Origin of the sequence: Acinetobacter sp. KB005, assembly GCF_049949095.1 — a bacterium.
GTDB classification, from domain to species: domain Bacteria; phylum Pseudomonadota; class Gammaproteobacteria; order Pseudomonadales; family Moraxellaceae; genus Acinetobacter; species Acinetobacter calcoaceticus.
Genome location: NZ_CP188191.1, coordinates 288,356 through 402,913, shown reverse-complemented (window position 1 = coordinate 402,913; position 114,558 = coordinate 288,356). Strand labels below are relative to the sequence as shown.

115 protein-coding genes, 8 tRNA genes, 6 rRNA genes and 4 pseudogenes (2 of these 133 only partly in view) are annotated in these 114,558 nt (G+C 40.0%); 84 read left to right on the top strand and 49 right to left on the bottom strand.

The genetic code is table 11. The features are described 5' to 3' along the window. Positions 1–285: the end of a putative solute-binding protein gene (locus tag ACPF64_RS02060; protein WP_424610003.1), read on the top strand. 699 nt of this gene lie to the left of the window's left edge; the window shows 285 of its 984 coding nt (coding positions 700–984); its start codon lies off the left edge, out of view; its stop codon occupies positions 283–285. A 46-nt stretch (positions 286–331) separates the two neighbouring features. On the opposite strand, the gene plsB is transcribed toward ACPF64_RS02060, so the two are convergent. After that, positions 332–2,896 (bottom strand): glycerol-3-phosphate 1-O-acyltransferase PlsB, encoded by a 2,565-nt coding sequence (gene plsB, locus ACPF64_RS02055; protein WP_003653675.1) that lies wholly within the window; start codon positions 2,894–2,896, stop codon positions 332–334. Positions 2,897–3,172: 276 nt separating this feature from the next. Between plsB and ACPF64_RS02050 the strand changes: the two genes are divergently transcribed. Both ACPF64_RS02050 and ACPF64_RS02045 read left to right on the top strand, forming a co-directional pair. Continuing rightward, a complete protein-coding gene (locus tag ACPF64_RS02050; protein ID WP_003653674.1) occupies positions 3,173–4,045 on the top strand; it encodes an acyl-CoA thioesterase in 873 nt (290 codons plus the stop codon). 109 nt (positions 4,046–4,154) lie between these two features. After that, complete coding sequence (locus ACPF64_RS02045; RefSeq protein WP_035359955.1) at positions 4,155–5,420, top strand: dicarboxylate/amino acid:cation symporter; 1,266 nt, start codon at positions 4,155–4,157, stop codon at positions 5,418–5,420. Positions 5,421–5,467: 47 nt separating this feature from the next. Here ACPF64_RS02045 and ACPF64_RS02040 read toward each other — a convergent pair whose 3' ends face one another. The 7 genes and pseudogenes from ACPF64_RS02040 to ACPF64_RS02010 all read right to left on the bottom strand — a co-directional run bounded on the left by ACPF64_RS02040 (position 5,468) and on the right by ACPF64_RS02010 (position 11,634). Further along, a complete protein-coding gene (locus tag ACPF64_RS02040) occupies positions 5,468–6,418 on the bottom strand; it encodes a metal-dependent hydrolase (protein WP_426455420.1) in 951 nt (316 codons plus the stop codon). Between the two features lie 124 nt (positions 6,419–6,542). Beyond that, positions 6,543–7,319 (bottom strand): ribosome biogenesis GTP-binding protein YihA/YsxC, encoded by a 777-nt coding sequence (yihA, locus tag ACPF64_RS02035; RefSeq protein WP_003653671.1) that lies wholly within the window; start codon positions 7,317–7,319, stop codon positions 6,543–6,545. Between the two features lie 100 nt (positions 7,320–7,419). Next, complete coding sequence (locus ACPF64_RS02030) at positions 7,420–7,857, bottom strand: RrF2 family transcriptional regulator (protein ID WP_004639536.1); 438 nt, start codon at positions 7,855–7,857, stop codon at positions 7,420–7,422. An 87-nt stretch (positions 7,858–7,944) separates the two neighbouring features. After that, positions 7,945–8,709 (bottom strand): globin domain-containing protein, encoded by a 765-nt coding sequence (locus tag ACPF64_RS02025; RefSeq protein WP_426455417.1) that lies wholly within the window; start codon positions 8,707–8,709, stop codon positions 7,945–7,947. Between the two features lie 2 nt (positions 8,710–8,711). Further along, positions 8,712–8,863, bottom strand: a pseudogene (locus ACPF64_RS02020) (hypothetical protein). After that, on the bottom strand, positions 8,853–10,400 hold the full coding sequence (locus tag ACPF64_RS02015) for a helicase HerA-like domain-containing protein (protein ID WP_056482623.1): 1,548 nt from the start codon (positions 10,398–10,400) through the stop codon (positions 8,853–8,855). Before ACPF64_RS02015 ends, ACPF64_RS02020 begins: the two are co-directional and overlap by 11 nt. Positions 10,401–10,443: 43 nt before the next feature. Beyond that, on the bottom strand, positions 10,444–11,634 hold the full coding sequence (locus ACPF64_RS02010; RefSeq protein WP_426455414.1) for a PLP-dependent transferase: 1,191 nt from the start codon (positions 11,632–11,634) through the stop codon (positions 10,444–10,446). 168 nt (positions 11,635–11,802) lie between these two features. On the opposite strand from ACPF64_RS02010, the gene ACPF64_RS02005 reads away from it, so the two are divergent. From ACPF64_RS02005 to ACPF64_RS01860, 30 genes and pseudogenes are all read left to right on the top strand, one after another. Further along, positions 11,803–12,531, top strand: coding sequence for a type 1 glutamine amidotransferase (locus ACPF64_RS02005; protein WP_005038489.1), 729 nt, complete (start codon positions 11,803–11,805; stop codon positions 12,529–12,531). A gap of 252 nt (positions 12,532–12,783) precedes the next feature. Beyond that, positions 12,784–13,095 carry a 30S ribosomal protein S10 gene (rpsJ, locus tag ACPF64_RS02000; RefSeq protein WP_000070912.1) on the top strand — a complete coding sequence of 104 codons (312 nt, stop codon included), beginning with the start codon at positions 12,784–12,786 and terminating at the stop codon, positions 13,093–13,095. A gap of 58 nt (positions 13,096–13,153) precedes the next feature. After that, positions 13,154–13,792, top strand: coding sequence for a 50S ribosomal protein L3 (gene rplC, locus ACPF64_RS01995; protein WP_004639526.1), 639 nt, complete (start codon positions 13,154–13,156; stop codon positions 13,790–13,792). 11 nt (positions 13,793–13,803) lie between these two features. Beyond that, positions 13,804–14,406 carry a 50S ribosomal protein L4 gene (rplD, locus tag ACPF64_RS01990; RefSeq protein ID WP_003653663.1) on the top strand — a complete coding sequence of 201 codons (603 nt, stop codon included), beginning with the start codon at positions 13,804–13,806 and terminating at the stop codon, positions 14,404–14,406. Further along, the gene (gene rplW, locus ACPF64_RS01985) at positions 14,403–14,723 is read left to right on the top strand and encodes a 50S ribosomal protein L23 (RefSeq protein ID WP_003653662.1); all 321 of its coding nucleotides are present in this window, start codon (positions 14,403–14,405) and stop codon (positions 14,721–14,723) included. The genes rplD and rplW overlap by 4 nt, the downstream gene beginning before the upstream one ends. Before the next feature lie 11 nt (positions 14,724–14,734). Next, on the top strand, positions 14,735–15,559 hold the full coding sequence (gene rplB / locus ACPF64_RS01980; RefSeq protein WP_004789629.1) for a 50S ribosomal protein L2: 825 nt from the start codon (positions 14,735–14,737) through the stop codon (positions 15,557–15,559). Between the two features lie 13 nt (positions 15,560–15,572). After that, a complete protein-coding gene (rpsS, locus tag ACPF64_RS01975; RefSeq protein ID WP_001138119.1) occupies positions 15,573–15,848 on the top strand; it encodes a 30S ribosomal protein S19 in 276 nt (91 codons plus the stop codon). Positions 15,849–15,859: 11 nt separating this feature from the next. Beyond that, positions 15,860–16,189 (top strand): 50S ribosomal protein L22, encoded by a 330-nt coding sequence (rplV, locus tag ACPF64_RS01970; RefSeq protein WP_004639524.1) that lies wholly within the window; start codon positions 15,860–15,862, stop codon positions 16,187–16,189. 1 nt (position 16,190) lies between these two features. Further along, a pseudogene (gene rpsC, locus ACPF64_RS01965) lies at positions 16,191–17,007 on the top strand (30S ribosomal protein S3). After that, entirely contained in the window at positions 16,947–17,360 is a 414-nt protein-coding gene (gene rplP, locus ACPF64_RS01960) for a 50S ribosomal protein L16 (protein WP_002049688.1), read from the top strand. The pseudogene rpsC and the gene rplP overlap by 61 nt, the downstream one beginning before the upstream one ends. Next, positions 17,360–17,557 carry a 50S ribosomal protein L29 gene (gene rpmC, locus ACPF64_RS01955; RefSeq protein ID WP_000849928.1) on the top strand — a complete coding sequence of 66 codons (198 nt, stop codon included), beginning with the start codon at positions 17,360–17,362 and terminating at the stop codon, positions 17,555–17,557. Before rplP ends, rpmC begins: the two co-directional genes overlap by 1 nt. Continuing rightward, positions 17,554–17,811, top strand: coding sequence for a 30S ribosomal protein S17 (rpsQ, locus tag ACPF64_RS01950; protein WP_001291845.1), 258 nt, complete (start codon positions 17,554–17,556; stop codon positions 17,809–17,811). The genes rpmC and rpsQ overlap by 4 nt, the downstream gene beginning before the upstream one ends. A 92-nt stretch (positions 17,812–17,903) precedes the next feature. After that, a complete protein-coding gene (rplN, locus tag ACPF64_RS01945) occupies positions 17,904–18,272 on the top strand; it encodes a 50S ribosomal protein L14 (RefSeq protein ID WP_001982634.1) in 369 nt (122 codons plus the stop codon). Between the two features lie 9 nt (positions 18,273–18,281). Further along, entirely contained in the window at positions 18,282–18,599 is a 318-nt protein-coding gene (rplX, locus tag ACPF64_RS01940) for a 50S ribosomal protein L24 (RefSeq protein WP_002116820.1), read from the top strand. Between the two features lie 15 nt (positions 18,600–18,614). Further along, a complete protein-coding gene (gene rplE, locus ACPF64_RS01935) occupies positions 18,615–19,151 on the top strand; it encodes a 50S ribosomal protein L5 (protein WP_003653658.1) in 537 nt (178 codons plus the stop codon). Positions 19,152–19,160: 9 nt separating this feature from the next. Continuing rightward, complete coding sequence (gene rpsN, locus ACPF64_RS01930; RefSeq protein ID WP_003653657.1) at positions 19,161–19,466, top strand: 30S ribosomal protein S14; 306 nt, start codon at positions 19,161–19,163, stop codon at positions 19,464–19,466. Positions 19,467–19,477: 11 nt separating this feature from the next. Further along, the gene (gene rpsH / locus ACPF64_RS01925) at positions 19,478–19,873 is read left to right on the top strand and encodes a 30S ribosomal protein S8 (protein ID WP_003653656.1); all 396 of its coding nucleotides are present in this window, start codon (positions 19,478–19,480) and stop codon (positions 19,871–19,873) included. A gap of 13 nt (positions 19,874–19,886) precedes the next feature. After that, complete coding sequence (gene rplF, locus ACPF64_RS01920; protein ID WP_003653655.1) at positions 19,887–20,420, top strand: 50S ribosomal protein L6; 534 nt, start codon at positions 19,887–19,889, stop codon at positions 20,418–20,420. A 14-nt stretch (positions 20,421–20,434) separates the two neighbouring features. Beyond that, positions 20,435–20,785, top strand: coding sequence for a 50S ribosomal protein L18 (gene rplR, locus ACPF64_RS01915; RefSeq protein ID WP_003653654.1), 351 nt, complete (start codon positions 20,435–20,437; stop codon positions 20,783–20,785). Positions 20,786–20,787: 2 nt separating this feature from the next. After that, complete coding sequence (gene rpsE, locus ACPF64_RS01910; RefSeq protein ID WP_003653653.1) at positions 20,788–21,285, top strand: 30S ribosomal protein S5; 498 nt, start codon at positions 20,788–20,790, stop codon at positions 21,283–21,285. Positions 21,286–21,291: 6 nt separating this feature from the next. Beyond that, on the top strand, positions 21,292–21,468 hold the full coding sequence (gene rpmD, locus ACPF64_RS01905) for a 50S ribosomal protein L30 (protein WP_003653652.1): 177 nt from the start codon (positions 21,292–21,294) through the stop codon (positions 21,466–21,468). A 3-nt stretch (positions 21,469–21,471) separates the two neighbouring features. Next, positions 21,472–21,912, top strand: a complete 441-nt coding sequence (gene rplO, locus ACPF64_RS01900; RefSeq protein WP_056482629.1) for a 50S ribosomal protein L15 — start codon at positions 21,472–21,474, stop codon at positions 21,910–21,912. 45 nt (positions 21,913–21,957) lie between these two features. After that, positions 21,958–23,277, top strand: coding sequence for a preprotein translocase subunit SecY (gene secY, locus ACPF64_RS01895; protein WP_171056784.1), 1,320 nt, complete (start codon positions 21,958–21,960; stop codon positions 23,275–23,277). Positions 23,278–23,297: 20 nt separating this feature from the next. Further along, on the top strand, positions 23,298–23,414 hold the full coding sequence (rpmJ, locus tag ACPF64_RS01890; protein ID WP_000867907.1) for a 50S ribosomal protein L36: 117 nt from the start codon (positions 23,298–23,300) through the stop codon (positions 23,412–23,414). 105 nt (positions 23,415–23,519) lie between these two features. Beyond that, positions 23,520–23,876 carry a 30S ribosomal protein S13 gene (rpsM, locus tag ACPF64_RS01885; protein ID WP_004789609.1) on the top strand — a complete coding sequence of 119 codons (357 nt, stop codon included), beginning with the start codon at positions 23,520–23,522 and terminating at the stop codon, positions 23,874–23,876. Positions 23,877–23,895: 19 nt separating this feature from the next. Continuing rightward, positions 23,896–24,282, top strand: coding sequence for a 30S ribosomal protein S11 (rpsK, locus tag ACPF64_RS01880; RefSeq protein ID WP_001040166.1), 387 nt, complete (start codon positions 23,896–23,898; stop codon positions 24,280–24,282). Between the two features lie 12 nt (positions 24,283–24,294). After that, the gene (rpsD, locus tag ACPF64_RS01875; RefSeq protein ID WP_003653643.1) at positions 24,295–24,921 is read left to right on the top strand and encodes a 30S ribosomal protein S4; all 627 of its coding nucleotides are present in this window, start codon (positions 24,295–24,297) and stop codon (positions 24,919–24,921) included. Positions 24,922–24,938: 17 nt separating this feature from the next. Continuing rightward, the gene (locus ACPF64_RS01870; RefSeq protein WP_003653641.1) at positions 24,939–25,946 is read left to right on the top strand and encodes a DNA-directed RNA polymerase subunit alpha; all 1,008 of its coding nucleotides are present in this window, start codon (positions 24,939–24,941) and stop codon (positions 25,944–25,946) included. A gap of 18 nt (positions 25,947–25,964) precedes the next feature. Then, positions 25,965–26,342 (top strand): 50S ribosomal protein L17, encoded by a 378-nt coding sequence (rplQ, locus tag ACPF64_RS01865; protein ID WP_002049717.1) that lies wholly within the window; start codon positions 25,965–25,967, stop codon positions 26,340–26,342. Between the two features lie 181 nt (positions 26,343–26,523). After that, positions 26,524–28,014 carry a flavin-containing monooxygenase gene (locus ACPF64_RS01860; RefSeq protein WP_426455403.1) on the top strand — a complete coding sequence of 497 codons (1,491 nt, stop codon included), beginning with the start codon at positions 26,524–26,526 and terminating at the stop codon, positions 28,012–28,014. Positions 28,015–28,065: 51 nt separating this feature from the next. Here the strand turns inward: ACPF64_RS01860 and ACPF64_RS01855 are convergent, their stop codons facing one another. Then, positions 28,066–29,238 (bottom strand): acyl-CoA dehydrogenase family protein, encoded by a 1,173-nt coding sequence (locus tag ACPF64_RS01855; protein ID WP_426455401.1) that lies wholly within the window; start codon positions 29,236–29,238, stop codon positions 28,066–28,068. A 189-nt stretch (positions 29,239–29,427) separates the two neighbouring features. Here ACPF64_RS01855 and ACPF64_RS01850 point away from each other — a divergent pair, with 189 nt between their 5' ends. The 5 genes from ACPF64_RS01850 to ACPF64_RS01830 all read left to right on the top strand — a co-directional run bounded on the left by ACPF64_RS01850 (position 29,428) and on the right by ACPF64_RS01830 (position 34,972). Beyond that, complete coding sequence (locus ACPF64_RS01850) at positions 29,428–29,685, top strand: succinate dehydrogenase assembly factor 2 (RefSeq protein ID WP_017388310.1); 258 nt, start codon at positions 29,428–29,430, stop codon at positions 29,683–29,685. Between the two features lie 6 nt (positions 29,686–29,691). After that, positions 29,692–30,081, top strand: coding sequence for a hypothetical protein (locus tag ACPF64_RS01845; RefSeq protein WP_426455399.1), 390 nt, complete (start codon positions 29,692–29,694; stop codon positions 30,079–30,081). 770 nt (positions 30,082–30,851) lie between these two features. Further along, positions 30,852–31,940, top strand: coding sequence for a hypothetical protein (locus ACPF64_RS01840; RefSeq protein WP_003653630.1), 1,089 nt, complete (start codon positions 30,852–30,854; stop codon positions 31,938–31,940). Positions 31,941–32,023: 83 nt separating this feature from the next. Continuing rightward, positions 32,024–32,599, top strand: coding sequence for a rhombosortase (rrtA, locus tag ACPF64_RS01835; RefSeq protein ID WP_205468497.1), 576 nt, complete (start codon positions 32,024–32,026; stop codon positions 32,597–32,599). 177 nt (positions 32,600–32,776) lie between these two features. Then, entirely contained in the window at positions 32,777–34,972 is a 2,196-nt protein-coding gene (locus ACPF64_RS01830; RefSeq protein WP_426455396.1) for a TRAP transporter large permease subunit, read from the top strand. A gap of 161 nt (positions 34,973–35,133) precedes the next feature. Here the strand turns inward: ACPF64_RS01830 and ACPF64_RS01825 are convergent, their stop codons facing one another. The 4 genes from ACPF64_RS01825 to rnr all read right to left on the bottom strand — a co-directional run bounded on the left by ACPF64_RS01825 (position 35,134) and on the right by rnr (position 40,424). Beyond that, entirely contained in the window at positions 35,134–35,559 is a 426-nt protein-coding gene (locus tag ACPF64_RS01825) for a hypothetical protein (protein WP_005038498.1), read from the bottom strand. A gap of 11 nt (positions 35,560–35,570) precedes the next feature. Continuing rightward, positions 35,571–35,780 carry a YheV family putative zinc ribbon protein gene (locus ACPF64_RS01820; protein ID WP_005038499.1) on the bottom strand — a complete coding sequence of 70 codons (210 nt, stop codon included), beginning with the start codon at positions 35,778–35,780 and terminating at the stop codon, positions 35,571–35,573. Between the two features lie 40 nt (positions 35,781–35,820). Continuing rightward, entirely contained in the window at positions 35,821–37,875 is a 2,055-nt protein-coding gene (locus ACPF64_RS01815; protein WP_426455393.1) for a M3 family metallopeptidase, read from the bottom strand. Positions 37,876–38,009: 134 nt separating this feature from the next. Continuing rightward, a complete protein-coding gene (gene rnr / locus ACPF64_RS01810; protein WP_426455391.1) occupies positions 38,010–40,424 on the bottom strand; it encodes a ribonuclease R in 2,415 nt (804 codons plus the stop codon). 261 nt (positions 40,425–40,685) lie between these two features. On the opposite strand from rnr, the gene ACPF64_RS01805 reads away from it, so the two are divergent. The 4 genes from ACPF64_RS01805 (at position 40,686) to ACPF64_RS01790 (ending at position 41,679) form a co-directional block, all read left to right on the top strand. Next, positions 40,686–40,776, top strand: a tRNA-Ser gene (locus ACPF64_RS01805). 9 nt (positions 40,777–40,785) lie between these two features. Then, positions 40,786–40,862 (top strand) — tRNA-Arg (locus ACPF64_RS01800). A gap of 39 nt (positions 40,863–40,901) precedes the next feature. Then, positions 40,902–40,978 (top strand) — tRNA-Arg (locus ACPF64_RS01795). Positions 40,979–41,085: 107 nt separating this feature from the next. Further along, the gene (locus ACPF64_RS01790; RefSeq protein WP_151744413.1) at positions 41,086–41,679 is read left to right on the top strand and encodes an HAD-IB family hydrolase; all 594 of its coding nucleotides are present in this window, start codon (positions 41,086–41,088) and stop codon (positions 41,677–41,679) included. A 69-nt stretch (positions 41,680–41,748) separates the two neighbouring features. Here ACPF64_RS01790 and ACPF64_RS01785 read toward each other — a convergent pair whose 3' ends face one another. After that, positions 41,749–44,001, bottom strand: coding sequence for a beta strand repeat-containing protein (locus ACPF64_RS01785; protein WP_426455388.1), 2,253 nt, complete (start codon positions 43,999–44,001; stop codon positions 41,749–41,751). A gap of 339 nt (positions 44,002–44,340) precedes the next feature. On the opposite strand from ACPF64_RS01785, the pseudogene ACPF64_RS01780 reads away from it, so the two are divergent. Continuing rightward, a pseudogene (locus tag ACPF64_RS01780) lies at positions 44,341–44,439 on the top strand (hypothetical protein); the annotation flags it as partial. Between the two features lie 141 nt (positions 44,440–44,580). Further along, positions 44,581–44,657, top strand: a tRNA-Arg gene (locus ACPF64_RS01775). 114 nt (positions 44,658–44,771) lie between these two features. Here the strand turns inward: ACPF64_RS01775 and ACPF64_RS01770 are convergent. Then, entirely contained in the window at positions 44,772–45,464 is a 693-nt protein-coding gene (locus ACPF64_RS01770) for a nitroreductase family protein (protein ID WP_426455386.1), read from the bottom strand. A 222-nt stretch (positions 45,465–45,686) separates the two neighbouring features. Here ACPF64_RS01770 and ACPF64_RS01765 point away from each other — a divergent pair, with 222 nt between their 5' ends. Together ACPF64_RS01765 and ACPF64_RS01760 are read left to right on the top strand one after the other, a co-directional pair. Beyond that, on the top strand, positions 45,687–46,184 hold the full coding sequence (locus tag ACPF64_RS01765; RefSeq protein WP_198496971.1) for a YcxB family protein: 498 nt from the start codon (positions 45,687–45,689) through the stop codon (positions 46,182–46,184). A 39-nt stretch (positions 46,185–46,223) separates the two neighbouring features. After that, complete coding sequence (locus ACPF64_RS01760) at positions 46,224–46,865, top strand: fumarylacetoacetate hydrolase family protein (protein ID WP_416660479.1); 642 nt, start codon at positions 46,224–46,226, stop codon at positions 46,863–46,865. A gap of 108 nt (positions 46,866–46,973) precedes the next feature. Here ACPF64_RS01760 and ACPF64_RS01755 read toward each other — a convergent pair whose 3' ends face one another. Further along, positions 46,974–48,221 carry a YihY family inner membrane protein gene (locus ACPF64_RS01755; RefSeq protein WP_045125985.1) on the bottom strand — a complete coding sequence of 416 codons (1,248 nt, stop codon included), beginning with the start codon at positions 48,219–48,221 and terminating at the stop codon, positions 46,974–46,976. A 360-nt stretch (positions 48,222–48,581) separates the two neighbouring features. On the opposite strand from ACPF64_RS01755, the gene wrbA reads away from it, so the two are divergent. Then, positions 48,582–49,190, top strand: a complete 609-nt coding sequence (wrbA, locus tag ACPF64_RS01750; RefSeq protein WP_005038513.1) for an NAD(P)H:quinone oxidoreductase — start codon at positions 48,582–48,584, stop codon at positions 49,188–49,190. Between the two features lie 49 nt (positions 49,191–49,239). Here wrbA and ACPF64_RS01745 read toward each other — a convergent pair whose 3' ends face one another. The 3 genes from ACPF64_RS01745 to ACPF64_RS01735 all read right to left on the bottom strand — a co-directional run bounded on the left by ACPF64_RS01745 (position 49,240) and on the right by ACPF64_RS01735 (position 51,430). Beyond that, positions 49,240–49,815, bottom strand: coding sequence for a xanthine phosphoribosyltransferase (locus ACPF64_RS01745; protein WP_004639480.1), 576 nt, complete (start codon positions 49,813–49,815; stop codon positions 49,240–49,242). 71 nt (positions 49,816–49,886) lie between these two features. After that, complete coding sequence (locus tag ACPF64_RS01740) at positions 49,887–50,600, bottom strand: DUF3108 domain-containing protein (RefSeq protein WP_151744409.1); 714 nt, start codon at positions 50,598–50,600, stop codon at positions 49,887–49,889. Between the two features lie 158 nt (positions 50,601–50,758). Next, positions 50,759–51,430, bottom strand: coding sequence for a hypothetical protein (locus ACPF64_RS01735; RefSeq protein WP_426455381.1), 672 nt, complete (start codon positions 51,428–51,430; stop codon positions 50,759–50,761). Positions 51,431–51,662: 232 nt separating this feature from the next. Between ACPF64_RS01735 and ACPF64_RS01730 the strand changes: the two genes are divergently transcribed. Next, positions 51,663–52,547 (top strand): energy transducer TonB, encoded by an 885-nt coding sequence (locus tag ACPF64_RS01730; RefSeq protein ID WP_426455379.1) that lies wholly within the window; start codon positions 51,663–51,665, stop codon positions 52,545–52,547. Positions 52,548–52,647: 100 nt separating this feature from the next. Here ACPF64_RS01730 and ybeY read toward each other — a convergent pair whose 3' ends face one another. From ybeY to miaB, 3 genes are read right to left on the bottom strand one after another with little or no spacing between them, the layout of a single operon-like run. Then, positions 52,648–53,130: an rRNA maturation RNase YbeY gene (gene ybeY, locus ACPF64_RS01725; protein WP_426455377.1), complete on the bottom strand. Its 483-nt coding sequence runs from the start codon at positions 53,128–53,130 to the stop codon at positions 52,648–52,650. 9 nt (positions 53,131–53,139) lie between these two features. Continuing rightward, on the bottom strand, positions 53,140–54,228 hold the full coding sequence (locus ACPF64_RS01720) for a PhoH family protein (RefSeq protein ID WP_017388325.1): 1,089 nt from the start codon (positions 54,226–54,228) through the stop codon (positions 53,140–53,142). A 37-nt stretch (positions 54,229–54,265) separates the two neighbouring features. After that, positions 54,266–55,717 carry a tRNA (N6-isopentenyl adenosine(37)-C2)-methylthiotransferase MiaB gene (gene miaB / locus ACPF64_RS01715; protein ID WP_133747487.1) on the bottom strand — a complete coding sequence of 484 codons (1,452 nt, stop codon included), beginning with the start codon at positions 55,715–55,717 and terminating at the stop codon, positions 54,266–54,268. 287 nt (positions 55,718–56,004) lie between these two features. On the opposite strand from miaB, the gene ACPF64_RS01710 reads away from it, so the two are divergent. The 4 genes from ACPF64_RS01710 (at position 56,005) to ACPF64_RS01695 (ending at position 60,286) form a co-directional block, all read left to right on the top strand. Then, entirely contained in the window at positions 56,005–57,948 is a 1,944-nt protein-coding gene (locus tag ACPF64_RS01710) for a transglycosylase SLT domain-containing protein (protein ID WP_426455374.1), read from the top strand. A 56-nt stretch (positions 57,949–58,004) separates the two neighbouring features. Next, complete coding sequence (locus tag ACPF64_RS01705; protein ID WP_426455372.1) at positions 58,005–58,667, top strand: ribonuclease T2 family protein; 663 nt, start codon at positions 58,005–58,007, stop codon at positions 58,665–58,667. Between the two features lie 211 nt (positions 58,668–58,878). Next, positions 58,879–59,865, top strand: coding sequence for a malate dehydrogenase (locus ACPF64_RS01700; protein WP_281836283.1), 987 nt, complete (start codon positions 58,879–58,881; stop codon positions 59,863–59,865). Between the two features lie 175 nt (positions 59,866–60,040). Next, positions 60,041–60,286: a DUF2789 family protein gene (locus tag ACPF64_RS01695; RefSeq protein WP_003653589.1), complete on the top strand. Its 246-nt coding sequence runs from the start codon at positions 60,041–60,043 to the stop codon at positions 60,284–60,286. Between the two features lie 58 nt (positions 60,287–60,344). On the opposite strand, the gene ACPF64_RS01690 is transcribed toward ACPF64_RS01695, so the two are convergent. Both ACPF64_RS01690 and ACPF64_RS01685 read right to left on the bottom strand, forming a co-directional pair. Continuing rightward, a complete protein-coding gene (locus tag ACPF64_RS01690; protein ID WP_426455369.1) occupies positions 60,345–60,872 on the bottom strand; it encodes a hypothetical protein in 528 nt (175 codons plus the stop codon). A 67-nt stretch (positions 60,873–60,939) separates the two neighbouring features. Further along, the gene (locus ACPF64_RS01685; RefSeq protein WP_198079355.1) at positions 60,940–61,545 is read right to left on the bottom strand and encodes a 2OG-Fe(II) oxygenase; all 606 of its coding nucleotides are present in this window, start codon (positions 61,543–61,545) and stop codon (positions 60,940–60,942) included. Between the two features lie 117 nt (positions 61,546–61,662). Here ACPF64_RS01685 and ACPF64_RS01680 point away from each other — a divergent pair, with 117 nt between their 5' ends. From ACPF64_RS01680 to ACPF64_RS01630, 11 genes and pseudogenes are all read left to right on the top strand, one after another. Beyond that, a complete protein-coding gene (locus tag ACPF64_RS01680) occupies positions 61,663–62,520 on the top strand; it encodes a 23S rRNA (adenine(2030)-N(6))-methyltransferase RlmJ (protein WP_003653584.1) in 858 nt (285 codons plus the stop codon). A gap of 41 nt (positions 62,521–62,561) precedes the next feature. Beyond that, the gene (gene pssA, locus ACPF64_RS01675) at positions 62,562–63,395 is read left to right on the top strand and encodes a CDP-diacylglycerol--serine O-phosphatidyltransferase (protein WP_426455366.1); all 834 of its coding nucleotides are present in this window, start codon (positions 62,562–62,564) and stop codon (positions 63,393–63,395) included. 17 nt (positions 63,396–63,412) lie between these two features. Next, positions 63,413–64,490 (top strand): annotated as a pseudogene (locus ACPF64_RS01670) (DUF6670 family protein). Between the two features lie 453 nt (positions 64,491–64,943). Then, a 16S ribosomal RNA gene (locus ACPF64_RS01665) occupies positions 64,944–66,481 on the top strand. Positions 66,482–66,540: 59 nt separating this feature from the next. Further along, a tRNA-Ile gene (locus ACPF64_RS01660) sits at positions 66,541–66,617 on the top strand. A 56-nt stretch (positions 66,618–66,673) separates the two neighbouring features. Then, a tRNA-Ala gene (locus tag ACPF64_RS01655) sits at positions 66,674–66,749 on the top strand. A 370-nt stretch (positions 66,750–67,119) separates the two neighbouring features. Then, positions 67,120–70,013: ribosomal RNA gene (locus ACPF64_RS01650) — 23S ribosomal RNA — on the top strand. 182 nt (positions 70,014–70,195) lie between these two features. Continuing rightward, positions 70,196–70,310 (top strand): 5S ribosomal RNA (rrf, locus tag ACPF64_RS01645). The 16S, 23S and 5S rRNA genes sit together here with 2 tRNA genes alongside, the layout of an rRNA operon. Positions 70,311–70,596: 286 nt before the next feature. Further along, positions 70,597–70,947, top strand: coding sequence for a GFA family protein (locus ACPF64_RS01640; RefSeq protein WP_426455364.1), 351 nt, complete (start codon positions 70,597–70,599; stop codon positions 70,945–70,947). Positions 70,948–70,967: 20 nt separating this feature from the next. Then, complete coding sequence (locus ACPF64_RS01635; RefSeq protein ID WP_426455362.1) at positions 70,968–71,531, top strand: DUF4256 domain-containing protein; 564 nt, start codon at positions 70,968–70,970, stop codon at positions 71,529–71,531. Between the two features lie 136 nt (positions 71,532–71,667). Next, positions 71,668–72,831: an acyl-CoA dehydrogenase family protein gene (locus ACPF64_RS01630; protein WP_017391488.1), complete on the top strand. Its 1,164-nt coding sequence runs from the start codon at positions 71,668–71,670 to the stop codon at positions 72,829–72,831. 45 nt (positions 72,832–72,876) lie between these two features. Here ACPF64_RS01630 and ACPF64_RS01625 read toward each other — a convergent pair whose 3' ends face one another. Together ACPF64_RS01625 and ACPF64_RS01620 are read right to left on the bottom strand one after the other, a co-directional pair. Beyond that, positions 72,877–73,377, bottom strand: a complete 501-nt coding sequence (locus tag ACPF64_RS01625) for a GNAT family N-acetyltransferase (protein ID WP_426455360.1) — start codon at positions 73,375–73,377, stop codon at positions 72,877–72,879. After that, the gene (locus ACPF64_RS01620; protein ID WP_056481861.1) at positions 73,374–73,973 is read right to left on the bottom strand and encodes a TetR/AcrR family transcriptional regulator; all 600 of its coding nucleotides are present in this window, start codon (positions 73,971–73,973) and stop codon (positions 73,374–73,376) included. The genes ACPF64_RS01625 and ACPF64_RS01620 overlap by 4 nt, the downstream gene beginning before the upstream one ends. A gap of 186 nt (positions 73,974–74,159) precedes the next feature. On the opposite strand from ACPF64_RS01620, the gene ACPF64_RS01615 reads away from it, so the two are divergent. The 6 genes from ACPF64_RS01615 to ACPF64_RS01590 are packed head-to-tail and all read left to right on the top strand — an operon-like array spanning position 74,160 to position 82,527. Further along, a complete protein-coding gene (locus ACPF64_RS01615; protein ID WP_426455357.1) occupies positions 74,160–75,965 on the top strand; it encodes an acyclic terpene utilization AtuA family protein in 1,806 nt (601 codons plus the stop codon). 20 nt (positions 75,966–75,985) lie between these two features. After that, positions 75,986–76,897, top strand: a complete 912-nt coding sequence (locus ACPF64_RS01610) for an SDR family oxidoreductase (RefSeq protein ID WP_426455355.1) — start codon at positions 75,986–75,988, stop codon at positions 76,895–76,897. 10 nt (positions 76,898–76,907) lie between these two features. Continuing rightward, positions 76,908–78,521: an acyl-CoA carboxylase subunit beta gene (locus ACPF64_RS01605; RefSeq protein ID WP_426455353.1), complete on the top strand. Its 1,614-nt coding sequence runs from the start codon at positions 76,908–76,910 to the stop codon at positions 78,519–78,521. 42 nt (positions 78,522–78,563) lie between these two features. Next, a complete protein-coding gene (locus ACPF64_RS01600; protein ID WP_056481856.1) occupies positions 78,564–79,721 on the top strand; it encodes an acyl-CoA dehydrogenase family protein in 1,158 nt (385 codons plus the stop codon). A gap of 10 nt (positions 79,722–79,731) precedes the next feature. After that, positions 79,732–80,568, top strand: coding sequence for an enoyl-CoA hydratase/isomerase family protein (locus tag ACPF64_RS01595; RefSeq protein ID WP_426455350.1), 837 nt, complete (start codon positions 79,732–79,734; stop codon positions 80,566–80,568). An 18-nt stretch (positions 80,569–80,586) separates the two neighbouring features. Beyond that, entirely contained in the window at positions 80,587–82,527 is a 1,941-nt protein-coding gene (locus tag ACPF64_RS01590) for an acetyl/propionyl/methylcrotonyl-CoA carboxylase subunit alpha (protein WP_426455348.1), read from the top strand. 49 nt (positions 82,528–82,576) lie between these two features. On the opposite strand, the gene ACPF64_RS01585 is transcribed toward ACPF64_RS01590, so the two are convergent. The 9 genes from ACPF64_RS01585 to rplM form a co-directional block, all read right to left on the bottom strand. Beyond that, on the bottom strand, positions 82,577–82,996 hold the full coding sequence (locus ACPF64_RS01585; RefSeq protein ID WP_209832200.1) for a roadblock/LC7 domain-containing protein: 420 nt from the start codon (positions 82,994–82,996) through the stop codon (positions 82,577–82,579). Continuing rightward, complete coding sequence (locus ACPF64_RS01580) at positions 82,989–83,549, bottom strand: GTP-binding protein (protein WP_426455345.1); 561 nt, start codon at positions 83,547–83,549, stop codon at positions 82,989–82,991. The genes ACPF64_RS01585 and ACPF64_RS01580 overlap by 8 nt, the downstream gene beginning before the upstream one ends. A gap of 8 nt (positions 83,550–83,557) precedes the next feature. Then, complete coding sequence (locus tag ACPF64_RS01575) at positions 83,558–84,523, bottom strand: hypothetical protein (protein WP_426455343.1); 966 nt, start codon at positions 84,521–84,523, stop codon at positions 83,558–83,560. Positions 84,524–84,606: 83 nt separating this feature from the next. Continuing rightward, entirely contained in the window at positions 84,607–84,966 is a 360-nt protein-coding gene (locus ACPF64_RS01570) for a hypothetical protein (protein WP_003656109.1), read from the bottom strand. Positions 84,967–85,302: 336 nt separating this feature from the next. After that, a complete protein-coding gene (locus tag ACPF64_RS01565) occupies positions 85,303–85,959 on the bottom strand; it encodes a hypothetical protein (RefSeq protein ID WP_005043347.1) in 657 nt (218 codons plus the stop codon). Between the two features lie 17 nt (positions 85,960–85,976). Continuing rightward, positions 85,977–86,408: a ClpXP protease specificity-enhancing factor gene (locus ACPF64_RS01560; protein ID WP_080027801.1), complete on the bottom strand. Its 432-nt coding sequence runs from the start codon at positions 86,406–86,408 to the stop codon at positions 85,977–85,979. Positions 86,409–86,414: 6 nt separating this feature from the next. Next, positions 86,415–87,068: a glutathione S-transferase N-terminal domain-containing protein gene (locus tag ACPF64_RS01555; RefSeq protein WP_080027800.1), complete on the bottom strand. Its 654-nt coding sequence runs from the start codon at positions 87,066–87,068 to the stop codon at positions 86,415–86,417. A gap of 174 nt (positions 87,069–87,242) precedes the next feature. After that, positions 87,243–87,629, bottom strand: a complete 387-nt coding sequence (gene rpsI, locus ACPF64_RS01550) for a 30S ribosomal protein S9 (RefSeq protein WP_002048725.1) — start codon at positions 87,627–87,629, stop codon at positions 87,243–87,245. Positions 87,630–87,641: 12 nt separating this feature from the next. After that, a complete protein-coding gene (gene rplM / locus ACPF64_RS01545; RefSeq protein WP_003656097.1) occupies positions 87,642–88,070 on the bottom strand; it encodes a 50S ribosomal protein L13 in 429 nt (142 codons plus the stop codon). Positions 88,071–88,243: 173 nt separating this feature from the next. Between rplM and pdxA the strand changes: the two genes are divergently transcribed. Genes pdxA through ACPF64_RS01530 form a run of 3 tightly spaced genes read left to right on the top strand, consistent with a single transcriptional unit; the run spans position 88,244 to position 90,906 of the window. Then, the gene (gene pdxA / locus ACPF64_RS01540) at positions 88,244–89,227 is read left to right on the top strand and encodes a 4-hydroxythreonine-4-phosphate dehydrogenase PdxA (protein ID WP_426455336.1); all 984 of its coding nucleotides are present in this window, start codon (positions 88,244–88,246) and stop codon (positions 89,225–89,227) included. A 23-nt stretch (positions 89,228–89,250) separates the two neighbouring features. Beyond that, positions 89,251–90,063: a 16S rRNA (adenine(1518)-N(6)/adenine(1519)-N(6))-dimethyltransferase RsmA gene (gene rsmA / locus ACPF64_RS01535; RefSeq protein ID WP_017391499.1), complete on the top strand. Its 813-nt coding sequence runs from the start codon at positions 89,251–89,253 to the stop codon at positions 90,061–90,063. Then, entirely contained in the window at positions 90,064–90,906 is an 843-nt protein-coding gene (locus ACPF64_RS01530) for a symmetrical bis(5'-nucleosyl)-tetraphosphatase (protein WP_426455333.1), read from the top strand. Between the two features lie 90 nt (positions 90,907–90,996). Here ACPF64_RS01530 and ACPF64_RS01525 read toward each other — a convergent pair whose 3' ends face one another. From ACPF64_RS01525 to hflX, 4 genes are all read right to left on the bottom strand, one after another. After that, positions 90,997–91,440, bottom strand: a complete 444-nt coding sequence (locus ACPF64_RS01525; protein WP_045437826.1) for a DUF2147 domain-containing protein — start codon at positions 91,438–91,440, stop codon at positions 90,997–90,999. Positions 91,441–91,522: 82 nt separating this feature from the next. Next, on the bottom strand, positions 91,523–92,197 hold the full coding sequence (locus ACPF64_RS01520; protein WP_005043360.1) for an LrgB family protein: 675 nt from the start codon (positions 92,195–92,197) through the stop codon (positions 91,523–91,525). 10 nt (positions 92,198–92,207) lie between these two features. Continuing rightward, entirely contained in the window at positions 92,208–92,579 is a 372-nt protein-coding gene (locus ACPF64_RS01515) for a hypothetical protein (RefSeq protein ID WP_004638713.1), read from the bottom strand. 33 nt (positions 92,580–92,612) lie between these two features. Continuing rightward, on the bottom strand, positions 92,613–93,956 hold the full coding sequence (gene hflX / locus ACPF64_RS01510; protein WP_004638715.1) for a ribosome rescue GTPase HflX: 1,344 nt from the start codon (positions 93,954–93,956) through the stop codon (positions 92,613–92,615). Positions 93,957–94,171: 215 nt separating this feature from the next. Here hflX and ACPF64_RS01505 point away from each other — a divergent pair, with 215 nt between their 5' ends. Beyond that, a complete protein-coding gene (locus tag ACPF64_RS01505; RefSeq protein ID WP_005043363.1) occupies positions 94,172–94,981 on the top strand; it encodes a lysophospholipid acyltransferase family protein in 810 nt (269 codons plus the stop codon). On the opposite strand, the gene ACPF64_RS01500 is transcribed toward ACPF64_RS01505, so the two are convergent. Continuing rightward, complete coding sequence (locus ACPF64_RS01500) at positions 94,982–96,607, bottom strand: phospholipase D-like domain-containing protein (protein ID WP_426455329.1); 1,626 nt, start codon at positions 96,605–96,607, stop codon at positions 94,982–94,984. A gap of 106 nt (positions 96,608–96,713) precedes the next feature. On the opposite strand from ACPF64_RS01500, the gene ACPF64_RS01495 reads away from it, so the two are divergent. Further along, on the top strand, positions 96,714–97,724 hold the full coding sequence (locus ACPF64_RS01495) for a metallophosphoesterase (RefSeq protein ID WP_426455327.1): 1,011 nt from the start codon (positions 96,714–96,716) through the stop codon (positions 97,722–97,724). A 47-nt stretch (positions 97,725–97,771) separates the two neighbouring features. Here ACPF64_RS01495 and ACPF64_RS01490 read toward each other — a convergent pair whose 3' ends face one another. From ACPF64_RS01490 to ACPF64_RS01480, 3 genes are read right to left on the bottom strand one after another with little or no spacing between them, the layout of a single operon-like run. Further along, the gene (locus tag ACPF64_RS01490; RefSeq protein WP_004638723.1) at positions 97,772–98,251 is read right to left on the bottom strand and encodes an OmpA family protein; all 480 of its coding nucleotides are present in this window, start codon (positions 98,249–98,251) and stop codon (positions 97,772–97,774) included. 14 nt (positions 98,252–98,265) lie between these two features. Next, the gene (locus ACPF64_RS01485; RefSeq protein WP_004638724.1) at positions 98,266–99,489 is read right to left on the bottom strand and encodes a diguanylate cyclase domain-containing protein; all 1,224 of its coding nucleotides are present in this window, start codon (positions 99,487–99,489) and stop codon (positions 98,266–98,268) included. Positions 99,490–99,494: 5 nt separating this feature from the next. After that, a complete protein-coding gene (locus ACPF64_RS01480) occupies positions 99,495–99,998 on the bottom strand; it encodes a YfiR family protein (RefSeq protein WP_003656067.1) in 504 nt (167 codons plus the stop codon). A gap of 583 nt (positions 99,999–100,581) precedes the next feature. Between ACPF64_RS01480 and ACPF64_RS01475 the strand changes: the two genes are divergently transcribed. The 6 genes from ACPF64_RS01475 (at position 100,582) to ACPF64_RS01450 (ending at position 106,613) form a co-directional block, all read left to right on the top strand. After that, positions 100,582–102,119, top strand: a 16S ribosomal RNA gene (locus ACPF64_RS01475). Between the two features lie 59 nt (positions 102,120–102,178). Then, positions 102,179–102,255: transfer RNA gene (locus ACPF64_RS01470), tRNA-Ile, on the top strand. A 56-nt stretch (positions 102,256–102,311) separates the two neighbouring features. Continuing rightward, positions 102,312–102,387 (top strand) — tRNA-Ala (locus ACPF64_RS01465). A gap of 370 nt (positions 102,388–102,757) precedes the next feature. Continuing rightward, positions 102,758–105,651: ribosomal RNA gene (locus tag ACPF64_RS01460) — 23S ribosomal RNA — on the top strand. Positions 105,652–105,833: 182 nt separating this feature from the next. Continuing rightward, a 5S ribosomal RNA gene (gene rrf, locus ACPF64_RS01455) occupies positions 105,834–105,948 on the top strand. Between the two features lie 134 nt (positions 105,949–106,082). Continuing rightward, complete coding sequence (locus ACPF64_RS01450) at positions 106,083–106,613, top strand: NMCC_0638 family (lipo)protein (protein ID WP_426455324.1); 531 nt, start codon at positions 106,083–106,085, stop codon at positions 106,611–106,613. 60 nt (positions 106,614–106,673) lie between these two features. On the opposite strand, the gene ACPF64_RS01445 is transcribed toward ACPF64_RS01450, so the two are convergent. The 3 genes from ACPF64_RS01445 to ACPF64_RS01435 form a co-directional block, all read right to left on the bottom strand. Continuing rightward, on the bottom strand, positions 106,674–108,047 hold the full coding sequence (locus ACPF64_RS01445; RefSeq protein WP_426455322.1) for a dihydrolipoyl dehydrogenase: 1,374 nt from the start codon (positions 108,045–108,047) through the stop codon (positions 106,674–106,676). Between the two features lie 85 nt (positions 108,048–108,132). Further along, a complete protein-coding gene (locus tag ACPF64_RS01440) occupies positions 108,133–109,329 on the bottom strand; it encodes a hypothetical protein (protein ID WP_426456096.1) in 1,197 nt (398 codons plus the stop codon). A 364-nt stretch (positions 109,330–109,693) separates the two neighbouring features. Beyond that, positions 109,694–110,029: a TIGR01244 family sulfur transferase gene (locus ACPF64_RS01435; protein ID WP_002116083.1), complete on the bottom strand. Its 336-nt coding sequence runs from the start codon at positions 110,027–110,029 to the stop codon at positions 109,694–109,696. A 189-nt stretch (positions 110,030–110,218) separates the two neighbouring features. On the opposite strand from ACPF64_RS01435, the gene ACPF64_RS01430 reads away from it, so the two are divergent. Genes ACPF64_RS01430 through ACPF64_RS01420 form a run of 3 tightly spaced genes read left to right on the top strand, consistent with a single transcriptional unit; the run spans position 110,219 to position 111,974 of the window. Continuing rightward, positions 110,219–111,115: an alpha/beta hydrolase gene (locus ACPF64_RS01430; RefSeq protein WP_003655110.1), complete on the top strand. Its 897-nt coding sequence runs from the start codon at positions 110,219–110,221 to the stop codon at positions 111,113–111,115. Continuing rightward, positions 111,116–111,553 (top strand): thioredoxin TrxC, encoded by a 438-nt coding sequence (gene trxC, locus ACPF64_RS01425; protein ID WP_426455318.1) that lies wholly within the window; start codon positions 111,116–111,118, stop codon positions 111,551–111,553. Between the two features lies 1 nt (position 111,554). Then, positions 111,555–111,974: an acyl-CoA thioesterase gene (locus ACPF64_RS01420; protein WP_426455316.1), complete on the top strand. Its 420-nt coding sequence runs from the start codon at positions 111,555–111,557 to the stop codon at positions 111,972–111,974. Positions 111,975–112,013: 39 nt separating this feature from the next. On the opposite strand, the gene ACPF64_RS01415 is transcribed toward ACPF64_RS01420, so the two are convergent. Next, a complete protein-coding gene (locus ACPF64_RS01415; protein ID WP_005036088.1) occupies positions 112,014–112,508 on the bottom strand; it encodes a DUF4442 domain-containing protein in 495 nt (164 codons plus the stop codon). Between the two features lie 35 nt (positions 112,509–112,543). After that, a complete protein-coding gene (locus ACPF64_RS01410) occupies positions 112,544–113,032 on the bottom strand; it encodes a YajQ family cyclic di-GMP-binding protein (protein WP_005036089.1) in 489 nt (162 codons plus the stop codon). Positions 113,033–113,123: 91 nt separating this feature from the next. Between ACPF64_RS01410 and ACPF64_RS01405 the strand changes: the two genes are divergently transcribed. Next, positions 113,124–113,438, top strand: coding sequence for a rhodanese-like domain-containing protein (locus ACPF64_RS01405; protein ID WP_004638747.1), 315 nt, complete (start codon positions 113,124–113,126; stop codon positions 113,436–113,438). A 37-nt stretch (positions 113,439–113,475) separates the two neighbouring features. Here the strand turns inward: ACPF64_RS01405 and mnmC are convergent, their stop codons facing one another. Further along, positions 113,476–114,558, bottom strand: the 3' portion of a protein-coding gene (mnmC, locus tag ACPF64_RS01400; RefSeq protein ID WP_426455313.1) for an FAD-dependent 5-carboxymethylaminomethyl-2-thiouridine(34) oxidoreductase MnmC. The gene runs 792 nt beyond the window's last position; only the last 1,083 of its 1,875 coding nucleotides appear in the window; its start codon lies off the right edge, out of view; the stop codon is at positions 113,476–113,478.

Below are 114,558 nucleotides of genomic sequence, written 5' to 3'. Positions count from 1 at the left end.
ATTAAGCCACAAGCTTATCCTGCTAATTTTGGCCGAAAAATTCGAGGATGGTTTGTTCAAAATAGCCAATTACTAACTAACCGTGCGACCCAGTGGGAAAACCATTTACCTGCCTATTACTGGGTAGATGTCTCTTTTTATGAAAAGCAGAGCTATGATGTTATGGTTGCAAAAATACGCAATCAGTACGTACTTTCAGGTTATTACGATGCTTATTTTGTTCAACTCATGAAGCGTCTACGTTGCATGGATGATCCACGCTATTTTGAATGTCCAATTCGCTAATAAAATAAAAGGCAACTTTCGTTGCCTTTTATTTTGACTAAAAATCTTAAGATTTTTTACGTTTTAAACGTCTTTTTGCTTGTTGAGATGCCATAGCTTCAAGCGCATCTTTTAATTCTTCGTCGGTAAAGGTCGTGATGTGTTGCAACATTTGTAAGGTTACTTCATCAAGAACCAACTGTGCACCCGCAGCCATTTGACGGAAATTATCATCAAACTCGATTTGGCCTTGGTCATTTGTTCGAATGTAATTTTGCTGTGTAAGTACTTTTAAGAAGCTTTGGAATAAAGCTTTGTCGAAGAACTCTGGCGAATTAAACTCATATAGAACTGACAAACGTTGTCCGAGTAAATGACTTAATTCTTCAACCTGTTTAGCAGAAATGTTACCTGAACCACGTTGAGTAATTAGCGCAAGCGTCATGTAGTAACGCTCAAGACTTTGCTTAACAGGAGTAGCTAAAACAACAAGCTGATTATGCTCTTCAGTATTTGGTGCAGAGCTAATCAAGTTACCTTCATCGTCTTGTTGAATCAGTTTCGATTGAACCAACGCATCTGCATATTGCTCAATTTGTTCTTTAAGCTCGCTACTCTTCCATTTAAGGAATAACTCTGCTTTCAAGAATGGATAAAGGGTATAGATGACATTGGTTAAATCTGAACGGCTAATTTTTCCATTGTGTTCAACAAGTGATGCAACCAATGACGGTAAAACAAAGGCGTGCAAAATGTTATTACGGAAATAGGTTAGAAGAACAGCTTGGTTATCTTCAATCCCAATAATATCGCCGAGTGCATGCTGAACTCGTTTAATGAGTTTAAGCTTTAAACCATAAGCAATAATTTCTTTACCAGAAAGTGGTGTTACTTCCATACGTTGGTCATATGGGAAGTTTGATGCCAGATTGCGGTAAGCTTCAAGTTGCTTAATACAGATTTCTTCATCAAGCGTATGCTTTGGAGTTGCAAGCAAAATAATAGAAAGTAAAGAGACAGGGTTAATCACCACAGCTCGGTTAATATTTTCTAAAATTGCATGTGCAGAGCTATTTACTGCATCTGAAACCGCTTGAGGAATTGGATCGTCATTTTTCTCGATATAAACATTTTCTGCATTATGTTGCTTAAGCAGATCATCAAGGAAAACAGGCTCACCAAAGTTCACGTGGACTTTACCGAAAATACGTTCAATTTTTCGTAAGGTTTTTACAATACCAAAAATTGATTCGGCTTCTTTCGGTTTACCTTGCATTTCGCCCACGTAGGTCGAGCCTTCCATTAGTCGTTCATAACCAATATAAGTTGGTAAGAAGACGATAGGTTTAGCACGGCCACGTAAATGGCTGTGAACTGTCATGGCAAGCATGCCAGTTTTAGGCGGTAATAGGCGTCCTGTACGCGAACGTCCACCTTCAATAAAGTATTCAAGAGGGGTGTTGCGTGACAAAATACTATATAAATATTCTTTAAATACCGTTGTATAAAGGCCATTTCCACGGAAAGAGCGGCGAATAAAGAATGCACCGCCTCCACGTAAAAGTTGCCCTACAAATGGTAGATTTAAGTTATCACCGGCAGCAATATACGGAACCATTAAGCCACGTTTATAAATCACATAGGATAATAATAAATAGTCAATGTGACTGCGGTGGCAAGGTGTATAAACCACTTCATAATCTTTTGCCAGTTCACGAACAGTGCTGAAGTTATGCACTTCTACGCCGTCATAAAGCTGGGTCCATAAGCGCGTTAAAGCAAGATCGGCAAAGCGTACAGCTGAGTGTGAATAATCCGATACCACTTCATTCACATAACCAATCGCACGACGTTCAGCTTCGAGCATACTAACTTTTCCGCGAATACTTTCACGGCGAATTGCTTCTTGCACATCGCGAGATTTTACAACTGACTGCATGACATTACGGCGATCTGATAAATCGGGGCCTAAGACCACTTCACGTTGACGATCTAAGTAATCATTTAACGTACTTACAATATATGTTGCTGGTGAAAGGTTTGGATAATGCTGTTGTGCATATTCAACCAGTTCACGTAGCGATTGCGGTTCATGAAATTCTAAATACGATTGGCGGCCATGCAAGCCAATGTTGACCAATTGCTTAACGGTGCTTGGTGTAGCCCATGTATCTGAAAATAAGAGCTTAAACCAAGAATCTTCTTTATCTGGTGTACGGCCCCATAAAACGGTAACCGGAACAAGCTCTATATCAAGTTCAGGATTTTCTTGTAAGACTTCAATTAATTTTAGTAAGCGTGGTGGAAAAGCATGAGGAGGAGGATTCAGTAAATTATTTTCATCATTGTGCTGTAAAAATAAAACTGATGCTTTTTCCTGATGAGTGCCAACAACTAATGGGTCTAACGCAGGTTTTAAATTTAAACGACGCGTTTCTCCATCAACCACCAAAGCATTGCTTCGAGAATGGTTTTGTAAGACATAGCACACCACTTTCTGGCGGTCAGTCTTTGCTTCTGTTTCTGATACTGGTTCAGTAGGAACTTCCCCAAGAACATGTGGTGTTACCACGAGGTCAAGTAGTTTACTCGAAAGCCGACGATACATTTGACCAAACCCACTCTTGGACATAAGAACTCCTACTTCTTAAAGACAAATCCCAGCACCAAATGCGGAGGGTAATTATTTTGAGGCATTTATTGAAAAAAACAATATGCTAATAGCGTATAAATTATAATGCTTTTGGCATATTTTATCGTTAAAAATCGTATTTTTAGCTGTTATATGAGCAATGTTCGTCAGAAGTTGACTGATTGTTCCATGTTCAAATAGTTTTTTATGGCACAATAGATTCTACACATCTGTCCTTTAATACGATTTTTTACCTGAAATATGAAGGTATCTCTCATGAATGCGTTAACCCAAGAACTGGTCGAGCTTCTCACTTTAGAAAAGCTAGAAGAAAATATTTACCGTGGCATGAGCCGTAATCTTGTCGGTAAACGTGTCTTTGGTGGACAGGTTTTGGGGCAGGCTTTACGTGCAGCATCTTATACAACTGATCGTCCAGCGCATTCTTTGCATGCATATTTTTTGTATGGTGGCGATATTAATGCCCCGATTATCTATGAAGTAGACCGTTTACGGGATGGGAAGAGCTTTGTAAGTCGTCAAGTTCGTGCAATTCAGCATGGGCGAGTAATATTTTCAGCGATGGTTTCTTTTGCCAATCCAGAAGAAGGTTTGAACTATCAACATCAGGAACCTGAGTATCCTGCACCAGAAACGCTTAAATCTGAAAATGAGCTGAAACAGGGTATTCTAAACTTTGTACCTGAAAATGTTCGTGCTAGTTTCATGCGTGAGCGTCATGTAGAAATTCGCCCAATTGATCCGGTAAACCCGTTTCAGCCGCAACCCGAAGCTCCATATAATGCGCACTACATCCGCACGCATGACCGTATTCCAAAACAATTAGATGATATTGCTCTGCATCAAGCGATTGTTGCCTTTTATTCAGACTTTACTTTAATGACAACGGCTTTAAGACCGCATGGGCTGAGTTATATTTCTCCAAGTTTGCAATGTGCAAGCATTGATCATGCGATTTATTTCCATCGTCCACTGCGTGCGGATGAGTGGATGTTGTATGACATGGAAGCCACAGTGAGCGCGGCTTCTCGCGGTTTAAACTTCGGTCGTATGTGGCAAAATGGTCAGCTTGTATGCAGTACAGTACAAGAGGGTTTAATCCGTTTGCGGGAAATTGAAACGCAATAGATTCCTCGAAAAAGCCATCTAAGCAGATGGCTTTTTTCTTTTTAATGGGATCGATGTGACAAAAAATTGCTCGAATGAAAAGCAAGCTCATGTCATATTGTAAAAAGGTATGCCAACTGAAAAAAATAATGCTGATATGAACTTAAATACACAAATTCTGATTGCCGCCATTTTAGGTTTAGCCTTTGGTTTCCTACTCACAATGTATCCAGACACTGCTTTTGTAAAGCATAGTTTATATGGGCTTGGAATACTAAGTAGTGTTTTTATTGGGCTCCTTAAAATGCTTTTGGTACCTTTAATTTTTAGTTCGATTGTTGTAGGTGTATCAAATCTACAGGCAGGCGGACAGTTAGGGCCAGTCTGGAAAATCACATTTTTATGCTGTTTAACCACAACCACTTTAGCCTTAATTTTAGGCATCAGTTGTGCTCATTTATTTGAAGTTGGACGTGGCATAGATATTTCTATTTTCCAGACATCTATGCAAAATTATCAAGCACCAGATAGTTTAAACCCTGCAAGTTTTTTCACTAATTTTATTCAAAATACTTTAATTAACCCATTTAAAGCTTTTAGTGATGGTAACGTTTTAGCCGTCGTAGTCTTTGCTTTATTCGTCGGTGTTGCTTTAGTGCAGGGTGGGGAACGTTTCAAAAGTATTCGTTTATTGAGTCACCAGTTCTTTGAAATGATGATGCTGCTGGTTGGCTGGGTGATGAAATTAGCGCCGTTGGGTATTTTTGCTTTGTTAGCAAAGTTAATGGCAACAGAAGATATTTCAGTATTAAGTCGTTTGGCTGAGTTTGCAGTCGTTGTAACGGGCACAACTATTTTTCATGGCGCCGTTGTTTTGCCACTACTGCTTTGGATTTTTGGCCGCATGAGCCCGTGGACCTTTTTTAAAGGGACGCGTACAGCACTGATTACCGCATTTGCAACCAGTTCCAGCTCTGCCACTATGCCGCTTAGTATGAAGTGTGCGCAAGAAAACTTAGGCGTGCGCCCGCAAACAGCAGGATTTGTTATCCCATTAGGCACACAGTTAAACATGGATGGTACTGCACTATATGAAGCGGCAGCTGCATTGTTTGTAGCAAATTTAGTGGGACTAGATTTAAACCTGACACAACAAATTATTGTGTGCTTAACAGCAATGATTGCATCACTTGGTGCACCTGGAATCCCGAGTGCGGGTATGGTCACTATGATTATGGTTTTACAGTCTGTGGGTTTGCCCGCTGAGGCAATTGCAATTTTACTTCCGATTGACCGTTTATTAGATACGGTGAGAACAGTGGTAAATGTGCAGGGCGATATGATGATTAGTGTGGTTGTAGACCGTTATACGAAAGATAAAGATATCAGTGTCTAACTGTCTATAGATCAAAAAAGCAGGATTTTAAATCCTGCTTTTTTATTTTAAGCAGCTTGAAGTTCTGCTCTTTTTGCTGCTGGAGATTGCGATAAATAGCTAACCGCATCTTCAGTGCTGCCTTCTTTGACTGGATCATACCAAGGCATGAGGTAATCAATTTGCTGGGCAATAAGCCAGAGTGGGTTTGGTAAAACCTGATTATCTTTTCGGCTGATTTTGTACCATTCTAAAGTAACCCACACTGGAAAAAATCTAGATTTGGCTGCATCTACGAAACGTGGATCTTGTTTCATAATATGTGCAGCGCCATCTACCCATAATCCAAGTACAAGTGTGATAACAGCAAGACTCATATAGTAACGTGGAATATAACCGCCACCAAGATGACGATATAAATCAAAGGCAACCGTACGGTGTTCAATTTCTTCTGAACCGTGCCATTTAACCAGATCCACCATTTCTGGATCTGCGCCTAGTTCTTCCCATCGCTCGTTATATAACGCATATTTACCCAATACGCAGGTCATATGCTCAACAGTTGCAATAACTCCTAAACGGAATAAATCCCACTGTTTTTCTAAAATTTTTGGAACTTCTTTATCAAAAGGTTTGTCTGCCAAAGCGATAGTAAATAAATAATTCATAATGTCCAGATTTCTCTGGATATCAATATTACGTGCGCTTAAATATTCTTTGTTTGCAGAAGTGTGGGCATTGGCATGCATAGCTTCCTGACGGATAAATGCCTGTACATCCTGCTTAAGTTTTTCATCTGTAATTTGTGGTAAAACCTTATTATACAAACGGCAAAACCAGAACTCTCCAGCAGGCAAGATATTATTAATTTCATTAATAAAATAACTTGCGAAAGGCTGATTAGGAATCCAGTCGACAGGGGTATCTTTCCAGTCAAATTTCACTTTACGTGGAAGAATTTTATAATCAATAGAAGAACCTAAAGCCTTGTTCTTCAAAAAAGATAACAATTTCATCATTTATTCCTGATTTTTAACTCGATGAATTTAAGAACGAGTATAAAAAAAGCCCCTACATTTGTGTTTAGCAATAGGGGACAATTGAGTGTAAATTTAATGAAGAAATTGTATCTGTGAGGATAATTTAGCTTTCAGCATCCTCATCTGTTGCTTCAGGGATTGAATCGACATCAAATTCTGGTTGTTGATCTAGTGTGAAATGTAGACGCCCTGCCATAACACTTGCTAGCTCTTCTAAGCCTATTTTGTTAAGTGAAGAGAAAAGCTGAATAGAAAAATCAAGCTTCATTTTTTTCAGCTGTTGCTTAACTTCTAGTAGAACTTTATTTGCAGGACCGCGATTAAGTTTGTCTGCTTTTGTTAATAGAATATGAACAAAGAGATGACGTGAATAAGCCCACTCTAGCATCATCATGTCGAAATGCTGTAGAGGATGGCGAATATCCATAAGTAATACTAAGCCTTGTAAGCTTTGGCGATGGATCAGATAGTTTTCTAATTCTTTTTGCCACACCCGTTTCATATCTTCGGGAACCGCTGCATAACCGTAACCTGGAAGGTCGACCAAGCGTTGATCAGGGTTACCTAGACTAAAAAAGTTAATCATCTGGGTACGGCCTGGCTTTTTAGAAGCGCGGGCAAGTTGTTTCTGATTGGTTAATGCATTAATCGCACTCGACTTACCAGCATTTGAGCGCCCTGCAAAAGCAATCTCGTAGCCGCTATCTTCAACACAAAGTGCCAATTTAGGTGCACTCATTAGAAACTCAGCTTGGCGTAACCAGTTTAGTGATTGCACAGCATAGGCTGTGATCGCCGGATCTGGTGCTTTTTCATAGCTGATCTTTTGCTTGGGTGCGAGTCTGGCTTTGGTGTCTTTCGATTTTTCACTACGACGCATAAAAAATAACTTTTTAGATGAGAGGGCTCGTGCCTAGTATAAAGGAGCTTGGTTATTCTTGCTAATTTTCAATAAATCTACTTATGAAAATCAATAGAAGTCAGATTTGTAAAAAGGCAATAGGAGAGTCAGGTGGGGCAGACTTTGACTGTTGCAAAACCTCTCCAAGCGTGTATTGGTCTAGACTTTGGTAAAAGCTTTCTAAAGCTTGGTCAAGAATACCTTTTAAACCACAGTGGCTTCGCAATACACAAGGTGGTGTATTGCATTCAACGATTTGATTGTCACCCTGTAATATTCGAACAATTGACCCTAAATTTGAGTTAAGTGCATCTGGATTTAAGCGAATTCCACCGCCTTTTCCACGAATGGTAATAATCCATTCCTGCTTACCCATGAAGTGAACAACTTTAACCAGATGGTTTTGTGAAACATGCAAATCTTTCGCGATTTCTGCAATCGTGTAGGGTGCATCACTTGGGCGTGCAACATACATTAATAGTCGTAATGCATAATCGGTAAATTTATTAAGCTGCATGATCACCAAAAATGGAAGAGATTAAAAGGATGATCATCTTAGCCTGAAAGTCTAAATAAGAAAACTTTCAGGCAAGAGGTTTTTATATTAGAGCGTTAAAGGCGCTGAAACTTGAACTTGATCGCCAACTCTATAATGTTCAAGCAAGATATTCGCTACTGAAAATTCAGTATGGTTTTCTTCAGGCTGAACTTCAAAATGATATGAGTTGTTTTCCTGAGCTTCTGTAAATTTAAAAGCTTTTGGTTGTTCAAGCTGCTCATCTGGAACTTGCACTTTAACAGAGATAAAAGCATTTGCAGGTCCGCTAAGTACGTCTTCATGGTCAGTTGCTTTTAAGGTGAAACGTTTGCCAGATTCAAGAGGATCAATTTGAGTAATTTCAAATGAACGCCATCCAGCCCATCCACCATTTAAGTTTTTAAGTTGTTCATATTTTTGTTTTTCAACGCCAATTAGAATATCTGCCAATTGTAAATAAGCCTGTTTCCACGCCTCAATCAGTTCTGATTCAAATGGCACGTTGAGTACTTCACTAATTGAATGAAGTAAGTTGTCGCCAACAATTGCATATTGGTCTGGTTGAATATCTAAGCTTACATGTTTAGTCGTAATACGCTCAACTGCTTTCGCTAAAATAGTAGGGTTCTCAATATTTTCTGCATATGCAAGAACGGCAGCTGCAAGAGCACGAGGTTGACGTAAGCTAGTTTGGTCATCCAAATTGAAAACATTTTTTAATTCAGGATTGTTATTAAGCATACGCTTATAAAAGTATGTGGTCAGCGTAACGCCGTGTTCACGTAAAACAGGTACTGTAGATTTAACGAGTTCGATTTGTTGTGGAGTCATGGCTAGACCTTATTTATCTGGCTATATAAGATGTATTTAAAATACATCTTTAAAAAAACTATCGCAATAGATTTTTTATAAAAACCATAAAAAAATTAGGGAATATAAAATTCCCTAATTTAAAACTGATATATCGAAGAAAGTTATTTGCCAAATAGTGAACCAAGCAGGCCCCTTACTAATTTTTGACCTGTACTTCCACCTAGACTGCGTGCGGCACTTTTTGCAAAAGTACCCACAATATCTTGCGTAAGCTTGGCTCGTTCACGTGCTGCTCGTTCTTCTTCTTTTTGCTGTTCACGTGCTAATCGTTCTTGTTCCTTTGCTTGCTGCTTTGCTAGAGTTTCTTGCTCTTTTTCTTGTTGTTTAGCTAGTTCAGTATTTTGTTGCTGTTGCTCACGTTCAGCGACTTTATTTTGTAGCATTTCATAAGCGCTATCACGATCTACAGCTTGTTCATAAATACCAGCAATAATACTTTTTGAGATTAGAGTTTGACGCTCTTCTGGAGTGATTGGTGTAAAAGCAGAGTAAGGAGGCATCACCCAGCCACGTTCTACGATTTGTGGCGTACCTTGCTCATCAAGACAACTAATTAGCGCTTCACCAACAGCCAGTTCGGTAATGGCTTCATCAACTTTAAAGTTTGGATTGGCACGGAAAGTATCTGCTGCGGTTTTTACTGCTTTTTGATCTTTAGGGGTAAATGCACGTAGCGCATGTTGAATACGATTGCCAAGTTGGCCGAGAACACTTTCTGGTAAATCGAGTGGATTCTGAGTAATAAAATAGATGCCAATACCTTTAGAGCGAATTAAGCGTACAACTTGCTCAATCTTTTCTTGTAATGCTTGGCTGGCATTGTCAAATAATAAGTGGGCCTCATCAAAGAAAAACACGAGTTTGGGTTTGTCCATATCGCCAACTTCTGGAAGCTGTTCAAATAACTCCGAAAGCATCCATAACAAGAAAGTGGCATATAACTTAGGCGTATTCATGAGCTTGTCAGCAGCAAGAATATTGATATAACCATGTCCATTTGCATCGGTTTGTATAAAGTCCAGAATGTTTAAAGCCGGCTCACCAAAAAATTGTTCTCCACCTTGGTCGGCAAGAGCAAGCAAGTTACGCTGAATAGCACCTAAGCTAGCCGGAGATAAATTGCCATATTCTGCTTTAAACTCTGCTGCATGTTCACTAACGAAGGTGATCATGGCTTTTAGGTCTTTAAAGTCTACTAACAGTAGGCCCTGATCATCCGCAATTCGAAAAACTGCAGCTAATACACCTTCTTGAGTATCATTTAAATTGAGCATACGAGCCAATAAAATTGGCCCAATCTCAGAAATAGTAGTGCGAATAGGGTGGCCTTGTTGGCCGAACAGATCCCAGAAAACGACAGGGTTAGCAGCAAAAGGAACGCTATCAATCTGTAATAGTTTTAGACGTTCATTAAACTTATCTGAAGCCTCACCTGATTTTGCGAGACTCGAAACATCGCCTTTAGCATCGGCAAGAAATACAGGAACGCCGATTCGAGAGAAACTTTCTGCTAGAACTTTTAAAGTAACTGTTTTACCTGTACCTGTTGCACCTGCAATCAGGCCATGGCGGTTAGCAAACTGAGAAAGCAAAACAATTTCTTTTGATGTGTCATTAAGATTTTTAGCAATAACAATCGGTGTACCCATATATTTTTATCCTTTAGTTCGAGCCACTATAATGTTGTCGTTTTTACAGTTGTTTCAGTGCATTTTTGATATCTTGAATTAAATCTTGCGGATCTTCCAGTCCTATACAGAAGCGAACTAATAAACCTTGTTGTAAATGTGTATTCTCAAGTTTTCTCATCATTTTTAAATCATAAAGCATGATCAAGCTAACTGGTCCCCCCCAACTAAATCCAAGTTTAAATAACTCTAATGCATCGCAAAAGCGACGTACTGCGGTAATGTCATAATCTGGTTTGAAAATAACACTGACTAAGCCAGCACTTTGACCATTTGTGCAGATTTCTTGCCAGTATTGATGGCCTGGGGCGGTCTCATCACTTGGATGTAGAACTTGTGCAAAGTGAGGTTGGTCTTTTAGCCATTTAAGTAAAGTTTGTGCATTGGCTGATTGTTGTTCATAGCGTAAAGACATATGAGCAAGACTGCGTTGGACTTGAGCTGCATCGTCTCCTGAAACTGCAATACCTAAAATGGCATGCGTACGGAACAGACGATGATGGAGTTTATCATCACGAGTTACAATGCTGCCCATTAAGATGTCACCGCCACCGCTCGGATATTTGGTTAGAGCATGGACGGTTAAATCGACTGATAGGTGTTCATCAGAAAAATTAAAAGCATTAAACGCAAGCCCAGCTCCCCAGGTGTTATCTAAGGCTGTTAATACACCATGTTTTTTAGCTTTTTTGACTAGATTTTTAAGATCAGGGAATTCTAAAGTAACTGAACCTGCAGCCTCTAACCATAATAGTTTGCTTCTTTCAGTCGGTTGAAAACTTGAAGTGTCAATAGGGTTATATACTTTAACAATAACGCCATATTGATTTTGTAGATGATTTAAATGTTCTAGATTAGGTCCATAAATGTTGTCTGGGACCCATACTTCATCATTAGTGCTTAAAAATGCTGAGTTCACAACATTAATTGCTGATAGACCACTCGGTGCAAGCAAACAATGCAATCCACCTTCAATTTGCGCAATATTGTCGCCTAAGGTGAAGGTAGTGGGGGTGCCATGTGTCCCATAGCTATAGTCGTAATCATCAGTCCAATGGCGATCAAAAAGGTGCGAAGTTGATTTAAAAATAATAGTGGATGCACGAAATAAGGGTGGTTGCACTGTTTCGATAAATTGCGGAGCCTTTCTTGGTGCGTGAATGAGGCGAGTCTGGAAGTCGTTATGCTTTTTCATAGTGCGTTGCATTTTAGATAATAAAGTTAGATTAAGAGAAATTTAAATTCTTCGCTAGATTTACGAAGTTTTATAAGACGTTTCGTTACAGTAGACCCATAAAATAAAAACTTGGCTTTATTTTTGCAAAGACCACTACAACATTCTAACAACAATAGGTTTAAGCGCATGAAGTCGCATTTACGAGTTCACTATTTTCAACACATTGCAGGTGAGGGATTTGGAAGTTGTTACTCATTTTTAAAAGCCCACCACGCGACCATTAGCTCTACGGAGTTCTTTGCACTTCCGGTTGATCGATCACTTGAAATAGAGGCTTTACCAAGAATCGAAGAAGTTGATTTGTTACTGGTCATGGGTGGAACGATGAGTGTAAATGATGAGGCGAATTTTCCATGGCTAAAGATAGAGAAAAGATGGCTGCGCCGTTATTTGGCAGCAGGAAAGCCTGCTATTGGTCTTTGTTTAGGGGGGCAACTGATTGCTAATGCATTGGGCGCGGCGGTGAGCCGTAATCGCTATCAGGAGCTTGGCTGGTCAACGGTCCAGAGAGTTGCAAATTTACCTCAAGAAAGCTTTCCGTTACCTGAAAAGATAAATGTTATGCAGTGGCATAGTGAGACATTTGAAATACCTAAAGGCGCTATACACTTGGCGGAGAACAGGGCTTGTCGCAATCAGATGTATCAGATTGGAAAAAATGTGCTTGGCTTTCAGTTTCATCCAGAGATGACACCAGCAGCTTTAGCGCTCTTACTTGAAGATGAAGAGGAGTTGTCTATTTTTGACGGAGAATATGTTCAATCTACGCGTGAACTACAGTATTCAGAAGCACAAAAATTTGAGCAAGGTAATCAACTCCTAAATAAAGCTATTGAGTTTGTAATAAATGCCTAGATGAACTCTGAATGCTCGATCAAAGCAGGTTTTGTGGAGAAAATAGAAAAAGAGAATTGCATAAGACTTAAACAATCGTTATAATGAGCGACCCTCAATAGGAGGGGCATTTACTGCGAAGAAAGTGGTAAATGTGCATTACAGTCGTGGCATCGATCATGACCTTAGTGATTTTCACTGCCTTTGACACTTACCAATGGGTGAGATGCGTCAAGGGTGATTCTTTATATGTTTGGCTTGGAGTTTACTGGTATGTCTAACCAGAGAATTCGTATCCGTTTGAAGTCTTTTGATCATCGTCTGATTGATCAATCTGCTCAAGAGATCGTAGAAACCGCTAAGCGTACTGGCGCACAAGTTTGTGGTCCAATTCCGATGCCTACTCGCATCGAACGCTTCAACGTTCTTACTTCACCGCACGTTAACAAAGATGCGCGTGACCAGTACGAAATCCGCACCTACAAACGTTTGATCGATATCGTTCAACCTACAGATAAAACTGTTGATGCATTGATGAAATTAGATCTTGCGGCTGGTGTTGATGTTCAGATCGCTTTGGGTTAAGGCTTTCGGTTGATTAACTTTTAAGTTAATTAGGCCGCTTTTTTAGAGGTTTATGCACATGGCTATTGGTTTAGTCGGTCGCAAATGTGGTATGACTCGCATCTTTACAGATGCAGGTGTTTCTGTACCTGTTACAGTCATCGAAGTCGATCCAAACCGCATTACGCAAATCAAAACACTTGAAACTGATGGTTATCAAGCTGTTCAAGTAACTACTGGTGAACGTCGCGAATCTCGCGTAACTAACGCTCAGAAAGGTCACTTTGCGAAAGCTGGTGTTGCTGCTGGTCGTTTGGTTAAAGAGTTCCGTGTTACTGAAGCTGAGCTTGAAGGTCGTGAAGTTGGCGGTACTATTGGTGTTGATTTGTTCACAGTTGGTCAAGTTGTTGACGTAACTGGTCAATCAAAAGGTAAAGGTTTCCAAGGTGGTGTTAAGCGTTGGAACTTCCGTACCCAAGACGCTACTCACGGTAACTCAGTTTCTCACCGTGTATTAGGTTCTACAGGTCAAAACCAAACTCCTGGTCGCGTGTTCAAAGGCAAAAAAATGGCTGGTCACTTAGGTGATGAACGCGTAACAGTACAAGGTCTTGAAATCGTATCTATTGACGCTGAACGTTCTGTTTTAGTTGTTAAAGGTGCAATTCCTGGTTCAACTGGCGGTGACGTGATTGTACGTCCTACCATCAAGGCCTGAGGGGAAATACCGTGAATTTGAAAACTGTTTCCGGCTCTGCTGTTGAATTGTCTGAAGTTGCTTTCGGACGTGAATTTAACGAAGCTCTTGTACACCAAGTTGTTACTGCTTATTTAGCAGGTGGTCGTCAAGGTACTCGTGCTCAGAAGTCACGTGCAGACGTTTCTGGCGGTGGTAAAAAACCATTCCGTCAAAAAGGTACTGGTCGTGCTCGTGCGGGTTCTACTCGTAGCCCTATCTGGGTTGGTGGTGGTAAAACTTTTGCTGCTCGTCCACAAGATTGGTCTCAGAAAGTAAACCGCAAAATGTACCGCGGTGCAATGCAATGTATCTTAGCTGAACTTGTTCGCCAAGATCGTCTTGTATTAGTTGAAGAGTTTGCTATTGCAGCTCCAAAAACTAAAGAATTGCTTGCTAAGCTTGGCGATTTAAATGCCGCTCGTGCATTGATCGTTACTGAAGCTGTAGATGAGAACTTATATCTTGCAGCACGCAACCTTCCGCATGTAGATGTGGTGGATGCAACTGCAATCGATCCTGTAAGCTTGATCGCGTTTGATAAAGTTGTTATGTCTGTAGCTGCTGCTAAGAAAATTGAGGTAGAACTCGGATGAACAACGAACGTATCTATCAAGTCCTTAAAGGACCAGTCTTCTCAGAAAAGGCACAAGTTTTAGGTGATACTGTTGGCGTTCAAGTATTTAAAGTAGATATTAATGCTACTAAACTTGAAGTTAAAAAAGCAGTTGAAAAACTTTTTGGCGTAGAAGTTGTTAAAGTTAACACTACTATTACTAAAGGTAAAACTAAGCGCTTTGGTAAAACATTGGGACGTCGTTCTGATGTTAAAAAAGCATACGTCACCCTGAAAGCCGGCCAAGATGTTGAAATGGCTGACTTGGGCGATACCGCTGAAAGCGCAGCGGAATAAGGACGAAAATTATGCCGATTCAAAAATGTAAGCCAACGTCTCCAGGACGTCGCTTTGTAGAGAAAGTGGTTCATGATCACCTTCACAAAGGCGCGCCTTACTCACCGTTGGTTGAAGCAAAAAAACGTACTGGTGGTCGTAATAATAACGGTCACATTACAACTCGTCACGTTGGTGGTGGTCATAAGCAACACTATCGTATCGTTGACTTTAAGCGTAATAAAGACAGCATCCCAGCTGTTGTAGAGCGCATTGAATACGATCCTAACCGTACAGCACATATTGCTTTGTTGAAATATGCTGATGGTGAGCGTCGTTATATCATTGCACCTAAAGGCTTACGTGCTGGCGATAAAGTACAATCTGGTAACGATGCTCCAATTCGTCCAGGTAACTGCTTGCCACTTCGTAACATGCCAATCGGTTCTACACTTCATAACGTTGAACTTAAAATTGGTAAGGGTGCGCAATTAGCGCGTTCTGCTGGTGCTTCTGTTCAGTTGTTGGGTCGTGATGGTTCTTACGCAATTGTTCGTCTTCGTTCAGGCGAAATGCGTAAAATTCATGTTGAATGCCGCGCTGTAATTGGTGAAGTTTCTAACCAAGAAAACAACCTTCGTTCATTGGGTAAAGCTGGTGCTGCGCGCTGGCGTGGTGTTCGTCCTACCGTACGTGGTATGGCGATGAACCCAGTTGATCACCCGCACGGTGGTGGTGAAGGGCGTAATAAAGGTATTCAACCTGTAAGCCCATGGGGTCAAAAAGCTAAAGGGTACAAGACACGTACCAATAAGCGTACGACTAAGATGATTATTCGCGACCGTCGCGTCAAGTAAAGGAATCTGACTAATGCCTCGTTCTCTGAAAAAAGGCCCATTCGTCGATGCGCACTTGTTCGCTAAGGTTGAAGCGGCTGTTGCTAGTAACTCTCGCAAGCCGATTAAAACTTGGTCTCGTCGTTCGATGATCCTTCCAGATTTTGTTGGTTTAACAATTTCTGTTCATAATGGTCGTAATCACGTTCCAGTAATTGTTACTGAGCATATGGTTGGTCATAAACTCGGTGAATTCGCGCCAACTCGTACCTATCGTGGTCACGGTGTTGACAAGAAGTCTAAACGTTAATAGGTGTCATGATGGAAGTAACTGCTAAATTACGCGGTGCCGCTATCTCGGCACAAAAGGCACGTTTGGTTGCAGATCTTATTCGCGGCAAATCTGTTGCGCATGCTTTAAATATTTTGAACTTCAGCAATAAAAAAGCTGCTGTTTTAGTAAAAAAAGCATTGGAATCTGCGATTGCAAACGCTGAACACAATAACAGTTTAGATGTTGATGATCTTAAAGTTTCTACGATTTACGTTGATGAAGGCGTTAGCCTTAAACGTATTATGCCACGAGCTAAAGGCCGTGCAGATCGTATTACTAAGCGTACTTGTCACATCACCGTTAAGGTAGGGGTTTGATATGGGTCAGAAGGTTCATCCAATCGGTATCCGCCTAGGTGTTGTGAAACGTCATAACGCTAACTGGTATGCGAGTCCGAAACAATACGCTGAATACTTGCTTAAAGATCTTCAAGTTCGTGAGTTTTTAAATAAAAAACTTAAGAATGCGATGATCAGCAACATTCTTATCGAACGTCCATCAGGCGCTGCTAAAGTAACAATTAGCACAGCTCGTCCTGGTATCGTAATCGGTAAAAAAGGCGAAGATATTGAGAAATTACAGCGCGAACTTACTAGCATTATGGGTGTTCCTGCGCAAGTAAGTATCAACGAAATTGATCGCCCAGACTTAGATGCGCGTTTAGTTGCTGAAGCAATTGCTTCTCAATTAGAAAAGCGTGTAATGTTCCGTCGTGCTATGAAGCGTGCGGTTCAAAACACTATGCGTGCTGGTGCTAAAGGTATCAAAGTTGAAGTGTCTGGCCGTTTAGGTGGTGCAGAGATTGCTCGTACTGAATGGTATCGTGAAGGTCGTGTACCTTTGCATACATTGCGTGCAGACATTGACTATGCAACTGTGCGTGCAGAAACAACTTACGGTACGATTGGTGTTAAAGTTTGGATTTTCCGTGGCGAGATTTTAGGTGGCATGAAACAAGTCATGAACCCTGCTCCTGCTGAAGATCGTCCAGCTAAACGTGGTCGTGGTCGTGGTGAAGGTCAAGAGCGTCGTGGTCGTCGCGGTGACCGTGCTGCTGACAAGGGAGAATAATCCATGTTGCAACCTAAACGTACCAAATTCCGTAAGGTGCACAAAGGCCGTAATACTGGTCTAGCGCATCGTGGTAGTACAGTATCATTTGGTTCGATTGCAATTAAAGCAACTGAACGTGGTCGTATGACTGCGCGTCAGATTGAAGCTGCACGTCGTACTATTAGCCGCCGTATTAAGCGTGGTGGTAAAATCTTTATTCGCGTATTCCCGGATAAGCCAATTACTCAAAAGCCTCTTGAAGTGCGTATGGGTAAAGGTAAGGGTAGCGTGGAATACTGGGTTTGCCAGATCCAACCAGGCAAGATCCTGTACGAAATTGAAGGTGTGAACGAAGAATTAGCGCGTGAAGCATTTGCTTTAGCTGCTGCTAAACTTCCGTTTAAAACCACTATCGTGACTCGGACGGTAATGTAATGAAAACTAAAGATTTACGTGAAAAGTCGGTAGAAGAGTTGAAAGCTTTGCTTGATGAGCAACAGCTTAACCAATTCCGTCTTCGTATGGCGAAAGCAACTGGTCAGTTGGGTAAATCGCACGAAGTGCAAGTTGCTCGTAAGACAATTGCTCGTATTAAGACACTCCTTACCGAAAAACAGGGGAACGGACAATGAGTGAAAAAACAGTCCGCACGTTAACCGGCAAAGTCGTAAGTGACAAAATGGATAAATCTATTGTTGTTCTTATTGAACGCCGCGTTCAACACCCGTTGTATGGCAAGTCAATTCGCCGTTCAACTAAGTTACACGCTCATGATGAGAATAACGTCGCTAAAATTGGTGATGTTGTGACCATTAAAGAAAGCCGCCCAATTTCTAAAACTAAAGCTTGGACTTTAGTGGAAGTAGTTGAAGCAGCTGCTGAGTAATTCGACGTTCTTGTTGCATCATCGGTCAATTTCGAGTACTCTTTGAGCCTTTCGAAATTGTGACCGGTGATGCTCGGTTTTGGAGTAGGGCAATGATTCAAACCGAAACTATGCTCGACGTAGCAGACAACAGTGGTGCTCGCCGCGTACAATGTATTAAAGTACTTGGTGGTTCACATCGTCGTTATGCTTCTGTTGGCGACATTATTAAAGTTACTGTAAAAGAAGCAATCCCACGCGCACGTGTTAAAAAAGGTGACGTGATGAATGCGGTTGTAGTTCGTACTAAATTCGGCATTCGTCGTCCAGATGGTTCTGTGATCCGTTTTGATGATAATGCTGCAGTTATCCTGAACAACAACAAAGCTCCGATTGCTACTCGTATCTTCGGACCAGTGACTCGTGAACTTCGTACTGAACAGTTCATGAAAATCATTTCATTGGCTCCTGAAGTTCTATAAGAGGCAATCATGGCTAAGATTAAAAAAGGCGATCAAGTTATTGTGATCGCAGGTAAAGAAAAAGGCAAACAGGGTACTGTATTGTCTGTTTCTGAAGACCGCGTTAAGGTTGAAGGCCTTAACTTAGTGAAGAAGCATCAAAAGCCGAATCGTGTAACTGGCGCTGAAGGCGGTATTGTTACTCAAGAAGCTTCGCTTCATATTTCAAACGTGGCAATTTTAAATGCTACAACCCAGAAGGCTGACCGTGTTGGTTACCAAGTGATTGATGGCGTGAAAACTCGCGTTTATAAATCAAATGGTGAATCAGTGGCGGTAGCGAAGTAATAGGTTGAAAAGGCGATGGCCAGACTTAAAGCACGTTACAATGATGAACTTAAAGCCAAGTTAAAAGAAGAACTTAGCGTTAAGAACGTGATGGAAATTCCACGCATCACAAAAATCACCCTAAACATGGGTGTAGGCGCAGCTGCAACTGATAAGAAATTATTAGATGGTGCTGTAGTCGACATGCAATTAATTGCTGGTCAAAAACCAGTAATTACACTTGCTCGTAAATCTATCGCAGGTTTTAAAATCCGTGATGGGTGGCCGATTGGTTGTAAAGTTACTTTACGTGGCGACCAAATGTACGAATTCTTGGATCGTTTGATCTCAATCGCAATCCCTCGTATCCGTGACTTCCGTGGTTTCTCTTCGAAATCATTTGATGGTCGTGGTAACTATTCAATGGGTTTGAAAGAGCAAATCGTTTTCCCTGAAATCGATTTCGATAAGATTGATCGTATTCGTGGTATGGATATTACTATTACTACGACTGCTCGCACCGATGACGAAGGCCGTGCGCTTATGCGTGCATTCGGCTTCCCGTTCAAATAAGAGGTCGATATGGCTAAGAAAGGTATGATTAATCGCGAATTGAAACGCGAAAAAACAGTTGCTAAATACGCTGCAAAACGTGCTGAATTAAAAGCTACAATTGCAAATGTAAACGCAACTGAAGAAGAGCGTTTCGAAGCGACGTTAAAGTTACAAGCATTGCCACGTAATGCATCTCCGGTACGTCTTCGTAACCGTTGTGGTTTAACTGGTCGTCCTCATGGTTACTTCCGTAAGTTCGGTTTAAGCCGTAACAAATTACGTGACACAGTAATGCAGGGTGATGTACCAGGCGTTGTTAAGGCAAGCTGGTAAGGAGCGACTAAATGAGTATGCAAGATACCGTTGCCGACATGCTAACACGTGTTCGTAACGCACAAATGGCTAAGAAACAAACTGTTTCTATGCCTTCTTCTAAGTTGAAAGTTGCAATTGCAAACGTTCTTCAACAAGAAGGTTATGTTTCAAATGTAGAAGTTGCTCAAGAAGAGACAAAATCTACTTTGACAATTACTTTAAAATATTTCGAAGGCAAACCAGTTATCGAAGTGGTTAAGCGCGTAAGCCGTCCAGGTCTTCGCCAATACCGCGGTAAAGATAAACTTCCAAGCGTTAAGCAAGGTTTAGGTATTGCAATTGTTTCTACAAGCAAAGGCATCATGACTGATCGCGCTGCACGTGCTGCGGGCGTTGGTGGTGAAGTTATTGCTTTTGTTTCTTAATAGGTGATTCCTCATGTCTCGTGTGGCTAAAGCCCCAGTAACTGTACCAAATGGTGTAACAGTTACTCAGAACGGCCGGCAGGTCGAAGTGAAAGGCAGCAAAGGTACGTTGTCTTTCAACCTGCATGCGCTGGTCGAGCTAAAACAGGAAGAAGGTAAACTTCAACTTGCTCCAGTTAAAGAATCGAAAGATGCTTGGATGCAAGCTGGTACTGCTCGCGCTGTATTGAATAACCTTGTGAAAGGGGTTAGTGAAGGCTTCGAACGTAAGTTGCAGCTAGTTGGTGTTGGTTATAAAGCTGCGGTTAAGGGTACTGTTGTAAACCTTAACCTTGGTTTTTCACACCCAATTGACTACGCTTTACCTGAAAGTGTAACAGCGGAAACTCCAACTGCAACTGAAATCATTTTGAAATCAGCAAACAAGCAGTTGTTAGGTCAAGTAGCGGCAGAAATCCGTGCGTATCGTTCTCCTGAACCATATAAAGGTAAAGGTGTTCGTTATTCGGATGAAGTCATTCTTCGTAAAGAAGCTAAGAAGAAATAAGGCGCGAGGTTCTTATGAACGAAAAGAAACAAACCCGTTTGCGTCGTGCGAAAAGCACACGCTTGCACATCCGTGCATTGGGTGCGACTCGTTTGTGTGTAAACCGCACTCCGCGTCACATCTATGCTCAAGTTATTTCAGCAGATGGTGGCAAAGTTTTAGCACAAGCTTCAACTTTGGATGCATCTTTACGTAGCGGTACTACAGGTAATGTAGATGCGGCTACTAAAGTAGGTGCTTTAATCGCAGAACGCGCGAAAGCAGCTGGTGTAACTAAAGTTGCATTTGACCGTTCTGGTTTTAAATATCATGGTCGTATCAAAGCCTTGGCTGATGCTGCTCGTGAAAACGGCTTGGAGTTCTAATCATGGCTAAAGTTGAACAAAACGAAGGTCTTGTTGAAAAGCTGGTTGCCGTTGATCGTGTAGCCAAAGTTGTTAAGGGCGGTCGTATCTTCTCTTTCACAGCATTAACTGTTGTGGGTGATGGTAATGGTCGTGTTGGTTTTGGTCGTGGTAAAGCGCGTGAAGTTCCAGCTGCTATTTCTAAAGCACTTGAAGCTGCGCGTCGCAACATGATTACTGTAGACCTTGCAGGTACTACCTTACAACACCCTGTGAATGCTCGTCATGGTGCAAGCCGTGTATACATGCAACCTGCTTCTGAAGGTACTGGCGTAATCGCTGGTGGCGCAATGCGTGCCGTTCTAGAAGCTGCAGGCGTGCATAACGTACTTGCTAAATGTTATGGTTCTACTAATGCTGCTAACGTAGTAAACGCAACTTTCAAAGGTTTGCGTGATATGACTTCTCCTGAGAAAGTCGCTGCGAAACGTGGTAAATCAGTAGCAGAAATTCAAGGGTAATCAATCATGAAAACGATTAAAGTTACCCAGACTAAATCTTCTTCACATCGCTTGAAAAATCACAAGCTTTGCTTACAAGGTTTAGGTCTGCGTCGTATTGGTCATACTGTAGAAGTGCAAGATACGCCTTCTAACCGCGGTATGGTCAACAAAGTCTACTATATGGTTAGTGTAGAGGAATAAGCCATGACTCTGCGTTTAAATGAGCTTGCGCCTGCAGAAGGTGCAAAACGTGAAAACCGTCGTTTAGGCCGTGGTATCGGTTCTGGCGTTGGCAAGACCGGTGGCCGTGGTGTCAAAGGTCAAAAATCACGTAAAAGTGGTGGCGTTCGTCCAGGCTTTGAAGGTGGTCAAACAGCGATTTATCGTCGTTTACCTAAATTCGGTTTCACTAGCCAAATCGCTTTAAAAACTGCTGAAGTACGTTTATCTGAGTTAAACAAAGTTGAAGGCGACATCGTTAGCCTAGAAACTTTGAAAGCTGCGAATGTTGTTCGTCGTGACCAAATTCGTGCTCGTATCGTACTTTCTGGTGAAATCACTCGTGCATTCACTGTTCAAGGTGTTGCATTGACTAAAGGCGCTAAAGCTGCGATTGAAGCAGCTGGCGGCAAAGTCGAGGAGTAATCTCGAGTGTCTATGTCTCCTAGTTCTTCAGGTCATGTCAACATGATGAAAGGTCAGCCATTTCACGTGAAATATCGTGAAATTATTCGCCGGATGAGTTTTCTAATCGGTGCATTGCTGGTCTTTCGACTAGGAGCGCATATTCCAGTACCAGGCATTAATAATGCTGCGTTAGAAAATTTATTTCAAGCGAACCAAGGAACTATTCTTGGGCTATTCAATATGTTTTCTGGCGGTGCTTTAGAGCGAATGTCTATTCTTGCTTTAGGGATTATGCCTTACATTTCTGCATCAATTATTGTGCAGTTAATGTCTACGGTAATTCCTTCACTAGAAGCCTTGAAAAAGGAAGGTGAGCAAGGTAAGCGTAAAATTAATCAATATACGCGTCAGGGTACATTATTGCTTGCAGTGGTTCAGGCAGTTGGTATGTGCGCAGGTTTGATTGGTCAGGGTATTACTCTGTCAGTTGGTCTTGAGTTTTATATACCAGCGGTTACGTCACTTGTCGCTGGAACTATGTTCTTAATGTGGCTAGGTGAACAAATCACTGAAAGAGGTATTGGTAACGGTATCTCAATGATTATTTTTGCTGGTATTGTTTCTGGTTTGCCTAACTTAATTATGCAATCAGTTTCATCAGTAGATAATGGTCAGACAAGCTTAATTGGTCTTGTGATCTTTGGTCTTTTGTCTTTAGGTGTGTTGGCTGCCATTGTGTTTATTGAAAAAGCACAACGTCGTATTCCAGTAAACTATGCACAAAAGCAGCAAGGTCGTCGTATATTTACGGCACAGCAGACACATTTGCCATTGAAAATTAATATGGCTGGTGTGATTCCTGCGATTTTTGCAAGTTCTTTACTATTGTTCCCAGCGAGTCTTGGTCAATGGGTAGGAAGTGCAGATGCAAATGCTGGATTAATTAAGCGTAGCTTACAAGATTTAGCTTTAGTATTGTCGCCTGGACAGCCTTTGTATTTGGTGCTCTTTGGTGCGTTAATTATCTTTTTCTGTTACTTTTATACGGCTTTAGTATTTAGCCCTAAGGAAGTATCAGAAAATCTAAAACGCAGCGGAGCTTATGTGCCTGGTATTCGCCCAGGTGAGCAAACTGCTCGTTACTTAGATCATATTCTTAATCGTTTGACGTTTATTGGTGCGATTTATATTACGGTCATTTGTTTAATGCCAATGATTCTACAAAGTTCTTTTGGGATCCCATTCTCTTTGGGTGGTACATCATTACTAATCGTAGTTGTCGTTGTTATGGACTTTATGGCTCAGCTACAAGCGCACTTAACATCTCATCAATATGATAATCAAACATTAATGAGAAAAACGACTGCTCATCCTAAGGGATAAGCGCACTTAGAGGTTTCATCATGAAAGTACAAGCTTCTGTAAAGAAAATTTGTGGTAGCTGTAAAGTTATCCGTCGTAATGGGGTTATTCGCGTAATTTGTAGCGCAGAACCTCGTCATAAGCAGCGTCAAGGTTAATCTAATCAAGACCTGTTGATTTCAGTAGGCGAATTGGGTTAATATCCGCCCCTCAAGATTTTGTGGGGCGGTTGATTATCTCTACTGCCTTTTTGGAGAAAGTGAATGGCTCGTATTGCCGGTGTAAACATTCCGGATAACAAGCATGCTGTTATCTCCCTCACTTACATCTTTGGTGTCGGTCGCCATACTGCTAAGAATATCTTAGCTACAGTTGGTATTACTGAAACTACTAAGATCCGTGAGTTGGACGATGCTCAGCTCGATGCGATTCGTGCAGAAGTTGCTAAGGTTCCTACCGAAGGTGACTTACGTCGCGAAATTTCCATGAACATTAAACGTTTAATGGATTTGGGTTGCTATCGCGGCCTTCGCCATCGTCGCAGCTTGCCTGTCCGTGGTCAACGCACCAAAACTAACGCACGTACCCGTAAAGGTCCGCGCAAACCGATTAAAAAGTAAGATTTCTGGAAGCTAAAAGATGGCTAAAGATACTCGCACACGCAAGAAGGTCACTCGTACCGTCTCTGAAGGTGTTGCACACATTCACGCGTCTTTTAATAACACCATTGTTACGATTACTGATCGTCAAGGTAATGCATTGGCTTGGGCCACCTCTGGTGGACAAGGCTTCCGTGGTTCACGTAAATCAACTCCGTTTGCTGCTCAGGTAGCTGCTGAAGTTGCTGGTAAAGCAGCTTTAGATTACGGTTTGAAAAATCTGGATGTCCTTGTAAAAGGTCCTGGTCCAGGTCGTGAGTCTGCGGTTCGTGCATTAGGCGCAGTGGGTTATAAAATTAACAGCATTACCGATGTGACGCCAATTCCTCACAACGGTTGCCGTCCACCTAAAAAACGTCGCGTGTAAGGAGAAACATTCATGGCTCGTTATATTGGTCCAAAATGCAAACTCTCTCGCCGCGAAGGGACAGACCTGCAACTTAAATCTGGCGTTAAACCATTTGACGTCAAAACTAAAAAAGCTAACAAAGCACCTGGTCAACATGGTCAGGCACGCGGTGGTAAGCAATCTGAGTATTCACTACAATTACGTGAAAAACAAAAAGTCCGTCGTATTTACGGTGTGTTAGAACGTCAATTTAGTAACTACTATAAAGAAGCAGCTCGTGTTAAAGGCGCAACAGGTGAGAACTTGTTGAAATTGCTTGAAAGCCGTCTTGATAACGTTGTTTATCGCATGGGTTTTGGTTCTACACGTGCAGAAGCTCGTCAGTTAGTAAGTCACCGTAGCATTACTTTGAATGGTCGTCGTGTAAACATCGCATCTATTCAAGTTAAAGCTGGTGATGTAATTGCGGTTCACGAAGGTGCTAAACAACAATTGCGTATTAAAAACGCGATTGAGTTAGCTGCACAACGTGGTATTCCAGCTTGGATGGATGTTGATCATTCTAAGCTTGAAGGTACGTTTAAAGCTGCACCAGATCGTGCTGATTTACCTGCTGAAATCAATGAAAGCTTGATTGTAGAATTGTATTCTAAATAATCCTTGAGGTAGCAATAATGACGCGTACTGCAAACGAGTTTCTAACTCCGCAAGCGATCAAGGTCGAAGCGGTTAGCGGGACCTCGGCAAAAGTGATTCTAGAACCTTTAGAGCGTGGTTTTGGCCACACTCTAGGGAATGCTTTACGTCGCATTCTATTGTCTTCTTTACCTGGCGCTGCTGTGGTTGAAGTTGAGATAGAAGGTGTCGAGCACGAGTACAGTACTTTAGAAGGCTTGCAGCAGGACATCGTCGAGCTCTTGCTGAACCTAAAAGGATTGTCTATTAAGCTGTTCGATCAAAATGAAGCATATTTAACATTAGAGAAACAAGGTCCTGGCGAAATTACTGCTGCTGATCTTCGTTTACCTCATAATGTTGAAGTGGTTAATCCAGAACATTTAATAGGTACTTTGAGTGCTTCAGGCTCATTAAAAATGCGCTTGAAGGTTGCTCAAGGTCGTGGTTATGAAACATCTGATTCTCGTTTCCCTGAAGGTGAAACACGTCCTGTTGGTCGTTTGCAATTAGATGCTTCTTATAGCCCGATTAAGCGTGTTTCTTACACCGTTGAAAATGCGCGTGTAGAACAACGTACCGATTTAGATAAACTGGTAATCGACCTCGAGACAAATGGAACGGTTGATCCTGAAGAAGCAATCCGCAAAGCGGCAACAATCTTGCAACAACAAATTGCAATTTTTGTTGATCTTCAGAAAGACCAAACTCCAGTTGCTCAAGAGCCTCGTGAAGAAGTTGACCCAATCTTGCTTCGCCCAGTAGATGATCTAGAGCTTACTGTTCGTTCTGCTAACTGTTTGAAAGCAGAAAATATTTACTACATTGGTGATCTTGTTCAACGTACTGAAGTTGAGTTGTTAAAAACTCCTAACCTTGGTAAAAAATCGTTAACAGAGATCAAAGATGTTTTGGCATCGAAAGGCTTACAACTCGGTATGCGTCTTGAAAACTGGCCACCAGCTAGTCTTCGTATGGACGACCGTTTTGCCTATCGTAGCCGTTAATTAAGTAGGACTATCACCATGCGTCATCGTAATAGTGGTGTGAAATTAGGCCGTACAAGCAGCCATCGTAAAGCGATGTTCCAAAACTTGGCTAATTCTTTATTTGAACACGAGTTGATCAAAACAACTGTGCCTAAAGCTAAAGAATTACGTCGTGTTGCTGAGCCTTTAATCACTCTAGCAAAAAACGATACTGTAGCAAATCGTCGTTTAGCATTTGCTCGTACTCGTAATGCTGCAACTGTAGGTAAATTATTTACCGTACTCGGCCCTCGTTACAAAGAACGTAACGGCGGTTATCTACGTGTTCTTAAAGCGGGCTTCCGTGCTGGTGATGCAGCGCCGATGGCTTACGTTGAGCTTGTAGATCGTGAAGTGAACACTTCAGCTGAATAATTGATTTTATTCAAAAAAGACCGGTTTTATACCGGTCTTTTTTATTTCTGTTAATTGATAAAATTATAAAAATGTCCCCAAGTGACATAAAAAAACGGATAAACGGTTAAACTTGACATTGTGTATTGTCAAAATTGTGCTTTAATAAACTTATATTCTCAACAATGGGTATAAAAATAAAATGGAAAAGCAAGTTGATATTTTAATCATTGGCGCAGGTATCTCAGGAATTGGAATTGCTGCCCATTTATCAAAAAATTCTCCACAACGCCAATTTGAAATTTTAGAGCGTCGTGAATCTTTTGGCGGAACATGGGATCTTTTCCGTTATCCAGGCATTCGCTCAGACTCAGATATGTCCACATTTGGTTTTAATTTTAAACCATGGTGTAAAGCGAATGTATTAGCTGATGGTGCTTCTATTAAAGGGTATTTAGGCGAAGTCATTGATGAATATAAATTAAAAGAAAAAATTCACTTTGGTCATCGTGTGCTTTCTGCTAATTATGATTCTGAATTAAAGAAATGGCAGGTTGTAATTGAAGATGGTAAGAAAAAACAACAGACTTGGATTGCTAATTTTGTTGTAGGTTGTACTGGTTATTATAATTATGATCAGGGATATGCTCCTTCTTTCCCAAATCAAGAAGCTTTTAAAGGGCAGCTTATTCACCCACAGCATTGGCCTGAGAATTTAGATTACACAGGTAAAAAAGTCGTTATTATTGGTAGTGGCGCAACTGCAATTACTTTAGTACCGGCAATGGCTAAAGGTGGCGCTGGTCATGTCACTATGTTGCAGCGTTCACCAACGTATATTGCTAGTGTACCGTCTATCGACTTCGTTTATGAAAAAACGCGTAAATTTATGTCTGAAGAAACAGCTTATAAATTTACCCGCGCACGTAATATTGGTATGCAGCGCGCTATTTATGCATTATCGCAGAAACATCCAAAGACTGTTCGTCGTTTACTCTTAAAAGCAATTGAAGTGCAGTTGAAGGGTAAGGTAGATATGAAGCATTTTACACCTTCATATAACCCTTGGGATCAACGTTTGTGTGTGGTACCTGATGGCGATTTGTTTAAAATTTTGCGTGAAGGTAAAGCAAGCGTAGAAACTGATCAGATTGAGAAATTTACCGAAAACGGTATTTTACTTAAATCCGGTAAACACCTTGATGCTGATATTATTGTTTCTGCAACAGGCTTACAAGTTCAGATTATGGGTGGTGTTCAGGCGACTATTGATGGGAAAGCAATTAATTCATCTGAGCATATGCTTTATAACGGTGTGATGTTAAGTGATGTACCAAACATGGCTATGATTATTGGTTATGTAAATGCATCGTGGACCCTTAAAGTTGATATCGCTGCGGAATATATTTGTCGCTTGTTAAATTATATGGATAAAAATCACTATGATGAAGTGATCCCATCTGGTGATAAAACTGAAATGGAAGAAGATACTGTAATGGGTAAATTGTCTTCAGGTTATATTAGCCGTGCGGCACATGAACTTCCAAAACAGGGTAAGCATGCTCCATGGCAAGTGACTAATAACTATTTAGAAGATAGAAAGTCGCTGAAAAATTCAAAATTTGAAGATGGTGTTCTACATTTTCATAAACGTTCAGAAACTAATGAGCGTAAGCCAAAATTAGTATCTTAATAGATATTAGATAAATAAAAGGGGCGTAATGCCCCTTTTATGATGACGCTATTAAAGTGCTCTGGAGATTAATTCTTTCATAATTTCATTGGTACCTGCATAAATTCGATTTGCTCGATGATCAATGTATGCACGTGCAATTGGATATTCAAGCATGTAACCATAGCCACCATGCAATTGAAGACAATCATCTACAACTTTTGAGAACATGTCTGAAATTTTATATTTAGCAGCTGCGGCAGCTTCCACACTCAATTTTTCTTCAAGTTGTAATTCCATACAACGATCTAGATAGGTACGGCAGAAATCTATTTCTGTTCTAAGTTCAGCAAGTTTAAAACGCGTATTTTGAAATGCACTAACAGGTTTGCCAAATGCTTTACGGTCTTTTGTATATTGGACAGTATGCGCAAATGCCGCTTCAGCTCCTGCCTGACAAATAATAGCAACTAGCATTCGTTCCCAAGCTAACTCTTTCATGAGCATAATAAAGCCCATGCCTTCCATACCTAAAAGATTTTCTTTGGGAACACGAACATTATCGAAAAACAATTCGCACGTATCTTGACCTTTCATTCCAATTTTATTCAGAGGCTTACCTTTGCTAAAACCAGCTCGGTCTGCTTCAACAATAATGAGTGATAAGTTTGCTGAACCTTTGTCGTTATTACTAGTTTTACAAACCACTACGACCATGTCACATAAGTAGCCATTAGTGATGAAAATCTTGGAACCATTAATGACGTAATCATCACCATCAAGAACGGCTGTAGTTCTTACTGCTTGTAAATCAGAACCAGTGCCTGGCTCAGTCATGGCAATAGCTGTGACCACTTCTCCTGTTGCCATCTTCGGTAGCCACTTTTGTTTTTGTTCTTCATTACCAAAGTTGTTCACATAATTGGCAACAATATCCGAATGCAAAGAAAAGCCCGTACTCGAATCCATAGCATAAGCTTGCTCTTCGATTAAGATCATACTGTACAAGCGGTCTACTCCAGACCCACCGTATTGTTCTGGCATTGTGGTACACAATAGGCCTAATTCTCCGGCCTTATTCCAAAGGTCTCGATCAACATGTTGCTGTTTTTCATATTTTTCAATATTGGGAACAACTTCTTTTTCATAGAATTTACGAACTGTTTCGCGGAATGCCTCATGTTCTTCGTTAAATAGTTGTCTCGGTAACATATTTGGAATGGGACGGATAGCACCAGATTGCATTTGTGTTTCTTCCTTGGTTCAGGTGTGATGTTATGAACTTAAACATACGGAAGCCTTGCTTATGTAACAATGTGATGAATGCTCAATTATGAATACAAGATGATAAATTTGGTCAATTTGATATTTTTAGCGATCTTTGGAATGTGATCAGGTAAACTAAGCGCACTATCAACGCAGATGGGGAAATAAATGTCTGACGAAATGACCTTGGAAGAACGTAAAGTAATTTATCGAGCACGCCGCGGCTTAAAAGAAATTGACGTCTATTTTGACCCTTATGTAAAAAACTATTATCTAAAAGCGGATTCGGCAGAGAAGGCCTTATTTGCAGAGTTAGTTGAACAAGAAGATCCTGATTTACTAGATTGGTTCATGGAAGTTTCTGAACCTCCACGTACAGAGTTACGTGAATTTATTTATAAATTAAAACAGTACGTTCATGGCTAAGCTGTTTTGATAAAAGAATTGAATTTTGAGCTGAAATATAGTCGTTTCTCGATAATATTTCAGCTTTTTATTGGCTTGAGTTTAGTAATCTTGCTGTATCAATTGTTATCACCCATTTGGTGGTTGATTGCTTTCATCCTTTTATCTATTAGTTTTCTATTTTTTTTAAGACAATCACAAATTTCTCAAATTGCATATTTAGACCAAAAATCGTGGTCAATTGCATATCCCTCGAAAAAGATAATTTCTCGTGTGGAAATTTCTAAAATAATTGATTATCAGTTGTTTATGGTTATTTATCTTGAGGGGGTACCTATAAAAGTAGCCATAATTTGGTTTGATCAACTTCCTTTACAACATTGGAAAAAGCTAAAAATCTTACAGAAACTTCATTAATTGTTAGACAATTCTACATTTGTATATTTATTTAAAAGCTATAAAAAACAATAATTTAATCTTCATTTTTTTGCTTGAGTTTAGGATTGTCTAATTAAAAATTAGAAAAAAGCTAAGGAAATACAATTGTCTGACAATTTCACCTATGGGTATCTAGTTGATCGGTTAAAGTACAAACACCAACGTAAAGTGTGTCGGAGGTCTCAAAATGGAGATGCCAACATGGTCGTTCTTGGTCATTGCCATCATTTTGGCAGTGGTGATCGGAAGAGCAGGAACTTTACTCAGGGAACATCTTAACAAAGTTAATTTTAACAAAGTTAAGAGACAGAGGATGCAAGGTCGTCGATCAGTCAATTATTAAATTGGTTAGTCGATTAATTTCATCAAGTGTCCAGTTTATAACTGGGTGCGATTGTAGTAAAGGAGGTCTCTCATGGAGATTTCAATGTGGATGTTTCTGTTAATTGCAGTGCTTATGGCTGTGGTAGTAGGAAGAGCAGGAACTTTACTTAAGGATTATATAGAACAAAAATAATATAAGCCGTTAAAAGCTTATCTCAGTTAATAAGTAGCATGTGCTGAACCGTCGCAATGCTACTTTTTTTTGCCTAAAATTTCTGTTTTCTGAAAAAACTGTCAATTATATCTACTGTGAAGTATGTCAAAGTATAAGCGCTACAATTAGAGTAATTACTCTTTTATTCAAGATATGCATCTGCTAATGTACATCTGAAAAGGAAAAAACAAATTACATAGAGGACAGGAAGATGTCTAAAGTCCAAAAAATAAGCCAAGGTTTGGCGGTAAGTTTGCTTGCAGCTTCAGTTTTATCAGGTTGTTCATATGTCGTGAAAACCGGAGCAAATGTTGCTTTAGGTTTTACGGAAAAGCACGTCGTTCCACCTATTTTAGCAATGCAAGATGCTGAAATGGTTTGTAATACGGGTAGTGCATTAACACCTGCAATTATGTCTACCAAAGGTATGGGTGCAGATCCAACTCGTGTTGCTGTATTAATGTATGCCGCATCAGGTGTATGTGCGGAAAACCAAGCCTTAGAACAGGAATTACGTTATTTACGTGCATCAAAAGCAGGTCAAGTAACCGAAGCTCAAGATGCTCGTATTGCACAGAAACGTTGGGCTGCCATTGCTGCTGAGCGTCAATATACTGGGTATAAGTTGTTCGCTGACCGTTGGGAATCTAAATATAAATATCATTTAGGTGATTCTTGTCCAACGATGCGTAGTGATACTGATCAAACTGTATATTTACTTGGAATGATTAGTGGCCTTCAGGCTGTAACCAATGATATTAACTCTGGTGGTGCAGTCAATGTTCCAAAAGATATCGCTGCTATTGTAGAGCGCGGCATGGTTTGTCTAGATAATGAAAAATTCTGGGGTGCACCTAACGCAACACGTGCTGTTATTTGGACCTTACTGCCTGGGGCTGATGAAGGGAAACCTGACCCATATCAAACTTTAAAACAGTCAGTTCAAATTGGTGAACAAAAGGGTGTTCGCCTGTCTCATGCTTTGTATGCGGTAGCTGCCCAAGCAAGTGGTGATGATGCAAAAATCCGTGATGCATTAAGATCATATGCCGCATCTCAAGCTGATGATAAGCCTGTCAATCCGAACTTTAAGTTAATCGATAGTATGGCTGGTTTGATAGTACGCGGTATTTCTGACCGTTATTGGACAGAGCATACTGGTGTGCGTACCGGAGATGATGGTATGTCACATTTCTGGGATGATAAAAATGAAGGTGCAGCAGAGTTAGATGAATTGTTTGATGGAGGGGCTGCATCTGAAGCTCCTGCAGACTCATCTGCTCCACCAGCAGCGCAGTAAAAATATTTGAAAGGTTAACTTCTTGCGAGACTGTTGTTAAGTTTTACAATGGTAGCAAGAAGTTTAATTTCAAGGAGTGTGCCATGAAGGATCATGTACTGAATCATAAAGTGCTTTTGGTCGCAGTGTGCATTTCTGTGTCTGCCTGTCTACAGGTGTTTCCTGATACATTTATTTATTGGCGTGAAAGCCTACTTGGCGAATTCTGGCGTTTGTGGACAGCGCACTGGGTACACGTTGGGTGGATTCATTTCCTTTTAAATATGATGGCATTCGCCTGTTTGCCTTTTATCTTCCCGCATACCAAAGCGTGGCATCTTTTAAGTTTGCTTTTCCTTTTGCCACCGTTCATTAGTCTGGTGTTCTATTTCTATTTGCCTTATATCGAAGCGTATGCAGGGCTGTCTGGTGTTTTACATGGGCTCTATACAGCAGTTGCTTTAGTTTATTTGCAATATCGTAAAGAACGGAATTTTGCCTTTCTGGTTTTAGGATTAATTATTGCAAAACTGATATGGGAAAATACCTTTGGGCAAACAGGAACGGCTCAGTTAATAGGAAGCCCAGTTTTAACTGAAGCTCATCTCTATGGCGCGATTGGTGGTGCGATCTTTGGGGGCTTCTATTGGCTTACTCAAAGATTAAAAAAGAAAAATTGACAATACAAACTGTTAAAAAAGTGATTTTAGTCATTCTTTATTCGTAAAGTTTGATGCAAATTTGATCGTTGAATAAAGGGATTGGTAGAAGGGGGATGGAATTAACCCCTGACCAAGAAAATTGCATGACTCAAGCTCCTGTTTTCAGGTTTTTGAGAGAACAAAATTGGAATATTTATGCAAGAATATCAAGAAAAAAGATCTGGATTAGGTCTGCTGGGTTATATCTGGAACGAGTGGATCTCAACATTCGTTATCCTCACTCTGTTATTAATGACTTTAATAATTGGTACCGGGGAAATGATCCACGGACAATTATTACGTATCGGGGAACGTCTTTATGGTGACCCTGCTATAGGCATGCAATATTCATTTTTGCGTGCCGAACCTGAAAAGCCAACTTGTGATCGACATCCAAATATCGATGCCCAAGTAAAAGAACAAATGAAAGCGAATGCATCTGATGATTTCTCGAGTTTCTTTGGTGCAGCATCGGAAAGTGATGTCCGTGCATCGCTACTCGCCGCGCAGCAACAATGTGACGAGAAATATCAGGCATATGACAAGACAATTAAATATATCGAAGCTAACCCAGGGGTGCGTACTTACCGTGCTGTCGAAACAGGTTTCTTTGGTATTTTTAAATTTGGTACAGAGAATCGTGCCATTTTACTCATCTTTATGGTTCTGATTTCTGCGATTACGGCATCGTTAAAATTTCATCATATTGGCTTACGTAATCCGGCAACAAAAATAGATTACAAAGTCTATTCCATCTTTATGGTGATTGGTAATGCCTTACTCAGTACCTCTGTAATCAGCCAGTATCGTTCAGTTATTAATTCTGGGGTAATACCTACCTATGAAACAGTAACTATTTACTGGATATGGATGATTCTATTTGTAGTTCTGACTTTAATTAGTCTTTATCAACTATTTGTTTCACCACCAGCAAAGCGTGAAGGCGGTAATATTGGTTTAGCCTTATTAAGTGTGCCTTTATATGCTTACATGGCTTTGATTACGGGTATCGTATTTACATTCTTTATGGATTATCCAATGGGGCAAGGGATTTACCTTGGTTTATTGGTTGAGTTTTCAGGTATTTTCCTAAACCTTGCCTTGTTTATTTGGGCAGGTATGCTCCTAACTCAAACACGTGTTATGGATTTATTCCTTAATGTGCTTCGTCCATGGAATTTGGCACCAGAAACCCTAACATGGTTAATTCTAATTGCTGCTGCTGTACCAACGGCTTATACAGGTGCATCAGGTATCTTCGTTATTGCAGCCGGTGCAATTATTTATAAAGAAGTTTGGAATGCAGGTGCTCGCCGTCAATATGCTTTGGCTGTGTCTGCAATGTCAGGTTCTTTAGGGGTAGTTGTACGTCCATGTCTATTGGTCGTTTTAATTGCCATGCTTGATAGCCGTCATGTAACGTCCGATGAATTGTTTGGCCATGGTATTTATGTATTTTGGCTAACAGCATTTATTTTCTTGGGTGTCTCATTACTATTGGCTGAAGAAAAATTCCGCGTGAATTCACCAAAAGTAGCGATTCCGGGTATGTTACGTGCCTTTGTACCCGTGATCCCATACATTCTGATTACTGTTGTTGTTCTTGCGATCTATAAATATGCGCTAGACACAGGAATGAATGAATTTACTGCACCAGTAATTTTGCCATTAGTCCTGATCGCAATGATCTTGTATGACAAATTAGTGTCTACAAAAGAAGCTCCTGCAATCAATATTCATGAAGCAATTGTTCGTGAACATGAACAAAAATCACCATTCTTGCAGTCACATGATCCGCATAGTTCTCAATACCGTCTTGGTTTTGGTGGAGCACTTCGTTTTGCCACCTCAGAAACTGTAGGCCATATTGGTGCACTAATTATCTTGATGGCATTGTCTGCAAGTGTAGGTGGTTTAATTGAACGCTCTGAAGTGGTTGAATTGTTACCGACTCATTTAGGCAGTATTTATATATCACTGGCATGTATTGCACTATTGCTTGCCATTATTGGTATGTGTACCGATCCATTTGGTGCTGTAATTTTAGTTGCTGCAACCATTGCGCCTGTGGCATACGAAAATGGTATTCATCCAATTCACTTCTGGATGATTGTATTGGTTGCATTCGAGTTTGGTTATGTAACGCCACCAGTAGCCTTGAACCATCTCTTAACGCGGTTGTCCGTCGGAGATGATGAAGTTAATGCGGCGGATGCTGAAGCGAAAGAGAAATATACAAGCTTCTACTACCGTTATGAGCGCTGGTTACTACCAATTATTGTCTTGTTCTCATCATTGGTATTGGTTACTTATGTACCGTATGTGTTCAAGTTATTCGATTGGTATAAATAACTTAAATTAAAGTATCTGTTATACAAAAAGGCCCTCTTAAATGGAGGGCTTTTTTAGTAGTGGAATTCAGTAAATTTAGAAAAAGATGACTAGAATTATTTTAATCTGAATAAAAAAGCTAAAGATGAATAACTTTAGCTTTTTAAGTTCCCATTGAAAAACTATTGCTGTTTGAGCTGAGCTTCAAGCAATTTAACTTGTTCTTCTTTGAGTTTCGTTAATTGATCTGCATCTGCATGCTGAGCTTTTAATGAACTTTCTTGATCTTGCAACTGACGATGGATGTCATCGAGTTTAGACACTTCCTCTTTTGCTAAAGACTCTTGAGCTGGTACAGGCTGTTTAAGCACATCTTCATTCACCAGTTGTTGTGAACTCGCAGCCTCTGCTATCGGTTCAGAACCTGATGATGGATCAGTGGTTTTAGCAGGCGCAGGTGTCGAAACAGGATGAGGATCAACCATTGGTGTGGATGACTCGGTTTTTTTGAAAAACCATTGTGCAGCGAAAAAAAGCACTACGAGAATGCTTAAGCCCCCAATTAAAATCCACAATAGTTTTGAGTTTTGTTTTCTTTGTAGTGGCATCTCTAAGACCTTTAGTCAGGACGACGAGGCTTGAACTGTATTACTCCAATTTCATCAGGTACAGCAGGTGTTTCAGGCTCATCAATATGAGTCGGACGATTTTCGCTATAACCGCATTCGATACATTCAATCCATTCGTCTTCAGCGGTGGTTAGCATGACAATCCGATCTGTTGCTTCACATTTTGGACATTTAGCCCCAGCAATGAAACGTTTTTTCATCTTTATCACCCTAACCACACGATCAATTTAGGCCCATAGTTTAAGCGGTTTTGCTGTCATTCGTCCAACCTTGATGACGTAACAATGCATCAATTTTAGGTTCACGGCCACGGAAATTAACAAATGCTTCAAGCGCAGTGTCTTTTCCGCCTACAGCTAAAATCGCCTGACGGAATTCTTTACCCGTTTGAGTATTGAAAATACCTTCATGTTCAAAACGGTCAAATGCATCGCTAGCTAACACTTCTGCCCATTTGTAAGAGTAATAACCTGCTGCATAGCCTCCTGCAAAAATATGACTAAAACTGTGTTGGAAACGGTTGTATCCGACAGTAGGAACGACAGCATATTGGCTACGTATTTCATTTAAAGTCTGCTGAATTTGCTCACTGTTCAGTGCTGGTGTTTTGGTGTGAATTGTTAAATCAAACAAGGCAAATTCAAGTTGACGTAAAGTCTGCATGCCAGATTGGAAGAAGCGGGCATTTAATAAAGCATCGAGCAATTCTTGTGGTAAGGTCTGTTTACTCTCAATGTGCTCACTTAATACATCTAGACTTTCTTTATCCCAAGACCAGAACTCCATGAACTGACTTGGAAGTTCTACCGCATCCCAAGCAACACCATGAGTACCTGCAACCGAAATGTTATCTACTTCGGTAAGCATGTGATGTAGACCATGTCCAAACTCATGGAATAAGGTGATGACTTCATCATGAGTCAGTAAAGCAGGCTGATCACCTACTGGAGGTGTAAAGTTACATACCATGTAGCAAATTGGTTTTTGCAGACCGTGAAGAGTCTGCATGCGTGAGCGGAAACCATTCATCCATGCACCACCACGTTTGCCCGTACGTGCATAGATGTCAAAGAAGAATCCACCAATTACTTGGCCTTGGTCTTCTAACTCAAAATAACGTGCATCTGGATGCCAGACAGGTGCTTGTCGCTCAATGATGTTAATACCATATAAGCGCTGCACGATCTGGAATAAGCCTTGAATGACTTTAGGTGCAGGGAAGTAAGGTTTTAACGCTTCTTGAGATAAGTTGAACTGTTGTTGTTTAAGCTTTTCAGAATAATAAGTGGTATCCCAAGGTTGAAGTTCATCTACCCCATCTTGTTTGGCAATATCTCGAAGTTCAGCAACTTCTTGGAGAGCAGGGGCACGTGCATGTTCGGCTAGATCAACCAAAAACTCATGTACTGTTTTGACATCTGGCGCCATCTTGCTTGCAAGAGAATATTCAGCATAGTTATTGAAACCGAGTAGCTTCGCCATCTCTTGACGAAGGCTCAAAATTTCTTCCATAATTTTACTGTTATCAAATTCAGCTTGCTCAGACTGATCAGAAGCACGAGTGACATAGGCTCTGTAAAGCTCTTCACGCAATGAACGGTCATCTGCATAGGTCATAATGGCAAAATAAGCGGGGAAGTCCAGAGTCGCTACAGCTTGATCGAGTTCACGTTGTTTACCGTACTGTTTTAATAGCTCAATATTACTTTCTGGAAGACCTTTTAGCTCAGCTTTTGTAAGTGGTTTAAAGTAAGCTTGTGTCGCATCAAGTACATGGTTAGAAAAATCAGAAGAGATTTGTGACAAACGTGCAGAAATCTCTGCATAACGTTTTTTCTCTTCACCCTCTAAAGCCACACCTGAAAGTTTAAAATCACGTAAGGCAAGGCGAATAGCACTTTGTTGGGCTGGACTAAGAGACGTATAGCCCTGACCATCATGGATATGTTGATACGTTTGATAGAGCGCCGTGTGTTGACCAAGCTGAGTATAGTATTCGCTCAAAGCTGGTAATAACGATTGATAGACTTCTCTGGTTTCAGCATTGTTCATCACCGCGTTTAAATGCGATAAAACACCCCATGATTCACTCAGATTATTTTCAAGTGTATCGACTTGTTCAAGTACGGCAAGTTGTTGAGCGGTATCGCTAGGTACAACTGTAAGTGTATTTAAAAATTCTTGACCTGCTTGAATCGCTTGTTGGATGTCTTCTTTTAAATTTTCTAATTCAATTTGATCAAAACGCGGAGTTGGTAAGGTCGCTTGTTGAAAAGTCATTGCTGTTAGCCACATTATTTTTTAAACATGGTATTAGATGTAGGTCCTGTCAGGTAGGAAATCAAGTTTAATTTGCAAAATAAGCTTTTTAAAAAGAAATAAGCTCCAAATCGGAGCTTATTTCTAAATTGGCAACATCTATTGTTTAATTATTCAGCCTTTGATTTTGCATTCGCCTTTTTCTTTTTGGGCTTAGACTTTTTCTTTACTTTTTCTGGTTTACTTTCGGCTTTCGCAGAAGTTTTTTTACCAGGTTTTTTAGTATAAGAACTAGGCTTGGCTTTTTCTTTCTTTTTGTGAACAGGCTTTTCGCCATCACTACTTGTTGGTTTGCTGAAAACTTCTTCAGTTGCCTGTGAAGGTGTTTTGGTTGTGCGCGGAGCTCGGCTACGAACTACTCGTCCTGCATGGGTTACTTGCTGAATGAGCTGGAAGTCAATTTTACGTTCTTCAAGATTTACGCCAGCAACCTGAATTTTAACTTCATCACCTAAACCAAAAACTTGACCTCTATTTTGGCCTACAAGATTTTGACTCGCTTGGTCATAAATAAAGAAGTCATCACCGAGTTGGCTAATATGAATCATGCCATCGACATATAAGTCTTTTAGTGTCACGAACAAACCAAATTCAGTTACGGCACTTACGATACCAATGAATTCCTCGCCTAAATGCTGTTGCATATAGTGACATTTCAACCAAGTCGTTACACTACGAGATGCTTCATCTGCACGGCGTTCAGTTTTAGAGAAATGTTCACCAGCGTCATCTAGTGCAGCGCCAGAAAGTGGAGAAGGTTTTTGTTTAAGATGAGCTTTAATGGCACGGTGTAACAATAGATCTGGGTAACGACGGATTGGCGAAGTGAAATGCGTATAGGCTTCATAAGCCAAACCATAGTGCCCCGCATTTTTTGCGCCATAATAAGCTTGCATCATTGAGCGTAATAGCACGGCATGAATGCTTGGTGCATCAATACGATCTTTAGTTGCCTCAATTACTCGTTGATAATCTGCTTGAGTTGGCTGGTCAGGGAAGGGTAGACCAAGTAACTTCACAAAGTCTTTTACTTTCTGAATACGTGAAAACTCAGGAGCCTCATGTACGCGATACAACATTGGAATATCATTTTCTAACGCATATTCAGCTGCAGCTACGTTAGCAAGCAACATACATTCTTCAATGAGCTTATGAGCTTCATTACGTGTACGTGGCAAAATTTCTTTAATCCCACCTAGTTCATCGAATGTCATGTACGTTTCAATGGTTTCAAATTCCATTGCATGACGGTCGGCACGTAAGTTTTTCAAAATTTGATAAAGCTGGAAAAGCGTATTTAAGGATTTATGAACATCGCGATCTTTTGGAATCGCATCTGTTACGCCTTCAAAATATTGTGCTACTTGGGTATAGGTCAAACGTGCCTTTGAGTGCATGACCGATGGATAAAACTCAAAGCCAGTTACACGGCCTGTACGAGAGAGTTTAAGGTCACAGACCATACATAAGCGGTCTACATGAGGGTTTAGAGAGCACAGACCATTCGACAATGCCTCTGGCAGCATTGGTAATACAAAGTGAGGGAAGTATACAGAAGTACCTCGTTCCTCAGCTTCTTCATTGAGTGCTGAGTCTAAGCGTACATAATGACTTACGTCGGCAATTGCCACTACAACACGATAACCACCACCCGGACGTTTTTCTGCATAAACTGCATCGTCAAAATCGCGGGCATCTTCACCATCAATTGTAACGAGTGCCAAGTCTCTTAAATCAATGCGGCCTTCACGGTCTTGAGCAGATGGCTCTTTAAAACTTTCTGCTTCTTTTAATACCTGATCTGGAAACTCATAGGGCAAACCAAATTCAAGAATGGTTTGTGGAATGATAATTTCTGTATCAGCTTTATCGGCCATAGACTGAATAATATGCGCCGTTGAAAACTCTTCGCGGGTCGGATAGCTATCAATTGCAACACGTAGCATATCGCCAACATTTGCTTCAGCGTGTTTTACGAGTTCTTTTTCTAAAGGAATAGGTTGGTGCTGATTAGGACTGTTGGGTTGAATAAAATATTCGCCCTCATGAACTGACAATTTACCGATCAATTGTTTGACGCGATGTTGTAAAACTTCTGTAATAAAACCCCAAGGTTTACCTTTACGGTCTACTGAAGTCTGGCGCACTCTAACTCGGTCGCCATTAAATACTAAACGTAATTCACGTTCAGGAAGTAAAAGGTCAGTTTGACCATCAATATGTGCTGTACCTAAACCTTTAGTATTAATATAAACAGTTGCTTCATATGTTGGTTGATCTGCCACCAACTGAAATTTAAAACCGTCTTTCATGATTTGACCATCACGAACCATAGCACTTAAACGATGACTTAACGCTTCGATACTTTTTTGGTCATGAATATTAAAATGATCGACAAGCTCTGCATGAGATTGTGGTGTTTGCACCTGCTCCAATGTATCTAAAATAAGAGTACGGCTTGGAATAGGATTGTCATAACGTTCAGCTTCAGCTTTCGCTTCAGGGTCAGCCCAGTTTTTTGTCATGTCGTTTGGTTTCACGCTTGGCAGATAAGTTTAGCATAAGCCATGCAGACCCGAACTGCACGTTTAGGTTTGCAATAATGTGTTATGCACTACAGTATTTTGATGAAGAAATAATATCTATCTTAACAAGCGTTTGATCGAAAAAGACGAAAATAATGAGTAAATTGTTTAAAAAGTAATTCATTGAACTAAAAAACAAGAAAATTTCAGTATGATGACTTGATCAATGTGGTTTTAGTTTGTATTATGGCGGCTCGTTCCGGTGAGGTGGATGAGTGGCTGAAATCACTTCCCTGCTAAGGAAGCATACCTATTACTGGTATCGAGGGTTCGAATCCCTCTCTCACCGCCATTACTTAATGCGCTCATAGCTCAGCTGGATAGAGCACTTGGCTACGAACTAAGGGGTCGGGAGTTCGAATCTCTCTGAGCGCACCAAGTAAAATAGAACGAATCGCTGAAAGGCACACAAGTTACGCGCTCATAGCTCAGCTGGATAGAGCACTTGGCTACGAACTAAGGGGTCGGGAGTTCGAATCTCTCTGAGCGCACCAACTTGAAGAATTAACCGCTTTTATAGCGGTTTTTTTGTGCTTGTTTTTTAGTAATTTTAAAAAAATCTAAATTTATAACTTTTTAATTATATTAGAGATAATCATAAATGAATCTAGCTTTATTTGATTTTGATGGCACGATCACTCACAACGACACATTTAGCTTATTTCTTAAGTTTTCGTTGAATAGAAAAACTCAAATCGTCGGTGGTATCCGACTTGCACCGTATATAGCAGGTTATAAACTTGGTTGGGTAACGGATAAAACTATTCGGACTAAGCTCTGTCAGGTGGGGTATGTAGGCTATGATGCGAATTCCCTAAAATATATGGGACAAGAGTTTGCTAAAAAGGTGCTTCCTACATGCGTTCGTGAAAATGCTTTGGAGCGTATTCTCTGGCATAAAGAGCAAGGTGATCAGATTGTTGTTGTATCTGCATCATTAGGCGTTTATTTAGAAAGTTGGTGCCATTCTTTAGGTTTAGATGTTATATGCAATCAACTTGAAATACATAATGGTATTTTAACAGGTCATTTTATTGATGGTGATTGTGGTTATTTAGAAAAAGTAAATAGAATAAAAAATAAATATGATTTAAGCCAATATTCTACAATTTATGCCTATGGTGATACGCCTAATGATTATGCAATGTTAGAGTTAGCACATAAAAAATATTATAGATGGCAAGAGATTGATTAGTATTAATTAACATTTAAAACTATATTAAGGCAGAAAGCCACTTATAAAAGTGGCTTTCTTTTAATAATATTAAACAGTATGGAAAGAATTATCTAAGAAGTTATCAGTAAGTAATGACTGAGGTACGATAGTATGCGTTGTATTTGTTACGCTAGATACTGTAGAAGTTACTCCACCGAGTAATCCGCCACTCGTTAATCCACCAAGTAAATTAGAAATAACATCTAAACCACTTCCACCCGTAACACCACCAGTTAAGCTACCCACGATATCTGTTACGATACCAATTGGATTGTCACCACCCACACCGCCAGTAACCCCACCAGTTAAGCCACCTAGAAGATCAGTTACTACACCAAGAGGACTGTCACCGCCAGTAACTCCTCCAGTTAAACCACCGAGAAGATCAGTTACTACGCCAAGAGGGCTATCACCACCAACGCTACCAGTTGCGCCACCAATAGTTCCTGTCACTCCGCCAAGGATTTCTGTTAATAAGCCCGTTGCAGTAGAGCCATTAGTAATAAGTGTACCTAGAATGCCAGTCGCTGATTCAGTTGCACCTTGAATATCACCACCGACTAAATCAGATACAACTTCAAGTGCACCATTTACCGTGTCACGAGAAGTTTCGAAAGTTAATGTACCAAGGTCTGCAATTTCAGAAACAGGATGCTCTACTTGTGGAAGAATACCGATAATTGTATCTGCTACTGTATCAATACCAGTGTTGATGATTTCAGTTTTTAAGCTTTCTACACCCTGAAGAATATCAATACCACCCTGAACTACGTCAATCACTGGAGAGATTGGAGAGGTCCCACCACCAATACCGCCAGTTACACCGCCGATAATATCAGTAACAACTTCAAGAGGGTTGCCACTAATGCCGCCAGTTACACCACCGATGATGTCAGTCACGACGTCAAGAGGGTTGCCACCAACGCCGCCAGTTACACCACCGATGATGTCAGTCACGACTTCAAGAGGATTGCCACTAACACCGCCAGTTACACCACCGATGATATCAGTCACGACTTCAAGAGGGTTACCTCCCACACCACCAGTTACACCACCGACTACATCTGTAACACTTCCAACAACACCAGTGATAATACCAGCAGCAGTTGTACCATTAGTGATAAGCGTATCAAGAATACCTGTTGCTGATTCAGTTGCACCTTGAATGTCGCCACCGACTAAGTCAGAAACAGTTTCGAGAGCCCCATTTACAGTGTCACGAGAAGTTTCGAAAGTTAATGTACCAAGGTCTGCAATTTCAGAAACAGGATGTTCAGTTTGTGGAAGTACTCCAATTACTGTCCCTGCAACAGTTTCAATACCAGTGTTGATGATTTCAGTTTTTAAGCTTTCTACACCCTGAAGAATATCAATACCGCCTTGAACTACGTCAATCACTGGAGAGATTGGAGATGTCCCACCACCAATACCGCCCGTTACACCGCCGATAATGTCAGTCACGACTTCAAGAGGGTTACCACCAACGCCGCCAGTTACGCCACCGATGATGTCAGTCACGACTTCAAGAGGGTTGCCACCAACGCCACCTGTTACACCACCGACTACATCTGTAACACTTCCAACAACACCAGTGATAATACCAGCAGCAGTTGTACCATTAGTGATAAGTGTATCAGCAATACCTGTTGCTGAAGTAGTTGCGCCTTGGATGTCACCACCAACTAAATCAGACACAACTTCAAGTGCACCATTTACCGTGTCACGAGAAGTTTCGAAAGTTAATGTACCAAGGTCTGCAATTTCAGAAACAGGATGTTCAGTTTGTGGAAGTACTCCAATTACTGTCCCTGCAACAGTTTCAATGCCAGTGTTGATAATTTCAGTTTTTAGGCTTTCGACACCCTGAAGAATATCGATACCGCCTTGAACCACATCAATGACTGGAGAAATTGGAGATGTGCCACCGCCAATACCGCCAGTCACACCACCAATAATGTCAGTCACGACACCAACTGGGTTGCCGCCAGTAGCACCACCAGTTACGCCACCTATTATATTGGTGATGGTTCCTAATGGATTTGTAGAGCCGACAGTACCTGTTACTGTGCCAAGGACATCAGAAACTAAGCCTGTTGTTGTGTGGGTAACGGTATTAGTTACTGTTGAAAGCACATTAGAAAGTAAACCCGTTGTTGAAACATTTACATTAGAAATTTTTATATCAGAGACGTTTACATTAACAGCGGAGCCTGTGTTTACATTTGTATTTACCGATACAACATTACCCAAGTCTTGAGTAACTTTTGATATCGAAGATACGAGATTTTTTAGTAAGAACATGTTGGTCTATTTCCTATATAATTATGTATTTTTAAGTAAGTATTATTTATTGCGCTACATAATTAATGAGATTTGTATCTCAATAATTGAAATTTAGTATTGGTTAGATCTCAAAAGCTGTCAATGTGTATTTTTAGTCACATTTTTTGATATTAAATAATATTTAATGAAATAATAATTTATTTAATTTAGACGTAAAAATAATAATAGTTTTTATATAATATTTTTTTAAGTAATTATTTTTTTAATCATATTTTCACTCATTTGAAGCATTATCTTAGATAAGTTCTACTCTTGCCTATAATGTTTAAGCTCCTATAGAAATATATTATTTATATAATGTTGACTAAAACAGTAGCCTTTATCTTGTAGGTAGATGGCCAAATGCTTCAAAAAGCCTATAAAACTTATTTGAAAAAAAATATTTCAAATACATCTTAGGTGAGAAAAACATCAATAATTTTAGCTCCCATTTTTTATAAAATAGGGGGTGGCTAAGAACTAGACGGTTGATGACAGAAAGATGAAAAAAGACTTCCTAAGCTTTGAAAAATGCGTATAATGCGCAACATCAAGTACGCGCTCATAGCTCAGCTGGATAGAGCACTTGGCTACGAACTAAGGGGTCGGGAGTTCGAATCTCTCTGAGCGCACCACTTGAAGAATTAACCGCTATTATATAGCGGTTTTTTTGTGTCTGATTTTTATCATCTTTATTAAAAGCCGGTGTTCATAGAAACCAGCTTTGAAAAGAATTAAAGGTGAAAAGATTAACCAAATGTTTTAAAACGGCTTTCATCTTCAATAAAAGCTTTTTCACCTGCTTCGCCTTCGATTGAACCAAATACTAATTGTGCTCTTAATTTCCAGTGAGTAGGAATATTAAAAGCTGCATTAATTTTCTCATCAATGATTGGATTATAGTGTTGCAATGAAGCGCCAATGCCTTGTTCAGCTAAGACGTTCCATACTGCAAATTGTGCAATTGCTGTTGAATGCTCAGACCAGATTGGAAAGTTATCGGCATATAGCTCGAATTGCTCTTGTAGACCTTTAATCACATCTTGGTCTTCAAAAAATAAAACTGTACCTGCGCCTGATGCAAAACTTTGAATTTTCTGTTCAGTTCCAGTTAGGGCTTCTGCCGGAATAATCGTTTTTAATACATCTAGAACTATATTCCAGAAATTTTGGTGTGATTGGTCAAATAAAACCACAACGCGAGAAGATTGGGAGTTAAAGGCAGATGGGCTATGTTTTACAGCCTCTTGAATCAGTTTTTCAATTTCAGTAGGAGAGTGTTTTAAGTTTTTCCCTATTGAATAAATAGAACGGCGTTTTTTAATTAATTCTAAAAAGCTTGGTTCATTGGAAGGATTTGTCTCTTGAGTGGTTTGCGTAACCACATCTTTTGAGACAGTTGCTTTTTGATTTAAGCCAAATAATTTTGCAAAAAAAGACATGAGACATTCCACTAAGAAGGTGATGCTCTTATTGTAGAAATTTTAAAAAGTGAAATAAGCCCAATAAATATGAATCTACGTTCCATATATGCAACGAAAAATATTTTTAATCTAGTTACTAAGGCTACTTTTGAGCAAAACAAAAAATAGCCTTTGATTCATTTTAAAGCTGAAATGAATATGCTCTAATAGTTCCGATTTATTGAGTATCGATGCAGTGCAATGACTGAGCAAAAAACAGCTTTATCTTTACGTTACTATTTGAATTTAGAAGAGTCACAAGATGGATTTTCATTAGTGACATTTGGGAAAAAACAATTTACCCGTTTTCTAACACCTGCGATTAGTATCGCAATTATTATTTGGGGACTTTATTTAGGTTTCTCTGGGGTAGGCCGATATTATGTCGGGTTAGGTGTGTTTTTTCTGGTGATGCAAGGACTGATGCGTTATTGGCTTTTACCTATGTTGTTCAAGCGTCAATTTGTTCGTTACCAGTTTGGAAAGAGCGAGCAGGGAATCGACCTCTATCAAGATTATTTTGAGCTTTATGCCAGCGGTCGTAAACAAGTGATGCAATATTCAGATGTACAAACCTTTGCTAAAGGTAAGCTGACTTACATGCTTGAGCTAAAAAATAAAACTGTAATTATTGTGCCAAAGCGAGCATTTGCACAAGTTTCAGATCAAACTATATTTGAAAATACATTTCAGAAATAAATTATTGGACTTATTAGCCGCAACAACAAAGGAAGCCTCATGAATACACGTCCTTCAAAAATCGTTTGCGTGGGCAGAAGTTATGCCGATCATGTCAAAGAATTAAATAATGCTATGCCTGACAGACCTATATTATTTATTAAACCACCTAGTAGCTTGATTGGTTTAAATGACGGTATTTCATGGAATCCAGCTTGGGGCAGTTGTCATTTTGAGTGTGAATTAGTCTTACGTATTGACCAGCCTTTAAAAGGTGAAACTGACCCTGAAAAAGCATTAAAAGCGATTGGGGCAGTGACTTTAGGTCTTGATTTAACAATGCGTGATTTACAGAATGACCTGAAAACTAAAGGTCACCCATGGGAGCGTGCAAAAGCTTTTGATGGTGCTTGTGTTTTGGCAGACTGGGTCGATTTGAGCGAAATTACAGATTGGCAAGAAACTAAATTCACGTTCCATATTAATGATGAGTTACGTCAAGATGGGAATACTGAACTATTAATGTTTACTATTGGCGATCTATTAGTTGATATTAATCAGGTCTTTTCATTAGAGCCGGGTGATGTGATTATGACAGGCTCACCTGCGGGTGTTGGACCATTACACTCGGGTGATCAGTTGAAGATGACATTAAAGGGTGCAACACAAGATTTTGTGTGGGAAACTTTTGTAAAAGCGTAATTCCATTTACGCTCCTACATATTTTTAACCCTATTATTTTTCAATAATAGGGTTTTTTATGAGCTAAGAATTAGAGTACAACTAATTAAATGAGAAGCTGCTACCAACTTATTTCTCTTCAAGAATTGTGGAGAGGGGAATAGAAAGTTTTGCAGCTAGATAGTCATTAGACTCCACTAAAGCTGGACCAATTTTTTCCATCCATTCATCGTCATCATGCACATTTTGGACATCTTGGCGTAAAGGGAGCGGATATGGAAGAGCAGTAAAAAAGCTCCAGAAGTCGACTTGAGACAAATTACGAACTAAGACATATTCATCTTTATCTGTACGCTTAATCAAATTTTGCTCTTCAAGTAAAAGTACATAAGAGGGCCAGCGCCCAATTTCGCCTCGGCCTAAAATTTCTAAGGCTTCTTTATCACTTACACTTTCACCCAGTTTCTGCTTTTTATAAAACAATTCGAGAATGTCGAGTAGCATTAAAACAGGGTGTCTTTTTTGCACTTTACCCGAATGAAAAGCAGTTAAAGCAAAACTGACTTCTACTCCGAGTAAAATAATATTCCATGAGAGAAAGATCCATAACAGGAAAATAGGCACTGCGGCAAATGCACCGTAGATCAGTTCATAGCTAGTGAAGTTTGACATTACGAAGCTGAATAAGTTTTTGAGTATTTCAAAAAGTGCAGCACTTAAACAGGCCGCTATACCGGCTGCATAAACTGGAACTGTTCGATTCGGAATAGTCCAATACAAAATAAAAAAGCCAACAATAGTCAATACAAACGAGATCATCCAGAGAATGAATGATCCATCAAGTTGATATCCAGCAAAATTATTGCTGAGAATGTTCATGGAGGCGACAGTAGATGAAATGACGAATGCGCTTCCTAAAATAATTGGACCTAAAGAGATGATGGTCCAATAACGCATAAAGCCCATAATGCCACTACGAGTTTCTTTAACTCGCCAAATACGATTAAAGACTGTTTCAATTGATGTGAGCATTAAGACGGTTGTGACGAATAAAAACAGCACACCGATAACAGTTAAGTTGCTGGATTTTTCTGTAAAAGCATTTAGCGCTTTATCAAATGCGATAGTGCTCTTAGGTAAAAAATTACTATAAATTAAATGTTGGAGCTGTTGTCTTGCAGGTTCTAACGCTTTAATTGAAGAAATAATTACTAAAAAAACCGTTAACATCGGCACAACTGCGAATAGAGTTGTGTAAGTGAGAGAGCCAGCTTGTTCGCGGCACCGATCAGCTTCAAAACGCTTAAATACATATAAAACGAATTGAAACCAGGTTTTATTATAAAAAGGAAGCTTACTTAAAAAACGTTGTAACATGCGTCGTCTATCCCGATTTTTTTAATCATCATGTTGGGCGATTAATAGCTTATCAAAGTATGAGCTTAACAACTCAAATCATAGATTAAAGCAAAATAATAACTTATAGAATTAAAGTCGTTCTGTAAGTTTACTATGTGCTATAGAAAAAATTGTAGCCCTAATCTTTTTCAAAAAAGTTGGCTTTCTGTTGTCTGAGGATAAAATTCATCAAAGTGGATAAACCTTTTACCCAACGAATTTGAGAAATTTGCTCGTGTTACCTTTCATGCTACACAATCAATCACCTCTAGAATTTCATAAGATTGGTTTCGCCAAAAAAATAAAAAATACCGTATAGTGTTCTTTTTAACAAAATTTATGAAACCGATGCAACCTTACATTCTTGTACTCTATTACAGTAAATATGGCTCTACAAAAGAAATGGCACATTTAATTGCCAATGGTGTTGAGTCTGCGGGTATGTCAGTGAAAATTCGGACAGTGCCAAATATTGCTCCAGTGGTCACGATAGCTGAGCCAAGCATTCCGGCAGAAGGTGATATCTACTGTACGTTAGATGATCTAGCGAATTGTGCAGGTCTGGCATTAGGCTCCCCAACTCGCTTCGGCAATATGGCAAGTGAAATGAAATATTTTTGGGACCAAACGACTAGTCTTTGGCTCAATGGAGCATTACATAATAAACCTGCTTGTGTTTTTACTTCTTCTGGATCGATGCATGGTGGGCAGGAGAGCACGTTACTCACGATGCTGCCGCCGTTATTTCATCACGGGATGATGATTTTGGGATTACCAAATGCAATTCCGGCTTTATCTAATACTAAAACAGGTGGAACACCGTATGGGGCAACTCATGTAAGCGGCCCCCGCCATGACCAGAACTTAAGTCAGGATGAAAAGATTTTGTGTGAAGCACAAGGTAAGCGTCTAGGTGAGGTTGTTAAGAAGCTTTCAGGGGTACTTTAAAAACAAATAAAAAAAAGAGCGGATATCCGCTCTTTTTCATTTGCACAATTTATTCTTTTACAAAGGTAACTTTACCATCTGTAAGAGAAAGAACACGTGCTAATGACTCAACTCGGTAGCCTTTTTCAAGCAATAAATCACGACCTGATTGGAATGATTTTTCAATCACAATACCTACACCAACAACTTCTGCATTGGCTTGGTGAATTAAATCAATTAGTCCTAATGCTGCTTGACCATTCGCCAAGAAGTCATCAATAACTAATGCTTTATCAGTTGAATGAAGGTGTTTGTTTGAAATCGCAATTGTGCTTTCAGTTTGTTTAGTAAAACTAAATACTTTAGAGCGATATAAGTCATCTTTTAACGTCAATGACTGATATTTACGAGCGAAAATTACAGGTACACCAAGTTCTAAACCTGCCATGATTGCAGGTGCAATACCTGATGCTTCAATGGTAATAATCTTGGTAATCCCTGCATCTTTAAAGCGAGCGGCAAATTCTTTACCAATCTGCTGCATGAGTACAGGATCAATTTGGTGGTTTAAGAAAGCGTCGACTTTCAAGACTTGATCAGATAGAACGATACCTTCTGTTAAGATTTTCTGTTCTAGTGCGTGCACGGGAGAATCCTCTAGACGGATGCTTTTAAAGCAAATGCGTATTTTAAAAAGCATCCGAAAAAATGCAAGCTTTAATTCGTTTTACCCGTATAACTTGTTAATAACAGGCCATAAGAAGTTTTACCATCAACATGGCTAACTTTAACTGGTAAATAGTCCAATTTAGGTGCTAACCAGAAAATAGTATTACGGTCTGGTTTACCATGTTCTAAAACAACTTTTACGGTATCAAAGGTGCCATAAGAGGTTTTAATTTTTTCATTGCCTTGTTTTACAAAACGACGATTTTCAACTTCTTTTGCATCGGCAAGAGGGTATGAAGTTTTAAGTGAACCATTTTTTAAATCTTCACGAACTTGTAATTCTGCATTTAATTCGTCAAGTACACCGGCCTGCCAAGCAAATGAACGAGCTTTATCATCTTTCTTGGTAGAAATAGTTTTGCTGTTTGGATTGAAGTTAATATTCATAGTGTTGTTATGAATCAAAATTTTGCTGGTACGGCTAAAACTTTGAGATCCAATTTTACCATTAGCAAAACTAAATTTACTTGTTTCGCTTGCAGAAGCGATTCCACCTGCTTTTGCAGTGAAATTATAAGTCCAATTATTACCTTGTTGGCTTAAGGCACGTGTCGCCGAACCCATACCTTTATTATTATAAGTAAACTGATAATTTGCCTGAAATGGGCTCATGGCAAGTGCATGGCTTGAGAAACCTGCCAAAAGCAAAGTTGTTGAAATACCTGTTGCGATGCCAAACGATTTCAGAAATTTTGTTGCCATAAGTAAATATCCTTGTACAGACTGAAAAGTCAGTGCTGATGCATCTATAACTTAAACATATTATGCCTGTTGATCATGGAGAAAAAATCAGGATTTATGCTAAATGTGTAATCTATTTGTGTTTTTTGGCAGTTAATTCATTTTTATTCATCACAGCTTTATACATCTTTTTGCTGGATTGGCGTGATTTCAGAATCTTCTAATTCATCTTCATAATCATCGTCCTGATCACGATAAAGCAGAGCTGCTAAATTAACATTTCCAAATACGACTAACTCAGCTTCACGAACTCGTGCGTAATTTACATGTACTTTACCTAGTGTCTCGATGATGCTGGCTTTTTTTCCAAACCAGCGGTTGAGGTCAAGAAATATGAGTTCATCACGTTCTTCTGCTACATTAAAACGTTCAAGAATCATTCCCAAGGGATCTTTTTTCAAGATTTTATGGTAGTAAAAAACTGCAGCTTTTACGGCAATTTTTTGCCAAAAGTTTTTATATTTCGCTTCAATAATTTGTGTATTGCTAATTTGCTCAAAAACTAAAAGCTGTTGTTCTTTATTAAATTCCATCTGAATCAGTTTTAAATCAACTGATAATGTCGTCTCTAGGCCTTTTACATGCATGGTTGCATATAATCTTAACCAGTCATGATAAAGATCAGCATGGAGGTCATCTAAAAACGCAACATTATTGGTGACATAACGTTGTAAAGTCGCATTCAGAAAGGTTTGTGATAACGTAAAATCTCTTTCTTCTTCAATGAATGCTTCAGCTTTTTGGTAGACTTTTTGAAGGCGTCTGACTAATGAGGAAAATAGCGTTTGCATAAAAGAACTTCCAGAAGATAATTTACTTAAGAACCAACACAATCTTTATTATGATAAAAAACGAGTTTTGATATTGCAGTGTAACAAATTTAATTGATACATTTTGACAAAATGAAAATGGATAAAACTCTGTATTTGAAGTGAATCACATTTTTATCCAGATTTGAATATCAGTTTATATTTTATTCGGTATTAAACCGTGGGGATAAGGCATTTATATGCTTTTAAAATTATGTTGAACAAAAGAAGTCTATCGATAGAGCCTTTTTATCATTGGTGGCAAGACCGAGTCTTTATTGTTGCGACAATATTGGCAGTCTTACTGCATATTTTTGTGTTGCTCATTCACTTTGCGATGCCTAGCCCATCAGAGCAATCTACTAAAGAAATTGCAATTTCTATTCGATCAAGCAATGAGCCAGTTCAGCAGGCAGACTTTTTGGCGCAAGCAGACCAGCAAGGTTCTGGTGCATTTCGAGAAGCCCACCGTACCTCTAGTGATACTCCAAATCCTATGCCTAATGATGCTTCAACTGGAGATGCACAGTTAGAAACTTTGCAAAAGGTTCAGCAACAAAGAGAGCTTAAATTTGAAGAAAAAGTCTTAATGACTGTTTTGAGTTGGCAAAAACAAGCTGACGCCAGTCAAAGGAAAAAAGAATTAGAACAATTACAAAGTCAATTTCAGGCAAAAGCTGCGATGGTTGCAAGTCTCGAAGCACAGTATTTACAACGCCAACAGGATTTTAGCCGCCAACAAAAAATAAAAACAGTAGATGGTATTCAGGCGAAAAAAGATGCCTCGGCTGCTTATTTAGATAAGTTCCGTGAGAAAGTGGAGTTGTATGGTAATCGCTATTATCCAGAAGAAGCCAAACTGCAACAGTTGAAAGGCGAAGTTCGTTTAATGGTTATTTTAAATGCACAAGGAGGGATTCGTGCAATTCGGTTGCTGGAGAGCTCAGGGCATTCGGTATTGGATGAAGCTGCAAAGTCTTCAGTACGTCGCGGCGCACCATTTGGACATTTTGATACCAATATGAAAGATATTTCTGAATTGCGTATTGTACGTACTTGGCGTTTCGATCCCGCTCAAGCAGAATTTGAAGTGCATTAATAAAAAATGTGGATAAGTTTTGGCTTATCCACATTGATTTTAGTTCATTAAACAACATCTCACCTGAAGGCAGACTATGTTTTTCATCTATCAATAATGATTAGATCTGTTCTTGGTAGGGATTGTCTATATTCAGTTTTGCTAGAATTTCAACTTCAAGCCCTTCCATTTCTTCAGCTTCTTCGTCACTAGTTTCGTGGTCATAACCGAGTAAATGCAAAACACCATGCACTAATAAATGTGCAAAGTGTTCATGAGCTGTTTTCTTTTGTTCAACCGCTTCTTGCAATACAACTGGAATACAAATGACTAAGTCACCCAGAGGAAAGGCATCGAGCATTGGTAAAACTTCTTCAGGAATATCACTTGGAAAAGATAAAACATTGGTTGGTTTATCTTTCTCTCGATATTGCAGATTAAGTTGTTGGCTTTCTGCTAAATCGACACAAGCAACGCCAATTTCACAATCTTCTTTATAACCAACGTGGCGTAAAGTTGTCTCAATAATTTTTTTGAGTTGAGCTCGTTTGAGCTCTAACTCAGGTAATTGAAGGTCTTGTTGTAAACTTAAACTGATTTTCAAAATGAATCCTTAAGCATCCTGATGTTGCAAGTCTGCTGCTGTATCGTTTTCAGTCATTAACGCTTCTTGACGTGCTTTGCGTTCAGCACGAGCTTCAGCATTAAGACGATGTTGTTCTCCATCCCAACCTTCATACGCTTCAACAATTTTTTGAACCAGTTGATGACGTACAACATCGCGAGAATGGAAACGGGTAATATGAATTTCGGTAATATTTTCAAGTACACGAAGTGCGTGTGCCAGACCAGATTGTTGACCTTTAGGTAAATCGACTTGAGTAATGTCACCTGTAATTACCGCACGAGAGCCGAAACCTAAACGGGTCAAGAACATTTTCATTTGTTCAGGTGTTGTGTTTTGAGCTTCATCCAAAATTACAAATGAATGGTTAAGTGTGCGACCACGCATATATGCAAGAGGCGCAACTTCAATTACTTGACGCTCAATTAACTTGGCAACTTTTTCAAAGCCAAGCATTTCGTAAAGGGCATCGTAAAGAGGGCGTAGATATGGGTCAATTTTCTGGGTTAAATCACCAGGTAAGAAACCCAGCTTTTCTCCAGCTTCTACAGCAGGACGTACAAGTAAAATCCGCTGGATTTCGTTACGTTCTAGCATATCTACGGCGGCGGCAACTGCTAAATAGGTTTTACCTGTACCAGCAGGGCCTACACCAAAAGAAATATCACTTTGTAAAATACGTTGTACATAACGTTTTTGATTGGCACCACGTGGATTAATGCGGCCTTTTCGTGTCTGGAAATAGACATCGAGCGGCGCATCATGTTCATCCATTTCGTCACCGACCAACTCGAAATTGCGTTCAGTTTGTGAAGATTGAATGAGGAGGTGTAATAGATCGGCACTGATTTGCTGGGATAGCTCAGACTCTTCGTAGAGTCGTTGCAATAATGCTTCGGCTCTCCCAACAGCATCAATTTCACCATCTATGTGAAAAACATCTCCACGATGAGTAATTTTGACATCTAAACGCTGTTCAATTTGCTTCAGGTGCCCATTATAGGCACCCAGAATGCTCTTTAAACGTTCCATTGAAATTTCAGGAAATGTTACGGTACGTCGAATCGCTGCAGTCAAGAGAAAACCTTTCAGTAGACTTTAGAATACCTCTACATTACGCCACGTCAGGTTCAAGATTCAAGAGCTCACCGTAAACAAAATTTAAAGTTTTAATTTCAGTAATCTCGATCTCTGCAAAACGACCAACCCAAGTCGCATCACCAACGAAAGTGACCAGACGTGTATTGTCAGCAGTACCAATTAAAATATTAGGGTCTTGATCAGATACTTTTTCAATAAGTACACGTTCAATTTTACCTAACATGGCATCTGTTTTTTCAATACTAGATTGCTTAATTACTTTTTGAACTTGAGCTAAACGTTCTTTTTTAACTTGCTCAGGTGTGGTGTCTGGCAAGTCTGAGGCAGGCGTACCTGGGCGTTTTGAATAAACAAAACTATACGAATGGTCGAAGTCTAAATCTTTGATAAATTGCAATGTTTCTGCGAAATTTTCATCGGTTTCACCAGGAAAGCCAATAATAAAGTCACTTGATAAATGCATATCTGGACGAATTTTGCGTAGCTTCGCAATTTTATCAATATAGACATCAATCGTGTGATTTCGCTTCATTGCTTTTAAAACATCATTCGAACCACTTTGTACTGGCAAGTGTAAATGTGACACCATTTGAGGTAAATCTTCATAACACTGAATAAGCTCATCAGAGAACTCAAGTGGGTGCGATGTCGTGTAGCGTAAGCGTCCAATACCCGGAATTTCTGCAACGAGTCGTAACAATTCAGGGAAAGTACAGATGCCACCTTCAAAGGTTTCACCGCGGTAACCATTTACATTTTGTCCAAGAAGTGAAATTTCACGGACACCTTTTTCAGCAAGCCCTGCAATTTCTGCAAGTACATCGTCTAATGGTCGAGAAACTTCTTCACCGCGTGTATAGGGAACTACACAGAAAGAACAGTATTTAGAACAGCCTTCCATAATAGAAACAAAGGCTTTAAAGCCTTCTACACGTGGTTCAGGTAAAAAGTCGAACTTTTCAATATCTGGGAAAGAAATATCAACCAGTTTGATTTTATCTTTTTTAGGTTTTTCTACTTGAGCATTATGTTGATCAAGCATTTGCGGTAAACGGTGTAATGTTTGAGGGCCAAAAATCATGTCCACATAAGGTGCACGTTTTTGAATGTTGTCACCTTCTTGAGAGGCAACACACCCACCAACACCAATCACAAGATCAGGATTTTTGTCTTTTAATTTGCGCCAGCGCCCTAATTCACTAAATACTTTTTCCTGTGCTTTTTCACGGATAGAGCACGTATTCATGAGCAGGATGTCTGCTTCGCTAGGGTTGCTCGTTAAAATGTAACCGTGAGAGTCCCCTAAAAGGTCTGCCATACGGTGACTGTCATACTCATTCATCTGACACCCTTGAGTTTCAATATAAAGTTTTTTTATTGAAACATCAGTGGTGTGCGTTGGCTGGGTAACAGTGTTTTCTGAGGCAGCTTTGGCACCATTGGGAATGAAGGTTTGAACCGTCATGCAGGCTCCTAACAGATCGATCTAAAAAAGAATAAATTTGCCCAAAATGGGTCAAACCATTCATTATAGCAGTATTTGGACCGAACCGATAACAGTAAACCTTCAGAACATGACACGGTTTTTTTGAAGTAAATTATGTAAATTTTAATGATGTTGAATCAGAGAGTTACATAACACAACAAAAGAAAGCACGAAGACTAATTAAACTATGCTCTGAAGGTGAATAGTCAGGGTTTAACACATTTATGAGACCAAGTAGAAAGAGCTCATCAATCCATAGTCGTGTAATGAAAAATAAATATATGCATCGTAGCTGGTTAGGAGCTATGTGTTTACTTGGTTGTTCATTTACCTATGCTGCTGAAGAGCAGTTTAATGACGCATTAAATGCTGCAAATAGTGGCAATACAGCATTATTAGACCAATATCAGCTTGCTATGCAAAATGATGTATTGGGATACTATCCGGAATATTGGAAACTTAATACCAATCTAGGCTTTCAACCTTCAGCCTCGATTGTAAGTTTTGCTCAACGTTATCCTCAATCAGCAATGGCTGAGAAATTAGCCGCCGATTATGTTGAAGAAAAAGTTAAACAAGCTGACTTCGCATCTGCACAACCTTTACTACCTTATGTAACTAATCCTGATCAGGCCGAAAATTGCGCATTGGCACAGGTGAGAGCGAAAACCGGTGATGCATTAGTTTTTGCTGAATACAAAGATGTATGGTTAGCCACCGAATCGCAACCTGAATCTTGTGTGGGTCTAGGACGCTTGATGTTATCTAGCCCATTAATGAGTCAGCAAGATAAACAACAACGTCTTTGGGTGCAGTTACGTTCTGGTTTAACAGGGCAGGCCCTTGCTACCGCACAGACTTTGGGAATGAATTTGTCGTTGGCTCAGCTTAATCAAATTCAGGCTAACCCACTCAATTATTTGTGGAGTGCGCCTAAAACAAATGATACAGATTATGCGTATTTGATTTTTGCATTAGGTCGTTTGGCTAATAATGACTTAAGCAACGCTTTTTCGAATGTCCAACGTGTCGCTCAAGGTACACCAGAGAATATACAAAAGTATTTATATCGAACGGTGGCTTATATTGGTGGCACCACGGTAATGAAAAATAATTTCAATCGTGAAGTTCTTCAATATTTTGATGCAAGTTATGGTTATCCTCTAAGTTCTGAAGAAGCTGAAATTTATGCGCGTCAGGCAATTCGATTTGGTGCGTGGGAAAGTTTAATTCGTGCCATTGATGCTATGAGCGTGACACAAAAACAAGAAGACCGCTGGCAATATTGGCTTGCTCGTGCAACAGAGCAGCGCAATGACAGTAATTCAAAAAATACTGCGCAACGTATTTATAAAAAATTGGCTGAAAGTGGTGATGACTATCACAACCTTTTAGCAAAAGATCGTTTGGGTGAACGTTATAATCATCAACCCTATGATGACCAGCCAACAGCAAGTGACTTAAGACGTTTAGATCAGAATATTCACTTTAATCGTGCTTTTACTTTAAGACGTATTAATGCAAATCCGACTTATACTAACCGAGAATGGAACTGGGCAGTTCGACAAGCTTATCTTCAACATGACGATGGTGTGTTGTTAGCTGCGGCAAAGCGTGCCCATGATATGGGGTGGTATGATCGTGCAATTTATGCAGCAGATCGTACAACAAATAAACATAATGATACGTATCGCTATGTGACACCCCATAAGACTAATGTCGTAAGTCATAGTTACAATGCAGGAATTGATCCAGCGTGGGCTTATGGTTTAATGCGACAAGAAAGCCGATTTGTTACCTCTGCGCGCTCTCACGTTGGAGCGGGTGGACTTATGCAAATTATGCCTGATACGGCGAAGTTGATTGCACGTCAAATGGGCGAAACCTATAATCCAGCGGCATTAAATGAAATGAATACCAATATTCGGTATGGTACATTTTATTTGTCGATGATTCAGGGGCAATTAAGCAATAATCCAGTTTTGGCAACGGCAGGTTATAATGCTGGGCCTAATCGGGCAAGACGTTGGCAACCGGACTTTCAATCAATTTCGGCTGACCAATATACAGAGACAATTCCATTGTTAGAGACTAGAGACTATGTCAAGCATGTCATGACTAATGCAACACATTACGGTGTAATATTGGGGCAAGGGGCTCAATCATTATCACAACGTATGAAAGTCATTCCAATGCGTACATCGCCTTAAGTTTAGGTGGTTGATGATGGATCTTCTTTTAATTGGCATATTCAAGTTTTAATTAAATGAAATATAGATATTTGGAACTTCGTTCAATTTTGCAACTTGCATGGTGGCTTATCTGTGCAGGGGGGGGATTGATGAGTTCCGTTTTGCATGCCGAACCTGTTAACTTACAGGGGTATGTTATGCATGTACAAATGACACCTGCCGCATGTGCGTTAGATCCCTCTAAACAAAAACAGCGTAAATGTCTTGAAGGATATTCTTTGACAATTACGGGCCTCATGCCAGAAACAAATCAAACAGATTGTTCAACAGAAAGTTCGGCCGCTCTCTCTCCATTACAATCTAAAGTCGTAGCTCGGGTCATGCCTGACAACAATGCCCGTGTGCAGCTTTGGAAAAGTGTAGGGGGGTGCGTTCCTATGAATGCAAGTCAATATTTCCGGACAGTCATTAACTTTGCTGAACGTCTAAAAATTCCAGCTAGCCTCACAAGTTCGACGAATGTTGAAATTCAACAGTCAGCTTTAAAACAGCAATTTACTCGTCTTAATCCGACCTTGCCTCAAAATGGTATTCGTTTAAGTTGTCAGTTATCGCGTTCAGATGTTGTTTTAACTGAAGTGAAGGTGTGTTACACGGTAAAAGGCCAATATAAACAATGTGCAAATCATGTGGTATCGAATTGCCCAGGTGAAATCACGATTAAAGGTAGTTACTAAAGATGGCGATCATTTCGTAAAAAAATGCTGACCATGCATTGAATCTTTTTGTAAATATTAATTTGTATTTTCTATCAGACTTTTGGTGAAAATGAGTCGCTTTTACATGCATCTGCCACATCTTTAGAGTACAATCTTTGCCGTTTATGATGATTTAGTTAGATGGAATTCCTATTTAGCTAGATTAAGGACATTCATTGGAGACAATTACATGAAGCAACCCGTTCGTGTTGCCGTGACTGGCGCTGCAGGTCAAATTGGTTACAGCTTATTATTCCGTATCGCAAGCGGTGAAATGTTAGGTAAAGATCAACCTGTTATTTTACAATTGCTTGAAGTTCCAGTTGAAAAAGCTCAACAAGCGCTTAAAGGCGTAATGATGGAACTTGATGACTGTGCTTTCCCTTTATTGGCTGGCATGATCGGGACTGATGATCCGAAAGTTGCATTTAAAGATGCTGACTACGCTTTATTGGTAGGTTCTCGTCCACGTGGTCCTGGTATGGAACGTGCTGACTTGTTAAAAGTTAACGGTGAAATTTTCATCGGTCAAGGTCAAGCATTAAACGAAGTTGCTAGTCGTAACGTTAAAGTATTAGTTGTAGGTAACCCTGCAAACACTAACGCTTACATCGCTATGAACTCTGCTCCAGACCTTCCAGCGAAAAACTTTACTGCTATGTTGCGTCTTGACCACAACCGTGCGTTGACTCAAGTTGCTCAAAAAGCTGGTGTTGCAGTTGCTGATATCGAACACTTAACAGTTTGGGGCAACCACTCTCCAACAATGTATGCTGACTACCGTTTTGCAACTGCAAATGGCGAAAGCTTAAAAGACAAAATCAACGATGCGGCATGGAACAAAGATGTGTTCCTTCCAACTGTTGGTAAACGTGGTGCTGCGATTATCGAAGCACGTGGTTTGTCTTCTGCTGCTTCTGCTGCTAACGCTGCAATTGACCATATGCGCGACTGGGCACTTGGTACAAACGGCAAATGGGTAACTATGGGTATTCCATCTGATGGTTCTTATGGTATTCCAGAAGGCGTTATGTTCGGTTTCCCTGTAACAACTGAGAACGGCGAATACAAAATCGTTCAAGGTTTAGAAATTGATGAATTCAGCCGTGAACGTATTAACTTTACGTTAAATGAGCTTGAAGAAGAACGTGCAGCGATTGCTGACATGTTGAAATAATTTATCTTTTTGATAAGTTAAAAAAGCACTCTTTTTAGAGTGCTTTTTTATATTCAATCATTTGAAACAAAACACAAAAAACAACAAGAAAATATAAACATTATCATGCATATAAAAAGGTTTTATTGTTAGATTAATTAATAGATGATTTAAAACAAGTTATAGGAGAATAACAATGTTTGAGCAGCAACCTACTTTAGAACTTTTATTTGATCAGCTGGGTTTAGATTCGGATGAAGCAAGTATCGAAAACTTTATCAAAACACATCAATTGCCGGCTGATCAGAAACTACATGAAGCTTCTTTTTGGTCAAAAGGCCAAAGTGACTTCTTAAAAAGTCATTGGGAAAAAGATGATGAATGGATTGTGGTTATTGATGAGCTGAATGAACAACTACATGAAGATAGTGTAAAGAGATAAATTAAAAATAAGGCCTGTTTTACATAAGATATAGAACAGGCCGATTCAAATTAAATATTTAGTGCGTTTTTGATTTTACTAAATTTTTATACCATGATTCTTGGCGAACCGAATTAAAGACAGGGTGTGCGTGAACCAACTCAAGATCACATTGGGTTGTTGATAAATATTTAGTTAACCAATGTCTGGTTAGTGCTGACTCTTCTCGCGCTGCTGATGCATAAGCCAAGAAGAAATATATATCTGCATGTTCATAGTGGGCTAATGGCTTCAAAATTTGTTGAGTAATCAACGCAAAACGTTTTTCTTTATTTAATTCAAAATAAAGCATATAGGCTTTAGCCAAATGCAAAGATAAATTAAGATACAGACTCAATGGCATTTCTTCATATTCCATACGAGCTTGTTCAAGTAAAACAATCGCCTCTTGTAAAAAATGAAGCTGCTCTTGGCGAACATGACTTAATATGACAAGTTGTAAGCGTAAATCGGCACGCTCCAAAGCAAGTTCAGGCGTATTTTCAGTCAAATAAAGTTGATCTGTCTCACCAATTCTGTTCACAATCGTTTTACTTTCAATAGACATACGCCTTAGTCCTTCTTGATCAATAGCATTTATATCGGGTTCATTTACTAAATTTAAAGAGTAGCTTTTAAAGCCAGATAGAATTTCCGCTACGAAGCCAAGCTGTAATCGAAAGTCTTTGTTGCTTTGAAGTTAATACTTCATGCAATAAGTTGCTTTGAAATATCACTAGTCGATTGGGTTCTGGGTTAACGATATGCCATTTCTCATTTTTATCTTGCAGTCGTAATTGACCGCCCCAATCTTCTTGCCATTCTGGATGTAAATAATAAACGGTTGAGATAATACGATCATTTTTTTGTTGAGGATTGTCTCGGTGTAAAGCATAAAACTCACCCAAATTATAACGGGCAAAATGAGCTTCAACTTCTTTAATTCCTAAATAGAATGCTTGATTTAGACTTTGCGAAAATGAAGTTAAGGTTTCAATATGTTGTTGAGCAATAGGGAGTTGATCATTAATCCAGAGAATATGGTCACTACGAATATTGCTCACCACACCATTTTGAATACCAGCTTCTCTAAATTCATCAATATGATAGCTACACTCTTTGGCGACTTGCGCGCGATATTGATCCGAATAGGCTTGATTAATAATAGCAAAGCCATGCGTATTTAAGTCATCCAGAATTTGATCCAGATCCCATGAGTCCGGAAGCAGGTGAGAGAGCATATAACCTCGAGTAGATCGTAAAAATATCAAGCTGCTCTATTTTAGATGATCACAACCTTACGAAAGAATATTTTTTTCATGTTAAACTATTTGTTGAATTGAGGAATTAAAGTCAACATGAATTACCGTCACCATTTCCATGCGGGCAACTTTGCAGATGTTATGAAGCATGTGCTTTTGCTACAGCTTCTCAACCGTTTAAATGCTAAAGATAAACCTTATCGTTATATCGATACGCATGGAGGTGCAGGAAAATATAATTTATCTCTGGCACCTTCACAAAAATCTGGAGAGTTTCTTACAGGCATTCATCGACTAGTTCAGATATCTGAAATGGAAAAGCGTCAGGCACCTGAAGCAATCCAGCAATATTTGAAGTTAGTAGAACAGTTACGTTCTGAAGAAGGTAAGGGTAGTTATCCAGGGTCACCATGGTTTGCTTTGCAAGGTATGCGTGAGATTGATAAAGCAACCGTGTTTGAAATGCAACGTGATGTTTTTGAGCAATTGCGACATAACATTTATGATAAACGTGCAGGTTTACATGAGCGTGATGCATACGAAGGCTTGCTCGGCGTTATTCCACCGAAAGAAAAACGTGGTTTGGTCATGATTGACCCGCCTTACGAATTAGAGCGTAAAGACTTTCCGCAATTAGTTGAACTTTTACAACAAGCTTATAAAAAATGGCCAACAGGTGTTTTTGCAGTTTGGTATCCAATTAAAGACCGAGCGATGATTGAGCGTTTTGAAAAGAAAATGTTCAAAACAGGTATTCGCCGTCAATTGGTTTGTGAAATCTGTGTATGGCCAGATGATACCCCTGTAGGTTTAAATGGTTGTGGTCTATTGGTGATTAATCCACCTTGGCAGTTCTCTGAACAAGCCGACCAAGCCCTACAGTGGTTATTCCCGCATCTACGTATGCAAGAAATTGGTGGCCATGCTGCTGTTCGCTGGTTGGTAGGTGAATAACAGTTAACTTAAATCAATGCACATGTTTGGAATAGAAAATAATGACAAATGCGCCTAAACCAGAGCAAGATTTAACTCATAATGAACATTCATTTGATGGGATTACATTCGAAGTGGTTGAAGAAGAAGATAATCCGGAAGGACAAAAAGTGAAGCGCCGAGGAATTTATCTTTGGCCTAACTTAATTACGACAGCCGCTTTGTTGTCTGGTTTCTATTCCATCATTGCGAGTATGAATGGGGATTTCACCCAAGCTATTTATGCCATCTTTATTGCAGCTTTACTTGATGGTTTAGATGGCCGAGTTGCTCGAGCTATTGGTGCACAAAGTGCTTTTGGCGAGCAATATGACTCACTTTCAGACTTATTGGCTTTTGGTGTAGCTCCAGCAATGCTTATGTATAGCTGGAGTTTGCATGATCTGGGTCGTATTGGCTTGGCATGTTGTTTTGTTTATACAGCATGTGCAGCTTTCCGTTTAGCACGTTTTAATGTGCAAATTGGTGTAGTTGATAAGCGCTATTTTATCGGAATTGCAAGTCCATTGGCTGCCATAATCATTATTTCATTAGTGTGGGTTGCTCGCGACTATCCTTTCATTTTTGATTTACGTGATATTGCGATTAAAACCACTAATGCTGTTCTTATGGTTGTTGTGGGATTACTCATGATCTCCAATATTAAATATTACTCTTTCAAACAAATGGACCGTAAAAGAGTTCCTTTTGTAGTTATGTTGCCAGTAGTACTGATTTTTGCAGCAATCACTTATAATATTCCAATGGGCATTTTGACCGTTTCAATAATCTATGCTCTATCTGGTTTTGTTACTACATTATTTGCACGTAAGAGTAACGAAACAATAAAAACATAAAATAGAAGAGGTTCGGTATGCCTATGTTGATGAATCAAATTAATCAATTACAGCAGCTGGGCCTTAATGCCAAAGAGGGGGTTGTCTATCAACCTTCTCGCGGCTTCTTTAAAATTGTTTATCAAGGCTTAATCCTTCCAAATCTACCGGCTCCACTGCGCTATTTTAATTACATTAGTATGGTTGGACAGCCGCGCATTCCTCTTTGCTATAACACTCACTCAATTACGACTTCGGCAATCGATACTGCAACTGTACTTGTAAGTAATAGCCAACATAGTGTGGGACATTTAAAAACTTATTCTATTCGGCGGCAATGCCAGTTTGACTCAAAACGATATCAGTTTGATAAAACAGATTTGATTGAGTGGAAAATCCCAAAGATCCATCTTCAGCGACTAGACTCTGAAATGGGGTGTGATCTTACTATTCAGATTTCAGAAAATATCTCTAATACCTCTGCATTGCAGTGGGGAGTTTCGGACTATTGGTCAACACTATGTTTATGTGAGGGTGAAATTTTTTATAAAGGACAAAAGTATCAAGTTGAAGGATTAGGACGCTTTAAACATGCAAGGGCTCTACATTTACCGTTTTTATCTTTATGTTTCTATACGTGCCAAATTATTAATTTAAATGAAACGACTCAGCTTACATTTACACAAATACGAAATCAGTGGAATATCATTTTATGTTCACGGTTAGATATTCAAGAATTTGGTAAGCCTGTTGAAAGCTTTACTGAAGATGTAAATTTACATATTCATCGCGTTTATCCAAAAGTTAGAACACCCAATGATAAAGAGATGTATTTGCCCAGAGAGTTTTCTTGGCAATGTAAAAAAAATGGAAAAATTATTTTTGAACTTTATGCACAAAGCCGTGGCGACTACAAGTTTGGATTGGCAGCTGGATATGTGGGAAGCTTCCAATATCAATTAAGTTGGAATGAACAATGTCTACAAGGTGAAGGTGGATATTGTGAATATATTGATTGTCGCCCACTTAGGTGGCAGGAAAAGAACCAAGACGAAAAAATATTAGATAAATTGATGCTTTTACAGCCATGTTTATATAAAAAATGACTATTTTTAGTATTTTTGATTAAAAAGTGAACTGTTGTTTTGCTAATGTTAAAAAAGGTATTGCCAAAGGAATTTAATGGTCTATAATGCACATCCATCGGCGGTGATGCAGATAGAAACTTGTTGAAAAACAGTTACTTGGAATTGAGTTGATTGCTTTGAGCAGTAGATTTGATAAGAAGTTGGTTTTGAGAATAAGTTTTAAAAATATCGAAATTACCTGTTGACTTTTAAGAGATTAAGAGTAATATAGCCGACCTAGCTTGCTGGTGACGAACCAGTAAGAAGATCATTAAGAGATTATGAAGAACAACTTGTGTGGATTTTTACTGATTGATTGATCGAAATATTATCATTGATTGATTGGTTTAAATTACTCGAAGTTTATTTGAGCGAAATTTAAGTCAGAAAATTGATGAGCCAGAATTGGCACCTTGTCTTTAATAAGGTGCAAAATGATTTTTAACTGAAGAGTTTGATCATGGCTCAGATTGAACGCTGGCGGCAGGCTTAACACATGCAAGTCGAGCGGAGTGATGGTGCTTGCACTATCACTTAGCGGCGGACGGGTGAGTAATGCTTAGGAATCTGCCTATTAGTGGGGGACAACATTTCGAAAGGAATGCTAATACCGCATACGTCCTACGGGAGAAAGCAGGGGATCTTCGGACCTTGCGCTAATAGATGAGCCTAAGTCGGATTAGCTAGTTGGTGGGGTAAAGGCCTACCAAGGCGACGATCTGTAGCGGGTCTGAGAGGATGATCCGCCACACTGGGACTGAGACACGGCCCAGACTCCTACGGGAGGCAGCAGTGGGGAATATTGGACAATGGGCGCAAGCCTGATCCAGCCATGCCGCGTGTGTGAAGAAGGCCTTATGGTTGTAAAGCACTTTAAGCGAGGAGGAGGCTACTGAAGTTAATACCTTCAGATAGTGGACGTTACTCGCAGAATAAGCACCGGCTAACTCTGTGCCAGCAGCCGCGGTAATACAGAGGGTGCAAGCGTTAATCGGATTTACTGGGCGTAAAGCGCGCGTAGGCGGCTAATTAAGTCAAATGTGAAATCCCCGAGCTTAACTTGGGAATTGCATTCGATACTGGTTAGCTAGAGTGTGGGAGAGGATGGTAGAATTCCAGGTGTAGCGGTGAAATGCGTAGAGATCTGGAGGAATACCGATGGCGAAGGCAGCCATCTGGCCTAACACTGACGCTGAGGTGCGAAAGCATGGGGAGCAAACAGGATTAGATACCCTGGTAGTCCATGCCGTAAACGATGTCTACTAGCCGTTGGGGCCTTTGAGGCTTTAGTGGCGCAGCTAACGCGATAAGTAGACCGCCTGGGGAGTACGGTCGCAAGACTAAAACTCAAATGAATTGACGGGGGCCCGCACAAGCGGTGGAGCATGTGGTTTAATTCGATGCAACGCGAAGAACCTTACCTGGCCTTGACATAGTAAGAACTTTCCAGAGATGGATTGGTGCCTTCGGGAACTTACATACAGGTGCTGCATGGCTGTCGTCAGCTCGTGTCGTGAGATGTTGGGTTAAGTCCCGCAACGAGCGCAACCCTTTTCCTTATTTGCCAGCGAGTAATGTCGGGAACTTTAAGGATACTGCCAGTGACAAACTGGAGGAAGGCGGGGACGACGTCAAGTCATCATGGCCCTTACGGCCAGGGCTACACACGTGCTACAATGGTCGGTACAAAGGGTTGCTACCTAGCGATAGGATGCTAATCTCAAAAAGCCGATCGTAGTCCGGATTGGAGTCTGCAACTCGACTCCATGAAGTCGGAATCGCTAGTAATCGCGGATCAGAATGCCGCGGTGAATACGTTCCCGGGCCTTGTACACACCGCCCGTCACACCATGGGAGTTTGTTGCACCAGAAGTAGGTAGTCTAACCGCAAGGAGGACGCTTACCACGGTGTGGCCGATGACTGGGGTGAAGTCGTAACAAGGTAGCCGTAGGGGAACCTGCGGCTGGATCACCTCCTTAACGAAAGATTGACGATTGGTAAGAATCCACAACAAGTTGTTCTTCATAGATGTATCTGAGGGTCTGTAGCTCAGTTGGTTAGAGCACACGCTTGATAAGCGTGGGGTCACAAGTTCAAGTCTTGTCAGACCCACCATGACTTTGACTGGTTGAAGTTATAGAAAAGAAGATACATAACTGATGATGTAAGCTGGGGACTTAGCTTAGTTGGTAGAGCGCCTGCTTTGCACGCAGGAGGTCAGGAGTTCGACTCTCCTAGTCTCCACCAGAACTTAAGAGAAGTTCGGATTACAGAAATTAGTAAATAAAGATTTAGATCTTGGTTTATTAACTTCTGTGATTTAAGTATCACGGTATTAAGCATGACCTGACGAAGGCATGTTTATTCATTAACAGATTGGCAAAATTGAGTCTGAAATAAATTGTTCACTCAATAATGAAAAGAGAGGAAGTAATTCTGATCTTGGAATTAATTGAGAACTAGCAAATTAACTGAATCAAGCGTTTTGGTATATGAATTAGATTGAAGCTGTACAGTGTTTAAATACACAGTACTTCAAACTGTAAGAGATTGATGAGAAATCATTGATCATGTCTTATTACTCCTTGTAGGTAATAACGACTGTTTGGGGTTGTATAGTCAAGTAATTAAGTGCATGTGGTGGATGCCTTGGCAGTCAGAGGCGATGAAAGACGTAATAGCCTGCGATAAGCTCCGGGGAGGCGGCAAATATCCTTTGATCCGGAGATTTCTGAATGGGGGAACCCACCTACTTTAAGGTAGGTATTGCAACATGAATACATAGTGTTGCAAGGCGAACGAGGGGAAGTGAAACATCTCAGTACCCTTAGGAAAAGAAATCAATTGAGATTCCCTTAGTAGCGGCGAGCGAACGGGGATCAGCCCATTAAGTTATGTGTGTTTTAGTGGAACGCTCTGGGAAGTGCGAACGTAGAGGGTGATATTCCCGTACACGAAAGGGCACACATAATGATGACGAGTAGGGCGAGGCACGTGAAACCTTGTCTGAATATGGGGGGACCATCCTCCAAGGCTAAATACTCCTGACTGACCGATAGTGAACCAGTACCGTGAGGGAAAGGCGAAAAGAACCCCTGTGAGGGGAGTGAAATAGATCCTGAAACCGCATGCATACAAGCAGTGGGAGCCGACTTGTTCGGTGACTGCGTACCTTTTGTATAATGGGTCAGCGACTTATATTCAGTAGCGAGGTTAACCGTATAGGGGAGCCGTAGAGAAATCGAGTCTTAATAGGGCGTTTAGTTGCTGGGTATAGACCCGAAACCAGGCGATCTATCCATGAGCAGGTTGAAGGTTGGGTAACACTAACTGGAGGACCGAACCCACTGTCGTTGAAAAGCCAGGGGATGACTTGTGGATAGGGGTGAAAGGCTAATCAAGCCTGGTGATAGCTGGTTCTCCCCGAAAGCTATTTAGGTAGCGCCTCGGACGAATACCATAGGGGGTAGAGCACTGTTTCGGCTAGGGGGTCATCCCGACTTACCAAACCGATGCAAACTCCGAATACCTATGAGTACTATCCGGGAGACAGACTGCGGGTGCTAACGTCCGTAGTCAAGAGGAAAACAATCCAGACCGCCAGCTAAGGCCCCAAAATCATAGTTAAGTGGGAAACGATGTGGGAAGGCATAGACAGCTAGGAGGTTGGCTTAGAAGCAGCCACCCTTTAAAGAAAGCGTAATAGCTCACTAGTCGAGTCGGCCTGCGCGGAAGATGTAACGGGGCTAAAACTATGTGCCGAAGCTGCGGATTTGACTTTTAAGTCAAGTGGTAGGGGAGCGTTCTGTAAGCCGATGAAGGTGTATTGAGAAGTATGCTGGAGGTATCAGAAGTGCGAATGCTGACGTGAGTAACGACAAAACGGGTGAAAAACCCGTTCGCCGAAAGACCAAGGGTTCCAGTCCAACGTTAATCGGGGCTGGGTGAGTCGACCCCTAAGGCGAGGCCGAAAGGCGTAGTCGATGGGAAATTGGTTAATATTCCAATACTTCTGTGTAATGCGATGAGAGGACGGAGAAGGTTAAGTCAGCCTGGCGTTGGTTGTCCAGGTGAAAGGAAGTAGGCATGCATCTTAGGCAAATCCGGGGTGCTCTATGCTGAGATCTGATAGCAAGCTGTACTTGTACAGCGAAGTGGCTGATACCATGCTTCCAGGAAAAGTCTCTAAGCTTCAGTTACACAGGAATCGTACCCTAAACCGACACAGGTGGTCAGGTCGAGTAGACCAAGGCGCTTGAGAGAACTCTGCTGAAGGAACTAGGCAAAATGGTACCGTAACTTCGGGAGAAGGTACGCTGTTGTTGGTGATGGAACTTGCTTCCTGAGCTGATGACAGCCACAGAAACCAGGCCGCTGCAACTGTTTATTAAAAACATAGCACTCTGCAAACACGAAAGTGGACGTATAGGGTGTGATGCCTGCCCGGTGCTGGAAGGTTAATTGATGGGGTTAGCGTAAGCGAAGCTCTTGATCGAAGCCCCAGTAAACGGCGGCCGTAACTATAACGGTCCTAAGGTAGCGAAATTCCTTGTCGGGTAAGTTCCGACCTGCACGAATGGCATAATGATGGCGGCGCTGTCTCCAGCAGAGGCTCAGTGAAATCGAAATCGCTGTGAAGATGCAGTGTACCCGCGGCTAGACGGAAAGACCCCGTGAACCTTTACTGCAGCTTGACATTGAACTTTGACCTTACTTGTGTAGGATAGGTGGGAGGCTTTGAAGTTGGAACGCTAGTTCCAATGGAGCCGTCCTTGAAATACCACCCTGGTAATGTTGAGGTTCTAACTCTGCCCCGTAATCCGGGGCGAGGACCATGTCTGGTGGGTAGTTTGACTGGGGCGGTCTCCTCCTAAAGAGTAACGGAGGAGTACGAAGGTGCGCTCAGCGTGGTCGGAAATCACGCGTAGAGTATAAAGGCAAAAGCGCGCTTAACTGCGAGACCCACAAGTCGAGCAGGTACGAAAGTAGGTCTTAGTGATCCGGTGGTTCTGTATGGAAGGGCCATCGCTCAACGGATAAAAGGTACTCTGGGGATAACAGGCTGATACCGCCCAAGAGTTCATATCGACGGCGGTGTTTGGCACCTCGATGTCGGCTCATCTCATCCTGGGGCTGAAGCAGGTCCCAAGGGTATGGCTGTTCGCCATTTAAAGAGGTACGCGAGCTGGGTTTAGAACGTCGTGAGACAGTTCGGTCCCTATCTACCGTGGGCGCTGGAAATTTGAGAGGATCTGCTCCTAGTACGAGAGGACCAGAGTGGACGAACCTCTGGTGTACCGGTTGTGACGCCAGTCGCATCGCCGGGTAGCTATGTTCGGAAGGGATAACCGCTGAAAGCATCTAAGCGGGAAGCCTACCTCAAGATAAGATTTCCCTAGGACTTTATGTCCTCTAAAGAGCCGTTCGAGACTAGGACGTTGATAGGTTGGATGTGGAAGCATAGTGATATGTGAAGCTGACCAATACTAATTGCTCGTGAGGCTTGACTATACAACACCCAAGCAGTTGTATATAAAGCATCAATCGATTCATTAATATGCAAAGCAACTTGATTTAGTTATACGCTTAGCTAAAATGAACAAAATAAAGTAAGATTCAATCAGCCCATCTGTAAAGATTTGGAAAACGCATCGGCAGCCAATAAGACCAATGCAAGTATCCATACCAGTTGTGCTGGCGACCATAGCAAGAGTGAACCACCTGATCCCTTCCCGAACTCAGAAGTGAAACCTCTTAGCGCTGATGGTAGTGTGGGGTTTCCCATGTGAGAGTAAGTCATCGCCAGCTCATTATTCAAAACACCCTCAACTTAACAGTTGGGGGTGTTTTTTTATGCGCAAATTAAATTAATTGATTAATTTAGATGCAGTAAAACAGTGAAAAAGGACTCTAATAAGAGTCCTTTTTTATATAAAAGAAATTTCGAGCTCGTTCTGATTTAGAAATGTGTTTCTAAGCCTACATATGGGCCTTTAAATTCAAACTTAAGTAGGATTAGATTACATTTTTATATGGAAAGTTATTTTTTAAACTGGAAAAGTAGATAGCGTGAGAATTATAAAGAGTAAGAAAAATGAGATATCAGGGAAGTTGTCATTGTGGTCAAATTAAATTTGTAGCGGAAGGAGATTTATCAGAGGTTTTATCTTGCAATTGCTCAATATGTCAAAAGAAAGGTTCTTTGCTTTGGTTCTTATCAAGTAAGCAAGTTAAGATTTCTTTAGGAACCCCTGAAAATTTGGCGAATTACACTTTTAAGAAACATGTGATTAATCATCATTTCTGTAAAATTTGTGGTATTCATCCTTATGCTCAAGGTACAGATGCAAAGGGTAATGCTATCTTTGCTATTAATGTTCGATGCATAGATGACATGGATTTAGAAAAAATAAAAATAAATTATTTTGATGGACGTTCAGCTTAATAAATATAAGGATTTATCCAATGGTAATTAAAAAGCAATTAGCTTCAAAGCAAATAGAAACACTGATTGAGCTACTAAAAAATAGATTTGAAAAGAATTCACATCGCCATAGAGAAATAGAATGGCCGAGTGTGCAGACTAAACTAATTAAATCTCCTGACAAACTATGGTCATTGCAAGAAATGGAAAATACGGGAGGAGAGCCTGACGTGGTGGCTTATGACCAACAGAGTGATGAATATTTGTTTATGGATTGCTCTCCTGAGACACCAAAAGGCCGTAGAAGTCTTTGTTATGATCGCGAAGCTTTAGAGTCTAGAAAAGATCACCCACCTAAAAATAGTGCAATCGATATTGCTATAGAAATGGGAGTCGAACTTCTAACAGAAGAGCAATATCATCAATTACAAAAGTTAGGCGAGTTTGATCTTAAAACATCAAGTTGGCTTGCAACTCCAGATGAGATTCGCCAATTAGATGGAGCAATTTTTGCTGACCGTCGTTATGGCCGTGTTTTTGTTTATCATAATGGTGCGCAATCATATTACGCGGTTCGTGGATTTCGTTGCTGTTTAAGAGTATAGACTTTGCATTTTAATAAGAATAATTGGGTTTGATTTTTTATGCCAAGAAATTGGAAATTCTTGCAACTTTTGATTGATGTCAAACATGCCAAGATATGCCTTGGAATTAAATAAAAACATCAGGATATCTCTAAAAATGCAATCCAACCCAATTTACTATAATGAACAACACATTGCTTTTGCTGATAATGTTCGTCGATTTGTACAAAAAGAAATGGCGCCTTTTGTCAATGAGTGGGATGAAGCTGAGACATTTCCAAGAGAACTATACAAGAAAGCTGCTGAGATTGGTTTATTAGGATTAGGTTTTTCTGAAGAATATGGTGGTATTCCAGATGCTGATCCATTCTATTCATTGCTGGCTGGTGTCGAAATGGCGAAGGCTGGCTCTGGTGGAGTACATATCTCATTGATGGTACATACCATTGGTGCACCGCCGATTCAGCATTTTGGTAGTGAAGAATTAAAAGCTAGAGTTCTCCCGAGTATTATTTCCGGTGAAAAAATTTCTGCCTTAGCCATTACTGAACCAAGTGGTGGGTCAGATGTTGCTGCACTTCAGACTAAGGCCGTTCGAGAGGGTGATTATTATATTGTTTCTGGTGAGAAAACCTTTATTACTTCAGGAATTCGCGCTGATTACTATACAGTTGCGGTGCGTACAGACCCGACTAAATCAGGTGCAGAAGGTATTTCGATGTTGCTGATTGATGCCCAGAGTGAAGGAATCACTAAAACACCTTTAAAGAAAATGGGGTGGTGGGCTTCAGATACAGCACATTTGCATTTTGACCAAGTTAAAGTGCCTGTATCAAATCTTTTAGGTAAAGAAAATGCTGGTTTTAAAGTAATTATGAATAACTTTAATATGGAGCGTTTTTTCTTAGGTGTGGTGGCTTATGGTTATGCACTGGTGTGTTATGAAGAAGCTTTAGATTGGGCTCAGCAACGTAAAACATTTGGTAAACGATTAATTGATCATCAAGTAGTCCGTCATAAGTTGGTGGATATGGCGACACAATTGACCTCAACACGGGCATTACTTGAAGAAACTGCATGGAAAATGACTCAACCAAAGTTGCAGGGGCCAGAGCTTGTAGCTCAAATTTCAATGCTTAAAAATGTTGCTACTCGCACTATGCAATTTTGCGCTGATGCAGCTGTACAAACATTGGGAGGCATGGGTTTTATGCGTGGAACTAAGTCTGAACGTATTTATCGTGAAGTGAAGGTGAATATGATTGGCGGTGGTGCTGAAGAAATCATGAAAGATTTGATTAGTAAGCAGTTGGGTTATTGATTTTTGATAAGGTGGCCATTGTGCCACCGCATCACATTCATAAGTTTATTGAAATGATTCAATCCAGTCATAATTCAAAATCGCCCAACGTTCATGATCTTTCCACTCTTTTCCACCTACTCGAAGATATTGTCGAGAAAAGCCCTCTTTGATAAAACCTGCATTTGCAACCAGATGAATTGAAGCAATATTTTCAGGTTGTATATTTGCTTCTAATCTATGTAAGTTTAGTTTTTCGAATGCTTCACTAAGTAATAACTTTAGACCCTCTTTCATATATCCTTGGCCTTGATAGGGATGAAATACTTCATAACCTAAGTAAGCCGAGTGAAAATAACCTCTGATAATGTTAGAAATATTAAATGTTCCGACAATTGAATGGTCTTTCTCTAAACAAACGAAATAACGATGTTCTTGGGTTAAATATTGTTCAAAGTCAGAGGGTGGATAAGTCCAAGGTTGATGCAATTGAACACTGCGTTCATAAGCTTCTTTAATTTCAGCCAAGTCATTTATTTGAGGTTTACGTAAATAGACTGAACTCATTTCAAAGCCATCTCCCAAACCATTTCGGTCACTTCATCAATTTTGACCTTTCCTTCAGGTTTATACCAAGTTACGGTCCATGAAATCGCTCCACCAACTAAACGTCGCCAAATAAAGGCATCATGCTTTATCTTGCCCTTTGTGCGTAACTTTTCAATAACATCTAACCAAATTTGCTCATATTCATTACGCATTTTCAAAAGGTAATCTTGTTTTTCTTTTGAAAGAGCAAACCATTCATAAACTAACACAGCCATGGCAGCACCTGTATCTCCAGTAATCGAGATGAGTTCTGCTTTAATTAGGGCACGTAATTGTTGCTCTGGATCTGTAGATTGAGTTGCTGCATCTTCTAAACGGGCTAGGTTATAAATGATGGTTTGCTCCATCACATGGGCAAGGATGTCATCTTTACTTTTGAAGTGATGGAACAAACTTCCTGATTGAATTCCAATAAATTGAGCTAGTTCACGAACAGTAGTTTTGTCATAGCCCTGCTTGTGAAATAGGTACGCAGCACCTTGTAATAAACGACCACGTGGGCTGTCATCAAAGCAAGAGATATTTGGAATCTGTTCAATTGAAGTAGCAATCATACGTACGGTTTGACCCTTTAAATAAAAATGAATACTGAAATTTTTTGCTAAATCTCACCATATTTCAGAATGATTATCGATTTTGGAAGATTTGGTCAACATCACAATAACATTTTGCTCTTTACAAACCAAGCGCTTGCTTGGTAATGTTGAGACTGATTTTTAAACAGAACAACGAGAAATAAGATGGCAAGTAATCAACAGAATGATGAGCGTGTCGTAAAGATAGGTTGTGCCTCCGGATTTTGGGGAGATACCAATACTGCTGCTTTTCAATTGGTGCATTTAACCGATATTGATTATTTGGTTTTTGATTATTTGTCAGAAATTACGATGTCGATTATGGCAAAAGCGAAAATAGTAGAGCCAAAACATGGTTATGCCTTAGATTTTGTTAGTCGAGTAATGGCACCTCTACTTAAAAAAATTGCAGAAAAAAAGATTAAGGTAATTAGTAATGCAGGTGGGGTAAATCCGCTTGCTTGCAGGGATGCTTTGCAAAAAATAATTAGTGAATATGGTTTAAACCTAAAAGTGGCTGTGGTCTTGGGTGATGATCTTTTAGCAAAGCAAGAACAGTTCAAACAACAAAATATTCAAGAAATGTTTAGCAGCGAGCCTTTGCCAGATCAGGTGGCGAGCAGTAATGCTTATTTAGGTGCGGTGGCTATTCGTGATGCCTTGAACTTAGGTGCAGATATTGTGATTACGGGCCGTGTTGTAGATTCGGCTGTAGTGCTTGCTCCTTTGCTTCATGAATATCAGTGGTCGCTCGATGACTATGACAAGTTGGCGCAAGGTTCATTGGCAGGACATGTAATTGAATGTGGTGCTCAATGTACAGGCGGTAATTTTACCGATTGGCATTTGGTTCAAGGCTTCGACAATATGGGTTTTCCAGTGGTTGAAGTCAGTGAGGACGGCTCATTTGTAGTCACTAAACCGAAAGGTACAGGTGGATTGGTTTCTACTGCAACAGTTGCAGAGCAAATCGTGTATGAAATTGGCAATCCACAAGCCTATTTATTACCAGATGTGATTGCTGATTTTAGTCAGGTGCACCTAGAACAAGTTGGTGAGCATCGAGTGCGTGTGACTGGTGCAACAGGGCAAGCACCTACAGCACAATATAAAGTGAGTGCAACTTATCCTGATGGCTATCGGGTTTTAGTCAGTTTCCTAATTGCAGGACGTGAAGCACCACAAAAAGCGCAAGTCATTGCGGATGCCATTTTAACTAAATGTGAGCGTGTGCTGGCCATGCGTTCAGTACCTCCTTTTAGTGAAAAGTCTGTTGAAATTTTAGGCATCGAAAGTACCTATGGAGCACATGCCCAAGCATTAAATAGCCGCGAAGTGGTCGTCAAAATTGCTGTAAAGCACATGTTTAAAGAAGCTTGTATGTTCTTTGCATCTGAAATCGCACAGGCTTCAACAGGAATGGCTCCAGCTTTGGCTGGCATTGTTGGGGGGCGGCCTAAGGCATCTCCAGTGATTAAGTTATTTTCATTTTTAATTGATAAAAATCAGGTCAATGTGGAAGTTGATTTTGATGGGAAACGTTATCCGGTTGAGATTCCTCAAGGAATGTCTACACAGCAATTCAATACTTTAGCAGCAGGTGAAAGTGCGGTTTATCAAGGAGATGAAATTGAAGTTCCTTTGATTGAAATTGCGCATGCTCGTAGTGGAGATAAAGGCAATCATAGCAATATTGGGGTTATTGCGCGTAAAGCAGAATATTTACCTTGGATTCGTGCAGCACTCACAGAGCAAGCTGTTGCAAGCTATATGCAACATGTTTTGGATGCTGAAAAAGGACGAGTAATTCGTTATGAATTGCCGGGTTTAAAGGCGTTGAATTTTATGTTGCAAAATGCCTTGGGTGGTGGCGGTGTTGCAAGCCTGCGTATTGACCCACAAGGCAAAGCATTTGCTCAACAATTATTGGATATGCCTGTAAAAGTTCCGGCAAATCTTTTAGAAAAATAAAATGAATGGATGAAACAAAGATGAGTTATCAATCAATTTTTAGACCAGATGCCTTTGCCAATAAAGTCATTATTGTGACCGGTGGTGGCTCAGGAATTGGTCGTTGTACTGCCCATGAGCTTGCCGCATTAGGAGCCCAAGTCGTAATTACAGGACGCAAAATTGAAAAACTGGAAAAAGTAAGCCAAGAAATTACAGAAGATGGCGGACTCGTTCATTTTGTTGTGTGTGATAACCGAGAAGAAGAACAAGTTAAGAATATGATTGCTGAAGTGATTGAGAAGTTCGGCAAGCTTGATTGTTTAGTTAATAATGCGGGCGGTCAGTTTCCTTCGGTGTTAGAGAATATCTCGGCAAATGGTTTTGATGCAGTCGTGCGTAATAATCTGCATTCAACTTTCTATTTAATGCGTGAAGCTTATAACCAATGGATGGCAAAACATGGTGGCAGTATTGTCAACATGACTGCCGATATGTGGGGCGGCATGCCAGGAATGGGGCATTCAGGTGCTGCACGTTCGGGGGTTGATAACTTAACCAAAACAGCATCGGTCGAGTGGGGGAAATCTGGCGTTCGAGTGAATGCTGTAGCGCCGGGTTGGATTGTTTCATCAGGCATGGATAATTATAGCGGTGATTTTGCCAAGGTGATTATTCCAAGTCTTGCTGGCAATGTACCTCTAAAGCGTATGGGAACCGAGTCGGAAGTCTCATCAGCAATTTGCTATTTGTTATCTGATGCTGCGGCTTTTGTCTCTGGTGTGACCTTACGTATTGATGGGGCTGCATCACAAGGAACGCGAATGTATCCGCTAAGCGATGCGACAAATAGCGAATCTTATAACGGTTTCCATCGTGCGTTTATCCCTGAAATTTTTAAAAAAGATAAGACTGAAAAAGCTGAGCAAAACAATAATTCAGGCTTGGAGTGAGGAATAAAGAATGACCATTCTCCAATCCGAAATTGCTGTTGGAAGTGAACAGTATCAAAAGAATAAAGATGCTCTACTTGCTCAGTTGAGTGAGGTCCGTGCAATTCAGCAAAAAAGCATTGATAAATCCTACGCTGCTAAACCAAAGTTCGATAAAAAAGGCAAAATTTTGCCCCATGAACGCGTGCGGTTATTGCTAGATGCTGATTCTCCTTTCATCGAGTTATGTGGCTTGGTTGGCTACAACATGCATGATGATAAAGATGGCTCGGAAGCGGGTGGTGGCGTGATTGCTGGCATTGGTTTTGTTAGTGGTGTGCGTTGCCTAGTCTCTGCAAGTAATAGTGCAATTAAGGGTGGAACCATGTCGCCCATGGGCGTGCAGAAGACTTTGCGTTTGCAAAAAATTGCTTTGGAACAAAAACTTCCGCTGATTACGCTAACCGAAAGTGGTGGCGCGAACTTAAATTATGCAGCAGAAGTATTTACCTACGGTGGTATGACCTTTGCCAATCAGGCACGCCTTTCTGCAGAAGGTATTCCACAACTAGCTGTTGTACATGGTAATGCAACAGCAGGTGGTGCTTATCAACCTGGGCTTTCTGATTATGTCATTGCGGTACGTAAACAAACCGAAATGCTTCTTGCAGGCCCTCCATTACTCTTGGCTGCAACTGGTGAAGTGGCAACGGCTGAAGAATTGGGCGGAGCGGAAATGCATTCTCAAATTGCCGGAACCGCTGAATATTTAGCAGAAAATGATGCCGATGGTATTCGACTTGCACGTGAAATTTTTGAGCATCTGAACTGGAAAGAACAGATCAAACCAGTTGATGCAGTCTATAAAGAACCTCGTTACGATGCCGATGAATTATTGGGTGTAATTCCAAGTGATACTAAACAACCATTCGATATGAAAGAAGTGGTAGCCCGAATTGTTGATGATTCAGATTTTCTTGAATTTAAGCAGGAATATGATGATTTAACGGTTTGTGGCTGGGCAAAAATTGGTGGCTTGCATATCGGTATTATCACCAATAATGGTCCAATTACCCCTCAAGGTGCGGCGAAAACAGCTCAGTTTATTCACCTGTGTGAACAGACACAGCGCCCGCTATTGTTCTTGCATAACACCACTGGTTTTATGGTAGGAACCGATGCCGAACAAAACGGTATTATCAAACATGGTTCAAAATTAATTCAGGCTGTTGCCAATTGTACCGTGCCGAAAATTTCGATTGTCGTGGCTGGGTCGTATGGAGCTGGCAACTATGCGATGTGTGGACGTAGTTTATCGCCAGACTTTATTTTTGCTTGGCCAAACTCGCATGTTGCTGTAATGGGCGCCGCTCAGGCTGGAAAAGTCTTACGTATTGTGGCCGAAGGCAAGCAAAAAGCTTCTGGTCAGGAGCCTAATTCACAAATGCTCGATTTTCTGGAGCAAAGTACAGCCATGAAATTGGAGCAACAGTCTACCGCACTTTTCAACACTGCCATGTTGCATGACGACGGCATTATTGACCCTCGAGATACCCGAAAATTACTGATTTTCCTTTTACAAACCATTTATGAAGCACAGCAGCGGACATTGAATCCAAGCCGTTTTGGGGTGTCTCGCTTTTAAACAACTTTTACCGCAATTAAAAAAATTATCAGGAAGAATGTAATGAAATTTACTGCCGAACATGAAGCATTACGCCGTACAGCTCGTCAATTTGTTGAAAATGAGCTAAATCCGAATATTCCAGAATGGGAAGAGGCGGGTCGTTTCCCGATTCATGACGTATTTAAAAAGATGGGTGACCTTGGTTTATTAGGGATTTGTAAGCCTGAAGAAAATGGTGGCTTAGCTTTAGATTATTCTTATAACCTTGTTGTTGCCGAGGAAATTGGCCGTGCAGCTTGTGGGGGCGTGCCTTTAGCGATTGGTGTACAAACCGATATGGCAACACCAGCTCTCGCACGTTTTGGTCGTAAAGAATTACGTGATGAGTTTTTAACACCAGCCATTGCTGGGGAATATGTGGCATCGATTGCTGTATCTGAAGTTCATGCTGGTTCTGATGTGGCTGCAATTAAAACTACGGCCAAAAAAGATGGTGATGATTATGTGATTAACGGCAGCAAAATGTGGATTACCAACTCATTACAAGCCGACTTTTTCTGCCTTTTAGCTAATACTTCTGACGATAAACCGCACGTCAATAAATCGATGATTATTGTGCCAGCAAAAACTAAAGGCATCAGTTTTTCAGAACCGCTCAATAAATTAGGAATGCGTTCAACCACCACAGCACAAGTTTATTTAGATAACGTGCGTGTGCCACAGCGTAATTTAGTCGGTGCAGAAGGCATGGGCTTTATGATGCAGATGATGCAATTTCAGGAAGAGCGCCTGTGGGCATGTGCCAATTCGATTGGAGGATTGGAAACATTAATTCAAAAAACCATTGCCTATACCAAAGAGCGTACCACTTTCGGTCAGCCACTCATCAATAATCAATATATCCATTTCCGCTTTGCTGAACTCATGACTGAAGTGGAAGCACTAAAAGCATTAACCTACCAAGCGTGTGAACAGCATATTGCCGGTGAAGATGTCAGCATGCTGGCTTCAATGGCAAAACTGAAATCAGGACGTTTAACCCGCGAAGTGGCAGATAGCTGTTTGCAATATTGGGGTGGCAATGGCTTTATGTGGGATAACCCTGCATCTCAGCTTTACCGTGACGGCCGCTTGGGTTCTATTGGTGGTGGAGCCGATGAGATTATGTTGGGGATTATCTGCAAACTTATGGATATCTTGCCAAAAAAACAAAAATAAGGAATAAGCCATGACACTTTCAGCATCTCTTCAAGCTTTAGATATTGATGACAGCATTCAATTAGAACAGGACGGTAGTATTTTATACCTCTGGTTAAACCGACCAGAGAGCCGTAATGCCATGAATTTGAATATGGTTAATGCGATTCAACAGGTCTTTGTTGCTATTCATGATGATCTTTCGATTCGTGCGGTCATCATCCGTGGTGAAGGAGGAACTTTTTGCGCAGGTGGTGATATTAAAGATATGGCAGCTTTGAGAGTTGAAGCGAGCAATGTCGGTAGCCTACAACCTTATGCTGATTTTAACCGCCGTTTTGGTGCCATGCTTGAGCAAGTTGAAACCGCCCCACAGACGGTTGTGGTGATTTTAGAAGGGGCTGTTCTAGGTGGTGGTTTTGGTCTGGTATGTGTTTCCGATGTTGCGATTAGCCGTGACAATGCCCAGTTTGGATTGCCTGAAACTGGGCTAGGAATAATTCCTGCGCAGATTGCTCCTTTTGTAGTGAAGCGTATTGGTCTAACTCAGGCTAGACGACTTGCTTTGTTGGGGATGCGTTTTGAAGGACCTACGGCGCTCAATGTCGGAGTAGTCCATCAGATTGCTCATAATGAATTAGAGCTAGAGCAGGAATTGCAGGAAACTATTCAGCAAATTAAACGCGCTGCACCACAAGCTTCACGTATGACGAAAGCACTATTACATCGAACACTCAATGAACCATTGAATCATTTACTTGATGATGCAGCGCAACAATTTGCTCAAGCGGTTGGTGGTGTTGAAGGGCAAGAGGGAACGATGGCTTTTATTCAAAAACGGTTGCCGAATTGGGCCGATGAGCAATAAAAGATAAGGATAAAAACAATGAAATTTTCAAAAGTACTGGTTGCCAATCGTGGTGAAATAGCAGTTCGGGTGATGCAGACAGCAAAGGCAATGGGTTATCAAACTGTAGCGGTCTATTCCGATGCAGACCGTAATGCTCGCCATGTGCAAGAAGCTGATGAAGCAGTTTATATTGGAGCTTCTAAAGTATCTGAATCTTATCTTTCAATTACCAAAATTATAGAAGCTTGCAAAAAAACAGGCGCGGATGCTGTGCATCCTGGTTATGGCTTTTTGTCAGAAAATACCGATTTTGCTCAGGCCTGCATCGATAACCAAATTACTTTTATTGGTCCGACAGCCTCTGCAATTGAGTTGATGGGAAGTAAACGGCTTTCAAAAATTGCCATGATTGAGGCAGGTGTACCTTGTGTGCCGGGCTACGAGGGAGATCGTCAAGACCTTGAATATTTGGCTACACAAGCAGAGCAGATTGGTTTTCCAATTATGGTGAAAGCTTCTGCTGGCGGTGGTGGTCGTGGTATGCGTTTGGTTCAGCAATCCTCCGAGCTTGTAGAGGCTTTACAAACTGCACGTTCAGAAGCTGAAAATGCATTTGGTTCAGGTGAGCTTATTTTAGAAAAAGCAGTGATTGCGCCGCGCCATGTTGAAATTCAAGTTTTTGGCGATACGCATGGCAATTATGTGTATTTGTTCGAGCGTGATTGTTCGATTCAACGCCGTCACCAAAAGGTTGTAGAAGAAGCACCCTGTCCAGTCATGACACCCGGACTGCGTCAGCAAATGGGAGAGGCTGCTGTTGCAGCTGCCAAAGCATGTGCTTACGTAGGCGCGGGAACTGTTGAGTTTTTGCTTGATGCATCGGGTGAATTCTATTTTCTAGAAATGAATACACGCTTGCAGGTTGAGCATCCGGTTACTGAACTTATTACAGGATTAGATTTGGTTGAATGGCAATTGCGTGTCGCCAATGGCGAGCATTTACCATTGCAACAACATGAATTGTCCATCAAGGGCCATGCAATTGAAGTCCGTTTGTATGCTGAAGATCCAAGTCAAGATTTCTTACCGCAAACAGGTCAAGTTTTACGTTGGAAGCCCACAATTTTGCCAAATGTACGAATTGATCATGGCATGTTAGCAACAGATGAAGTTAGCCCTTTCTACGACCCGATGGTGGCTAAAGTGATTGCATACGGTAAAACTCGAGAGGATGCGATTCGTCTGCTGACTCGTGCTGTAGATGATTGTGTTTTGCTGGGCGTGAACAGCAATAAACAGTTCTTGGTTAATTTATTACGTCATCCGATTGTGGTCGCTGGTGATACGAATACCGCATTCATTCAACAGCATTTTCAAGATGACGACAGCTTACACTCTCAGGTTTTATCTTTAGAAACCTTGGCTATTGCTGCGGTATTATTTAGCCAAAGTAAAGGTACTGCGGTGTGGCAAACTGGACTTGGTGTTCCATTACCCTTAAAAATAAAATATGACGATCAGCAAATCCAGTTACAGCTTTCATCTGTAAATAACACATTCACGGTACAGCTCTGTGATCAAACTGTTTGTATTGAAGTCATTGAAAAGACAGACGAGCAGCTAACGTATTTTGTTGATGGTATACGCCGCCGTGTTCAATATGTTTTAGACGGTGATCAGCTTTATTTAGATCGAGACAATGGCAATGTTGCGATTCGCAATGTGACTTACGCTGCTCCAGAAACGGCTGATGTTACGGGAGATGGTAAAATTCGTGCGCCTATGGATGGTGCTGTGATCAATATCTTGGTCAATAAAGGCGATCAAGTCGTGAAAGGGCAAACCTTACTGGTACTTGAAGCTATGAAGATCCAGCAACAAATTAGATCTGATGTCGATGGAGTAGTCGAAGATATTTTAGGACAGCAAGGGCAACAAGTAAAAAAAAGGCAAATGCTATTTAGTATTCAAATTTAATAAAAATACCGCTCTATATGAGCGGTATTTTTTAGTGGAGAATCATGATCTATTCTCCATCTGCCTCAGCAATGATCTGGCTTGCTTTTTTCAAGCTATACAGTAGTTGTCCCAAAAGAACCTCTTTATTACTTAAGGTGACCATGACCATTGGGTGATGAACAGCAGGAATAGCTGTCAAAATGGCTTTGCCATTATCTGCGTCTAGCGTAATGTTATTACAACCTGTGAGTTTAATCTCTTTTAAAAATGCAGTGACCATTGCCAAAATTGAGCTACTCACCGCTGCTAACTTTGTGGTGTTATGGTAGTTTTTATGGCTCACTGTTGCTAATTCAAAACCATCTGAAGAGCAAATCATCACGAAATCTACGCCACGTGTATTCATCAAAATATTATGAGCTTCACCTTTTGCGAGTTGTAGTAATTGCGTTGGTGCTGTGCGTTTTTGAACTGGAATACTAAGCATGATTATTCCCCTGTGATGTTGCCCCGACCTTAACTTCAAGTGATGCAATTAATGACTCAACCATCATTAAAATGTGTTCTTGCTCGCGTGCATCAATAAAAAATAATGGATATAGCAGTCCATTTGCTTTTATCCAATTACGATATTGCTGAAGAGAGGATTCTTTATTTTCATCAATATGAGTAATACCAATCGCAATATTATCATTATAATTTTTAAAGGTTTCTAGGTAGCTTTCTAGCTCGGCAATTGAATTCGGACTATTATGATCTAATAATAAAATAATACCGATCGCGCCTTCACAAATGACCGACCATATAAAATCAAAACGGCTTTGTCCTGGGGTACCATATAATCCAATTTTGATTCCATCATCTAGAGTAATTTCACCATAATCAATACCTACAGTGGTCTGGGTTTTCTGGTGGCTTTGTACATCGGTATTGAATGCTTCTGTTTCCAGAATTGGAATCTCAGATAACGATTTAATCGCTTCTGTTTTTCCAGCCCCCATGCTGCCTGCAAAGACAATTTTATATTGCTGTATAATCATAATGTTCCTTAAAGACCAAAGCGCCGTCTAATCTTCCCTATAAAGTTTTTAAAAAAATGATTGTCTATATTTGAATTTTCTAAATGAGAGCTTGGTGCGTAAGAGCATTTATTCGCCGAAACAAAACTTCCGTTATTTGCCATTACACAAGCCGTAACGAAGCGTAAGACATCGTCGATTGATAAGTTGAGTTGTTTAGCAACATCGGTAATTTTTGCACCTTGTATAAAACATGCGGAGAGCTGTAGGCTCACTTTTCTATATTCTTTTTGGTAGGGCTGTGGCCAATAATCGATTTTGAAGTAACCATCAACTGAAGCTAAATTTTCAAATTCTTTTGAACACCAAATTAGGTTCCATAGCCAGTCTTGTAAGCAATAACTTTTTTTACGAGAAACCTTAGTAAAATCAGATGTTTTAGCAAAAGCAAAGTTAAAGCTCATATTGGTATGTGCTTTTTGACGAGAGGGTTCTATCCAAGCAATTTGAGTTCTGTTATCAATAATAGCTAGAGTGCCTTTATCATCAAATAAATGTAATTTAGTATTTTCTGGACTATGTAAATTTCTTATAAATTGCTCATCAATAATGAGGAGCTCAGCAGATAAATCTGGAACTATCTCAACACTATTTTGATTTAAAAATGATAATAGATTTTTTTGTAGCCACTCTAATAAAGGTTCTACTTTTTCTAGTGGCAGATACAGAGTATGTTCATAAACTTGATATCCATTTTTTGAAGGAGTTTTACTAATTTTTAAATAAGGAAACTTTTTCTTTTGAAGAATATTTTGAATATTGTCAGAGTCAAAAAAATTTTCGTTAATTAATAATAGATCAATATGATCGCTTGAAATGTTAACCCAATTAATACCGTATTGATTAGATATAAAATTCCTGATTAGTATTTTTAATTCATCTGAAACTTTTGAACTTAAACCAGAAGTTGCAATATTTATGCAATGCCTATCCATAGTATCACATTAAATTTTATTGAATAAGGTAGAGGTTTTAATGTGCTTTTTATAATAAATATAAAAAGCACATCTTATATTAATCAGCTAAAGTCTAGCTCTTTTTCAAATGACTTCAACTCATGACGGGCCATAGCTAAATTAGATTTGCTGCGGTCAAGTACTAAGTAAAGGAACAAATTATTATTACTTTCTAAAGGTCGAATTAAGTGGTAAGCCTTACCTAAAGTAATTAAAATATCTTCAATATTATCATTTAATTTCAATGCATTGGCGATATTTCGCTTTGCGCGAATTACTTCCGTGTTTCCTGCAGCAGCCAATTCTAAATCAATTTCCCCACCACCTTGTGTTGCAAGTGATAAACCGCTTTCTGAATCAACAAGTGCAGAAGCAATAAAACCATCAATTTCAGTTAAGCTATCTAAAGAAAGTTTAGCCATGTATTTTCTCTCAGGATTCTAAAATTATATTTACTACTTTTCTAAAAGTAGTTGAAATTCATTATATTTCTGCACAATTTGAAGTCAATCAGTCAAGTAAATTATGAAGTTTCAGTTTTAGTAAATAAGTGACGGAAAATGTCAGATTATAAAAAATATTATAAGATTACTTTTACATTATACTTTTAATACTGTGCTGCGGTTTACATTATATATTTTAAAACTTAGATAAAACAATTGTAATAGAATATTAATACAATATTGATTAATAAAATATGCTAATTTTAATCAAAAAAAGGGGAATAACAAATTCCCCTTTTTATAACAGTGAGCAAACTAAACGAGCTGTGTATAAATACAATATAAGTAGCCCAAAATTGCTAAAGCAACGACAGGGGCAATAATTTTTGACCATGTTGGTACAGAAATCTCGGCAGCTTGTTCTTCAATATGCACGTCATCATGATGAGGTTGGGCTTGGTGAACCATTTGGTTGAACTCCTTCATTGTTGTATCCAATGATAGCTCTTCTTGTTCCACAGGTTTAGAACCAATTAATTCATTTAGGTGGTTTGTTGACCAAACCCAATCTTCTGCCTGACCTGATAAGTGTTCGACTTGACCTAAAATTAACTCTTTTAGGCCATTATGCCCAAAACCACCTGTTTCATCGAGCTGGTTAAGTTCTGCCAATTGCAAAGTTAAAATTTCAGAAATACTCTGTTCTAATTCTGAATTTTTTAAAGTTGACTGGTTATGCTTAGAAGTTGTTAAATGGCGAGCAACTTCCTGAATATAAAGTGGATCTGCCGATTTTACTTCATGATAAATCTTATTGTCATCTTGGCGCCATAAACTAATCAGTTTTCCAAGCGTAAGAATATTCACCTCATCAATCAGTTTATTTTTTTCATTAACTGGATATTGATTTAAAAGCTGAGGCTTTTGAATTTTTATCTGCTCAGCAAAGTATTGGACTAAATCAAATGCCATGCTTTCTTCCTCTAAATTTAATCTAAAATTCTTAACGTTGGTTTTTTCTTGGTCGATGTTGTGTCAGCTTCTTGTACTTCTGGCTCTACAGTATTTTCTACAGGCGCTACATTGGCATATTCTTCAGGATCAAAGAATAAACCTTGCCCATTCTCACGTGCATAAATACCTAAAACTGCTTGAATAGGTACATAAATGTCTTTTGATGCCCCCCCGAAACGGGCAGAAAAAGTAATGGCTTCATTAGCAATAAGAAGTTGATGAACAGCATGAGGCACGATATTTAAAACGATTTGCCCATCTTTAACAAATTGCTGTGGAACATCGGTATGTGGCTGTGTCGCATCTACTAATAGATAAGGAGTAAGCTGGTTATCGCAAATCCATTCATAGATTGCACGAGCAAGATAAGGACGTGTAGGGGTTAAATCAATAGGTTGCTCAGACATATCACACTATTCCATATTTAATAGTTCATTGTAACGGTTTTTCTCTTGAGCCGTCATTGATTTAGCAAAAGAAGGCCTCTCAAAGATACGTTTACAATACAAAAGTATCGGTCGGCAGTGCTGTTTCGGTAAATTGATTCCCATGCTATTTAGCCTTAAGAAAATAGGGGCAAGCATACAGTCCAAGATGGTGAAATTTTCAGACATAAAATAAGGAAAATGCTGAAATAGGGGAGTAAGTGAAATTAAAGTTTCACGTAATTCTTTTTGAGCTTTTTGCTTTTGTTCGACATTTAAAGAATCAGCATGCTTTAACATCTGATCGGCTAATTTGAACCAGTCATTTTCAAGTCTCCATATATATTGACGCTGCTCTGCCCGCACCATTGGCGCATCTGCGTAAAGCTTACCTTGGCGATAACGATCATCTAAATATTCAGCAATAATAGGCGCTGAAAATAATTTAAGGTTTTGCTCGACCAGCATCGGCAATTGGTTATAAGGATTTAAACTTGCTAAATCTTCGTCTTCATGGTCAGTTACGATCAATTGATATTTGATTTGCTTTTCTGCTAATAAGAAACGAATCCAGTGAGAACGGAAATCATCAGCATGACTGTAAAGGGTAATCCCCTGAATAGAGGTGTTTTCGACCGACATATCACAAGACGACGTGGTTGAGTGAATCGATTAGGATACTAAAAATGCTCTAGGAAATCACGGTTCTAAAGAGATAGTTTGTTTATATTTATAAGTTTGCATTTTATTGTTCTATTTTCATAATAAAAAAGCCTTGGAAAAATCCAAGGCTTTTTGTCCAACTCGATAAACGAATTAACGTTTAGAGAATTGAGGACGTTTACGAGCTTTACGTAAACCAAGTTTCTTACGTTCAACTTCACGAGCATCACGAGTAACGAAACCAGCTTGACGAAGAACAGGTTTTAAAGTTTCGTCAGCAGCGATAAGCGCACGAGTAATACCGTGACGGATCGCGCCAGCTTGACCACCAATACCACCACCTTTAACAGTGATGTAAAGGTCAAACTTTTCAGTAACTTCTAAAAGTTCTAAAGGTTGACGAACAACCATACGAGCAGTTTCACGACCGAAATATTGCTCTAAAGTACGGTTGTTAATAACGAGTTTGCCTGTACCAGCTGACAAGAAAACACGTGCAGTTGCGGTCTTACGGCGACCTGTACCATAATTAGTAGCCATGTGCTGTATCCCTTAGATGTCCAAAACTTGTGGCTGTTGAGCAGCATGCGGATGCTCAGTACCAGCGTACACTTTCATTTTTTTGATCATTGCATAACCAAGAGGACCTTTTGGTAACATGCCTTTAACTGCTTTTTCAAGAACAGCTTCAGGCTTGTGAGCAATTAACTTCTCGAAGTTAGTCTCACGGATACCACCAGGGAAACCAGTATGGCGATAATATTTCTTATCAAGTGCTTTTTTACCAGTCACTTGAACTTGTTCAGCATTAATCACAACGATGTAATCGCCAGTGTCAACGTGAGGAGTATAAGAAGTTTTGTGCTTACCGCGTAAACGACGAGCGATTTCAGTCGCAAGGCGACCTAAAGTTTTGCCAGAAGCATCAACAACATACCAGTCATGTTGAACTTCAGCTGGCTTAGCGCTGAGAGTTTTCATTAAACCACTACCTATTATAGTTGGTTTGGACTATGGAATCTGTCCAAACAAAAGGAGCGAGCATTCTAAACGAGTTTGTTCAAAGTCACAAGAAAAATCCAGTTTAAGCCATATAATTTAATCCATAAACTGATGAATGCGGGATATGTTAAAATCAAACAAATTTTCGTTATGTGTCTGGGGTGATTGTGCTGCCTTTATATGTCACTTCCGGTGAGCCGGCTGGTATTGGTCCAGATATTTGCTTGAGCTTGGCTAAGCGAGTTGATGAACGCCCACTTGTTATTTTGGGTGACCGAAATTTATTAGAACAACGTGCTCAGAAACTCGGGATAGATATTCAATTTCTAGAATATACGGGACAAGCTGAATCGTCGTCTTCAGATGAACTTTATATAGAGCATGTACCTTTAGAAACGGTGGTTGTTGATGGGCAATTAAACTCAGCTAATGCTGCCTATGTATTAGAACAATTACGCCGTTCAGCTGATTATGCGATGTCTGGTAAAAGTGTTGGGGTCGCCACTGCTCCTGTGCAAAAGTCGGTCATTAACGATGCAGGTATTTTGTTTAGTGGACACACTGAATACTACCAAGAGTTTGCAGGTGTAGAGCGTGTCGTCATGATGCTTGCAACCAAGACCTTACGTGTTGCTTTGGCTACTACACATTTGCCCTTAAGAGATGTTGCAGATGCAATTACCAAAGAGCGTTTGCATCAGATCATTGATATTTTATTACATGATTTAAAAACTAAATTTAAGATTATGGATCCGCGCGTACTTGTTTGCGGATTAAATCCTCACGCGGGTGAAGATGGGTATTTGGGACGCGAAGAGATTGATACCATTAATCCAGTACTTGAAAGTTATCGGGCACAAGGAATAAAAATGAGCCTAAGCTTGCCTGCGGATACCTTATTTACTCCTGAACATCTTAAAAATGCTGATGCTGTACTTGCCATGTACCATGATCAAGGTCTACCTGTGTTAAAATCACAAGGGTTTGGTGAGGCCATCAATATTACATTGGGTTTGCCATTCATCCGAACTTCGGTCGATCATGGCACGGCATTGTCTTTGGCCGGTACTGGTTTGGCAAAAAGCTCAAGTTTAAATGTCGCTGTCGATTTAGCTTTATCTTTGGCAGCGAGCTAAATTTTTCATGTTGGAAATGTTCTATGTATCAAATTAATGCCCTAAACCCGAAAGATGAAGGGCATAAAGCTCGTAAACGTTTTGGTCAAAACTTCTTACATGATCAGCGAGTCATTGCCAAAATCGTGCGCTCGGTGAATCCGCGTGCAGGTGAAAATGTTGTCGAAATTGGACCTGGTTTGGCCGCATTAACATCTCCTTTAATTGGAGAATGTGATGCATTAACAGTTGTTGAACTAGATCGTGATTTAGCAGCAGGCTTACCAGAACGCGTTCCACATCCTGAACGTTTAACGATTATAGAAGCTGATGCATTAAAATATGATTTTAACGAACTGGTAAAAGATGGTCGACCATTGCGTGTGGTTGGTAATTTACCTTATAACATTTCAACCCCATTACTTTTTCATCTCTTGGAATTTGGCAGTAAAGTTAAAGATATGCACTTTATGCTCCAAAAAGAGGTGGTTGACCGTATTACGGCTGAGCCAAACACAAAAGAATATGGTCGCTTGTCGGTAATGATTCAGTATTATTGCCAACCAACGTTTTTATTTGAAGTGCCAGCTGGCGCATTTAATCCACCACCTAAAGTAACGAGTGCTGTTTTCCGCCTTGTTCCCTATGAACAAAAACCAATTATTGCAAAAGATGAAAAAGCTTTAGCTCGGTTGGTTGGTCATGTATTTACCCAACGTCGTAAAACCCTAAGAAATAGTCTTAAAGGTATGATCGCTGAAGATGGCTTTGAAAAAGCAGGCGTTGATCCGATGGCTCGTCCAGAAACTTTAACACTGACTCAATTTGTTGCTTTAGCTGATCAAATGGTGGGATAAATGACTAAACGTTTTAATTATGTGATTGGCGATGTACAAGGGTGTTTTGAAGCTCTGAAAGCCTTACTTAAAGAAATACGTTTTGATCCAGACCAAGATTTTTTATGGTTTGCGGGTGATTTGGTCGCTCGTGGCGAGAACTCAGTAGGTGCTTTACGTTTTGTTAAAAAACTTGCTGACCGCGGAGCTGCTGCAACTGTACTCGGAAACCATGACCTCACTTTAATTGCGGGTGCACGTGGTTTAAAAGAGATTAAAGAAAAAGATCGTACGCAGGATGTTCTTGATGCAATTGATGGCGATGAATTAATCGACTGGTTGCGTAAACAACCTTTATGTTTATTCCCAAACGAGCACACAATTCTTACTCATGCGGGCATACCTTGCATTTGGGATGCACAAAAAACTGCAACGCTAGCAAAAGAGGTTGAAGCAGTACTCTCACATCAAGATTTATCAGTATTAGATGCTTTTTTAGCAGAAATGTATGGTTCAAAACCCGATTTGTGGGAAGACGATCTAACTGGTTCAGCACGTTTACGCTGTATTACCAATTATTTGACTCGCATGCGTTTAACCAATGCAGAAGGAGCTTTAGAGTTCAGTTTTAAAGATGCTCTGGATGCGCCAATGCCAGAAGGCTATTTACCTTGGTTCGAATTTCCAAGTAAAGCTGCTCAGACTCATCAGATTATTTTTGGTCATTGGGCTGCGCTAGAAGGTAGAAGCATCAATGAGCAAATCCAGAATATTGATGGCGGTTGTGTTTGGGGGCGAAAATTAATGGCTTATCGCCTTGAAGATAAAGAAATCTTTGCTGTCGATAATCCTGAGCGAATATAGGAAAAGCAATGCTTTTCATGAGAGCAAGACGAGGGTTGTACCCGAGTGAAAATAAAAAAGCCGCATAAGCGGCTTTTTTATTTTTAACTTTTATTCTACGCGAATCCAGATTTGATTACGTCCTAAAGCAGAAACACCGAGATAACCACGCATATGTAAACGGTTGCCAGTTGCGCTAAGCTTTGCTTTAAGTCCGTAAACTTTGCCCGTATTCGGATCTAAAATTTTACCGCCAGTAAAATTAAGTCCATCTGTTTGTTTTAAGCCCGTTGCAATGTCTAGACCTAAAATTGGTTTATTGGTATATGGTGCTGGGCAATTATCACAAATCTCTTTAGGGGTATAACCCGGGCGCGGCGTGACTTTAGTAACTTTTCCAGCATAAGTCCCATTTGCTTCTTTTCGTATTTCTACCTGTGCTTTGGGAGCACCTGTCTTATCATCAATTGTTTGCCAAAGACCTGTAATATCTGCTGCAAATGTAGCAGTATTGATCCCCAGTAAGAGCAGCGCTCCAATAAAAATTTTCCCCATAATTAAAAATCCTTTTAACTTTGAAAGATCATCTTATTTCGAATTGATATACCGTTCAATGTTTATTTAATCGGCTTCTTAATTAAGGTGTTCCAAGTGACAGCATTAATGTCGGCAACCAAATTGCAGTAAATACGCCATTCAAAGCCATACCAAATGCAGCGTAGCGACCTGCAACTGGTCCGCGCTGCCAAGCTTGAGCTGTTCCTATGGCATGAGCAGCTAAACCTAAGGCTAAACCGGAAGCACGCTCATCATGAATATGCTTAAGTAGGAATGGTGAAAAAGCTGCTCCAATAACGCCAGATAAAATAACAATAAGGGTTACCAGTGTTTCAGGAGCATGTAATAACGTTGCGATATTCAGGGCGATAGGGGTAGTCACCGCACGGGTTGCAAATGCAAGAATAGTAGGTTCTGACATATGTAACAAATAAGCGAGACCCATAGGCAAAGCAACGGCACTTATACTTGCAAAACATAAAATCCCAATGACCGATTTAATTGGAAGGTCATCGTAACGCATTGCCGCTAAAGGAATGGCTAAGGCTACAGTCACATACCCCAATAAATGGCTAAATAACTCATTCACATAAAGACGATATTGTTCATAAGGGACTTGTAAAACTGAAAGTAAGGCAATGACAATGAACATGCCGAAAACTAAAAGCGGAACTTGTGGAAAACGTCGGTTTAAAGGTTTTGCACACAGATAACCAATTAATGTGATTAAAAAACCGTAAAAAATCGTAAACATTTTATTCTCCTTATAACCAACGTTTTGCCATTTTTGCATAGACCCACAAAGGTATAAGGGTGCTGACTACTAAAACAAAAAGGAATAGTGGAATTTCTTTACCCATATGCACCAACATAATTAAGGAACCAGCACAAACGGGTAAAAAAGCAAATCCACTTTCTTTCATAATTTTATTATTTGTATCGACTATTCGGAGAGGGATTTTTTTGAACTTTCTCCAGATAATCAAAATAGTGAGTAAGCTGATTAAGCCAACTAAATTACCTAATTCTGGATGACCAAAAGCACGCATGACAATGACAGAGCCCTCACGAAAACCAATGATAAGTAGTAAAGTTGCTACCCATGCTGTCCAGTCTATACTTTTGATCTTATCCATATTTTTTATCTCTAAAAGTTTACTTATCAAGTTTTAACTGATCTGCCCCTTGATTTCAAACTCCTCCAAGGGACGGCTAAATTGACTAGCACGTTCTCCTAAGATTTCTTCTAAGGGCAGTTTTGCTTGGCGAATAAGCTTTTCTAGCTTATGTGGGGCAATGCGTACATCAATATGCAATAAGCCCGCATCATCATAGTGTTCAGACTGAATCACATTTAAAGCATAAAGTTGGGTGCGCAATTTGCCATAAGCAGGTTTAAGAATCAGTGAAAAATGTTGAATTTGACCCATTAAACATTCTTGCACTGCTTGTTGAAGTAATTCTAGACCAAGGCCAGCATGAGCCGAAACATAAACTCGATCTGGTACATGTGGCTCGGCATAAATGATTTTGGCTTCTTCACCACTTAAGTCAATTTTGTTGTATACCCGAAGTACGGGAGCATCAGCACCAATCTCTTTTAATACACCTTCAACTGCTTCAATTTGATCAAGCATGTCATGGCTATTACTATCTATCACATGCAGTAATAGGGTGGCTTCAAGTGTTTCTTCAAGTGTTGCTTTGAATGATTCAACTAAATCATGTTGTAAGTTTCGTACAAAGCCTACCGTATCTGCTAACACGACAGTACCAATACCATCCCATTCCAAACGGCGTAATGTCGGATCGAGTGTTGCAAACAGTTGATCTGCAGCGTAGACATCACTTTTCGCTAAAATATTAAATAGAGTTGATTTGCCCGCATTGGTATAACCAACTAGCGACACAGTTGGAATGGCTGCCTTTTGTCTTGCAGCACGTCCTTGAATACGGGTTTGATGTACTTTTTCTAATTTATCTTTTAATTGGGCAATACGAACGCGAATGAGGCGACGATCTGTTTCTAGTTGTGTTTCACCAGGACCACGTAAGCCAATACCACCTTTTTGTTGTTCAAAGTCTGCTGACCAACCGCGAATAAGACGCGTAGATAAATGCTTTAACTGTGCAAGCTCGACTTGTAATTTACCTTCATGCGTACGAGCACGTAGCGCAAAAATATCTAGAATTAAGCCAGTACGGTCAATGACTCGGCATTTTAATATTCTTTCTAAATTTCGTTCTTGAGCGGGTGACAAAGCATGGTCAAAAATCACCAGACTTGCTTCTAGTTCCTGAACTCGCTCAGCAATTTCTTCGACTTTCCCTGAGCCAATAAAAAATTTAGGATTGGGTTTATTTCGCTGAACCTTAATATGTTCAAGGATATCTGCACCAGCAGACTGTGCAAGTAGAGCAAACTCTTCGGCATCCAGATCATCTAATAATTGTACAGAAACACTCACTAAAATTGTGCGTTCACCGCCTTGATGCCGATCAACATATTCCACGTGGCTATAAATCCTGAAAATGGGAAAACTTTATTCTAGATGAAACTTAAGCAAAAGGGGAAAGCGTTTGTTCTTATCCTTTAGATTAGTTAAATGTAGTTAGAGATGTCTGAATTTATTTTATTTCCCGTTCTCTATCATCAATGCAAGTTTATTCTGAAACGTATAGAATGCTCGAGATGGGTATAACAATGATTGATCGTTAGTGAAATTTTATGGCTCAAACGCAAAGTATAGTTAATTCAACGTTAAAGAAATTATCAAAAATAGGTTTATACGGGAAAAAAGTCACTTCTGCCACGGCTGCAATTAGTGAAGGTTTTTATTTAGTTTATCGACATGGCCTTTATAAAGATCCTAATAATCCGGTTAATACACGCTATGTTCAATATTTTTGCCGCCGTTTATGTCAGGTTTTTAACTTAGATGTAGAAGTACACGGAACAATTCCTCGAGAACCTGCTCTTTGGGTAAGTAATCATATTTCCTGGCTAGATGTTGCTGTTTTAGGTTCAGGTGCTCGAGTTTTCTTCCTTGCTAAAGCTGAAATTGAAAATTGGCCTATTTTCGGGAATTTAGCTAAAGGTGGTGGAACTTTATTTATTAAGCGTGGGTCTGGGGACTCCGTTAGAATCCGTGAGCAAATTACCGAATTTTTAAAACAAAATATTCCTGTACTATTTTTCCCTGAAGCGACTACCACCGATGGGCATTCTGTGAAGAAAGTACATGGCCGTTTACTCGGGGCTGCTATTGAGGCCCAACGTCCAGTACAGGTATGTTTAATTTGTTATGTAAACCGTTATGGACAATTAGATACAGTTGCTCCATTCATTGGTGAGATGTCATTTGCCGAACATATTCAACGCGTACTTGAAATGCCGAAAGTAACAGCTCATTTGTTAACTTTGCCACCAATTTCAGTGGAAGGGCATGATGTGAAAAGTTTAACGAATGAAGTTCAAGAAAAAATGGTAGAAGGATTGGCTCAACTACATCAAAAAGTACTTAAGCCAAAAAATTAATTACATGAATCCTTCGATTGGCAGCCATGAAAGAAACTTCATGCCTGCCTTTTGCCACCATTTCATCTCGGGTTCTTGTTTATAAATTAAGGGACCATGTGAAGTCTCTTGCTGCCAATAAATATGATTATTAGCGTCGAGCTTTAGCTTATAAGCAAATTTGTTTAAATTTTCATCCATCGTGTGGTGAATTGTCTTAGCCAATGATGGACTATCCAAAATTACGCCAATTTCAGTATTCAAATAAGCTGAGCGTGGATCAAAATTAAATGAACCAATAAAAACCTGCTCATCTAAAGCCATAAGTTTAGTATGCAAGCTTGAGCGGCTTAATCCCTTCATATTCACTTTTGCTTTAGTTGCTAGCTCATCTGTATTTTTATTTAAATCTCTTTTATCGGGTGTGGGTAAAAACTCATAAAGTTGTACGCCGTTTTTAAGAAGTTCTTTACGGTACTTTCCATAAAAGGCATGAACGACAGCAACATCATTCGCTTTAAACGAGTTGGTTAAGACTCGGACTTCAACGCCTTCTTTAGCAAGAGTACTTAAAATCTTGGCACCTTGTTTTTCAGGAATAAAATAAGCTGAAATTAAATCAACATTACTTTCCGGTTTTTCTAGATGGTTAATTAACTGGAAATTAAGGTGTTCTTCTTTTTTAGCCTTTGATTTGATTTTATCCGGTGAGTCTTTTACGACTTCGGCTTTGACCCAGTCGAATTGAATATTACGATTTAACCATTCATCAAATGCATGTGATTTTGCAGTTAAGTTTAGAAAGTTCTGAACAGTTGCTTGTTGGTAGTGAGCTTCGAGTTGCTCTTTTAATCCTTCATAGCGTAAGCGGTGCTGTTCAGGACTTACGATACTTTGAACTGAATATGCATATTCATGATTCCAGTAATCATCAAACGAATTCACAATATCATCAACAGCAGCACCAACTAGCATCACATCGACATCAGAGAATTGATAACTATCACTTACATTGTAATATTGATTTGTCATGTTTCGTCCGCCAATAAGAGCAACCTCATTGTCGGCAATAAAACTTTTATTATGCATACGACGATTGATACGTTTTAAATCAAGCACCATATCCATCGCACGATATTTACGAAAACGGTAGGGATTAAAAAGCTTAACTTCAATATTTTTATGCTGAGAAAGGGCAAGCAAAATCCCTTCTATTTTTTTTGCATTATTGTCATCAATAAGAAGTCGGACTTTTACCCCGCGATCAGCTGCCCGAATAATCGCGTGTAACGCTAAAGCACCAACTTTGTCATTGTCCCAAATATAATATTGTAAATCTAATGTCTTTTCGGCTTTATCAATTAATCTTAGGCGGGCTGCTAGAGCCTCCAAAGGATCATTTAATACGTGAAAACCCGTTAGTTTTGGGTTTTGCTGACGTAAGGGAGTAATCAGTTTGGCAAGTGAGGTCTCGGAGGTATCAATATCTTTTGCATATTGTACTGATTCAACACCATGTTTTGGCAGAGTACTACATCCTGTCAAACCCACAGCAAAACTAGAACATAGGACTATAGAGGCTTTTATCAAAAAGCCTTTAGCTTGTTGATTCGTTTGAAGCTGTTTGGAATGAATGGATTGTGCCATAATCAGTACATACGATAACGTGAGCTAGAGTATAATTCGTGCATATTGAAAGATAAATATTGAATTTGATTACTAGCAATCAATATAAGATAAGTCGAGAGTCGTAATGTGGAATCCAAATTCAATTATTTTTTGTTTTTACTTTATATTTTCAATACTTGCTTTATGGGGGATTTCTGAAGCTTGGATTCATCAATCTCGAACCGAGACTATTCATCCATTTAAAGCTTTTGTCCATTTACTCGCATTTTATCTTTCTTATCTACTTATTCCTCTCTGGTTTTTTAACTTATACGCTGCTTGGACTGGTTACTATTCAATTCATCAAGGTATTTTCATCTTTTTCTTAAGTGGCGTTTTAATTTATGCCCGATTTATTGAACCTCATCTAGTACGTGTCGATACACATCAATATCGGTTAAATCCAGATCGAAGTTTTAATAAACCTGTAAAAGTAGCATTAATTGCTGATTTACATATTGGTTTATTTTCAGGGCATGAGCGCCAGCTAAAAACAATAGTTAAAAAATTAAATGAACAGCAACCTGATTTAGTGGTTGTGGCAGGTGACTGGACATATGAGCCGGAAAATAGACTAATTCAAGAATTGAGTGTTTTAAAAGAAATTCAGGCACCTGTTTACTCTGTTCCTGGAAACCATGATGAGCAATATCCAGGACCACCTATCCAACAATTATTAAAAGATGCCTTGTTCTATAATGAAGTTGTCGATATTGAAGGCAAAATAGTTGATTTTGAAGAATTCCGTTTGATTGGTATTGGTGATCTCTGGGCTGGAAAAACCGACATGCGTGCGATGCCAGATTTACCACAAGACAAGCCTTGGTTAATTCTTTCTCATAATCCCGATACGGTAGACATGGTGCCTAAATTGCCGAATCGACCATTAATGTTATCTGGGCATACACATGGAGGGCAGGTTGAGCTTCCATGGCTTACCACCTATATTATGAAAAAAGTGTCAATTTTAGGTCATAAACGTGGATTTTACTCTCACGAACATGCCGATGTTTTTGTGACAGTTGGCACAGGAATGGTCGGCATCCCTTTACGTTTTAGAGTACCGCCGACAATTGATATTATTGAGTTAGTTTAAAATAAAAAAGCCAATCACAGAGGATTGGCTTTTTTATAAATTGAAAATTATGGAATAACAACAATGGCAACACGTCGGTTAATCGCACGATTTTCATTGGTTGTATTTGGAACATAGGGCTGCGTTGAACCGCGACCAATCACATAGATATTTTCTTGCTTAAACCCGCGAGCTAAGAAAAGGTTTGCCACACTTTGTGCGCGCTCTTCAGACAGCTTTTGATTATAAGCAGCATCGCCAACATCATCAGTATGACCAACAATTTTCAATTTATTCAGATCATATTTATTCAATTGAGATGCTAGACGCACTAACTCAGCTTCATGGCTCTGTTTTAACTCTGCATTATTAAAGTCAAACAACAAACGTTCTGGTAAACCTAAAGTCCATCCTTCATTTGTAAGCACAAAACCTTCTTTTTTGAGCAATTTTACCTGACGATATTTTAATGGCCCAAAACTCAGGCACCCTGCAAGAGTAATGCATAGCAATGCAATAAAGGAGAGTTTTAAAGATCTTGTATTCATAGATTAGCCTAAATTTAATTTTCAGGTTTATAGATAAACCAGCGTTCATCCGAATTTTTAGCCTTATACATTGCTTGATCTGCTTGCATAATGAAATCTTCGGGGCTAGATGCAAATTGTGATAAAGCAATACCTACACTAAAACTGAAGTAAATGGTTTGACCATTCAGATGCAAAGGTTCTTTACAGCTTTCGAGTAAATTTTCAGCAATAGATATTAAATGATCAGCATGACTAATGGAATGCAAAATGACAGCAAATTCGTCGCCACCTAAACGCGCAATAAAATCTTGATGACGTAAACGGGTTTGCAAGCGATTCGCCATTTCTTTCAAAACTTCATCTCCAGCCAAATGTCCAAACTGGTCGTTAATCGCTTTGAAGTTATTGTTATCTATAAATAATAAAGCAGATTTGTTATCAAATCCCTTATCTTCAAACATATCTAAAAGAATTTGATAAAAATAATGTCTATTAGGTAATAAGGTGAGCTGATCGTGATGAGCCTGAAATGACAATTTACGATTTTCTTTTTGTAATTGATTGTCCCATATCTGAATTTCTTCAAGTAACTCATTAAAAACAGTATTTAAATCTTGAAATTCTTTAATTCGATTATAAGGGAACCGAAGATTATAAGCTTTTTGCTCACTTACAATTTGAGCAATATTAGTAAGTGGATAAATAGCCTGCATAATTTGACGATAAGTTAAGTTTACTGACCACCACAAAGCGCAAACAATAAACAACATCGCAATTGCGAGCCCTACCATAATCATTTTCAGGAACTGCAATATTTTTTCTGAACTACCAAAAAGGGTTAATTCACCTACATTTTGTTCATGATGATAAATTGTAAGATGAACCGGGTCATTTAAAAACCAATGATCAAACCAACCCTCTAAAATTGAAGTCTGACTTGATAATTTAAAACTTTGTGCAATTAAATGATGTTCTGAATCATAAATATGAATAGTACGGATTGAATGATCATTCGTATATTCATTCAAAATTTGCTCTATCGTAATTTTATCATTAAATACAACTGCTGGCTGAATACGCTCTAGCAGAGTGTGGCTAAGCAATTGTAAATTTTGCTTGGCATAGGTTTCCATTGTAAAAACAGAAATCGATACAAAGGTAAAAGAACAAATAAAGAAAGTAATTGCAAAAATCGTAAATTGAGACTTTCTAAATAAAGCATGCAATGAAGTGGACTGATACAACTTAGATATCATAATCCTTACTCCGCATTCTTAGCCAAGAGCAATACTCTCGGATCAATATGAACTTTGGAGTGACTTAAAGCATCTAAGTTAACTTTAAAGGTAGTGTAATTATTTTGATTATATAAACAAAAGATACTTCCTATTTCACAGTCTGAATTATTGATGCTTAAAGAAAGTAAAGAACGATAAGGATAATTCTGAATAAGGCTTTGTTGTTGCTGTGGAGAAGTAGTAGAAAAATAAACAGCCTGACAATGTGACCGTGCAAAATCTTTCGCGTTTACAGTTTGAACACGATAATTATAAGACATTTGCTGGATATAAGATTGAAAGGTAGATGTAATGGAGGGATTATCAATAACACAAAGAGTAGGAGTATTTACATTCTCCCACTTACTGTAGCTTAGAATAGATAAAGTAAGCACATAGAAGTTATGTTTTGAATTGGCATAACAAGGCCCACTCGTAGCAAACACTACAAGTATGCAAACAAATACTTTCTTAGCGAACTGCCACATGGTGAGTTAATGCCAAACTATTGCACGAATAATCTATTCTACATGAAGTTGATAAAGTAAAAAAAGTTTAATATCTCATCTAACGTTGACTGAAATGCCTAAAAAAAAGGCATATACCTCACTTTTTTCGTAAAATAGTAGAAAAAATCGGCACTCAAGAGAAAAAGGCTGAAATACCCCTTGCCAAGGGAATTTAATCGTCTATAATGCACATCCATCGGCGGTGATGCAGATAGAAACTTGTTGAAAAACAGTTACTTGGAATTGAGTTGATTGCTTTGAGCAGTAGATTTGATAAGAAGTTGGTTTTGAGAATAAGTTTTAAAAATATCGAAATTACCTGTTGACTTTTAAGAGATTAAGAGTAATATAGCCGACCTAGCTTGCTGGTGACGAACCAGTAAGAAGATCATTAAGAGATTATGAAGAACAACTTGTGTGGATTTTTACTGATTGATTGATCGAAATATTATCATTGATTGATTGGTTTAAATTACTCGAAGTTTATTTGAGCGAAATTTAAGTCAGAAAATTGATGAGCCAGAATTGGCACCTTGTCTTTAATAAGGTGCAAAATGATTTTTAACTGAAGAGTTTGATCATGGCTCAGATTGAACGCTGGCGGCAGGCTTAACACATGCAAGTCGAGCGGAGTGATGGTGCTTGCACTATCACTTAGCGGCGGACGGGTGAGTAATGCTTAGGAATCTGCCTATTAGTGGGGGACAACATTTCGAAAGGAATGCTAATACCGCATACGTCCTACGGGAGAAAGCAGGGGATCTTCGGACCTTGCGCTAATAGATGAGCCTAAGTCGGATTAGCTAGTTGGTGGGGTAAAGGCCTACCAAGGCGACGATCTGTAGCGGGTCTGAGAGGATGATCCGCCACACTGGGACTGAGACACGGCCCAGACTCCTACGGGAGGCAGCAGTGGGGAATATTGGACAATGGGCGCAAGCCTGATCCAGCCATGCCGCGTGTGTGAAGAAGGCCTTATGGTTGTAAAGCACTTTAAGCGAGGAGGAGGCTACTGAAGTTAATACCTTCAGATAGTGGACGTTACTCGCAGAATAAGCACCGGCTAACTCTGTGCCAGCAGCCGCGGTAATACAGAGGGTGCAAGCGTTAATCGGATTTACTGGGCGTAAAGCGCGCGTAGGCGGCTAATTAAGTCAAATGTGAAATCCCCGAGCTTAACTTGGGAATTGCATTCGATACTGGTTAGCTAGAGTGTGGGAGAGGATGGTAGAATTCCAGGTGTAGCGGTGAAATGCGTAGAGATCTGGAGGAATACCGATGGCGAAGGCAGCCATCTGGCCTAACACTGACGCTGAGGTGCGAAAGCATGGGGAGCAAACAGGATTAGATACCCTGGTAGTCCATGCCGTAAACGATGTCTACTAGCCGTTGGGGCCTTTGAGGCTTTAGTGGCGCAGCTAACGCGATAAGTAGACCGCCTGGGGAGTACGGTCGCAAGACTAAAACTCAAATGAATTGACGGGGGCCCGCACAAGCGGTGGAGCATGTGGTTTAATTCGATGCAACGCGAAGAACCTTACCTGGCCTTGACATAGTAAGAACTTTCCAGAGATGGATTGGTGCCTTCGGGAACTTACATACAGGTGCTGCATGGCTGTCGTCAGCTCGTGTCGTGAGATGTTGGGTTAAGTCCCGCAACGAGCGCAACCCTTTTCCTTATTTGCCAGCGAGTAATGTCGGGAACTTTAAGGATACTGCCAGTGACAAACTGGAGGAAGGCGGGGACGACGTCAAGTCATCATGGCCCTTACGGCCAGGGCTACACACGTGCTACAATGGTCGGTACAAAGGGTTGCTACCTAGCGATAGGATGCTAATCTCAAAAAGCCGATCGTAGTCCGGATTGGAGTCTGCAACTCGACTCCATGAAGTCGGAATCGCTAGTAATCGCGGATCAGAATGCCGCGGTGAATACGTTCCCGGGCCTTGTACACACCGCCCGTCACACCATGGGAGTTTGTTGCACCAGAAGTAGGTAGTCTAACCGCAAGGAGGACGCTTACCACGGTGTGGCCGATGACTGGGGTGAAGTCGTAACAAGGTAGCCGTAGGGGAACCTGCGGCTGGATCACCTCCTTAACGAAAGATTGACGATTGGTAAGAATCCACAACAAGTTGTTCTTCATAGATGTATCTGAGGGTCTGTAGCTCAGTTGGTTAGAGCACACGCTTGATAAGCGTGGGGTCACAAGTTCAAGTCTTGTCAGACCCACCATGACTTTGACTGGTTGAAGTTATAGAAAAGAAGATACATAACTGATGATGTAAGCTGGGGACTTAGCTTAGTTGGTAGAGCGCCTGCTTTGCACGCAGGAGGTCAGGAGTTCGACTCTCCTAGTCTCCACCAGAACTTAAGAGAAGTTCGGATTACAGAAATTAGTAAATAAAGATTTAGATCTTGGTTTATTAACTTCTGTGATTTAAGTATCACGGTATTAAGCATGACCTGACGAAGGCATGTTTATTCATTAACAGATTGGCAAAATTGAGTCTGAAATAAATTGTTCACTCAATAATGAAAAGAGAGGAAGTAATTCTGATCTTGGAATTAATTGAGAACTAGCAAATTAACTGAATCAAGCGTTTTGGTATATGAATTAGATTGAAGCTGTACAGTGTTTAAATACACAGTACTTCAAACTGTAAGAGATTGATGAGAAATCATTGATCATGTCTTATTACTCCTTGTAGGTAATAACGACTGTTTGGGGTTGTATAGTCAAGTAATTAAGTGCATGTGGTGGATGCCTTGGCAGTCAGAGGCGATGAAAGACGTAATAGCCTGCGATAAGCTCCGGGGAGGCGGCAAATATCCTTTGATCCGGAGATTTCTGAATGGGGGAACCCACCTACTTTAAGGTAGGTATTGCAACATGAATACATAGTGTTGCAAGGCGAACGAGGGGAAGTGAAACATCTCAGTACCCTTAGGAAAAGAAATCAATTGAGATTCCCTTAGTAGCGGCGAGCGAACGGGGATCAGCCCATTAAGTTATGTGTGTTTTAGTGGAACGCTCTGGGAAGTGCGAACGTAGAGGGTGATATTCCCGTACACGAAAGGGCACACATAATGATGACGAGTAGGGCGAGGCACGTGAAACCTTGTCTGAATATGGGGGGACCATCCTCCAAGGCTAAATACTCCTGACTGACCGATAGTGAACCAGTACCGTGAGGGAAAGGCGAAAAGAACCCCTGTGAGGGGAGTGAAATAGATCCTGAAACCGCATGCATACAAGCAGTGGGAGCCGACTTGTTCGGTGACTGCGTACCTTTTGTATAATGGGTCAGCGACTTATATTCAGTAGCGAGGTTAACCGTATAGGGGAGCCGTAGAGAAATCGAGTCTTAATAGGGCGTTTAGTTGCTGGGTATAGACCCGAAACCAGGCGATCTATCCATGAGCAGGTTGAAGGTTGGGTAACACTAACTGGAGGACCGAACCCACTGTCGTTGAAAAGCCAGGGGATGACTTGTGGATAGGGGTGAAAGGCTAATCAAGCCTGGTGATAGCTGGTTCTCCCCGAAAGCTATTTAGGTAGCGCCTCGGACGAATACCATAGGGGGTAGAGCACTGTTTCGGCTAGGGGGTCATCCCGACTTACCAAACCGATGCAAACTCCGAATACCTATGAGTACTATCCGGGAGACAGACTGCGGGTGCTAACGTCCGTAGTCAAGAGGAAAACAATCCAGACCGCCAGCTAAGGCCCCAAAATCATAGTTAAGTGGGAAACGATGTGGGAAGGCATAGACAGCTAGGAGGTTGGCTTAGAAGCAGCCACCCTTTAAAGAAAGCGTAATAGCTCACTAGTCGAGTCGGCCTGCGCGGAAGATGTAACGGGGCTAAAACTATGTGCCGAAGCTGCGGATTTGACTTTTAAGTCAAGTGGTAGGGGAGCGTTCTGTAAGCCGATGAAGGTGTATTGAGAAGTATGCTGGAGGTATCAGAAGTGCGAATGCTGACGTGAGTAACGACAAAACGGGTGAAAAACCCGTTCGCCGAAAGACCAAGGGTTCCAGTCCAACGTTAATCGGGGCTGGGTGAGTCGACCCCTAAGGCGAGGCCGAAAGGCGTAGTCGATGGGAAATTGGTTAATATTCCAATACTTCTGTGTAATGCGATGAGAGGACGGAGAAGGTTAAGTCAGCCTGGCGTTGGTTGTCCAGGTGAAAGGAAGTAGGCATGCATCTTAGGCAAATCCGGGGTGCTCTATGCTGAGATCTGATAGCAAGCTGTACTTGTACAGCGAAGTGGCTGATACCATGCTTCCAGGAAAAGTCTCTAAGCTTCAGTTACACAGGAATCGTACCCTAAACCGACACAGGTGGTCAGGTCGAGTAGACCAAGGCGCTTGAGAGAACTCTGCTGAAGGAACTAGGCAAAATGGTACCGTAACTTCGGGAGAAGGTACGCTGTTGTTGGTGATGGAACTTGCTTCCTGAGCTGATGACAGCCACAGAAACCAGGCCGCTGCAACTGTTTATTAAAAACATAGCACTCTGCAAACACGAAAGTGGACGTATAGGGTGTGATGCCTGCCCGGTGCTGGAAGGTTAATTGATGGGGTTAGCGTAAGCGAAGCTCTTGATCGAAGCCCCAGTAAACGGCGGCCGTAACTATAACGGTCCTAAGGTAGCGAAATTCCTTGTCGGGTAAGTTCCGACCTGCACGAATGGCATAATGATGGCGGCGCTGTCTCCAGCAGAGGCTCAGTGAAATCGAAATCGCTGTGAAGATGCAGTGTACCCGCGGCTAGACGGAAAGACCCCGTGAACCTTTACTGCAGCTTGACATTGAACTTTGACCTTACTTGTGTAGGATAGGTGGGAGGCTTTGAAGTTGGAACGCTAGTTCCAATGGAGCCGTCCTTGAAATACCACCCTGGTAATGTTGAGGTTCTAACTCTGCCCCGTAATCCGGGGCGAGGACCATGTCTGGTGGGTAGTTTGACTGGGGCGGTCTCCTCCTAAAGAGTAACGGAGGAGTACGAAGGTGCGCTCAGCGTGGTCGGAAATCACGCGTAGAGTATAAAGGCAAAAGCGCGCTTAACTGCGAGACCCACAAGTCGAGCAGGTACGAAAGTAGGTCTTAGTGATCCGGTGGTTCTGTATGGAAGGGCCATCGCTCAACGGATAAAAGGTACTCTGGGGATAACAGGCTGATACCGCCCAAGAGTTCATATCGACGGCGGTGTTTGGCACCTCGATGTCGGCTCATCTCATCCTGGGGCTGAAGCAGGTCCCAAGGGTATGGCTGTTCGCCATTTAAAGAGGTACGCGAGCTGGGTTTAGAACGTCGTGAGACAGTTCGGTCCCTATCTACCGTGGGCGCTGGAAATTTGAGAGGATCTGCTCCTAGTACGAGAGGACCAGAGTGGACGAACCTCTGGTGTACCGGTTGTGACGCCAGTCGCATCGCCGGGTAGCTATGTTCGGAAGGGATAACCGCTGAAAGCATCTAAGCGGGAAGCCTACCTCAAGATAAGATTTCCCTAGGACTTTATGTCCTCTAAAGAGCCGTTCGAGACTAGGACGTTGATAGGTTGGATGTGGAAGCATAGTGATATGTGAAGCTGACCAATACTAATTGCTCGTGAGGCTTGACTATACAACACCCAAGCAGTTGTATATAAAGCATCAATCGATTCATTAATATGCAAAGCAACTTGATTTAGTTATACGCTTAGCTAAAATGAACAAAATAAAGTAAGATTCAATCAGCCCATCTGTAAAGATTTGGAAAACGCATCGGCAGCCAATAAGACCAATGCAAGTATCCATACCAGTTGTGCTGGCGACCATAGCAAGAGTGAACCACCTGATCCCTTCCCGAACTCAGAAGTGAAACCTCTTAGCGCTGATGGTAGTGTGGGGTTTCCCATGTGAGAGTAAGTCATCGCCAGCTCATTATTCAAAACACCCTCAACTTAACAGTTGGGGGTGTTTTTTTATGGGTAAAAAATTGAAAATGATAGAGTAATTTTGGAATGAATTATGATATAAACCAAATACCTTAAAATGATAACAAGAGTATGAATAATGAAATTTGTAGGATTAAAAATATTTGTCTGTATGCTAGCTATAACACTTGGTAGTAAATCTATCTATGCTAGTGAAGCTGTAGAAAGTTTATTTAGCACAAAAGCTTTTTTAAATATTTGTGTTAGTTCTAGAGGAAATCCAGAAATAATAAATAAACAAGCAAAAAATATGGGTTTTATTCAAATGCCTAATGAGTATGCTGCACATTTTTTAAAAGATTATAATGGGAACGCTTGGATGATAAGCTCTTCAGAAGGAAAGTTTGTTATTACTCAACTCGATAACGGCGTATGTTCATTATTTATAAGTAAAGGAAACTCAACCGAAATTCAGAAGAGTTTAGAAAGCTGGTTGCCCCCTAAATCTACTGGTTTAACTTATAAAAAGGAAATATCTAAAGATAAAAATTTGACTACAACAAATTATATTATTTCTAAAGATGGAAAGGCTTTAGAGACATGGATATATACTAGTTCATCTGAAAAGAATGCTTCACTAGTTGCAGTTATTTCCCATCAAATGAATTAATTAAAACAATTTAATGTATAGAAGAGCCAACTTTTATTAAAAGAGCTCTTCTAAAATTGATTATTTCAACTGTCTACGTGCGTGTTTTAAAGCAGTTCGAAGACCTTCTTCTAGAGTTGGATGATAAAAGGGTTTCTCTAAAATGTCATTTAAGGTTAAACCTTCGCCTATTATCCAGCTTAATAGGTGAGCCATATGTTCTGTTGCTTCTGTAAATAACTCAGCACCTAGAAGCTTTTGACTTTCTTTATCTATATAAACCTCAATGCCTCCTTTGTTTTTTCCAAGGACGATAGCTCTACCTTGTCGTTCATAAGAGGCTTCGCCAGTAATAAAGTTTATACCAGTCTCTTTTAGTTGTTTAGAACTTTGCCCAACGATCGCCATTTCTGGATCACTAAATACAATTCCTAATGGAGTAAGGGTCTTAACTGAATTGATTTGTGGATAGTTCAAACAGTTATGAACAACTTTTTTCCCCTCATGTGCTGCTTCATGTTGTAATGGTGTTGAGGTATAAGCATCACCTACAATAAAAATTGGATAGGTCTCTAATTGCTTGGTTTTTGCATTTATAGGTAATGATTTAATATCTTTAAAAGAACTATCAATATTTTCTAGTTTTAAAGTATCAAGCAAACTTGAACGGCCTGTTGCAACTAGAACATATTCAACTTTGAGAGTTTTCTCTTTTTCTTCGAGTTTATAATTTAATATGACGCCCTCAGAATTACACTTAACTTCATTTGGTAAAGTCTCGAATAGAATTTTTAACTCTTTCCCTAGCTCTTTTTGCGCAAGTTGTTGAAGTTTCGAGCTAGTCAGTATTCCAATTCGTTTACTGCGAGCAAATATAGTGGTTTCTACGCCCAAACGATGCAAGGCTTGTGCGATCTCGAGGGCAATCACACCACTACCAATGACGGCAATAGATTTAGGTAGTGTTTTTAATTCGAATATTTGATCTGTTGTTATAAGTCGATTACCGAGTTCTTGCTTCCAGGTTTGATCATAATTAGGAGTTGAACCAACCGCCAGAATAAAACTTTTTGATTGGTACTGTTTCCCGTTAACTTCTACCGTCTGTGCATTAATAAAATGTGCTTTACCAGAAATTTTATGTTCAGCAGGCCATTGTTTTACATCTTTTAAAGTTGCTTGTGTAAAACGATCACGCAATGTTTGTACGTGCTGCATAACTTGAGTCGTATTAATTTTTGCAGATACATCCAAAGCAACCTCTTGAGCATTTTGAATGTCAAACATACGGTTTGCTGAAGAGATGAGGACTTTACTTGGCATGCAGCCTACACGGGCACAAGTAGTATCCCATGGTCCATCATTTATAATTAAAAGATTATTAGTGTGCTTAACTGCTTCTTTATAGGCGCTGATGCCTGCTGTACCTGCGCCAATGATAATAATATCGAACATTTTTTAATAGGCTTATTCTTACTAGATATATAGAATATATAGAAAAACCCTCATGAATAGAGGGTCTCTTTCTAACTATTTAGCCTCAAAATGTAAAGTTTTGCTCAAAAGGTATTTTCAATTTGGTTGATACTTTACCATTTTGGTTGGTAGATTGACCTTCAATACTTATGCCATTAATTGCATGCTTAAAGTCTAATGTAGTTCCATTCAAGCTTTGTTTAAAAGTAAAAATATTCTTTCCTTCCAAATAAATACTGCCATTAAATTTTTGTGCATTCGTTGTTGGCGATTCATTTTCAACGCGACTTCCTTCAAGACCAGTAATATTAGGTAAGCTCAATATTTGGTTACCATTTAAACTTACTTTGTATGTCGCATTGTTTGTATTGCCTGGAGTCGAGTTCACAATAAATGAAATTGGCTCAGCAAAAGGAACATTAGGGTTATCATTAATAAGTACATTGAAACCAGAACCACCCTGAACTACGTAGAGATCACCATCAGTTGATGTATTATCTTTATATACACTCATTGCACCAGTAGTAACTTCTTTTTCAGTGGCTTGACCTGTTTCTGGATCTTGAACAATAGTCGTTGTAGTAATTTTATAATCACTTGTTGTTGAATTAATTAATACAAATCTTTTTTGTTTAGTTTGTTCAAGTCCCCATGATTGTTGGAATGGATATGCAAAGGCTCCAGTAATTGTTACATCTTGGAAGTTCTTATCATTATTTTCATTTTGAAAAATATAAATTCTGGTATTTGATTGATAATCCTCTAAATTTGGAGATATATTATCGCTTGCCAGTTTAATATTTTTTAAATCGTCTGCTGTAATATCAAAGTCCCAATCATTATAAGCAGAGAGCAAAGTTTTAATTTCTTCACCTTTAAATACGTAGCAGGCACGGTAGTCTGTAGTACTCTTTAGAAAGCATTTTTCACGATAGTGATCAGAATATTTGGTAAGATCTACTTTTCGAATATCTAAGGTTAACTTGAGTGGGCCTTGAGCGAAGGTGTCTAGTGCGTGATCAATGTAACCTTTTGATAACTTTTCATCGTTAAGATCATAGGCGCCAAACAAATATTTTCCTTCTTGCTTTACACTATTTAAAACAGAAGTAGCCAACTCTTGATCTGTTGATGGTGTGGTTGGTGTTGTTGTAGAGCCAGAATTTGAATTTTGGTTATAGTAGCCATCACCGCCACCTCCACCACAAGCTGTCAAAAAAGCAGCCAAAGTAATCCCACATACCCCATGAGTAAGTTTCATCATTATCCCCAATTAAAATGATAAGTTATTTAAAATAATTTTTTAGATTTATAAAATAACATATATTTCATGAGGTTGCTCATTATATTTATGAGCAGTTAGCTAATTAAATTCTTGTACCCATAGTTACTCCAACTGTAGGCTTTACTTGCATTGATGAGCATGCTGTAAGAATTAAGCAGGTTAAAAGAGCAAATATAAATTTATTCATAAAAATTAATAAATGATTCAAAAAGATTTAAATACTTTAGATCAATATTATTTTTAGTTCTGTTGAATTCGTGCAGAGATATGCAAATAAGTTATCAAAAAACCCTACTTTAAAGAAGAAATAGGGTTTTATAAAATATTAATTTTTTTAAAATTAATCGTCTAGCAAATCCATTTGTTTTGCTAATTGATATAGGTTGTTTGAACGGTTTCCTGTACGGCAGAACATAAGTACAGGTTTTGGCAACTCATTGTAATGATTTGCGAAAGTACGTACATCGAGTTCTGTAATCTGTCCAGCTACAACAGGTTGATAAACGTAGTCTAGCCCTACTTGACGTGCTGCTTCTTCAATTTGAGCACTTGTAGGTTGTTCGGGGCCGCCTTCCATATCTGGTCGATTATTAATAATCGATTTAAATCCTTTTTCTACAACTTGACCAACATGCTCTGGACCAATTTGACCTGCGAAACCAACATTATCTGACATTTCGTCACTCCAAAATTTAACAAAACCTCTTATGCTGTATCATAGCATTAAGCCTAACCTGAGATACAAGACACTCGTGTGTTGTTCTGACTGAGAAAGTTATGTCTTATAGCTAAGTTATAAATTTTAAAAATGATCATCAAGCTATTTTAAAATTGGTTATTCATATTCTATTTCAACGGAGCACATATGCACGCTTATACGGTTGAGCCTTTATATGTTCCATGTGGTCAGGAAACGATCGCAGCTGATTTTTATATTCCTAAAACAAATAAAAAATCTGCCGTAATTATTATGGCCCATGGTTTTGCTGCGTTGCGTCAATTTAAATTAATCCAATATGCTCAGCGGTTCGCACAGGCGGGTTATGCTGTTATTTTGTTTGATTATCGATATTGGGGTGGGAGCACTGGCAAGCCAAGAGAAATGGTATCTATTAATTCGCAGTTAGAAGATTGGAAGACAGTAATTCAATATGCTTCTACCTGTAAGCTTGTGGATAATCGAAGGATCGTGTTGTGGGGGACCTCCTTAAGTGGGGGATATGCGCTAAGTCTGGCTTCTGAATTAAAAAATATTCAGGCAATTTTAGTACAAATTCCTTATGTCGATGGCGCTGAAACGGCCAAGCTTTATCCTTTGCAACGCTATCCTCAAGCATTGAAGTTATCGAGTCAGGACTATATGGGATCAAAAATGGGGCTTAATCCCAAAAGATTGCCTGTCGTCGATCAACATAATTTATGTTTTATGCCTACAGCGGATAGTTATTATGGTTATTTATCGATTGTAAATCCTGACTATTATTGGAGTGGGGAAGTTCCTGCACGTGTCTTTTTTAATTTGATGCGATACCGTCCAATTCAAGTTGTACGCCAGATTAATATTCCAGTTTTATTTATTGCGGCCCAAAAAGATTCCCTTATTCCTATTGAGTCCAGTCGCGAAGCTGCCACAAATATTGCGCCTTTTGTGAGTTATCATGAGTGGGATATGAAACATTTTGATATTTATCACGGTTCATGGTTTGAAAAAGCAGTGATAACCCAATTAGAATTTTTACATCAGCATATAGGAGTGGTGTAAATGATTATTGTATGTGCATCGTGCGGTGCTAAAAACCGAGTTCCGGAAGAAAAACTTCCTGAGCAACCAAGCTGTGGGCAATGTCATCAGCCATTACTATCGCTTGCACCTATTGAGTTAAATGAGCAAAATTTTAGTAACTACATCACGAATAGTGATCTACCTATTCTCATAGACTTATGGGCAGAATGGTGTGGACCTTGTAAAATGATGGCGCCACATTTTGCGCAGGTCGCAAAACAGAATCCAGGCGTTATTTTTGCCAAGATTAATACCGAAGAATCTCCTCGCTTGAGCCAAGCTTTTCATGTGAGAAGTATTCCGACACTTGTCTTAATGAACAAAACGACAGAGGTCGCGCGTATTAGCGGCGCATTACGTGCGCCTGAATTGCAGCAGTGGCTTGATCAACAACTTCAAACGAATTTCGGGAGCTAAGGTGTCAGAAGCTTATACCAAACCAGAAGGGGTTTTATCCTTACAAACGATTGCCATGCCAGCCGATACAAACTGGAGTGGTGATGTCTTTGGTGGATGGATTGTGTCACAAATGGACTTGGCTGGAGCAATTCACGCAGAACGTTTCAGTCGTGGTCGTTGTGCTACGATTTCCATTAATCAAATGACCTTTTTGGTTCCGGTAAAGGTTGGCTTTGTCATTAGCTGCTATACCAAAATCTTAAAAGTTGGAAATACTTCTATTCAAATGCAAATTGAAGTTTGGGATAGTCATGATGACTCTCGTGAGCCAATACGTATTACTGAAGGAGTCTTTACCTTTGTGGCAGTTGATGTAAAAGGTAATAAGCGTCAGATTCCTGAAGAAGCGAGACAAAAGTTTTTAGTATCTTATGAATAATAAAAAAGCCCAAATTCAAATTTGGGCTTTTTTATATTTTTATTTCTTACGTTTAGGTAACCATGCCCACAGCATTTGGCACTGGATTGGTTCATTGCCTGCATCATCAATAACAGTAACCGGAATTACAAGTTCACCTTTCTCATTATCTGCAATAAACTTTTGCTGTTCAGCAGATAACGTTGCTGTAGCAGTTAAACCACCTTCAACCACTTTTAAATAATCTACATGCAATGATTTGATTAATAAAATGCGGTTATCAGGAATGTGTAAACCCGTTAGGAAACCCGTTGCAGTTTCTGCTAAAAGAGCCATAGCAGCAGCATGGACTCCTTTAATATGATTCTGCATATTTTTTTGGTTTTCTAAACGGACAGTAACATGGTTTGAGTCTACTTCCAGATAGCGAATATTTGCTGTACCCACCATTGGCACGATACGACCAAACGCCTTGCTCCAAAGTGTACTCCGAATACCTTTAGGGAATTTTGAAGTCGCTTTTACCAGTTTTGATAGACGATTGGATTGAGACATGGGATTACCTTAGCTTTGAATGTCACGACAAGAGATTAATCTTTAAAGTTATTAAACTGTAATGGCACACCAAATTGTTGTTCACGTAAAAAATTCATCACTTGTTGTAAAGTGTCGCGCTTTTTATCCGTTACACGAATTTTGTCGCCTTGGATAGAAGATTGCACTTTAACGCCACTTTCTTTAATGGCTTTATTAATTTTTTTTGCAGTATCTGAGTCAAGACCGTCTTTAAGTTTAATGACCTGTACAAAATTTTTGCCTGAAGCAGCAGCTTTTTGCGGGTCTAGAGCTTGTATATCAATTTTACGTTTGTAAAAATGATTTTCTAACATGTTGTAAACTTGTTCACACTGGAAATCACTTTCGGTACTGATTTTAATTTCTTTATTTTTTTCGTTTATTTCGACTGAAACATCATGACCACGAAAGTCAAAACGTGTTGCAATCTCTTTTTGTGTGTTCTGTACAGCATGATTAACTTCAAAAATCTCTAATTCAGAGACAATATCGAAAGAAGGCATAGTTTAGACCTTTACAAAGGGAAAGAATATTTGAGATGCTAAGAGGGTTTTCTTCATTTGCCAAGTGTTGTTTACATCAAAGGAGTGCACAATGATCCGTAAACAAGAAATTACAACATTTGAATTCCCAGAAAATGCTGTTATCTGGGATGTCCGTGATACAAATGCTTATGCAGAAGGGCATGTTAAAGGTGCGGTAAATCGCCCGATTAATGATTTGAATGCTGATATTTTGAACCAGGTCTCTGCGGGTCAGCCGATTTATATTTTATGTGGTGGTGGTAGCAAAGCTCCTCGTGCAGCTGAGACACTAGAAGGATTCGATGCCTCGCGTGAATATGTCGTGCTGATGGGGGGGACACGTGCAGCTCGTGATGCCGGCTTGCCTCTAGAGCAGGGCGCATAAAAAAAAGCACCTTCGGGTGCTTTTTTATGGAATTGAACTATTGTGGTTTGAAATAAGGCTTTTTAGGTTTTACTTTTCTTTGGAATCGTTGCGGATTCAATTTTTGTAATAAGCGGTCCGGTACTGGACAAGCTTCTCCTAACATTTGGGCAACTAAGATCTCACTGCATAGCGGAGCAAATAAGAAGCCCTTAGAACCAAGACCAGCAAAAGTAGCAATTCGGCTATTCTCCTGCATTTTTCCAACGAGAGGAAAATAATCTAAGCTTTGTGCGCGGATAGATGCTCGGCCTTGCCAAGTAGTCGTAGAAGGCAATTGTTGTGCATATTCAGGGAATATGCTGTGGATTAATTCAAAGTTATGCACATGGTCTTCTGGCACTATTTCTTGATCCTCACGATTTGGGTAGAAAGACGCACCTAAAATCATCTGTGAAGCATTAAGTTGCATACAGTAGCCGCCATAGCTATAAGCTTCCTGTAAAGGCAAGGGAGCAAAAGTATTGTCAACCCAGCTTACTTGCCCACGTATTGGTTTTAACTGCGGATAGCTTTCAAAAAAAGTCGCGCTTTGACGCGCACAGCACACAACAACATGGTCTGCCTCTGCAATAACTTCATTGCCAGTCTTCAATTGAACTTTATTTTCACAAGATACAAGCTCTGTAATATTGAGAATTTTTAAATCGATCAAAGGATGTTGCAAAATTTCATCACGTAGTTGATGTGGTGAAACCGAGCCTGCTTCGGTAAGTAAAACACTTGAATATGCAGTTTCAAGTGAGTTCGTGGAGTCGGTAACAACCTGAGCTGGATATTGATTTATAAGATCGAGAAGTTCATCTGCATTTTTCAAGGCGATTTGTTGTATTTGAAGTGGACGAAATGCTTGAAAATTTTTATAAAAATTCAAGGCATGTTGCCAACTTAAGGTCATCAGATGTTCATGACTTTGCTCAATTGGGCATAGCTTTGGATTAAGTAGGGCTAAAGGATTTCCAGAAGCGCCAGATAATGCCTCTGTTCGCTCATATAGGGTGACTTGATGTCCACGTGCTGCAAATGCCCACGCTGTAGTTAAACCTGCTATACCGGCCCCAATAATCGCAATATGCTGTTG

Bases quoted from the DNA above. Each gene is read 5' to 3' on its own strand.
- ACPF64_RS01695 (WP_003653589.1), top strand. From the start codon at position 60,041: ATGTTTGAGCAGCAACCTACTTTAGAACTTTTATTTGATCAGCTGGGT.
- ACPF64_RS01690 (WP_426455369.1), bottom strand. From the start codon at position 60,872: ATGTCTATTGAAAGTAAAACGATTGTGAACAGAATTGGTGAGACAGAT.
- yihA (WP_003653671.1), bottom strand. From the start codon at position 7,319: ATGCGTCGTAGTGAAAAATCGAAAGACACCAAAGCCAGACTCGCACCC.
- ACPF64_RS01500 (WP_426455329.1), bottom strand. From the start codon at position 96,607: ATGGCACAATCCATTCATTCCAAACAGCTTCAAACGAATCAACAAGCT.
- ACPF64_RS01430 (WP_003655110.1), top strand. From the start codon at position 110,219: ATGCACGCTTATACGGTTGAGCCTTTATATGTTCCATGTGGTCAGGAA.
- ACPF64_RS01435 (WP_002116083.1), bottom strand. From the start codon at position 110,029: ATGTCAGATAATGTTGGTTTCGCAGGTCAAATTGGTCCAGAGCATGTT.
- ACPF64_RS01790 (WP_151744413.1), top strand. From the start codon at position 41,086: ATGAATCTAGCTTTATTTGATTTTGATGGCACGATCACTCACAACGAC.
- ACPF64_RS01490 (WP_004638723.1), bottom strand. From the start codon at position 98,251: ATGAATACAAGATCTTTAAAACTCTCCTTTATTGCATTGCTATGCATT.
- wrbA (WP_005038513.1), top strand. From the start codon at position 48,582: ATGAAACCGATGCAACCTTACATTCTTGTACTCTATTACAGTAAATAT.
- plsB (WP_003653675.1), bottom strand. From the start codon at position 2,896: ATGTCCAAGAGTGGGTTTGGTCAAATGTATCGTCGGCTTTCGAGTAAA.
- rnr (WP_426455391.1), bottom strand. From the start codon at position 40,424: ATGACAAAAAACTGGGCTGACCCTGAAGCGAAAGCTGAAGCTGAACGT.
- rpsS (WP_001138119.1), top strand. From the start codon at position 15,573: ATGCCTCGTTCTCTGAAAAAAGGCCCATTCGTCGATGCGCACTTGTTC.
- rplF (WP_003653655.1), top strand. From the start codon at position 19,887: ATGTCTCGTGTGGCTAAAGCCCCAGTAACTGTACCAAATGGTGTAACA.
- ACPF64_RS01495 (WP_426455327.1), top strand. From the start codon at position 96,714: ATGTGGAATCCAAATTCAATTATTTTTTGTTTTTACTTTATATTTTCA.
- ACPF64_RS01705 (WP_426455372.1), top strand. From the start codon at position 58,005: ATGAAATATAGATATTTGGAACTTCGTTCAATTTTGCAACTTGCATGG.
- ACPF64_RS01735 (WP_426455381.1), bottom strand. From the start codon at position 51,430: ATGCAAACGCTATTTTCCTCATTAGTCAGACGCCTTCAAAAAGTCTAC.
- ACPF64_RS01760 (WP_416660479.1), top strand. From the start codon at position 46,224: ATGAATACACGTCCTTCAAAAATCGTTTGCGTGGGCAGAAGTTATGCC.
- rplX (WP_002116820.1), top strand. From the start codon at position 18,282: ATGGCTAAGATTAAAAAAGGCGATCAAGTTATTGTGATCGCAGGTAAA.
- ACPF64_RS01530 (WP_426455333.1), top strand. From the start codon at position 90,064: ATGACTAAACGTTTTAATTATGTGATTGGCGATGTACAAGGGTGTTTT.
- ACPF64_RS01445 (WP_426455322.1), bottom strand. From the start codon at position 108,047: ATGTTCGATATTATTATCATTGGCGCAGGTACAGCAGGCATCAGCGCC.
- ACPF64_RS01515 (WP_004638713.1), bottom strand. From the start codon at position 92,579: ATGGATAAGATCAAAAGTATAGACTGGACAGCATGGGTAGCAACTTTA.
- ACPF64_RS01850 (WP_017388310.1), top strand. From the start codon at position 29,428: ATGTCTGACGAAATGACCTTGGAAGAACGTAAAGTAATTTATCGAGCA.
- ACPF64_RS01450 (WP_426455324.1), top strand. From the start codon at position 106,083: ATGAAATTTGTAGGATTAAAAATATTTGTCTGTATGCTAGCTATAACA.
- pssA (WP_426455366.1), top strand. From the start codon at position 62,562: ATGACAAATGCGCCTAAACCAGAGCAAGATTTAACTCATAATGAACAT.
- ACPF64_RS01405 (WP_004638747.1), top strand. From the start codon at position 113,124: ATGATCCGTAAACAAGAAATTACAACATTTGAATTCCCAGAAAATGCT.
- ACPF64_RS01700 (WP_281836283.1), top strand. From the start codon at position 58,879: ATGAAGCAACCCGTTCGTGTTGCCGTGACTGGCGCTGCAGGTCAAATT.
- rpsE (WP_003653653.1), top strand. From the start codon at position 20,788: ATGGCTAAAGTTGAACAAAACGAAGGTCTTGTTGAAAAGCTGGTTGCC.
- ACPF64_RS01765 (WP_198496971.1), top strand. From the start codon at position 45,687: ATGACTGAGCAAAAAACAGCTTTATCTTTACGTTACTATTTGAATTTA.
- rplR (WP_003653654.1), top strand. From the start codon at position 20,435: ATGAACGAAAAGAAACAAACCCGTTTGCGTCGTGCGAAAAGCACACGC.
- rplP (WP_002049688.1), top strand. From the start codon at position 16,947: ATGTTGCAACCTAAACGTACCAAATTCCGTAAGGTGCACAAAGGCCGT.
- ACPF64_RS01620 (WP_056481861.1), bottom strand. From the start codon at position 73,973: ATGATTGCTACTTCAATTGAACAGATTCCAAATATCTCTTGCTTTGAT.
- ACPF64_RS01710 (WP_426455374.1), top strand. From the start codon at position 56,005: ATGAAAAATAAATATATGCATCGTAGCTGGTTAGGAGCTATGTGTTTA.
- ACPF64_RS02010 (WP_426455414.1), bottom strand. From the start codon at position 11,634: ATGAAAAAGCATAACGACTTCCAGACTCGCCTCATTCACGCACCAAGA.
- miaB (WP_133747487.1), bottom strand. From the start codon at position 55,717: ATGACGGTTCAAACCTTCATTCCCAATGGTGCCAAAGCTGCCTCAGAA.
- rplO (WP_056482629.1), top strand. From the start codon at position 21,472: ATGACTCTGCGTTTAAATGAGCTTGCGCCTGCAGAAGGTGCAAAACGT.
- rpsD (WP_003653643.1), top strand. From the start codon at position 24,295: ATGGCTCGTTATATTGGTCCAAAATGCAAACTCTCTCGCCGCGAAGGG.
- ACPF64_RS01685 (WP_198079355.1), bottom strand. From the start codon at position 61,545: ATGCTCTCTCACCTGCTTCCGGACTCATGGGATCTGGATCAAATTCTG.
- ACPF64_RS01825 (WP_005038498.1), bottom strand. From the start codon at position 35,559: ATGCCACTACAAAGAAAACAAAACTCAAAACTATTGTGGATTTTAATT.
- rpsJ (WP_000070912.1), top strand. From the start codon at position 12,784: ATGTCTAACCAGAGAATTCGTATCCGTTTGAAGTCTTTTGATCATCGT.
- rplQ (WP_002049717.1), top strand. From the start codon at position 25,965: ATGCGTCATCGTAATAGTGGTGTGAAATTAGGCCGTACAAGCAGCCAT.
- ACPF64_RS01635 (WP_426455362.1), top strand. From the start codon at position 70,968: ATGGTAATTAAAAAGCAATTAGCTTCAAAGCAAATAGAAACACTGATT.
- ACPF64_RS01815 (WP_426455393.1), bottom strand. From the start codon at position 37,875: ATGTGGCTAACAGCAATGACTTTTCAACAAGCGACCTTACCAACTCCG.
- rplM (WP_003656097.1), bottom strand. From the start codon at position 88,070: ATGAAAACTCTCAGCGCTAAGCCAGCTGAAGTTCAACATGACTGGTAT.
- ACPF64_RS01415 (WP_005036088.1), bottom strand. From the start codon at position 112,508: ATGTCTCAATCCAATCGTCTATCAAAACTGGTAAAAGCGACTTCAAAA.
- ACPF64_RS01480 (WP_003656067.1), bottom strand. From the start codon at position 99,998: ATGTGGCAGTTCGCTAAGAAAGTATTTGTTTGCATACTTGTAGTGTTT.
- ACPF64_RS01860 (WP_426455403.1), top strand. From the start codon at position 26,524: ATGGAAAAGCAAGTTGATATTTTAATCATTGGCGCAGGTATCTCAGGA.
- rplC (WP_004639526.1), top strand. From the start codon at position 13,154: ATGGCTATTGGTTTAGTCGGTCGCAAATGTGGTATGACTCGCATCTTT.
- rpsM (WP_004789609.1), top strand. From the start codon at position 23,520: ATGGCTCGTATTGCCGGTGTAAACATTCCGGATAACAAGCATGCTGTT.
- rpsQ (WP_001291845.1), top strand. From the start codon at position 17,554: ATGAGTGAAAAAACAGTCCGCACGTTAACCGGCAAAGTCGTAAGTGAC.
- ACPF64_RS02050 (WP_003653674.1), top strand. From the start codon at position 3,173: ATGAATGCGTTAACCCAAGAACTGGTCGAGCTTCTCACTTTAGAAAAG.
- ACPF64_RS02005 (WP_005038489.1), top strand. From the start codon at position 11,803: ATGAAGTCGCATTTACGAGTTCACTATTTTCAACACATTGCAGGTGAG.
- rplN (WP_001982634.1), top strand. From the start codon at position 17,904: ATGATTCAAACCGAAACTATGCTCGACGTAGCAGACAACAGTGGTGCT.
- ACPF64_RS01505 (WP_005043363.1), top strand. From the start codon at position 94,172: ATGGCTCAAACGCAAAGTATAGTTAATTCAACGTTAAAGAAATTATCA.
- ACPF64_RS01600 (WP_056481856.1), top strand. From the start codon at position 78,564: ATGAAATTTACTGCCGAACATGAAGCATTACGCCGTACAGCTCGTCAA.
- ACPF64_RS01625 (WP_426455360.1), bottom strand. From the start codon at position 73,377: ATGAGTTCAGTCTATTTACGTAAACCTCAAATAAATGACTTGGCTGAA.
- rplB (WP_004789629.1), top strand. From the start codon at position 14,735: ATGCCGATTCAAAAATGTAAGCCAACGTCTCCAGGACGTCGCTTTGTA.
- ACPF64_RS01640 (WP_426455364.1), top strand. From the start codon at position 70,597: ATGAGATATCAGGGAAGTTGTCATTGTGGTCAAATTAAATTTGTAGCG.
- ACPF64_RS01680 (WP_003653584.1), top strand. From the start codon at position 61,663: ATGAATTACCGTCACCATTTCCATGCGGGCAACTTTGCAGATGTTATG.
- rsmA (WP_017391499.1), top strand. From the start codon at position 89,251: ATGTATCAAATTAATGCCCTAAACCCGAAAGATGAAGGGCATAAAGCT.
- ACPF64_RS01830 (WP_426455396.1), top strand. From the start codon at position 32,777: ATGCAAGAATATCAAGAAAAAAGATCTGGATTAGGTCTGCTGGGTTAT.
- ACPF64_RS01585 (WP_209832200.1), bottom strand. From the start codon at position 82,996: ATGCTTAGTATTCCAGTTCAAAAACGCACAGCACCAACGCAATTACTA.
- ACPF64_RS01595 (WP_426455350.1), top strand. From the start codon at position 79,732: ATGACACTTTCAGCATCTCTTCAAGCTTTAGATATTGATGACAGCATT.
- ACPF64_RS01555 (WP_080027800.1), bottom strand. From the start codon at position 87,068: ATGTCGGTCGAAAACACCTCTATTCAGGGGATTACCCTTTACAGTCAT.
- rpsH (WP_003653656.1), top strand. From the start codon at position 19,478: ATGAGTATGCAAGATACCGTTGCCGACATGCTAACACGTGTTCGTAAC.
- ACPF64_RS01605 (WP_426455353.1), top strand. From the start codon at position 76,908: ATGACCATTCTCCAATCCGAAATTGCTGTTGGAAGTGAACAGTATCAA.
- ACPF64_RS01820 (WP_005038499.1), bottom strand. From the start codon at position 35,780: ATGAAAAAACGTTTCATTGCTGGGGCTAAATGTCCAAAATGTGAAGCA.
- ACPF64_RS02025 (WP_426455417.1), bottom strand. From the start codon at position 8,709: ATGACTCCACAACAAATCGAACTCGTTAAATCTACAGTACCTGTTTTA.
- ACPF64_RS01730 (WP_426455379.1), top strand. From the start codon at position 51,663: ATGTTGAACAAAAGAAGTCTATCGATAGAGCCTTTTTATCATTGGTGG.
- ACPF64_RS02045 (WP_035359955.1), top strand. From the start codon at position 4,155: ATGCCAACTGAAAAAAATAATGCTGATATGAACTTAAATACACAAATT.
- ACPF64_RS01755 (WP_045125985.1), bottom strand. From the start codon at position 48,221: ATGTTACAACGTTTTTTAAGTAAGCTTCCTTTTTATAATAAAACCTGG.
- ACPF64_RS01615 (WP_426455357.1), top strand. From the start codon at position 74,160: ATGGCAAGTAATCAACAGAATGATGAGCGTGTCGTAAAGATAGGTTGT.
- rrtA (WP_205468497.1), top strand. From the start codon at position 32,024: ATGAAGGATCATGTACTGAATCATAAAGTGCTTTTGGTCGCAGTGTGC.
- trxC (WP_426455318.1), top strand. From the start codon at position 111,116: ATGATTATTGTATGTGCATCGTGCGGTGCTAAAAACCGAGTTCCGGAA.
- ACPF64_RS01610 (WP_426455355.1), top strand. From the start codon at position 75,986: ATGAGTTATCAATCAATTTTTAGACCAGATGCCTTTGCCAATAAAGTC.
- rpmC (WP_000849928.1), top strand. From the start codon at position 17,360: ATGAAAACTAAAGATTTACGTGAAAAGTCGGTAGAAGAGTTGAAAGCT.
- ACPF64_RS01870 (WP_003653641.1), top strand. From the start codon at position 24,939: ATGACGCGTACTGCAAACGAGTTTCTAACTCCGCAAGCGATCAAGGTC.
- ACPF64_RS01770 (WP_426455386.1), bottom strand. From the start codon at position 45,464: ATGTCTTTTTTTGCAAAATTATTTGGCTTAAATCAAAAAGCAACTGTC.
- ACPF64_RS01580 (WP_426455345.1), bottom strand. From the start codon at position 83,549: ATGATTATACAGCAATATAAAATTGTCTTTGCAGGCAGCATGGGGGCT.
- rplV (WP_004639524.1), top strand. From the start codon at position 15,860: ATGGAAGTAACTGCTAAATTACGCGGTGCCGCTATCTCGGCACAAAAG.
- ACPF64_RS01840 (WP_003653630.1), top strand. From the start codon at position 30,852: ATGTCTAAAGTCCAAAAAATAAGCCAAGGTTTGGCGGTAAGTTTGCTT.
- ACPF64_RS01565 (WP_005043347.1), bottom strand. From the start codon at position 85,959: ATGGCATTTGATTTAGTCCAATACTTTGCTGAGCAGATAAAAATTCAA.
- ACPF64_RS01525 (WP_045437826.1), bottom strand. From the start codon at position 91,440: ATGGGGAAAATTTTTATTGGAGCGCTGCTCTTACTGGGGATCAATACT.
- rpsK (WP_001040166.1), top strand. From the start codon at position 23,896: ATGGCTAAAGATACTCGCACACGCAAGAAGGTCACTCGTACCGTCTCT.
- ACPF64_RS02040 (WP_426455420.1), bottom strand. From the start codon at position 6,418: ATGATGAAATTGTTATCTTTTTTGAAGAACAAGGCTTTAGGTTCTTCT.
- ACPF64_RS01590 (WP_426455348.1), top strand. From the start codon at position 80,587: ATGAAATTTTCAAAAGTACTGGTTGCCAATCGTGGTGAAATAGCAGTT.
- secY (WP_171056784.1), top strand. From the start codon at position 21,958: ATGAAAGGTCAGCCATTTCACGTGAAATATCGTGAAATTATTCGCCGG.
- rpmD (WP_003653652.1), top strand. From the start codon at position 21,292: ATGAAAACGATTAAAGTTACCCAGACTAAATCTTCTTCACATCGCTTG.
- ACPF64_RS01520 (WP_005043360.1), bottom strand. From the start codon at position 92,197: ATGTTTACGATTTTTTACGGTTTTTTAATCACATTAATTGGTTATCTG.
- ACPF64_RS01485 (WP_004638724.1), bottom strand. From the start codon at position 99,489: ATGATATCTAAGTTGTATCAGTCCACTTCATTGCATGCTTTATTTAGA.
- ACPF64_RS01855 (WP_426455401.1), bottom strand. From the start codon at position 29,238: ATGCAATCTGGTGCTATCCGTCCCATTCCAAATATGTTACCGAGACAA.
- rpmJ (WP_000867907.1), top strand. From the start codon at position 23,298: ATGAAAGTACAAGCTTCTGTAAAGAAAATTTGTGGTAGCTGTAAAGTT.
- ACPF64_RS01560 (WP_080027801.1), bottom strand. From the start codon at position 86,408: ATGTCTGAGCAACCTATTGATTTAACCCCTACACGTCCTTATCTTGCT.
- ACPF64_RS01740 (WP_151744409.1), bottom strand. From the start codon at position 50,600: ATGGCAACAAAATTTCTGAAATCGTTTGGCATCGCAACAGGTATTTCA.
- ACPF64_RS02015 (WP_056482623.1), bottom strand. From the start codon at position 10,400: ATGGGTACACCGATTGTTATTGCTAAAAATCTTAATGACACATCAAAA.
- ACPF64_RS01410 (WP_005036089.1), bottom strand. From the start codon at position 113,032: ATGCCTTCTTTCGATATTGTCTCTGAATTAGAGATTTTTGAAGTTAAT.
- ACPF64_RS02030 (WP_004639536.1), bottom strand. From the start codon at position 7,857: ATGCAGCTTAATAAATTTACCGATTATGCATTACGACTATTAATGTAT.
- rplW (WP_003653662.1), top strand. From the start codon at position 14,403: ATGAACAACGAACGTATCTATCAAGTCCTTAAAGGACCAGTCTTCTCA.
- rpsN (WP_003653657.1), top strand. From the start codon at position 19,161: ATGGCTAAGAAAGGTATGATTAATCGCGAATTGAAACGCGAAAAAACA.
- ACPF64_RS01785 (WP_426455388.1), bottom strand. From the start codon at position 44,001: ATGTTCTTACTAAAAAATCTCGTATCTTCGATATCAAAAGTTACTCAA.
- ACPF64_RS01570 (WP_003656109.1), bottom strand. From the start codon at position 84,966: ATGGCTAAACTTTCTTTAGATAGCTTAACTGAAATTGATGGTTTTATT.
- ACPF64_RS01575 (WP_426455343.1), bottom strand. From the start codon at position 84,523: ATGGATAGGCATTGCATAAATATTGCAACTTCTGGTTTAAGTTCAAAA.
- rplE (WP_003653658.1), top strand. From the start codon at position 18,615: ATGGCCAGACTTAAAGCACGTTACAATGATGAACTTAAAGCCAAGTTA.
- ACPF64_RS01630 (WP_017391488.1), top strand. From the start codon at position 71,668: ATGCAATCCAACCCAATTTACTATAATGAACAACACATTGCTTTTGCT.
- rpsI (WP_002048725.1), bottom strand. From the start codon at position 87,629: ATGGCTACTAATTATGGTACAGGTCGCCGTAAGACCGCAACTGCACGT.
- ACPF64_RS01440 (WP_426456096.1), bottom strand. From the start codon at position 109,329: ATGAAACTTACTCATGGGGTATGTGGGATTACTTTGGCTGCTTTTTTG.